Annotated in this window: 109 protein-coding genes and 1 tRNA gene (1 of these 110 cut by a window edge); 58 read left to right on the top strand and 52 right to left on the bottom strand. The window is 38.9% G+C overall.

The annotated features are described in order from the left end of the window. Positions 1-12 precede the first annotated feature (12 nt). From OOZ15_RS03485 to OOZ15_RS03435, 11 genes are all read right to left on the bottom strand, one after another. Positions 13-1,398, bottom strand: a complete 1,386-nt coding sequence (locus tag OOZ15_RS03485) for a 3-keto-disaccharide hydrolase (protein ID WP_265954336.1) — start codon at positions 1,396-1,398, stop codon at positions 13-15. 38 nt (positions 1,399-1,436) lie between these two features. Continuing rightward, positions 1,437-2,657, bottom strand: coding sequence for a Gfo/Idh/MocA family protein (locus tag OOZ15_RS03480; RefSeq protein ID WP_265954335.1), 1,221 nt, complete (start codon positions 2,655-2,657; stop codon positions 1,437-1,439). 91 nt (positions 2,658-2,748) lie between these two features. Continuing rightward, a complete protein-coding gene (locus OOZ15_RS03475; protein ID WP_265954333.1) occupies positions 2,749-4,482 on the bottom strand; it encodes a hypothetical protein in 1,734 nt (577 codons plus the stop codon). After that, positions 4,475-6,691: a tryptophan-rich sensory protein gene (locus OOZ15_RS03470; protein WP_265954331.1), complete on the bottom strand. Its 2,217-nt coding sequence runs from the start codon at positions 6,689-6,691 to the stop codon at positions 4,475-4,477. Before OOZ15_RS03470 ends, OOZ15_RS03475 begins: the two co-directional genes overlap by 8 nt. Beyond that, positions 6,688-7,977: a BatA domain-containing protein gene (locus OOZ15_RS03465; protein WP_265954330.1), complete on the bottom strand. Its 1,290-nt coding sequence runs from the start codon at positions 7,975-7,977 to the stop codon at positions 6,688-6,690. Before OOZ15_RS03465 ends, OOZ15_RS03470 begins: the two co-directional genes overlap by 4 nt. 1 nt (position 7,978) lies before the next feature. Then, positions 7,979-8,872, bottom strand: coding sequence for a DUF58 domain-containing protein (locus OOZ15_RS03460; RefSeq protein ID WP_265954328.1), 894 nt, complete (start codon positions 8,870-8,872; stop codon positions 7,979-7,981). A 14-nt stretch (positions 8,873-8,886) separates the two neighbouring features. Next, positions 8,887-9,882 carry an AAA family ATPase gene (locus tag OOZ15_RS03455; protein WP_265954326.1) on the bottom strand — a complete coding sequence of 332 codons (996 nt, stop codon included), beginning with the start codon at positions 9,880-9,882 and terminating at the stop codon, positions 8,887-8,889. 14 nt (positions 9,883-9,896) lie between these two features. Next, positions 9,897-10,517, bottom strand: a complete 621-nt coding sequence (locus OOZ15_RS03450) for a DUF4159 domain-containing protein (protein WP_265954325.1) — start codon at positions 10,515-10,517, stop codon at positions 9,897-9,899. A gap of 184 nt (positions 10,518-10,701) precedes the next feature. Continuing rightward, on the bottom strand, positions 10,702-12,015 hold the full coding sequence (locus OOZ15_RS03445; RefSeq protein WP_265954323.1) for a TldD/PmbA family protein: 1,314 nt from the start codon (positions 12,013-12,015) through the stop codon (positions 10,702-10,704). A gap of 28 nt (positions 12,016-12,043) precedes the next feature. Continuing rightward, the gene (locus tag OOZ15_RS03440; RefSeq protein ID WP_265954321.1) at positions 12,044-13,684 is read right to left on the bottom strand and encodes a TldD/PmbA family protein; all 1,641 of its coding nucleotides are present in this window, start codon (positions 13,682-13,684) and stop codon (positions 12,044-12,046) included. 292 nt (positions 13,685-13,976) lie between these two features. Then, positions 13,977-14,564, bottom strand: a complete 588-nt coding sequence (locus OOZ15_RS03435) for a riboflavin synthase (RefSeq protein WP_265954319.1) — start codon at positions 14,562-14,564, stop codon at positions 13,977-13,979. 132 nt (positions 14,565-14,696) lie between these two features. Between OOZ15_RS03435 and pdxA the strand changes: the two genes are divergently transcribed. The 8 genes from pdxA (at position 14,697) to mtgA (ending at position 21,623) form a co-directional block, all read left to right on the top strand. Next, positions 14,697-15,743: a 4-hydroxythreonine-4-phosphate dehydrogenase PdxA gene (gene pdxA, locus OOZ15_RS03430; protein ID WP_265954317.1), complete on the top strand. Its 1,047-nt coding sequence runs from the start codon at positions 14,697-14,699 to the stop codon at positions 15,741-15,743. 98 nt (positions 15,744-15,841) lie between these two features. Next, positions 15,842-16,378: a YceD family protein gene (locus tag OOZ15_RS03425; protein WP_265954315.1), complete on the top strand. Its 537-nt coding sequence runs from the start codon at positions 15,842-15,844 to the stop codon at positions 16,376-16,378. Between the two features lie 9 nt (positions 16,379-16,387). Further along, the gene (gene rpmF, locus OOZ15_RS03420; RefSeq protein ID WP_008611284.1) at positions 16,388-16,585 is read left to right on the top strand and encodes a 50S ribosomal protein L32; all 198 of its coding nucleotides are present in this window, start codon (positions 16,388-16,390) and stop codon (positions 16,583-16,585) included. Between the two features lie 174 nt (positions 16,586-16,759). Continuing rightward, complete coding sequence (locus OOZ15_RS03415; RefSeq protein ID WP_265954311.1) at positions 16,760-17,755, top strand: beta-ketoacyl-ACP synthase III; 996 nt, start codon at positions 16,760-16,762, stop codon at positions 17,753-17,755. Positions 17,756-17,784: 29 nt separating this feature from the next. Continuing rightward, positions 17,785-18,288 (top strand): acetyl-CoA carboxylase biotin carboxyl carrier protein, encoded by a 504-nt coding sequence (gene accB / locus OOZ15_RS03410; protein ID WP_265954310.1) that lies wholly within the window; start codon positions 17,785-17,787, stop codon positions 18,286-18,288. 75 nt (positions 18,289-18,363) lie between these two features. After that, the gene (gene accC, locus OOZ15_RS03405; RefSeq protein ID WP_265954309.1) at positions 18,364-19,716 is read left to right on the top strand and encodes an acetyl-CoA carboxylase biotin carboxylase subunit; all 1,353 of its coding nucleotides are present in this window, start codon (positions 18,364-18,366) and stop codon (positions 19,714-19,716) included. 97 nt (positions 19,717-19,813) lie between these two features. After that, positions 19,814-20,935: an NAD(P)/FAD-dependent oxidoreductase gene (locus OOZ15_RS03400; protein ID WP_265954308.1), complete on the top strand. Its 1,122-nt coding sequence runs from the start codon at positions 19,814-19,816 to the stop codon at positions 20,933-20,935. A gap of 1 nt (position 20,936) precedes the next feature. Beyond that, positions 20,937-21,623, top strand: coding sequence for a monofunctional biosynthetic peptidoglycan transglycosylase (gene mtgA / locus OOZ15_RS03395; RefSeq protein ID WP_265954307.1), 687 nt, complete (start codon positions 20,937-20,939; stop codon positions 21,621-21,623). Here the strand turns inward: mtgA and OOZ15_RS03390 are convergent, their stop codons facing one another. Next, positions 21,624-22,616, bottom strand: coding sequence for a sterol desaturase family protein (locus tag OOZ15_RS03390; protein WP_265954306.1), 993 nt, complete (start codon positions 22,614-22,616; stop codon positions 21,624-21,626). It abuts the gene before it with no gap. Between the two features lie 227 nt (positions 22,617-22,843). Here OOZ15_RS03390 and OOZ15_RS03385 point away from each other — a divergent pair, with 227 nt between their 5' ends. The 5 genes from OOZ15_RS03385 to OOZ15_RS03365 all read left to right on the top strand — a co-directional run bounded on the left by OOZ15_RS03385 (position 22,844) and on the right by OOZ15_RS03365 (position 27,038). Beyond that, entirely contained in the window at positions 22,844-23,935 is a 1,092-nt protein-coding gene (locus OOZ15_RS03385) for a DUF2891 domain-containing protein (protein WP_265954305.1), read from the top strand. 46 nt (positions 23,936-23,981) lie between these two features. Next, entirely contained in the window at positions 23,982-24,242 is a 261-nt protein-coding gene (locus OOZ15_RS03380) for a hypothetical protein (RefSeq protein ID WP_265954304.1), read from the top strand. A gap of 36 nt (positions 24,243-24,278) precedes the next feature. Beyond that, complete coding sequence (locus OOZ15_RS03375) at positions 24,279-25,472, top strand: Nramp family divalent metal transporter (RefSeq protein ID WP_265954303.1); 1,194 nt, start codon at positions 24,279-24,281, stop codon at positions 25,470-25,472. A 342-nt stretch (positions 25,473-25,814) separates the two neighbouring features. After that, positions 25,815-26,267 (top strand): 3-oxoacyl-ACP synthase, encoded by a 453-nt coding sequence (locus tag OOZ15_RS03370; protein ID WP_265954302.1) that lies wholly within the window; start codon positions 25,815-25,817, stop codon positions 26,265-26,267. Positions 26,268-26,630: 363 nt separating this feature from the next. After that, positions 26,631-27,038, top strand: coding sequence for a VOC family protein (locus OOZ15_RS03365; protein ID WP_265954301.1), 408 nt, complete (start codon positions 26,631-26,633; stop codon positions 27,036-27,038). Positions 27,039-27,161: 123 nt separating this feature from the next. Here the strand turns inward: OOZ15_RS03365 and OOZ15_RS03360 are convergent, their stop codons facing one another. Beyond that, positions 27,162-27,623: a hypothetical protein gene (locus tag OOZ15_RS03360; protein ID WP_265954300.1), complete on the bottom strand. Its 462-nt coding sequence runs from the start codon at positions 27,621-27,623 to the stop codon at positions 27,162-27,164. A gap of 549 nt (positions 27,624-28,172) precedes the next feature. On the opposite strand from OOZ15_RS03360, the gene OOZ15_RS03355 reads away from it, so the two are divergent. Further along, positions 28,173-28,712: a DUF5004 domain-containing protein gene (locus OOZ15_RS03355; protein ID WP_265954299.1), complete on the top strand. Its 540-nt coding sequence runs from the start codon at positions 28,173-28,175 to the stop codon at positions 28,710-28,712. Between the two features lie 182 nt (positions 28,713-28,894). Here OOZ15_RS03355 and OOZ15_RS03350 read toward each other — a convergent pair whose 3' ends face one another. From OOZ15_RS03350 to OOZ15_RS03340, 3 genes are all read right to left on the bottom strand, one after another. Then, entirely contained in the window at positions 28,895-29,845 is a 951-nt protein-coding gene (locus OOZ15_RS03350) for an ABC transporter ATP-binding protein (RefSeq protein WP_265954298.1), read from the bottom strand. 270 nt (positions 29,846-30,115) lie between these two features. Then, positions 30,116-31,663 carry a M20/M25/M40 family metallo-hydrolase gene (locus OOZ15_RS03345; RefSeq protein ID WP_265954297.1) on the bottom strand — a complete coding sequence of 516 codons (1,548 nt, stop codon included), beginning with the start codon at positions 31,661-31,663 and terminating at the stop codon, positions 30,116-30,118. 23 nt (positions 31,664-31,686) lie between these two features. Next, positions 31,687-33,846 carry a prolyl oligopeptidase family serine peptidase gene (locus OOZ15_RS03340; RefSeq protein ID WP_265954296.1) on the bottom strand — a complete coding sequence of 720 codons (2,160 nt, stop codon included), beginning with the start codon at positions 33,844-33,846 and terminating at the stop codon, positions 31,687-31,689. Positions 33,847-34,021: 175 nt separating this feature from the next. Between OOZ15_RS03340 and OOZ15_RS03335 the strand changes: the two genes are divergently transcribed. Beyond that, positions 34,022-35,248 (top strand): S8 family peptidase, encoded by a 1,227-nt coding sequence (locus OOZ15_RS03335; protein WP_265954295.1) that lies wholly within the window; start codon positions 34,022-34,024, stop codon positions 35,246-35,248. Between the two features lie 193 nt (positions 35,249-35,441). Here the strand turns inward: OOZ15_RS03335 and OOZ15_RS03330 are convergent, their stop codons facing one another. From OOZ15_RS03330 to OOZ15_RS03315, 4 genes are all read right to left on the bottom strand, one after another. After that, a complete protein-coding gene (locus tag OOZ15_RS03330) occupies positions 35,442-36,431 on the bottom strand; it encodes an aspartate-semialdehyde dehydrogenase (protein ID WP_265954294.1) in 990 nt (329 codons plus the stop codon). A 193-nt stretch (positions 36,432-36,624) separates the two neighbouring features. Then, positions 36,625-37,044 (bottom strand): large-conductance mechanosensitive channel protein MscL, encoded by a 420-nt coding sequence (gene mscL, locus OOZ15_RS03325; protein WP_265954293.1) that lies wholly within the window; start codon positions 37,042-37,044, stop codon positions 36,625-36,627. Between the two features lie 54 nt (positions 37,045-37,098). Beyond that, positions 37,099-38,205, bottom strand: a complete 1,107-nt coding sequence (gene alr / locus OOZ15_RS03320; protein WP_265954292.1) for an alanine racemase — start codon at positions 38,203-38,205, stop codon at positions 37,099-37,101. Continuing rightward, positions 38,174-38,848: a thymidine kinase gene (locus OOZ15_RS03315; RefSeq protein ID WP_265954291.1), complete on the bottom strand. Its 675-nt coding sequence runs from the start codon at positions 38,846-38,848 to the stop codon at positions 38,174-38,176. Before OOZ15_RS03315 ends, alr begins: the two co-directional genes overlap by 32 nt. A 292-nt stretch (positions 38,849-39,140) precedes the next feature. Between OOZ15_RS03315 and OOZ15_RS03310 the strand changes: the two genes are divergently transcribed. The 3 genes from OOZ15_RS03310 to rsmI all read left to right on the top strand — a co-directional run bounded on the left by OOZ15_RS03310 (position 39,141) and on the right by rsmI (position 41,097). Further along, complete coding sequence (locus OOZ15_RS03310) at positions 39,141-39,839, top strand: DUF8457 domain-containing protein (protein ID WP_265954290.1); 699 nt, start codon at positions 39,141-39,143, stop codon at positions 39,837-39,839. Positions 39,840-39,913: 74 nt separating this feature from the next. Then, complete coding sequence (locus OOZ15_RS03305) at positions 39,914-40,291, top strand: DoxX family protein (protein WP_265954289.1); 378 nt, start codon at positions 39,914-39,916, stop codon at positions 40,289-40,291. Positions 40,292-40,425: 134 nt separating this feature from the next. Continuing rightward, positions 40,426-41,097 carry a 16S rRNA (cytidine(1402)-2'-O)-methyltransferase gene (gene rsmI / locus OOZ15_RS03300; protein ID WP_265954288.1) on the top strand — a complete coding sequence of 224 codons (672 nt, stop codon included), beginning with the start codon at positions 40,426-40,428 and terminating at the stop codon, positions 41,095-41,097. Here rsmI and OOZ15_RS03295 read toward each other — a convergent pair whose 3' ends face one another. Further along, positions 41,098-41,688, bottom strand: a complete 591-nt coding sequence (locus tag OOZ15_RS03295; protein ID WP_265954287.1) for a carboxymuconolactone decarboxylase family protein — start codon at positions 41,686-41,688, stop codon at positions 41,098-41,100. A gap of 82 nt (positions 41,689-41,770) precedes the next feature. On the opposite strand from OOZ15_RS03295, the gene OOZ15_RS03290 reads away from it, so the two are divergent. From OOZ15_RS03290 to recJ, 3 genes are read left to right on the top strand one after another with little or no spacing between them, the layout of a single operon-like run. After that, a complete protein-coding gene (locus OOZ15_RS03290) occupies positions 41,771-42,196 on the top strand; it encodes an OsmC family protein (RefSeq protein WP_323053773.1) in 426 nt (141 codons plus the stop codon). A 50-nt stretch (positions 42,197-42,246) separates the two neighbouring features. Then, positions 42,247-42,603, top strand: coding sequence for a GIY-YIG nuclease family protein (locus tag OOZ15_RS20245; protein WP_416337306.1), 357 nt, complete (start codon positions 42,247-42,249; stop codon positions 42,601-42,603). A gap of 26 nt (positions 42,604-42,629) precedes the next feature. Then, positions 42,630-44,315 carry a single-stranded-DNA-specific exonuclease RecJ gene (gene recJ / locus OOZ15_RS03280; protein ID WP_265954285.1) on the top strand — a complete coding sequence of 562 codons (1,686 nt, stop codon included), beginning with the start codon at positions 42,630-42,632 and terminating at the stop codon, positions 44,313-44,315. Between the two features lie 164 nt (positions 44,316-44,479). On the opposite strand, the gene OOZ15_RS03275 is transcribed toward recJ, so the two are convergent. Continuing rightward, on the bottom strand, positions 44,480-45,514 hold the full coding sequence (locus OOZ15_RS03275) for a serine hydrolase domain-containing protein (protein WP_265954284.1): 1,035 nt from the start codon (positions 45,512-45,514) through the stop codon (positions 44,480-44,482). A gap of 276 nt (positions 45,515-45,790) precedes the next feature. Between OOZ15_RS03275 and msrB the strand changes: the two genes are divergently transcribed. The 3 genes from msrB to OOZ15_RS03260 are packed head-to-tail and all read left to right on the top strand — an operon-like array spanning position 45,791 to position 48,355. After that, a complete protein-coding gene (msrB, locus tag OOZ15_RS03270) occupies positions 45,791-46,249 on the top strand; it encodes a peptide-methionine (R)-S-oxide reductase MsrB (RefSeq protein ID WP_265954283.1) in 459 nt (152 codons plus the stop codon). Further along, positions 46,239-46,784, top strand: coding sequence for a peptide-methionine (S)-S-oxide reductase MsrA (gene msrA / locus OOZ15_RS03265; protein ID WP_265954282.1), 546 nt, complete (start codon positions 46,239-46,241; stop codon positions 46,782-46,784). The genes msrB and msrA overlap by 11 nt, the downstream gene beginning before the upstream one ends. Before the next feature lie 8 nt (positions 46,785-46,792). After that, positions 46,793-48,355, top strand: a complete 1,563-nt coding sequence (locus OOZ15_RS03260) for a protein adenylyltransferase SelO (protein ID WP_265954539.1) — start codon at positions 46,793-46,795, stop codon at positions 48,353-48,355. Here OOZ15_RS03260 and OOZ15_RS03255 read toward each other — a convergent pair. Genes OOZ15_RS03255 through OOZ15_RS03245 form a run of 3 tightly spaced genes read right to left on the bottom strand, consistent with a single transcriptional unit; the run spans position 48,352 to position 50,501 of the window. Then, positions 48,352-49,248 (bottom strand): alpha/beta fold hydrolase, encoded by an 897-nt coding sequence (locus OOZ15_RS03255; protein WP_265954281.1) that lies wholly within the window; start codon positions 49,246-49,248, stop codon positions 48,352-48,354. The two genes, OOZ15_RS03260 and OOZ15_RS03255, sit on opposite strands and share 4 nt — an antisense overlap. After that, complete coding sequence (locus tag OOZ15_RS03250) at positions 49,241-49,996, bottom strand: UDP-2,3-diacylglucosamine diphosphatase (RefSeq protein ID WP_265954280.1); 756 nt, start codon at positions 49,994-49,996, stop codon at positions 49,241-49,243. The genes OOZ15_RS03255 and OOZ15_RS03250 overlap by 8 nt, the downstream gene beginning before the upstream one ends. A 52-nt stretch (positions 49,997-50,048) precedes the next feature. Beyond that, positions 50,049-50,501, bottom strand: coding sequence for a 6-pyruvoyl trahydropterin synthase family protein (locus tag OOZ15_RS03245; RefSeq protein ID WP_265954279.1), 453 nt, complete (start codon positions 50,499-50,501; stop codon positions 50,049-50,051). 161 nt (positions 50,502-50,662) lie between these two features. Between OOZ15_RS03245 and OOZ15_RS03240 the strand changes: the two genes are divergently transcribed. Continuing rightward, a complete protein-coding gene (locus OOZ15_RS03240) occupies positions 50,663-51,307 on the top strand; it encodes a 2OG-Fe(II) oxygenase (RefSeq protein ID WP_265954278.1) in 645 nt (214 codons plus the stop codon). Between the two features lie 7 nt (positions 51,308-51,314). Here the strand turns inward: OOZ15_RS03240 and OOZ15_RS03235 are convergent, their stop codons facing one another. Together OOZ15_RS03235 and OOZ15_RS03230 are read right to left on the bottom strand one after the other, a co-directional pair. Next, positions 51,315-52,082: an enoyl-CoA hydratase/isomerase family protein gene (locus OOZ15_RS03235; RefSeq protein WP_265954277.1), complete on the bottom strand. Its 768-nt coding sequence runs from the start codon at positions 52,080-52,082 to the stop codon at positions 51,315-51,317. A 137-nt stretch (positions 52,083-52,219) separates the two neighbouring features. Continuing rightward, positions 52,220-53,551: an MATE family efflux transporter gene (locus OOZ15_RS03230; protein ID WP_265954276.1), complete on the bottom strand. Its 1,332-nt coding sequence runs from the start codon at positions 53,549-53,551 to the stop codon at positions 52,220-52,222. A 169-nt stretch (positions 53,552-53,720) separates the two neighbouring features. Between OOZ15_RS03230 and OOZ15_RS03225 the strand changes: the two genes are divergently transcribed. Both OOZ15_RS03225 and OOZ15_RS03220 read left to right on the top strand, forming a co-directional pair. Further along, positions 53,721-53,794: transfer RNA gene (locus tag OOZ15_RS03225), tRNA-Ala, on the top strand. A 116-nt stretch (positions 53,795-53,910) separates the two neighbouring features. Beyond that, positions 53,911-54,624, top strand: a complete 714-nt coding sequence (locus OOZ15_RS03220; protein ID WP_265954275.1) for an SDR family oxidoreductase — start codon at positions 53,911-53,913, stop codon at positions 54,622-54,624. Positions 54,625-54,730: 106 nt separating this feature from the next. Here the strand turns inward: OOZ15_RS03220 and OOZ15_RS03215 are convergent, their stop codons facing one another. The 4 genes from OOZ15_RS03215 to OOZ15_RS03200 all read right to left on the bottom strand — a co-directional run bounded on the left by OOZ15_RS03215 (position 54,731) and on the right by OOZ15_RS03200 (position 63,575). Continuing rightward, positions 54,731-57,499 (bottom strand): PD-(D/E)XK nuclease family protein, encoded by a 2,769-nt coding sequence (locus OOZ15_RS03215; protein ID WP_265954274.1) that lies wholly within the window; start codon positions 57,497-57,499, stop codon positions 54,731-54,733. 257 nt (positions 57,500-57,756) lie between these two features. Next, positions 57,757-59,109, bottom strand: coding sequence for an OmpA family protein (locus OOZ15_RS03210; protein ID WP_265954273.1), 1,353 nt, complete (start codon positions 59,107-59,109; stop codon positions 57,757-57,759). A gap of 110 nt (positions 59,110-59,219) precedes the next feature. Next, positions 59,220-60,413: a glycine C-acetyltransferase gene (gene kbl / locus OOZ15_RS03205; protein WP_265954272.1), complete on the bottom strand. Its 1,194-nt coding sequence runs from the start codon at positions 60,411-60,413 to the stop codon at positions 59,220-59,222. A gap of 39 nt (positions 60,414-60,452) precedes the next feature. Beyond that, positions 60,453-63,575 (bottom strand): UvrD-helicase domain-containing protein, encoded by a 3,123-nt coding sequence (locus OOZ15_RS03200; RefSeq protein ID WP_265954271.1) that lies wholly within the window; start codon positions 63,573-63,575, stop codon positions 60,453-60,455. Between the two features lie 110 nt (positions 63,576-63,685). On the opposite strand from OOZ15_RS03200, the gene OOZ15_RS03195 reads away from it, so the two are divergent. The 17 genes from OOZ15_RS03195 to OOZ15_RS03115 all read left to right on the top strand — a co-directional run bounded on the left by OOZ15_RS03195 (position 63,686) and on the right by OOZ15_RS03115 (position 80,650). After that, a complete protein-coding gene (locus OOZ15_RS03195) occupies positions 63,686-64,294 on the top strand; it encodes a superoxide dismutase (RefSeq protein WP_265954270.1) in 609 nt (202 codons plus the stop codon). 196 nt (positions 64,295-64,490) lie between these two features. Continuing rightward, positions 64,491-65,507 carry an LLM class flavin-dependent oxidoreductase gene (locus tag OOZ15_RS03190; protein ID WP_265954269.1) on the top strand — a complete coding sequence of 339 codons (1,017 nt, stop codon included), beginning with the start codon at positions 64,491-64,493 and terminating at the stop codon, positions 65,505-65,507. A gap of 192 nt (positions 65,508-65,699) precedes the next feature. Then, a complete protein-coding gene (locus OOZ15_RS03185; protein WP_265954268.1) occupies positions 65,700-68,579 on the top strand; it encodes an ATP-binding protein in 2,880 nt (959 codons plus the stop codon). A 434-nt stretch (positions 68,580-69,013) separates the two neighbouring features. Next, entirely contained in the window at positions 69,014-69,337 is a 324-nt protein-coding gene (locus OOZ15_RS03180) for a hypothetical protein (RefSeq protein WP_265954267.1), read from the top strand. Continuing rightward, positions 69,306-69,752: a hypothetical protein gene (locus OOZ15_RS03175; RefSeq protein ID WP_265954266.1), complete on the top strand. Its 447-nt coding sequence runs from the start codon at positions 69,306-69,308 to the stop codon at positions 69,750-69,752. Before OOZ15_RS03180 ends, OOZ15_RS03175 begins: the two co-directional genes overlap by 32 nt. Positions 69,753-69,863: 111 nt before the next feature. Further along, complete coding sequence (locus OOZ15_RS03170; RefSeq protein ID WP_265954265.1) at positions 69,864-70,307, top strand: lipocalin-like domain-containing protein; 444 nt, start codon at positions 69,864-69,866, stop codon at positions 70,305-70,307. A gap of 28 nt (positions 70,308-70,335) precedes the next feature. Then, a complete protein-coding gene (locus OOZ15_RS03165; protein ID WP_265954264.1) occupies positions 70,336-70,914 on the top strand; it encodes a lipocalin-like domain-containing protein in 579 nt (192 codons plus the stop codon). 16 nt (positions 70,915-70,930) lie between these two features. Then, positions 70,931-71,557: a hypothetical protein gene (locus OOZ15_RS03160; RefSeq protein WP_265954263.1), complete on the top strand. Its 627-nt coding sequence runs from the start codon at positions 70,931-70,933 to the stop codon at positions 71,555-71,557. A 5-nt stretch (positions 71,558-71,562) separates the two neighbouring features. After that, positions 71,563-72,936 carry a hypothetical protein gene (locus OOZ15_RS03155; RefSeq protein WP_265954262.1) on the top strand — a complete coding sequence of 458 codons (1,374 nt, stop codon included), beginning with the start codon at positions 71,563-71,565 and terminating at the stop codon, positions 72,934-72,936. Positions 72,937-72,940: 4 nt separating this feature from the next. After that, positions 72,941-73,357 carry a hypothetical protein gene (locus OOZ15_RS03150; RefSeq protein ID WP_265954261.1) on the top strand — a complete coding sequence of 139 codons (417 nt, stop codon included), beginning with the start codon at positions 72,941-72,943 and terminating at the stop codon, positions 73,355-73,357. Then, positions 73,354-73,893, top strand: coding sequence for a hypothetical protein (locus OOZ15_RS03145; RefSeq protein WP_265954260.1), 540 nt, complete (start codon positions 73,354-73,356; stop codon positions 73,891-73,893). The genes OOZ15_RS03150 and OOZ15_RS03145 overlap by 4 nt, the downstream gene beginning before the upstream one ends. Before the next feature lies 1 nt (position 73,894). Then, on the top strand, positions 73,895-75,646 hold the full coding sequence (locus OOZ15_RS03140) for an OmpA family protein (RefSeq protein WP_265954259.1): 1,752 nt from the start codon (positions 73,895-73,897) through the stop codon (positions 75,644-75,646). Positions 75,647-75,710: 64 nt separating this feature from the next. Further along, positions 75,711-76,412: a hypothetical protein gene (locus tag OOZ15_RS03135; protein WP_265954258.1), complete on the top strand. Its 702-nt coding sequence runs from the start codon at positions 75,711-75,713 to the stop codon at positions 76,410-76,412. A gap of 19 nt (positions 76,413-76,431) precedes the next feature. Then, on the top strand, positions 76,432-77,196 hold the full coding sequence (locus tag OOZ15_RS03130) for a TapB family protein (protein WP_265954257.1): 765 nt from the start codon (positions 76,432-76,434) through the stop codon (positions 77,194-77,196). A gap of 398 nt (positions 77,197-77,594) precedes the next feature. Continuing rightward, on the top strand, positions 77,595-79,598 hold the full coding sequence (locus OOZ15_RS03125) for a glycoside hydrolase family 97 protein (protein WP_265954256.1): 2,004 nt from the start codon (positions 77,595-77,597) through the stop codon (positions 79,596-79,598). 144 nt (positions 79,599-79,742) lie between these two features. After that, complete coding sequence (locus OOZ15_RS03120) at positions 79,743-80,108, top strand: GTPase (RefSeq protein ID WP_265954255.1); 366 nt, start codon at positions 79,743-79,745, stop codon at positions 80,106-80,108. 89 nt (positions 80,109-80,197) lie between these two features. Further along, positions 80,198-80,650: a DUF6789 family protein gene (locus tag OOZ15_RS03115; protein WP_265954254.1), complete on the top strand. Its 453-nt coding sequence runs from the start codon at positions 80,198-80,200 to the stop codon at positions 80,648-80,650. Positions 80,651-80,709: 59 nt separating this feature from the next. Here the strand turns inward: OOZ15_RS03115 and OOZ15_RS03110 are convergent, their stop codons facing one another. The 7 genes from OOZ15_RS03110 to OOZ15_RS20240 form a co-directional block, all read right to left on the bottom strand. Further along, the gene (locus tag OOZ15_RS03110) at positions 80,710-81,519 is read right to left on the bottom strand and encodes an NHL repeat-containing protein (RefSeq protein ID WP_265954253.1); all 810 of its coding nucleotides are present in this window, start codon (positions 81,517-81,519) and stop codon (positions 80,710-80,712) included. Next, positions 81,512-81,853, bottom strand: a complete 342-nt coding sequence (locus OOZ15_RS03105) for a heavy-metal-associated domain-containing protein (protein WP_265954252.1) — start codon at positions 81,851-81,853, stop codon at positions 81,512-81,514. The genes OOZ15_RS03110 and OOZ15_RS03105 overlap by 8 nt, the downstream gene beginning before the upstream one ends. A 37-nt stretch (positions 81,854-81,890) precedes the next feature. Next, positions 81,891-82,682 (bottom strand): transporter, encoded by a 792-nt coding sequence (locus OOZ15_RS03100; protein ID WP_265954251.1) that lies wholly within the window; start codon positions 82,680-82,682, stop codon positions 81,891-81,893. Positions 82,683-82,710: 28 nt separating this feature from the next. Beyond that, positions 82,711-82,980, bottom strand: coding sequence for a thioredoxin family protein (locus OOZ15_RS03095; RefSeq protein WP_265954250.1), 270 nt, complete (start codon positions 82,978-82,980; stop codon positions 82,711-82,713). A gap of 15 nt (positions 82,981-82,995) precedes the next feature. After that, positions 82,996-83,187, bottom strand: a complete 192-nt coding sequence (locus OOZ15_RS03090) for a hypothetical protein (protein WP_265954249.1) — start codon at positions 83,185-83,187, stop codon at positions 82,996-82,998. Between the two features lie 25 nt (positions 83,188-83,212). Further along, positions 83,213-86,335 (bottom strand): non-ribosomal peptide synthetase family protein, encoded by a 3,123-nt coding sequence (locus tag OOZ15_RS03085; protein WP_265954248.1) that lies wholly within the window; start codon positions 86,333-86,335, stop codon positions 83,213-83,215. A gap of 837 nt (positions 86,336-87,172) precedes the next feature. Further along, entirely contained in the window at positions 87,173-87,298 is a 126-nt protein-coding gene (locus tag OOZ15_RS20240; protein WP_265954538.1) for an Arm DNA-binding domain-containing protein, read from the bottom strand. Positions 87,299-87,752: 454 nt separating this feature from the next. On the opposite strand from OOZ15_RS20240, the gene OOZ15_RS03075 reads away from it, so the two are divergent. The 7 genes from OOZ15_RS03075 (at position 87,753) to OOZ15_RS03045 (ending at position 93,988) form a co-directional block, all read left to right on the top strand. Then, complete coding sequence (locus tag OOZ15_RS03075) at positions 87,753-88,313, top strand: helix-turn-helix domain-containing protein (protein ID WP_265954247.1); 561 nt, start codon at positions 87,753-87,755, stop codon at positions 88,311-88,313. A gap of 636 nt (positions 88,314-88,949) precedes the next feature. Further along, entirely contained in the window at positions 88,950-89,282 is a 333-nt protein-coding gene (locus OOZ15_RS03070) for a cupin domain-containing protein (RefSeq protein ID WP_265954246.1), read from the top strand. Between the two features lie 31 nt (positions 89,283-89,313). Then, entirely contained in the window at positions 89,314-89,532 is a 219-nt protein-coding gene (locus tag OOZ15_RS03065) for a hypothetical protein (protein WP_265954245.1), read from the top strand. Positions 89,533-89,537: 5 nt separating this feature from the next. Further along, on the top strand, positions 89,538-90,617 hold the full coding sequence (locus tag OOZ15_RS03060) for an N-acetyltransferase DgcN family protein (RefSeq protein ID WP_265954244.1): 1,080 nt from the start codon (positions 89,538-89,540) through the stop codon (positions 90,615-90,617). Beyond that, complete coding sequence (locus tag OOZ15_RS03055) at positions 90,614-91,699, top strand: alanine/ornithine racemase family PLP-dependent enzyme (protein ID WP_265954243.1); 1,086 nt, start codon at positions 90,614-90,616, stop codon at positions 91,697-91,699. Before OOZ15_RS03060 ends, OOZ15_RS03055 begins: the two co-directional genes overlap by 4 nt. Beyond that, complete coding sequence (locus OOZ15_RS03050; protein ID WP_265954242.1) at positions 91,677-92,360, top strand: M15 family metallopeptidase; 684 nt, start codon at positions 91,677-91,679, stop codon at positions 92,358-92,360. Before OOZ15_RS03055 ends, OOZ15_RS03050 begins: the two co-directional genes overlap by 23 nt. A 422-nt stretch (positions 92,361-92,782) precedes the next feature. Continuing rightward, positions 92,783-93,988, top strand: a complete 1,206-nt coding sequence (locus OOZ15_RS03045; protein WP_265954241.1) for a site-specific integrase — start codon at positions 92,783-92,785, stop codon at positions 93,986-93,988. Between the two features lie 347 nt (positions 93,989-94,335). On the opposite strand, the gene OOZ15_RS03040 is transcribed toward OOZ15_RS03045, so the two are convergent. From OOZ15_RS03040 to OOZ15_RS03020, 6 genes are all read right to left on the bottom strand, one after another. After that, the gene (locus tag OOZ15_RS03040; RefSeq protein ID WP_265954240.1) at positions 94,336-96,492 is read right to left on the bottom strand and encodes a peptidase domain-containing ABC transporter; all 2,157 of its coding nucleotides are present in this window, start codon (positions 96,490-96,492) and stop codon (positions 94,336-94,338) included. 455 nt (positions 96,493-96,947) lie between these two features. Continuing rightward, positions 96,948-97,430, bottom strand: a complete 483-nt coding sequence (locus tag OOZ15_RS20415) for a CPBP family glutamic-type intramembrane protease (RefSeq protein WP_416337305.1) — start codon at positions 97,428-97,430, stop codon at positions 96,948-96,950. 61 nt (positions 97,431-97,491) lie between these two features. Beyond that, the gene (locus tag OOZ15_RS03035; RefSeq protein WP_265954239.1) at positions 97,492-97,656 is read right to left on the bottom strand and encodes a hypothetical protein; all 165 of its coding nucleotides are present in this window, start codon (positions 97,654-97,656) and stop codon (positions 97,492-97,494) included. Between the two features lie 11 nt (positions 97,657-97,667). Beyond that, positions 97,668-97,829 (bottom strand): hypothetical protein, encoded by a 162-nt coding sequence (locus tag OOZ15_RS03030; RefSeq protein ID WP_265954238.1) that lies wholly within the window; start codon positions 97,827-97,829, stop codon positions 97,668-97,670. A 133-nt stretch (positions 97,830-97,962) separates the two neighbouring features. Next, entirely contained in the window at positions 97,963-98,322 is a 360-nt protein-coding gene (locus OOZ15_RS03025; RefSeq protein ID WP_265954237.1) for an HTH domain-containing protein, read from the bottom strand. A gap of 53 nt (positions 98,323-98,375) precedes the next feature. Next, positions 98,376-99,542: an HlyD family secretion protein gene (locus OOZ15_RS03020; RefSeq protein ID WP_265954236.1), complete on the bottom strand. Its 1,167-nt coding sequence runs from the start codon at positions 99,540-99,542 to the stop codon at positions 98,376-98,378. Positions 99,543-99,781: 239 nt separating this feature from the next. Between OOZ15_RS03020 and OOZ15_RS03015 the strand changes: the two genes are divergently transcribed. From OOZ15_RS03015 to OOZ15_RS02995, 5 genes are all read left to right on the top strand, one after another. Continuing rightward, positions 99,782-102,007: a lantibiotic dehydratase family protein gene (locus OOZ15_RS03015; RefSeq protein ID WP_265954235.1), complete on the top strand. Its 2,226-nt coding sequence runs from the start codon at positions 99,782-99,784 to the stop codon at positions 102,005-102,007. Then, positions 102,004-102,873 carry a thiopeptide-type bacteriocin biosynthesis protein gene (locus OOZ15_RS03010; protein ID WP_265954234.1) on the top strand — a complete coding sequence of 290 codons (870 nt, stop codon included), beginning with the start codon at positions 102,004-102,006 and terminating at the stop codon, positions 102,871-102,873. The genes OOZ15_RS03015 and OOZ15_RS03010 overlap by 4 nt, the downstream gene beginning before the upstream one ends. Next, complete coding sequence (locus OOZ15_RS03005) at positions 102,864-104,579, top strand: helix-turn-helix domain-containing protein (protein WP_265954233.1); 1,716 nt, start codon at positions 102,864-102,866, stop codon at positions 104,577-104,579. The genes OOZ15_RS03010 and OOZ15_RS03005 overlap by 10 nt, the downstream gene beginning before the upstream one ends. A gap of 96 nt (positions 104,580-104,675) precedes the next feature. Next, positions 104,676-104,837: a hypothetical protein gene (locus OOZ15_RS03000; RefSeq protein ID WP_265954232.1), complete on the top strand. Its 162-nt coding sequence runs from the start codon at positions 104,676-104,678 to the stop codon at positions 104,835-104,837. A gap of 101 nt (positions 104,838-104,938) precedes the next feature. Continuing rightward, positions 104,939-106,573 carry a S8 family serine peptidase gene (locus OOZ15_RS02995; RefSeq protein ID WP_265954231.1) on the top strand — a complete coding sequence of 545 codons (1,635 nt, stop codon included), beginning with the start codon at positions 104,939-104,941 and terminating at the stop codon, positions 106,571-106,573. A 650-nt stretch (positions 106,574-107,223) separates the two neighbouring features. Here the strand turns inward: OOZ15_RS02995 and OOZ15_RS20410 are convergent. Continuing rightward, entirely contained in the window at positions 107,224-107,466 is a 243-nt protein-coding gene (locus OOZ15_RS20410; RefSeq protein WP_416337304.1) for a helix-turn-helix domain-containing protein, read from the bottom strand. Positions 107,467-107,874: 408 nt separating this feature from the next. Here OOZ15_RS20410 and OOZ15_RS02990 point away from each other — a divergent pair, with 408 nt between their 5' ends. After that, positions 107,875-108,663 carry an RNA polymerase sigma factor gene (locus OOZ15_RS02990; protein WP_265954230.1) on the top strand — a complete coding sequence of 263 codons (789 nt, stop codon included), beginning with the start codon at positions 107,875-107,877 and terminating at the stop codon, positions 108,661-108,663. A 2-nt stretch (positions 108,664-108,665) separates the two neighbouring features. Further along, positions 108,666-109,763, top strand: coding sequence for a hypothetical protein (locus tag OOZ15_RS02985; RefSeq protein WP_265954229.1), 1,098 nt, complete (start codon positions 108,666-108,668; stop codon positions 109,761-109,763). Positions 109,764-110,191: 428 nt separating this feature from the next. Here the strand turns inward: OOZ15_RS02985 and OOZ15_RS02980 are convergent, their stop codons facing one another. The 7 genes from OOZ15_RS02980 to OOZ15_RS02950 form a co-directional block, all read right to left on the bottom strand. Further along, complete coding sequence (locus tag OOZ15_RS02980; RefSeq protein WP_265954228.1) at positions 110,192-110,638, bottom strand: DUF6730 family protein; 447 nt, start codon at positions 110,636-110,638, stop codon at positions 110,192-110,194. Positions 110,639-110,649: 11 nt separating this feature from the next. After that, positions 110,650-111,522, bottom strand: a complete 873-nt coding sequence (locus OOZ15_RS02975; protein ID WP_265954227.1) for a relaxase/mobilization nuclease domain-containing protein — start codon at positions 111,520-111,522, stop codon at positions 110,650-110,652. Further along, positions 111,519-111,836 (bottom strand): mobilization protein MbpA, encoded by a 318-nt coding sequence (gene mbpA / locus OOZ15_RS02970; protein WP_265954226.1) that lies wholly within the window; start codon positions 111,834-111,836, stop codon positions 111,519-111,521. The genes OOZ15_RS02975 and mbpA overlap by 4 nt, the downstream gene beginning before the upstream one ends. A gap of 136 nt (positions 111,837-111,972) precedes the next feature. Next, on the bottom strand, positions 111,973-112,833 hold the full coding sequence (locus tag OOZ15_RS02965; protein WP_265954225.1) for a DUF8464 domain-containing protein: 861 nt from the start codon (positions 112,831-112,833) through the stop codon (positions 111,973-111,975). Between the two features lie 213 nt (positions 112,834-113,046). Next, positions 113,047-114,252, bottom strand: a complete 1,206-nt coding sequence (locus tag OOZ15_RS02960) for a DUF5906 domain-containing protein (protein ID WP_265954224.1) — start codon at positions 114,250-114,252, stop codon at positions 113,047-113,049. A gap of 29 nt (positions 114,253-114,281) precedes the next feature. After that, positions 114,282-114,575, bottom strand: a complete 294-nt coding sequence (locus OOZ15_RS02955) for a helix-turn-helix transcriptional regulator (RefSeq protein WP_265954223.1) — start codon at positions 114,573-114,575, stop codon at positions 114,282-114,284. A 126-nt stretch (positions 114,576-114,701) separates the two neighbouring features. Further along, a protein-coding gene (locus OOZ15_RS02950) for a hypothetical protein (RefSeq protein ID WP_265954222.1) crosses the window boundary here: on the bottom strand, positions 114,702-115,343 show its 3' portion. It continues 33 nt past the right edge of the window; 642 of the gene's 675 nt are visible here — the last part of the coding sequence; its start codon lies beyond the right edge, outside the window; it ends in the stop codon at positions 114,702-114,704.

Genomic DNA, 115,343 nt, shown 5'->3' with positions numbered 1-115,343 from the left:
TAACTCCAGACTCTATTTCAACTCTTTTATCTTAATATTTTTAAAGCTTACTTTATCCCCATGATCTTGTAACAGGATATGTCCTTCTTCGGCTACACCGAAGTTTTCCCATATTTTATACTTACTTTCGGCTACCAGTTCCCGGTATGCTTCAGATCCTCTTTCAAATTCCAATACTTTTACTCCGTTGAGGTAGTATTCAACTTTATTATTGGGGTGTACCACCACACGGCCTCTGTTCCATTCCCCGATGGGTTTTATAAAGCGGGATTGTTTTTTTGCCGGGATAAGGTCATAAAGGGAAGCCAGGGTGCGATTACCATTCTTTCCTTTTTTGGCATCAGGATGCTTTTCATCATCCAGGATTTGGTATTCCAGCCCAATGGCAGAACCTTCATTACCTTCAGAAAGGGTGACAAAATATTTTACCCCGCTGTTTGCTCCTTCCGAAAGTTTAAAGTCGAAGGAAAGATCAAACGCACTGTATTTTTCGGTAGTGACAATATCTCCTGCATGGGTAGATTCTTCACCTCCTGAAGCCTCAATGGTCAGTATGCCGTCGTTGATGGTCCACCCAAAATCAGGGAAGCTGTCTTTATAAGCTCCTACCCAGCCTTCACTGTCTTTTCCGTTGAAGAGCAGTTTCCATCCGGTTTTCTTTTCATAGTCTGAAAGCTGGTTTTTAAGGTTGTTCACCACATACACTTCATTTTTGAAAGGCGTTGGCTTCAGGCTATCAGTCTTTATACGGATGTTCTTAAAATAGGTTTTATTGCCTTCATCTTCCGGATTGTTAATGCTGTGCACTTGCAGTCCGATAATACCTTTGGCGTCTGTGCTGTCTATAAGATAGGCCGTTTCCACACCGTTTACCCAGGTTTTGATCTCGTTGCCTATGGCTTCGATCCGGTAGGAGTTGTATTCATCAAATTTAAATGCTTTGCTCGCTTTCGGGTTTAAAGAAAGCGGATAAAGCCATCCCCTTCGGGCTTCGTCATAAATACCACCAGCCCATGCCCGGTCTGTAGGATCCAGTTCTACCTGATATCCATGGACGAGTCCGTTACCATCCCTACCATTCGGGTCGTAGTTACTTCGGATTTGCACTCCGGAATTACTTGTTTTATGTTCTACTTTGATGTCGAGTTCAAGAATAAAATCTCCGTATTCCTGTTCACTGATTAAAAATGTATTAGGCGTATTGGCTTTTGCAATTCCTACAATAGCACTGTCTTGAACAGTATACTCCGCTTCCCCTGCCACTGGCTTCCAACCGTTAAGGGTTTTTCCGTCAAAGAGGGAAGTCCAACCATCCGATGGTTTCTTTTTTTCGGTTGTACATTGTGTCAAAGTAAAGGAAAGGACCAACACAATGGCTAAGATACTCAGTTTTCGCATTTTTTAGAATGGGTTTGTTGGTTACTATTTCTTCAGTTTTAATATTGTGGAGACAGGTTGTATTCCGGTTTCCATTTTCTCATTCCTCCGTTGTAAATAGAGTCATTGGCAAGCGCTACACAGATGGCAGTATTTCCTCCTGTGTATACATTAGAGTCAGGCAAGGAGTTTTCTGAAATAGCCTTGTAAAAATCTTCAAAGGCATAAAAACTACCGTCTTTTAATTTCGAGTCCACAAGGCTGATACCATTTTTATTTTCGGTCCAGGCAATTTTGGTGGCTCCACTTACACCGTCTACCTCTTCCAATTCCTTTCTGGTTTCCGTTTCCGGATAGAAAATACCATCGTCCGTCAACAAGGACACCATACCTTTGGAGCCTTTGATGCGGAAGGAATATCCGTCGTTTTTGTTGGCACAGGTAGCACCAAAATTCCCAATCATATCTTCTTGTTCATAGCGGATGTTCAATTGTACGTTGTCATAGGTTTCCCTGCTGTCTTTATAAAAATCAATTCCCCCTGTACCGTAAACGGTGGTAGGGAGGGCATCGAAAGCCCAGTGTATATAATCCATTTGATGGGAGAGGAGTTCTGCCGGTAATCCGCCGGAATACTCTTTATACATTCGCCAGTTGATTTTTCGCTCCAAACTTGGATCGGGAACCGGTCTTCTCCAATTCCAGTTACGATCCCATCGCGCATCTATCTGGACAACTTTACCGAGATAACCGTCCTGAATCATTTTTTTTACTTTGTAATAGAGGGGAGAATAACGGTACTGGTGTCCGATTTGTAAAGTCTGGTTGGGATGCTTCTCCGCGATACGCGTCAGACTCATGGCCTGATCCACGGTAAAGGTCATCGCCTTTTCAAGGTAAACGTGTTTTCCGGCTTCGAGTGAATTTTTGGCAATCTCGTAATGTGTATTCAGTGGTGTGGATATAATCACAGCGTCAACATTTTTGTTTTCGAGAAGCTTACGGTGGTCTCTGTAGAGCTTCACCTTGTTGGTGTCGGCCATTTTTTTGGCGTTATCCAAGCGAAAATCAAGCGGATCGCAAATGGCATTGACAACAAATTTTCCGGGAAAATCTTTGAGGACGTTAAAAAGTCCGCTTCCCCTATCACCGAAACCAATGATACCAATGCGATATACTTTGTCGTTTTTTGTGTTAGCAAAGTTACTCCAAAGAGCTCCTGAAAGCAAGAGTGTACTTGTACAAAGAGAGCCGTTTTTTATAAAATTTCTTCTGTTCAAAATAATTAAAGATTCTTGTGTATTTGATAATGGGTTGATACGCAAATTAGTAAAAATGCAAGTAACATACCCATTCGGTTTTGTTAATATTTCATCCCAGTTTAGGCACCAACCATAAATACCCGACGGATAGAACAAATATCAAATAAAACCAAAACAGGGATAGAGGATATTTGGTTTTTAATGCAGTTATTTCACTAGTTTGCATAGCGGAATATTGCTTGTTGGCTGTTATGGTGGTAAATTGATTTAACGCTTGCCAATGGTTGTCCTTCATCACATAATAGGAATATGGATTCAGGCTGTCCCTTTTTATAAATTGTCGCTGCCATCCGGTAGATTTTGGATGGGTGACGCCTTTCCACAGGTTGGGATTATCAATAGTACTGGCAAGGGGGATGTTGCTGTTTTCGCTATTTATCACTTCGGGATTTTCTATTGAAGTCCGCAAAGTAAATGCAAAAGGCTCATCTAGATAGGCAAACGGTTGATTTGAATCCCATTCGGATTTTTTAAGCTTTTTTTTGGCGGTTTTTTCTATGATTTGTGTCCAAAGTTTTTTGTAGAGTGCGTTTTTCCCGCTTAAAATAATTTCAAAGGTATTTTCCAAGGTTGTAGTGCCAATCCTACCGTTTCCGAGCTGTTTATAGGCCGAAATAATATGCTTGTTGGCCGTATGGATCGCTTCCTGTGCAAAAACAGCATTAAAAACATAGGGTTTTTTAGTCAAAACGGTTTTTGGGAAAGCATCCGGGTGAACCTCCGTGTTCCCATCTCTGACGACATCAATGGAAAAAGGAGCAGGAAGCTTAAAATTGTTTCCGGTTTGAACAAACACACCTAATCCATCGTTTCTTATGGCATTTTCCAATCCGTCACGGTCTTTTTTATACAGGGCTCTTAACGAAGAGGCGTCAATAATGACCAGATCAAAATCTTGAAGGGTTTTTGGGTTGAATCGGGAAACAGCCCGCCTGTTTGTGTTGAAATATTCATATTTATAACGCCCTTTGGAAACCCGGCTTCTTACCACCAGTTCATGTCCCATATCCGAAAGAAAATTTTTTAGGTATTTGCTTTCAAAAGTGGGAAAGCTGTTGAACATCAGTACTTTCAAAACCGATTTTTTACGGACAATAACCGGAACCGAGTTTTTCGAAATGACAGTGTTCAAGGAATCTTTTTCAACCAAATCATATAAAAATTCACCTTGCACGGACAAAGTGGTTTTAAGCTGAAATGTTTGATTTTCACCTTCGGTCAGGATAATGGAATCCAAAGCGGTTCCGCCGGGAGATTGAAGTACGAGTCGGTTTCCATGTAAAGGCTGACTGTAAAGTCCTTTGACAGAAAGCACATCGCCAACAGCCGCTTCCCGGTCGTAATTTAGTTTTACAATTCCCTTGGGAGTCGTACCTGATAAATGAACCAAAGGAATGTTGTTAAACCGACTTAAATGATAGGGTTTTACTCCATTTCCTAAAACAAAGACCTTGCTGAAATGGCGGATGTCTTGAAAACCCATATCCGCATCATAATGGACGAGTTCTATGCCCCGATGTGCTTTTTTAAGGCTGTCCAACTGTCTTTCATGGTAATTTTTGGTGAGTAAGACACCGTATTTCTGTTTTTGTTCCCGATAGGTCGCGGGTTGAAGTATGATGAGTACCAAAGAAGCCACCGCCAAAAAAGCAAGTCCGGTTTTAAGGAAGAAATTGCCCTTATCCTGCCATTCCTTCCAAACGAAGACCAGCAGCAATACAACCGCTCCGATAATCACCGGCCAAAACCACGAATTGTTTATAAAGGTGAATCCGCTACTCATAGATTTCCAGTTCTTTTAACAGTAATTGGTCAATTGCTCCGCTTTGTATTTCCCTTGTTGTGGGATTGGCTTCCGGTTCGGGAAGGGCCAACAACAAGCCGTTTTGTATTTTCCGTAGCACCGCTGATGGCATTTGTTCATCTTCGGAAAGCCATTTTAGTGCTTGTAATGTTTCCAGATATTTCCCGGGTTCTTCTATGGCTATGGCTGCCAATTCGTTTCCGGCTTGCTCAAAGAGTTTTCGGTCTTCTTTTGAAATGTTTTCCGTGGTATTGATGAGTTGTTCCAGTCGGGACACCGCCTTACGGATGTTGGGATAGGATTCAGGGATTTCGGTTTCCTTATTTTTGCGATAACTCACTACGGCATCCAGTTCGCCGCTTAAACGCACATCCTCTTTGATGGGCGGCGGGTCAAATCCGATGCGGTGTACATAAATCCGTGCCGAATTTTTGATCTCTTGCAATAATTTCAGGGCTTTGTACTGATAAGGTAGGGAGGCCTCGGGTTTATACAGACGCAACTGTAATTCGGCGTCCCACATTACGTTTAAAGCCTGTCGCAGTTTGTTTTTTAGGGATTGTGCAAAAAAGGTAGATTCTTCCGGATCATCGTGGTTGTGCAGATAGGCTTCCAAAGGATCTTCATTTTCTTCTTCCCCTTCCTCTTCGTGTTCATGGCTATCGGCAACGAGGTTGTGTTCGTTATCACCATCGTGATCGTGGGTGTATTCAGCCAAAGAGTCTTCCTCATCTGCGTTGTTTTCTGCTGAAATACCTTCTGAAATTTGGATGCCGGACTCTGCTTCATCGCCCATAAACTGTCCGTATTTCAACCGAAGGGATTTTTGATCGTCCCCTAAAATATTACTGGTGGAATTAAATGTTTTTTCCTCCATTCCGACCTTGTCGGCAATCAGTTTTTCCGTGTCGATGATGAGTTGTCGCTGACTCCTGAAATATGCAGGCATCAGATCAACACCCAAATTGCCTTCCACACCAAACTCAAAGGAAGTAGTGTCTTTGATAACTGCAAAATAGGTTTCGCTTCTGGATAGGTTGGCTTTAGGGGTTTTATGATCGGAGGCGGCGATGTAAAAATAAAGTTCATCCCCAGGATCCATTTCTATTTGATCCAAGTCGATAGTTTTGGTCAAGGCTACAGATTTCTGCCCTGAAACATAGGTTTCAAAATCCAGGCGTTCTTCCCTGAATTTAACCGATTCGCCGCTACCTTTACTTACTGTGGCGATGATATAAACTTCGTCTAGGCCGTAATCGTCTGAAATTCTTGTAGTGAACCTCAATTTTTTATCTTCATCAAAATTGTAGGAGGTAAATTGTTTTATTCCTGTAACCTCCAAAACAGGATCCTGATCCCTAATAATTTCTACGGAATGCAAATCAGATACAAAGCTTCGCCCGTGTTCGTCGACGTATTTAAAATTGTAGAGAAATGGACTGCTGACTTTTTGCGTGTGGAGATATTTTAGGTCTTTTAATGCCATGGGAAGGCTGTCTTTCTCTTTTTCTAAATGAACATTGGCAAGTGGGGAATCAAATTCCAAAGCCCATGTAATTGTAGTTCCCTCTAGGACACGAAGGTTTATTTCCGTAGTGGAATAAGCATCTACCTTTGCATAAGCGGGATATTTGATGTAGGCGGATTGTTGGGTCAATACCGGTTTTGGAAACTCCGTTGTTATGGAATCCACCTGTTTAAAAATGATGTCTTTTGATGGGGTTTTATCCGTGTTGGAAAAATCAAAATGACTAAACACATCAAAACGAACTCCTAAAAAGCCAAAAAGTGCAAGAGTAAGGGCACAAATCCCCGCCGCAGGAAGATGATGATGGGTTTTGAGCTTGCTTAATTTGATTTTTAATTCTTCTGAAATCCTGTGTTGTTGGAGCCTTGCCAGCGGTGAGAGCTGTTCTGGAGAGTGCAACAACAAGCCGGTACTGTGTTGGGCATCATCGAGTTTTTGGTCCACGTAGGCAGAAATAAACGGTAGATTGAGTTTCCAGGGTTTGATAACGAGAACAGCAATCAAGGCCGATATAGCGAAGCCTATCACCGAATAGACTTCATCGGACAACAAAAAATACAGGAAAAGAGTAGGACCAATGGCAAAAAGAAAGACCTCAAGATAGCGGAAGAATTGCCACCTTTTTTTATAATGGGTCAATATGTTTTTTCCCTGTGTCATTGTTTGCGGTATAGTGCCAAAACACGTTCAACAATCAGTAAAAGAAATAATACCGGCCATAGCCATTTGGAGATTTTGATATTTCCCATTTGTGCTTTTACAGTTTTTTCCGCGGAGCGGACAGGTAATAATTCTTGAGTATCAACTACCCTGTTGTCGTACTTCCGAACGGAATCACCCAGACGGGTATTTAAATAAAGGGTGCTCATTAGCTGTTCGGTAAAATGTTTGCTGATGCTGTTTTCGGTGTTTAGGGGTTGAGTGAGGTAAAACAGCTTTTCAGTATCACTTTTTGTAATGAGCCTGTTGGCGAGGCCGTCTTTTTTATATACAATGGTAGGCAAATCGAATTTTACGATTGCCGCTTCGCTTAACCAAACCAAGGTGTTGAGGTTTTCAATAGCGATGCTGTCGGCCACTTTGGAAGACGCCACTTCAATAGGGCGGTCGAGGTGCTTTGAAATGGCTTTGTAGGCCGATTCAAAATAGCGTTTTTCGTTTTTGGTAGCTTCGTCATATACAATTCCGGCTTTTAGGGACGGTAAGGAATCCAATGACAACCAGTGGTTATACCCGCTTAGTTTTACACTGTCTTTTTGTAGGTTGATGGTGAGTTTTTCACTGTTGAAGTCCATCAATTCCTTTTCAAAAGAGAGGCTTTCACAATTGCTGATGAGGTGCAACAACTCGATTTCCTCCCCTTTTTGTGTCGCTTGGATTGTTTTTTTCACCGTTGCACACGAATCGATAACCACCCAATGCGCATTTGTGTTTACTCGTGGACGCTTTCCTCGTATTCCTTTCAGTAAAGCCTTGGTGAAAATTACGATACTATCGGTTTGAAGCTGTTCCATGTCCCGGGCCAATTGCCAATAATCAGGAGTGCTGGTCTTGATTTCCTCTTCGGAAGTCTCAGAAACTATGGGAAAACCTTCAGTCAGCAGGCGGATGTTTTCTTCGGACACGGTATCCAAAACAGGGAGTTTTTCATCAAACGGAAGCAATGAAGCTTCGATGAGGTACATCACATCAGCTTTGCTTTTTGAGGCGGTTATTTGCGGATTGGCCATGATGATAGCGAGTAATCCTATAGCCAATAACCGTAAAATGAGCAACCATAATTCGTTGAGTTTGATCGATCGGGTTTGTTTGGGGTCGGTATCCTTCAGTAATTTTACACTACCCACCAAAATAGTCTTGCCCTCTTTTTTGCTCCATAAATGAATCGCGATCGGAATGGCGAGTCCGAGTAAAGCCCATAAATATGTAGGATGTGTGAAAATCATATCACATACGACTTCTTTTCTTTAAAAACAATTGTAACACCTCGCCAATATGCGTATCTAATCGGAATAAATGATATCCGATATTGTTAGCTAAAAATTCTTTTTTCATGGCGTTTACCATATCACCCAGTGATTTTAGATAGTGTTCTCTTGCGGTTTTCGCATCTACTTTTAAGCGTTCCCCCGTTTCCAGATCCTGAAAGGTTACCGAGCCCTTATAATCAAATTCCAATTCGCTTTTTCCCATGACGTGCAACACGATGACTTCGTTTCGGACAGTTTTCATGCCTTTGATGATACTCGTTAATTCCTGATTGTATTCATACAAATCGGTAATAAAAAAAACAAGCTCCTTTTGGCTTCGGGTATGCACTTCTTGTAGAGCTGTGGTTATATCAGGAAAGGTTCCGTCACTTTGTATGCTGATGAGCCTGTGTAAAAAATAATTGAAATGCTGTTTGTTCACTTTGGGATTTAGGCTGTCTACCCGGTGTTCGTTTAAGGCATAGAGTCCGATTTCGTCCTTTTGGCTATTCGCCAGATAGGCAATGGAGGCTACAAGTACTTTTACATAGTCCATCTTGCTGAGACCGTTCTCTTCATGGAGCATGGATTTGCTGGAATCGAGCACGAATTTGACCGTGACATTGGTTTCCACTTCCGATTGTTTGATGTAATACTTTTCCGATCGAGCCAACATTTTCCAGTCCAATAGTCGCAAATCGTCCCCCGGCTGGTAATGACTGTACTGACTGAATTCCATTCCCGACCCGATACGCCGACTGTTGTTATGGCCGGCAAGATAACCATCAACGGTCACACGGGCGATGAGCGCCAATCCCGAAACGGAATTGATGATCTCTGATTTAAGTAACTGATGATAATCTTGCTTCATGGGAAAGAGCTTAATTAAAATGTCATGCTTTCCATAAGTTTTTTGGTCACGTCGTCTGAGGTAACGCCTTCCGCTTCTGCTTTAAAATTGACAATGATCCTGTGCCGGAGTACCGGAAGGGCAATGCCTTTCAGGTCTTCCGGGGTAACCGATAAGCGACCCTGCAAGAGGGCACGGGCTTTTGCCGTAAGGATCAAAGCTTGCCCTGCACGTGGTCCAGAGCCCCAACCTACCCATTCTTTTACGTAAGCATTGGTCGTTGTTTCAGGTCGGGTAGCTCGCACCAATTTGCTTACTGAAGCGATAAGTTCGTCACTTATAGGCACTTCCCTGACCAATTGTTGTAGTCTGGAAATTTCTTTTCCGCTAATGACCGGCTCAACGGTTTCTTTTTTCACCCCGGTGGTATCCTTTAAAATATGGGTTTCGTCTGTTTCGTTGGGATAGCCGATCTTGATATAGAACAAAAAGCGGTCTTGCTGAGCTTCGGGAAGCGGGAAGGTTCCGGATTGTTCAATGGGGTTTTGTGTGGCCAGGATAAAAAACGGGGTTTCTAGCGGATAGGTCTTTCCCGAATAGGTCACCTCAAATTCCTGCATGGCCTCCAGGAGGGCAGATTGTGTTTTGGGAGGTGTACGGTTGATCTCATCGGCAAGTATGATATTGGCAAAAATAGGTCCTTTGTTGAATTTGAAGAATTTTTTACCACTGCTATGATCTTCCTCCAGGATTTCCGTTCCAATAATATCCGAGGGCATCAAATCTGGGGTGAACTGAATCCTTTTGAATTTTAGATCGATTGCTTTTGAAAGCGTTCTTATCATCAAGGTTTTGGCCAATCCCGGAACACCTTCCAGCAAGGCATGGCCTCCTGCCAAAAAAGTAATGAGCAATTGGTCGACGGTTTCTTCCTGACCTATAATGACTTTGCCGATCTCTTTTTTTAAGGCCTTGAGCTTGTCGGTTAGCGTTACAATTTCCTGTTCTGTCTTTGCCAGATCTTTGTTCATAATTGAATTCAGTTTTAAGAGGTGAGTGCATACATCACTATGTTTACACCAAATTTTGTGTTGTCTATTTTATACCAGCGTTTGTTCCTAAAATCGTAATCCCATTCACAGCCGTAATCTTTGTTGCTGTACAAAACCCCAATGCGACCGTTTATCTCAATGGCTTTGAGATATTCGTGAACAAGGTCGTCTCCCCAGCCGTTGAGTTCCTGGGAAGTGGTAGGCGGTCCGTCTTCAAATTCAAAAAAAATATTGTAAATCTCGTGATTGTTCGGGATTTTTTTCAAGGCTCCCTCTCCAAAAATTTGTTCCATTTGTCTTTCAAATGACTTGGCAAACAAACCATCGATGTCGTGATTACAGTCGTCTACAAAAATAAAGCCTCCGTTATTGATATATTTCTTGAAGTTTTCCCGTTCTTTTTCAGTAAACTCTACCAATTTGTGCCCGGAAAGGTAGCAGAAAGGACACTTGAAGACCTCGTCACTACTAAGCGAAATGATATTTTCTTTTTTGTCGATTTTCAGAGTGGTGTATTCCACGAGGGAATTCAGCAAATTGGAAGGCATGCGCTGATCGACGTCCCAATCGCCTGACTCGTATTGCAATCTCGTAAAGAAAAATTTATTACTCACACTTGCCTTTTTCACAGCATTAAAAAGAAATGAGGATGTCTTCTAAAAAGGCTGTTTTTACATAAATTGTCACCCTGAGCCTGTCGAAGGCGATTTGATTATTCACATTACACTTCGACAAGCTCAGTGTGACAAAGGTTTTTAAGCCTTTTTAGACACCCTCATCATATTCTTTTAAAAAAGTTTATACGGCATCCGATAAACTGGTGAACGTAAAGTCCCTGATCTTCATATAAGGAATCAAGTTTCCGTTGTAGCGGACTTGTTTCCCTAAAGTTTCGAGATTGTTCAACATGATAACCGGACTTTCGTTAAACCTGAAATTCTTGACAGGATGCTTTATTTTTCCGTTTTCAATATAAAAAGTTCCGTCCCGGGTCAGTCCCGTATATAGCAATGTTTGCGGATCGACACTTCGGATATACCAAAGCCTGGTCACGAGAATTCCCTTTTTGGTATCTTTTATCAGGTCGTCGAGTGAAGCATCACCACCGGCCATGATAAAATTGGATGGCGATGGTGTGGCATCTACTCCTTTTTGAGATGCCCAATAGCGGCTATACGAAAGGTTTTTTACGACCCCCTTTTCCAGCCACTTCATTTTTTTGACGGGTAAGCCGTCTCCGTCCCATGTAGAGGAAGGGATTTCAGGATGCAATGGATCAGACCAGACATTGACCCTTTCGTCCACTATTTTTTGTCCCAATTTCGTGCCATCGTCTTTCGACATAAAGCTTCGCCCTTCATCTGCTCTCCTAGCATCAAATGACCAGAACATACGACTCAAAAGATCATTTGCAGCCGCCGGTTCGAGAATAACGGTATATTTTCCCGGTTCGATAGCCTTGGCGTTTTGTGACATTACTGCTTTGTCGATGGCAATTTTTGAAGCCTCAGCGGCATCAAATATGGAAACATCATTATAATCTCTTGAAGCCCATCCGGAACCGGTACCGTCATTGGTTCTCATGGTTACGGTAAAATCCATACCTGTAGATTGGTTATAGGCAAAAAGTCCTTTTGAGTTCAATTTAGCAGAAAATCTGGCGGAATCATTAAAAAATCCTGCGGCCGTTACATCTTTTGCAGCCGCTGGCTTAATACTACTGTTAGCCACTTCAGCACGGTAATCAGGAGAAATGTTGGCGGTTTCTTTTATGTAGCTGAGAGACTCGTCATAAGTTTGTGGCCCTAAAGGTTCCATAAATTCCGGATTTTCCGGGGAAAGTTTCGCTAACTCCTCAGAGCGTTTTACCACTTTTTCAAGCGAGGCATCATCAAATTCGTCGATGGTGGCCACTCCCGATTTTTTCCCAAAACTGGATTCTACAACCAATGATTGATTGGAACGATGTCCAGAGGTAGAAACCGAGTTTCGCGCATAGCGGATGTTCCCGCTTTCACTTCCACTCAAATTTATAGAGCAAGTATCGGCTGTGGAAAAGCTAAGCGCTTTTTCCATGATTTTCTTTGCTTCTTCTTTTGTATATATAGCCATGATTGTATTATTGATTTTAATAGACTGGTTAAATTGTTCTTCCTGTGTTGATCACATTAATACCGTTGAACCTTGAATGAGAACATCCATGTGATACAGCACTAACCTGTGAGGGTTGTCCTTTTCCGTCGAAGAAGGAACCGAACATACGGTAGTCGTCTTTGTCGCATATTTTAACACATGAATTCCAAAATTCCTGAGTATTGGATTGGTAGGCTACATCGTTGAGCATTCCCACGATCTTTCCTTCTTTTATTTCGTAGAATACAGTACCTCCAAATTGGAAGTTGTAACGTTGCTGATCGATGGAATATGAACCTCTGCCGGCGATATAAATTCCTTTTTCGACATCTTTGATCATCTCCTCTATGGAATATTTCTCTTTTCCGGGCTCTAAGGAAATATTAGGCATACGTTGGAATTGAACATCGTTCCAACTTTGAGCATAACAGCAACCATGTGATTCGTTTTGCCCAAGTATAGCTACCTGATCCCGAATGGCCTGATAGTTGACCAGAACCCCGTTACGAATGATATCCCATTTCTTGGTTTTTACACCTTCGTCATCATAACCTACAGCACCGAGCGATCCGGGCTGTGTTTTATCGGCGAAAATATTGACGATATCACTTCCGTATTTAAAATCACCCGATTTCCATTTGTCAATGGTGGCAAAACTTGTTCCGGCATAGTTGGCTTCATAACCCAGTACACGGTCAAGCTCCGTTGGGTGACCAACAGATTCGTGAATGGTCAATCCCAAGTGATTAGGTTCCAAAACAAGGTCGTATTTACCAGGCTCAACTGATTTTGCAGTTAGCATTTCTTTGGCTTGTTTAGCTGCATTGGTTGCGTCTTCAACAATATCATAGCTGTTTCTGTACAGGATTAAACCTTCAGGACCCTTCAATTTTTCAGAATCCAGTCCGTCCATATATTCAAATCCCATACCCATAGGAGCACTCAATGCGTTTCGGGATTTAAATTTCCCTTCAGCACGGTCGATGGCAGTAACGTCAAAAGTCGGCCATATCCGATGAACATCCTGATCGATATAGGAACCGTCTGTAGAAGCAAAATACTTTTGTTCGTTGACCATAAATAAGGCAGAATTCACAAAATTAGCCCCGTTTTCCATGGCGGCTGCATTGGCAGAAAGCAAAAGATCCACCTTATCCGAAATAGGCACATCTTTAAAGTCTTTTTTGATAGGTGTTTTCCAAGAAACCTCCCCGTGGGATTGTGTAGGGGCCAGTTTTACGGGTTCTTTTTGGAATTTGGAATTGGCTTTAGCGATGGCGACCGCTCGTTCGGTTGTTTTTTTGATACCGTCTTGTGTCACGTCATTGGTAGAGGCAAAACCCCAAGTGCCGTTGGCGATCACACGGATACCGATTCCAAAACTTTCGGTGTTTACCACATTTTGAACCTTGTCTTCCCTGGTGAAAACATATTGATTCAAATACCTTCCGATGCGGGCATCGGCATAGGTGGCTCCTAATGATCTGGCAGTGTTCAAGGCAACATCGGCCAACACCTTTTTGGCTGCAGGATCCAAACCGGGTTCGAGCAAGGCTTCTGCCGAAATGTTATTTCCAAACATGGAAACAGGAAGCATCATGGCTCCGGCACCCATTCCTGCCATTTGAACAAAATCTCGTCTTTTCATATAGATGTCTTTAGGTTAGATTTTCTGATTTAATTATTCGTAGTCTTTCTTGATATAACTGAAAAAAAATCAACAAAAATCAAATAGATTGAGCTTTATTTTATGTAAAATCCTAAAGTAGTAAAAAATGAACAAATTATAATTTTATCACAATGTATTAACGTTTTGTTAAGAAATTGAATTTTAAAAATGTAATGGGAGGGTTTGGATTTTGGTAAATGTGTAATTGAAGAGATGAAAAGGAAGAAAAAGAATAAGAAATTCCGTTAGAATGAAGATGAAGAATCAACCATCAAGAAATCTTCATCAATCTGGAAACATATTTGCCGATGACATCAAATTCGAGGTTGACTTCTGTTCCTATTTGATAATCCTTAAATCGGGTGTGTTTATAGGTATAGGGGATAATAGCTACGCTAAAGTAGTTTTTTCCGGAATCAACCACGGTTAAGCTGGTGCCGTCAATAGTGATGGATCCTTTTTCAATGGTAACATTGTTTATGCTCGGGTCGTATTCAAAAGTGAACCGCCAACTGCCGTCTTCTTCTTTAATGTCTTTGCAAATCCCCGTTTGATCCACATGTCCCTGAACGATATGTCCGTCAAGACGATCACCGAGTTTCATGGCACGCTCCAGATTAATGTGGTCGCCTATCTTTAATGTTCCGATAGCAGTTTTATCAAGCGTTTCCTTAATGGCTGTTACGGTATATTGGTCGTCGTTAATGTCCACCACGGTCAGGCACACACCATTATGCGATACACTTTGATCTATTTTAAGTTCGCCGGTGATATTGCTTTTTATAGTGATATTCAAATTCTCCTTATCTTTTGTGATATGGGTCACTTGTGCCAACTCTTCTATAATTCCCGTAAACATTCTGTAATTAATTAATTAAATTTGCATATCCATTTTACTATTGATTGCTTAGTCGAATATATCCCAACAAACCTACTAAAGATTAGTGCAAACCGCAACAGAGGGTTGTAAAAAAGCATAAAAACGAACACAATGAAGAACAATAACAACATCAGGGTTGGAATTTCAATTGGTGATCTTAACGGTATAGGCTGTGAAGTGATACTCAAAACTTTTGAAGATAATAGAATGCTTGAGTTTTGTACGCCTGTTATTTTCGGTTCCACAAAAGTGATTTCATACCAGCGAAAAATGTTGAAAATGGACATTGCTTATAATGGTGTTGATAAAGCCTCTAGTGCGGTATCCGGAAAAATCAATGTCGTAAACGTTTGGCAGGAAACTCCCAATATCGAACCGGGAAAAGAAACCGAAGAAGGCGGGAAATACGCTTTTTTATCGCTTAAGGCAGCGGTCAGTGCCCTAAAGAATGATGAGATAGATGTGTTGGTCACGGCACCGATCAACAAACACAATATACAATCAGACGAATTTAATTTCCCCGGACATACCGATTATCTTGCCAAAGCCTTGGATGGAGAAGCGCTCATGTTTATGGTGACCGATGATTTGAAAATAGGTTTGCTTACCGATCATGTTCCGGTAAAGGATGTAAGCAAAAACATAACCCCTGAGTTGGTAGAAAAGAAACTAGCCAAGATTTATGCTTCCCTGAAGCAGGATTTCAGGGTTCGCAAACCTAAGATTGCGGTTTTGGGAATCAATCCGCATACAGGAGACAATGGAGTTATAGGAAATGAAGACGATGAAGTGTTGCGACCGGTGATCAAAAAGATCAGTGAAACCGGAAAGCTGGTCTACGGACCATATGCAGCCGACAGTTTTTTTGGTTCGAGGCAACATGAAAAATTTGATGCTATTTTGGCGGCCTATCACGATCAAGGGCTCATACCTTTTAAAACCCTGTCTTTTGGAAAAGGGGTGAACTATACCGCAGGGCTGTCAAAAGTAAGGACCTCTCCCGACCACGGAACGGCTTTTGAAATTGCCGGAAAAGGAGAAGCCGATCATCATTCTTTTGAAGAGGCGGTTTTTATGGCAATACACATTTTCAGAAACAGAAAAGATTACGAAGAAATAAGCAAAAACCCATTAAAAAAACGACCGGCAAAGTTATAAACAAAAAAAAGTTGATAACATTATTATCATAAATAAAAATTTATATCTTTGCACCCGCCTTATAATTAAGGTGTAAGGTTTTAAAACTGATGTTTAAAATGAAGAAATTTAAGGAGTTTGATATTCCTTTTATAGGATTGAAACAAGGAAAACACCAGTTCGATTATGAAATAGGAAAAGAGTTCTTTGACGCTTTTGAATATGATGAGTTTAACGATGCGAAAGTAGACGTTAAAACAATCTTAGATAAAAAAAGCAATATGTTGGAGTTTACCTTTGAGAGTAGTGGTACGGTGAATGTCTTTTGTGATCTTTCAAACGAGCCATACGATCAGGAAATAAAAGGGAACCTCCATTTGTTGGTAAAATTCGGTGAGGAATATAACGACGAAAATGAAGAAGTCTTGATTATTCCGCACGGCGAGCATCAAATAAATGTAGCACAATATATTTATGAGATGATCGTGCTTTCGGTTCCGAGGAAAAGGATTCATCCGGGAGTGGAAGACGGAAGCCTATCAACAGAAACATTAAAGAAACTGGAAGAGTTTCAACCTAAAGAAGAAAAAGAAAACAAAGACGGGGAAACAGATCCGCGTTGGGATCAATTGAAAAAACTATTAACGGATAAATAAGATTTAAAAATGGCACATCCTAAAAGAAGACAGTCCAGCACAAGAAGAGATAAGAGAAGAACGCATTACAAAGCTACTACTCCTCAGATCGCTACAGATCCTACAACGGGCGAAGCGCATGTGTATCACAGAGCTCACTGGCATGAAGGTAAACTTTATTACCGAGGCCAAGTGCTTATCGATAACACAACTGAAGAAGTAGCATAAGGTAAATTTTTAGCTAAAAGTCAAAACTCTCACATGATGTGAGAGTTTTTTTATTTAAAATTTTTCTATAAATCAAAAACACCCTATTTTGCACCGCTATTCGGATAAAAATTAGTAATTTCAAACTAATTTTCATCGAATTTTGCCCGTTTTTGATAAAAACTTAAGCGAATTATGAATAAACGTAAAGCAGCTATTTCAGCTGTAGGAGCATATGTGCCCGAGTATGTATTGACTAATCAGATACTGGAAACCATGGTTGATACAAACGATGAATGGATCACTTCTAGAACAGGGATCAAGCAAAGGCACATTTTAAAGGAAGAAGGTAAAGGCACTTCTTTCCTTGCCATAAAAGCGGCAGAAGATCTACTTCAAAAAAGTGGAGCCGATCCAAAAGAGATCGATATGGTAATAGTAGCCACAGCAACACCCGATTTACCGGTAGCAGCAACAGCTGCCTATGTGGCGACAGAGATTGGAGCAGTAAATGCATTCTCATACGATTTGCAGGCAGCGTGCTCCAGTTTTTTATTCGGCATGTCCACTGCATCCAGTTATATAGAATCCGGACGTTACAAAAAAATACTTCTGATAGGGGCAGATAAAATGTCTTCTATTATCGACTATACAGACAGAACAACATGTATTATTTTTGGAGATGGTGCAGGAGCGGTTCTTTTTGAACCCAATGAAGAAGGACTTGGCTTGCAGGATGAATACTTGAGGAGCGATGGTGTTGGAAGGGAATTCCTAAATATCAAAGCCGGAGGTTCTATTCTACCCGCTTCTGAAGAAACGGTAAAAAACAAGCAACATTATGTGTTTCAGGACGGAAAAGCGGTGTTTAAGTTTGCCGTGTCCAATATGGCAGATGTTGCAGAAAGGATAATGGTTCGCAATAACCTTACTAAAGAAGACGTTCAATGGTTAGTGCCACATCAAGCAAACAAAAGAATTATAGACGCGACAGCAAAACGCGTAGATTTGGACACTTCGAAGGTAATGGTGAATATTCAAAAATATGGTAATACAACCTCGGCTACATTACCTCTATTGCTAAATGATTATGAAAAACAGCTTAAAAAAGGGGATAATTTAATTTTTGCAGCCTTTGGGGGAGGATTTACCTGGGGATCCATTTATTTAAAATGGGCTTATAACGCATAAACAAACTCAAAACTAACAAAAGTTCAATCATGGAGTTAAAAGAAATTCAAAGTTTAATCAAATTCGTAGCAAAGTCCGGAGCAAGCGAAGTAAAGCTTGAAATGGAGGATGTAAAGATTACGATCAGAACAGGTTCTGATGACAAAAAAGGAGAAGCAACTACTTATGTTCAACAGATTCCTGTAAACCAACCGGTAGCACAACAACCGAGTACCATGCCACAACAAGCACCGGCATCTGCTGCAGAAGGCAGTACAGAGTCTAAAACTACCGCTCCTGAAGATGACAGTAAGTATATCACAATAAAATCACCGATCATTGGTACCTTCTACAGAAAACCATCGCCGGACAAACCTAACTTTGTCGAAGTGGGCGATAGCATAGGAAAAGGAGACGTACTTTGTGTTATCGAAGCTATGAAGTTATTCAACGAGATTGAATCCGAAGTTTCCGGTAAAATTGTAAAAGTGTTGGTTGACGAAGCCTCTCCAGTAGAATTCGATCAACCATTATTTTTGGTAGACCCTTCATAACGTTAAATCACAATTCCCAAACTCCAAATCCCAATTTTTTGGAATTTGATTTTTGAGATTTAAAATTTGAACTGTATGTTTAAAAAAATATTGATCGCGAACAGAGGGGAAATAGCACTACGTGTTATTAGAACCTGTAAAGAGATGGGCATCAAAACGGTAGCTGTATACTCTAAAGCTGATGAAGAAAGCCTGCATGTTAGGTTTGCTGATGAAGCTGTTTGTATAGGACCGGCACCGAGTAAGGATTCATACCTTAAAATATCCAATATCATAGCGGCTGCAGAAATTACCAATGCCGATGCGATCCATCCCGGATACGGATTCCTTTCAGAAAACGCCAATTTTTCAAGAATATGTAAGGAACACGGCATTAAATTTATAGGTGCAGGCCCCGAAATGATCGAACGAATGGGGGATAAAGCCAGTGCCAAAGCAACAATGAAAGCTGCAAAAGTGCCTACGGTTCCCGGTTCAGACGGATTGTTGGAATCTTTGAAAGAAGCAAAGAAACTGGCCAAAGAAATGGGCTATCCCGTGATGCTGAAAGCAACTGCCGGAGGTGGCGGAAAAGGAATGCGTGCCGTATGGAAAGAAGAAGACCTTCAAAAAGCCCTTGAAAGTGCACAACAAGAAGCCGGAGCTGCTTTTGGAAACGACGGTATGTATATGGAAAAACTCATAGAAGAGCCACGACATATCGAGATACAAATTATAGGCGACCAGTTTGGAAAAGCGTGTCACCTGTCTGAAAGGGATTGCTCTGTGCAACGAAGACACCAAAAACTTACCGAAGAAACCCCTTCACCATTTATGACCGATGAACTTCGTGATAAAATGGGGAAAGCGGCTGTAAAAGCAGCAGAATATATCAAATATGAAGGCGCCGGAACAGTAGAGTTCTTAGTGGATAAACACAGGAATTTCTACTTTATGGAGATGAATACCCGTATTCAGGTGGAGCACCCGATTACGGAACAGGTGATAGACTACGATTTGATCCGCGAACAAATCTTGGTAGCGGCAGGAGTACCAATCTCCGGAAAGAATTACTTCCCAAAACTACATTCAATTGAGTGTAGGATCAATGCGGAAGACCCGTATAACGATTTTAGACCTTCTCCGGGAAAAATAACTACCCTGCATGCTCCGGGCGGACACGGAGTGCGCTTAGACACGCATGTGTACAGCGGATATATAATTCCGCCGAACTATGACTCGATGATCGCCAAGTTGATCACAACTGCCCAAACAAGGGAAGAGGCGATCAACAAAATGAAGCGCGCTTTGGATGAGTTCGTTATCGAAGGTATAAAAACCACTATTCCTTTCCATAGACAGTTGATGGATCATCCGGATTATATCGCCGGAAATTATACAACCAAATTCATGGAGGATTTTAAAATGAAACCACAGGAAGAAGAGTAGTTAATACGCTTCAACAATAAAAATCAAAGACCGCATTATTTATTTAATGCGGTTTTTTTGTTTCCCAATACTGAATTAAAAACCTTAATTTCATACCATGGAAAACAGCTTTTCATATTGGGAAAGAGACACCTATTTTACAAACATCGATTTTACGGTTGTCGGCGCTGGAATTGTCGGGCTAAATTGTGCTTTGGAACTTAAAAGAAAACATCCGAAGGCAAAGATCTTGGTGTTGGAAAGGGGAATATTACCCAAAGGAGCGAGTACCAAAAATGCCGGTTTTGCCTGTTTCGGAAGTATTTCTGAATTACTGGATGACCTGCAAACACTTTCCGAAGAAGAAATGATTCGTCTGGTTGAAAAACGCGACAGCGGACTACAACAGTTGAAAAATACTTTAGGTGAAGATAATATTGGCTACAAAACCTACAAAGGTTATGAACTGTTCTTAAAAGACGACCCGGAGCTATTTGAAAGCTGTATGGAAAACAGGGACTACATCAACGAACTCTTATTTCCTTTATTTAAAACGGAGGTGTTTTCAGTAGAAAAAAACAGCTTTTCCTTTTCGGGAATACACGACCACTATATGGTAAATCATCTGGAAGGACAGCTCAATACCGGAAAAATGATGGATGCTTTGTACAGCAAATGTGTTGAAGAAGGGATTAAAATCCTGTACGGTGTTGAGGTAGCATCCTATGAAGAAACAGGGGAAAATGTTAGTGTAAAAACGAATGTGATTTCCTTCAACACCAAAAAACTCTTGCTTGCTACCAACGGATTTGCCTCAAAGTTTGTCAACGATGAAATAAAACCGGTACGCGCACAGGTGTTGGTGACCAAACCGATCAAAAACCTTCATATAAAAGGGACTTTCCATCTGGATAAGGGCTATTATTACTTCAGAAATATAAATGACAGAATACTCCTGGGAGGAGGGAGGAATCTGGATTTTAATGCTGAAGAAACATCAGAATTTGGATTGACATCTCTTGTTCAGGATAAATTAAAGGAACTCTTAAAAACAGTGATTTTACCACAAACCCCGCATGAAATTGACACTAGCTGGAGTGGAATCATGGGCGTTGGTTCTACAAAAGAGCCGATAATAAAAGCACTTTCCCACAACATTTTCTGTGGGGTTCGTTTAGGAGGTATGGGCATTGCCATTGGGGCTCATGTCGGAAAAGAATTGGCAAATTTAACAACATAGCATGTTTCGCAAAGCAATACGGTTTATTTTCAAGTGTTTACTGGGGCTTGTTTTCATTTCCATAGGTTTGGTTTTGGTGTTCAAATGGGTGCCGGTGCCTGTAACCCCGCTTATGGTCATTCGGGCTGTGGAGCAAAAACAAGCCGGAAAAGAAGTAGTTTGGGAACACGATTGGGTCTCGATCGGCAAGATTTCAAAAAACCTTCAATTGGCCGTTGTTTGCAGTGAAGACCAGAAATTTGTTGAACACAAGGGTTTTGATGTAGAAGCCATAGAAAAGGTGATTCGGGAATCCTCAAACGGAGGCCGGATGAGAGGAGCCAGCACCATCAGTCAACAAACAGCAAAAAATGTTTTTCTGTGGCCGGAGCGGAGTTGGTTCCGAAAAGGGCTGGAAGCCTATTTCACCTTTCTTATTGAAATGTTCTGGAGTAAAGAGCGCATCCTGGAGGTGTATCTGAACAGCATCGAAATGGGAAAAGGAATCTACGGTGCTGAAGCAGCTTCGCAGTTTTGGTTCAAAAAACAGGCTTCCGGTTTGTCTCAATATGAAGCAGCTGCCATTGCGGCTATTTTACCCAATCCACAGTTGATGAAAGCCAACCCTGCCAGTGTTTACGTCCAAAGCAGAAAAGAATGGATCGTCAGGCAAATGAATTATTATGGGCCTTTTACGCTTCCGAAATAGCTAATCGACACTTCTTTCTTTTAAAAATTCTTGTCGTACAATTTTAGCTGTTTTATGTGTTCCTGTATGACTCCATCCGGGAGGCATTATGATATAGGCTAACTTGTTTTTAATGCCGGGAGCATAATATACATCTTTGCAAAGCGCAATAATTTCTCCAAAATAAACATCTATAAAATTCCCTGAATCCATTTTTCGGGTAATGCCATATTCTATTTTTAAGTCTTTTTCCTCATTTTGGTATGTCCCAAAAACTTTGTCCCATATATTTAGCAGGTTACAAAAATTTGTATCCATATATAAAGGGTTTCTAGCGTGATGTACTCTGTGGTGGGATGGAGTTAAAATAATTTTATTTAAAAAACCAAGTCTGCCATCTTTTATTAAATTCTCACCAACATGAATAAATGCACCATAAGTTCCGTCAATAAACATAATAATAAAAAGCATTTCCGGTTTTATTCCTGCTAAAATGCAGACCGTGGTTCGGATTGCATCCGCATAAGGAGCTTCCAAGAAAAAATGCGCATGAGTAACCGAAAGGTTCATGTCTTCTGGAGAATGGTGTGTAGAGTGTAAGCACCAAAATAAACGAACTTTATGCCCCCAATAGTGATATAGAAAATGTGCAAACTCCCACACAACATATCCATATATAAACCAATACCATTTTAGCGATGTTTCAAATGGGGCATACGACCCTAAAACTCCAATAAGAAAAGTGACAACCGCAATAGCGATAAACCTTCCAACAATACGGTTAAAAACATATGTCAAGAACGTTATTTTGTAGATTTTTGTTTGTGGTTTTTTATAGACAAGCCCTAGTATAAATTCCAAAAGTATTAATAATGGGATAATAGGAAATATTAAAGCGGTAATGCCTTGATATGTTTTAAGGGCTTCATAATTGCCACTTTGTAAAATATCCCACACTTGGGAAACGCCAAAAAATTTTATAATTTCTTCATATAAACTATTAAATATTTCCATTTTTCATAAGCATTTAGGCAAACATCAATACTTGTGAAAAATATGAAATTTGATTTGTATTGTGAATTATAATTTGCATTAAGTTTCCTTCTCATATAATTTCTTCATCTAAATTTTATTTTCAAAAGCTTATATTTACTCACTAAGTGAGATTTATAATGCTCCGATGCCTGCCTATGCCGGCAGGCCTGCCCCCGAGGTAGTCGATTATAATACTTTTATAAACTATGATAAGAGCCAAGCTGCTATTTATTTTTTTTATCACATTGTTGTTGGTTGCCTGCAAAGAAGAGAACAGCCCAATAGCTATAGCTAAAACACCAGTTTTAAACCTTAATGAAGCTAATAGGTTGGCATCGCTACCTTTGGAATGTATGCAAACCGAATTTCCGAATAAACTGAATCAGACCTTACAGGACAGTTCGCACTTGGGAACACCAAAAAAATTACATCCGGCCTTTTACGGCTGTTTTGATTGGCATTCGTCAGTACACGGACATTGGTCCTTGGTGTCGCTTTTAAAGCAATTTCCTGCTCTGGAAACTGCCGATGAGATCAGAAAAAAATTAAAAACCAATTTGTCAAAAGAAAATATTGAAGCTGAAATCGCCTATTTCAAGATGAAAGGCAATGCCTCTTTTGAACGAACCTACGGATGGGCTTGGATATTAAAGTTGGCGGAAGAGCTGCACACATGGGATGACGCTTTGGGAAGCGAGCTAGAGAGAAACCTACAACCGCTAACCGATTATGTCGTTCAGGGATATATCGATTTTCTGCCTAAACTGAATTACCCCATTCGCGTAGGCGAACACACCAACACGGCTTTTGGACTATCCCTGGCGATGGATTATGCCAAGACTTTGAATAAAGGAGAGTTACAGGAAATGATTGTACAAACCGTAGATCGTTTTTATAAAAATGATGCCGGCTGTCCGATGGCTTGGGAACCCAGTGGTTTCGACTTTCTTTCCCCCTGTTTGGAGGAAGCCAATTTGGTGCGAAAAGTGTATTCAAAAGAAAAATATAAAGCGTGGCTAAAACAGTTTATGCCACAATTATCAGCTACGGATTTCACACTGGAACCCGGAAAGGTAGGCGACCGTACCGAAGGTAAATTAGTGCATTTAGACGGACTGAATTTCAGCAGGGCATGGTGCCTTTACGGGATCGCAGAAACCCTGCCGGAGTATGAGCACTTAAAGAATATCGCCAATCAGCATATCAACTATTCCCTCCCTCATATTGTTGATGATAATTATAGCGGAACCCATTGGCTGGGGACCTTTGCGCTATATGCTTTAAATCATATAGAATAAAATTATTGGCTATATTTAACCAGTAACCCAAATTAAAGCCTTAAAAATGGAACTTAATGAGCAATTGGCATTTTGTAAAAAATGTGAAAAAAGAAAATTTGATTCAAAAACGGGGATAGTTTGTTCGCTAACGGATAGAAAACCCGACTTTCAAAATGAGTGTAGTGATTTTTCTTTAGATATTAAGCAAGCAAATAAAATTGCGACCAGATCAGAAGGGTCATCAGGAAAAGTTAAAACATGGGGGTATATAGCAGCCGCAATTTTGATTATAAAGATTCTGATGAGAATATTCAGGGATAATTAGTTTGCTATTGGCAAAACCATCAGTTAAAAGCTAAGGATGTTCAAAAAAATAGGTCCGGGAGTTTTAGTAGCGGCCGCTTTTATCGGTCCGGGAACGGTGACAGCCTGTATGCTCGCCGGGGTTTCCTTTGGATATGCCCTGTTGTGGGCAATGTTGCTTTCCGTCCTTGCTACTGTGGTATTGCAGGAAATGGCGGCACGTGTAGGGATTGTCACCCAAAAAGGTCTGGCAGACGTACTTAAAACCGAGTTGAGCACCCCTTGGATCCGTTATACCGCCATAGCTGTAATCTTGGGTGCTATTGTTGTCGGTAACGCAGCCTATGAAGGCGGCAACATAGGCGGGGCGACTTTAGGGCTACAGGCGATTTTTGGAGATGATCACAATCAGTTCTACCCGCTAGTCATAGGTCTGTTGGCTTTTGTATTCCTTTTTACGGGAAGTTATAAGTTTATAGAAAAGACGCTGGTATGGCTGGTGATTGTGATGAGCCTTTCTTTTGTGGTCACGGCCATAGTGACCAAACCCGATATCACGAAGGTCTTAAAAGGACTTTTCGCACCTTCGGTCCCTGAGGGAAGTCTGTTGACCATCATCGCCTTGGTGGGAACCACCATCGTACCCTATAATTTGTTTTTACACGCCTCTTTGGTCAGTGAAAAATGGTCGTCCACCAAACACTTAAAAGACGCCAAACGGGATACTGTAGTCTCCATTCTTTTAGGCGGATTCGTCTCTATGGCGATTATGGTCACGGCGGCGCAAATCCCCGGAAGTGAAATCACCGATGTATCAGGCCTGGCAAAAGGACTCGAACCGGTGTACGGAAACAGTGCGACCTATTTTATAGGCATCGGACTCTTCGCAGCAGGATTAACATCCGCTATTACGGCACCCCTGGCAGCGGCCTATGTGGCAGCAAGCTGCTTTGGTTGGAATGCAGGTTTAAAAGACAATAGGTTTAGGGCGGTATGGATGCTGATCATCGCTTTGGGTGTATTCTTTATGTCCTTCGGAATAAAACCCATCGAAGTCATCCGGCTTGCACAGATCGCCAACGGCATCCTGCTACCCGTGATCGCCATCTTCCTGCTGTGGGTAGTCAATAAAACCACGGTGATGGGGAATTATAAAAACACCCCCCTTCAAAATATAATCGGGATACTCATCGTTTGTATGGCAGTCCTCTTAGGACTCAGGGCGATTTTAAAAGTAGTGGGGTGGTGGTGATTTATATAAAGCTCGATAGAGGGGATAGAAACCGACCTATGATAAATCTCTTGAAAATCAAGGCAGCAGTAGAGATTGGGATGAAAAATTGTTTGAGCTTGCGAGTTTTTTTTCATCCGTGGCTGAGGGTGCCGTAGCATTTTCTTAGAGATTTATCATCAGTCTTGATTTTTTTGGTTCGTTTTTGTATCAAGACAAAAATGAACAAATGATTATCAAAGTTGTGAAGATAAAAGTAATGGTAGAAATGTTTTTCCATGCCAAACATTATTCAAGCACGGATTGCAAAGCTGTCAACCAACGACTAGATCCACACTATCGGGATCCTTAAAAAAGAAAAAAATGAAAGAAATAAAACCCCAATTAATAACAGTATGCAAGCAACTCCTGAAAGAACGCTTGCACAAAGCCCAAGAAGCAATGACCGCCATAGAAGAAGCACTGACAAGCGAAACCAAAAGCAGTGCCGGTGACAAACACGAAACCGGTCGCGCCATGCTCCAACTCGAACGGGAGAAAAACGGACAACGCTTAGCAGAAGCAGAACAGACAAACCGCTATTTTTCCGCCATCGATTTTGAAAGCCAACCCGATAGGGTAAAACTGGGCAGCCTTGTAAAAACAGAAGAACATTACTACTTTATTTCAGTATCATTAGGCGCAGTTACCGTTCAAAACACCCCCGTTTTCTGCATCTCACTACAATCCCCCATCGGAAAGCTATTACTAGGCAAAACCAAAGAAGAAACCATCACCTTCAACGGAAAAGCCATCACTGTTCAGGATATTTATTAATACTCAAACCCCAAATTCCAAAATCTTCAATTTTAAACCCAAAACTCCCGTCCCCGGTCATCGGTCACCCGTCTTTCAAACCAACTCCTGACTTCGGACTCCCGACTTCTATCCTTTCACAACAGATTTCATCCCCTTCACAACAATTATTCTCCTTTTAAGCGAAAAAAATATAATTTGAAGAATAATAAACACCCCGTTTTACGGAATCTCGTATGGATGCTTAATATAAATTTGATTATTTTCGGGGAGCGTTTATATTGAAAAGTGTTGTTGTCTAAAAAATGACTCTGTTGGATGGCGCTTTTTTGGTTTATGTGGCAGAGTTGCCTGCAATTATGAAGAAATAATCTAATAATCTAAATGAAACAAAGAATAGCACATATAGCATTAGTAGTAAAAGACTATGACGAGGCAATCGACTTCTACACAAAAAAATTAGACTTTGACCTTCTTGAAGACACTAAGATTGATGAAAAGAAAAGATGGGTTATGGTTGCTCCTCCAGGGGCGAAAGAATGTTGTCTTTTACTTGCTAAAGCAGCTAACGAAAAGCAATCAAAAAGCATTGGAAATCAAACTGGAGGTAGGGTGTTTTTATTTCTTTTCACAGACGATTTTTGGAGAGATTATAACAAAATGGTTGACAGAAATATAAATTTTGTCAGACCTCCAACAGAATATGAATATGGAAGAGTTGCCGTGTTTGAAGATTTGTATGGAAACCTTTGGGACTTATTAGAACCAAGTGAGAATAATAAAAGCAGGTAACACAGAGCAAGCATAATGCTTGGCATGGAAAAAATTTTGACGATATCTGGGTTTTTGAAGCCTTAAACAATTGTAAAATACTGACGTCTTTTAAACGCTAATACTAACAGTAAAATTGATTCTTCAACTTATTCGAACAATACTTACGCCAAGAACAGCATCAACACTGTCTTTTGTTGCTGGGGAGGCATTTGAATCTGTGACTTGAATCCAATAATAAAATTTATCCAAATCAATTTTCAAATTTTCCACATTAGAGTCCGAAAATCTAATATTATTTTGAACAGGATCTATTTGCACTCCCACACATGTTAGAATTGTTTCAACAGCGCCATTTACTCGGTTAGCTCTGCGAAGTTGGATATTTGTACCCAAAAGGTCGGCAACTTTTCTTTCTAAGTGAGCTCTAAGGGCATACCTACCTTCAGGGAAAGACTTGCTAACGGATGCTACAAATACAATTTTACCTGATTCTCCTGCTTTAAATTTTACACGACCAGCGGTTGTAACATATTTATTTTCTTGAACTGTGTTGGCAGTTGGTGTCATGCACATTGCTGGAATTGACCATACATTACTTTGCATAATTTTAGTTTTTTAAGATTGATTAATAATATACAGAAACATATATCCATGTAAAAGGGTAGTAACACCCTAATTTATTAGGTAGGGATTATACCCGCTCCTCAAAGCCCCCCTTTTGACAAAGGAGTATAAAAGAAAGTGCAAGTCACAGCTCCTCCCTTTAGATAAAGGGAGGTGGCCGAGTTCAATTCTGCAAGAATTGTACGAGGTCGGAGGGTTCTGAAATCCAAAACCACAGGTGTAAAAGCAAACATTTACTGCTAAAACCAAAAGCATGGGCTTTCAAACACCCCTAAGGTCCCCTCAAGGAGGGTCAAGTGTTTAAAAAACATCCGGTGGATGTTTTTAGCGAACCTGCCTGTCGGCAGACAGGGGAGCCAGCTTGCCGCATGGGCGAGTTCTTTCACGCTTCAAGGTCTCAACCTTCAACTTCCAAATTATCCTCCCCAAAAAAAAAATCCACTTTTTCACGCAACCTTTTTGCCTTTTTTGTTTCTAATAAATAGACAAACAACATTAAAACAAAGTAATTCAAAAAAAAACAAACAGATGAAACAAATAATTATCGCCGCATTTCTTATGGTTTTTACAGGAACATTCATCAGTTGCTCAGACGATGATGGTGTTGACTGTACACCAGAATACACAGGAGAACTGACTACAGGAGAAACATCTTTGGTGGGAACATGGACACTAACTGCCCTGGTATTGGATGAAGAAGTAGACTTGACCGATGATGGGGAGGACAATCCATCAACCGACTGGTATGCACAACGCACCGACTGTGAAAATGACGAGGTTTATACTTTCAGCTCCGATAGGTCTTTTAGTATTGAACAAGGAGTATCTGTTGAAGGATGCAGCAACCCCGCGGAATTTACGGGAACATGGAAACTGTCAAGTGGCGCATTGGCATCAAATTACGCATCAGCCTGTTTGGAAGAATTTAGTGCTTTAGACTTTAATGCAGAACAAACAAGTTTTAATATTACAAAAACAGGAATCATAAGAGATGTAAATGGTGAAGATGTGCAAGTAGAAGTGGTGTTTACATATACCAAAGATACTGCGGAACAAGCACCGGAGTAAACAAAAAGATAAGTGTTTTAGGTAAAAAGGCTGGTAATCATTTGTGATTACCGGCCTTTTTTATTTTTACTAAGTCGGTTTCTGAATCGAAATTAAGCTTTTGAGTGAAAATCATGTCAGTTCGATTTCTATGAATATTGCGAAGCAATTTTATTCCATGCGGTGTATCGAGAACAAGTGATTTACTCTTCAATAGCAGTGATATAAACTTCCTTTTCTGCCGGGATATACGCTGAATGATTTACATAGACCGTTCTCCTGCCCAATTTTCCTTTGATGAGGTAATGAGTGCCTTGAAAGTATGAATTTTTCACGGTCAGTTTTAAAGGAGATTGCTGCACAATCTTCAACTGATGTGGGTATAGCAGTGATTTTTTGGAAGCTTTAATATCATCATAAAACAGCGATAACGGTAATTCGTTTACTTCTCCAAATAAAGAGGCCACATATTTATTCTTGGGTTGCCGATAAAGATCCAGCGGTGTGTTTTTATCAACCATTTTACCATGTCTTAAAACCATAGTACTATCTGCAAAAGAAAGACTGTCGGCATTGTCATGTGTCGCCGTGATACAGGCAATGTTTTGTTCTTTCAGATAAGCGAAGATATTACGCCGAAGTTTATTTTTTTTGAAATTGTCAACATTGCTGAAGGGTTCATCCAGAAGTAATAACTCAGGTGCTTTGGCCACAGCTTTGGCTAAAGCCACGCGCTGTTGTTGTCCGCCGCTTAAGGCTGTGGGTTTCACTTTGGCATAGTTGGTCATACCAACCACATCCAGCAGCTCTGCGATGCGTTTCTTTTTCTTCCTCGGATAAAAATTGGAAAGGAATTTCCCGATGTTCTCTTCCACTGTGATATAAGGCATAAGGTCGTAATCCTGAGCCACGTATTTCATAAAGGCTTCTCCGGGAACGATGTTGTAATTTGGTCCCAACAACTGCTTTTCATCCCAAAAAATCTTTCCTTTTTCAATGTGATAGAGTCCATAGATCACTTTTAGCAGCGTACTTTTCCCCGAACCGCTTTCCCCAATGATGGATAAATGTTCTCCTTTTTCCAGGGTGAAGCTTATGTTTTTTAGAACAGGTGTTTCGTTGTATTGAAAAGAGACCTTTTGTACGTCGAGCATCAGTAATTGTTTGGGCAAAGATAAAGATTATGTTTTTGAAGAAAACGCTGTATGTTCATTGAAAAAAGGTTGTCTAAAAAGTCATAAAGCTAGTTGTCATACTCAACAATGTCATGCTGAGCCTGTCGAAGCACGGTCGAAGTATAGTTCACTGCAATCCAAAATGTCTTCGACAAGCCTGCCTGACGGTAGGCAGGCTCAGACTGACATATCAATCCATTAAATATTTTTTAGACGACCTTATTTTATATGTATTTTTCTCAATTGAGATTAATCCAAACCACCTTTTCTATTAGGTTCTCTTGGCGTGGGCCATGCTCTTGGTTCTCCTGTGTCTTCATCGATAGGCAACACACTTTTTACGCTGGATGTTTTTTCGGGATTTTCACTGGCCATATAAGCTAGAACAGCGGTCAGGATCACGTTGTTTTGAACATCGTCGAACACGATTTTATCATAAGTGTCCAAGTTGGTGTGCCAGGTGTAGTTCCAATAAGCCCAACTTAGTGAACTCAGGGAAAATGCGGGTGCATCGGCTGCTACAAACGAGGCATAGTCCGATCCGCCTCTTGCGGGAGTGCCAGGAAAATGCGTTTCGATATGTTTGCGAACATCTTCCGGTACGGCAGAAAGCCAACGCCCCAGATATTCATAAGAATGTAAAAACCCTTGTCCGGATAGATTCACTACCCTTCCGGTTCCGTTATCCTGATTGAAAACCGCTTGAACATTCTTTACGATTTCCGGATGATCCTTTACAAAGGCTCTTGATCCGTTCAAGCCTTGTTCTTCGCTTCCCCATAATCCGATAATGATAGTTCGCTTCGGCTTTGGATATATTTTTTTCAGAATACGAGCCGCCTCCATCATGGTGATGATGCCCGTACCGTTGTCCGTAGCCCCTGTTCCGCCGTCCCAAGAATCAAAATGGGCAGAAAGAATGACATATTCATTCGGTTTTTCAGAACCTTTGATGGTGGCAATGGTGTTGAAGGTAGGAACGGTTCCCAGTTCTTTGGATTTTGCTACGATCTTCAACTGAGGTTTCGCTCCGTGTTCTACCATTCGGTAAAACATTCCGTAATCTTCAAGAGAAATATCAACCGTAGGGATTTCCTTGGTACGTGCGTAAAATATCTTGTTGGCACCAAACCCTCTTGACCAATACGATTGAACAATCCCGGCAGCTCCTGCTTCTTCCAAGGCTTCGGGAAGTTCTCTGGACGTATAACCGGTTTTTCTGATGTTTTCTCTCCAAGCTTTGTTTAGCTCATCTCTTTCAGCTTTCATTTTTTCAAAGGACTCTTCTGTGGCATATTCTTCCCAGTTATCATCCGGTCTTCCGGTGGGTTGTTTCATGGAAACCATAACGAGTTTTCCCTTAACAGAAGGCAACCATTTTTGAAAAGCAATAGAATCGGATACTTGGGGAAGTATAACCAATTCTGCTGTCACTCCTTTTGAAGAGGTACTTGGGTTCCATGCCAATTGTGTTCCTTCAATGGTTTTCACACGAGGGTGGACCATATCGATATGGGTAATACCGCGTTCCCAGCCTCTCCATTCACCCCATTGTTCGTTTTCTGCTGAAATTCCCCATGAGGTGTATTTGTCTACGGCCCAGTCATGGGCTTGTTTCATCTGTGGTGTGCCCACTAATCGCGGACCAATACCGTCCAAGAGTTCGTAGGCGAGTTCTTTGAGCTGTGAGTTTTCGGTAGCTTCTTTTACGATGTTTTCTACTACCTGATCTTTAGTTTGGGCACAAACAATGCTCGTTAATGCCAAAAAGACTGAAAGGAATATTGTTTTTTTCATTTTTGAATAGGTTAGATGTTGTGTTAATCTTTAAATTCTTTTAAAACTGCTTTGTTCGGAAGTTCGTCATATCCCATATTATAAAGGGTGAATCCAAAAATATCCGCATATTGCTCGATGGTCTTGCTTACGGGAGTTCCCGCACCATGACCGGCATTGGTTTCAATTCTGATCAACACGGGGTTTTCGCCGGATTGTTTTTCTTGTAGTTCTGCGGCGAACTTAAAACTGTGTGCCGGAACAACACGGTCGTCGTGATCTCCGGTAGTAACCAAAGTAGCGGGATAGTTTGTCTCTGCTTTCACATTGTGGACCGGCGAATAGCCTTTTATATATTCAAACATCGCTTTGCTGTCTTCGGCTGTGCCATAATCGTATGCCCATCCGGCTCCGGCAGTAAAGGTGTGGTATCGCAGCATGTCGAGAACTCCAACCGCAGGTAAAGCCACTTTCATCAGATCAGGCCTTTGTGTCATGGTAGCTCCAACCAAGAGTCCGCCGTTGGAACCGCCACGAATCGCCAGATAATCGGAGGACGTATAATTTTGTTCCATCAAATATTCCCCGGCAGCTATAAAATCGTCAAACACATTTTGTTTTTTCATTTTAGTACCCGCCAAGTGCCATTTTTTGCCGTATTCACCCCCACCGCGAAGGTTTGGCACGGCATAAACGCCACCTTGTTCCAGCCAAACAGCCATGGCTGTACTGAATGAAGGAGTTAAACTGATATTGAATCCGCCATAACCGTATAAAATCGTAGGGTTTTTACCGTTGCGCTCCAGTCCTTTTTTATAGGTGATGATCATGGGGACTTTAGTGCCGTCTTTAGATTCATAAAAGACTTGCTCCGACTCATACTCATCACTGTTGAAATTGATTTCGGGTTGCCAATAGACTTCGGAAGTTCCAGATTCCGGAGTGAACTTGTAGATGCTTCCGGGGGTGTTGTAATTGGTGAAAGAATAGTAAAGTGTCTTGTCTTCTTTTTTCCCATTGAAGCTTCCAATGCTTCCTATACCAGGCAATTCTATCTCGCGAACCTGTTTTCCGGAGTAATCATATTGTAATACTTTGGAAACCGCATCGACCATATATTCAGCAAAAAAATAGCCTCCGCCGGTGGAAGGGCTCAGCACATTTTCGGTTTCCGGGATAAAATCCACCCAATTTTCGGGACTTGGGTTAGTAGCATCTACGGTTACGATCTTTTTATTGGGCGCATTAAGGTTGGTGACCAAATATAATTTTGAACCATCGTTCTCGATAACATAGGTATCGCTTTCTGTTGTTTCGATAATCGGAACCATCGGAGCATCCTCTTTTGTGAGGTCTTTGATATACAATTTGTTTCCAGAAGTTGATATAGAAGCACTAATCAATAGATAGCGGTTGTCTTCAGTCACACTGCCGCCCACATAACGATGTTTTTCTTCAAGAGTTCCTCCAAATATAAGTTGATCGTCTTTTTGCGATGTTCCTAATATGTGGTAATAAAGTTTGTGTTGATCGGTTTTTGCCGAGAGTTCGCTCCCCTTGGGTTTGTCATAACTTGAGTAAAAGAAACCTTCATCCCCTTTCCACGAAATCCCACTGAATTTGATATCGACAAGAGTGTCTTCAACAATCTCCTTGGTTTCAGCATCTTTCACGATCACTTTTCTCCAGTCGCTGCCCCCTTCAGAAATAGAATAAGCGGCAATTTTTCCACTTTTGGAGAAACTCAAACCTGAAAGCGATGTGGTGCCGTCTTCAGAAAAAGTATTGGGGTCCAAGAAGATCTCCTCTTCCCCTTCTTCCCCTTTTTTGCGGTAAACGACATATTGGTTTTGGAGTCCGTCGTTTTTGTAAAAATAGGTGTAGTCACCCTCTTTGAACGGCGCTGTTATTTTTTCGTAGTTCCAAAGTTGCTCCAAGCGTTCTCTGAGTTGTTCCCTGAACGGGATTTTTTCAAGATAGCCGAAAGTCACTTCGTTTTCTGCTTTGACCCAAGCGGCTGTTTCGTCAGACATATCGTCTTCTAGCCAACGATAGGGATCTTTTACTTCAGTGCCAAAATAGATGTCTGAAGTGTCTACTTTTTTAGTGTTGGGGTAGTTCAATGAAATCTCAGTTTTAGGTTCGTTCATGCATGATACAAAAACGATGCTCAATGCAATAGTAGGAAGAATTTTCTTATACATAAAAAAGTGTGTTAGGTTACTTATATAAATAAGGAAACAAAAGATAATATTTAGTTGATTGTTATTTATTTTTCAGTTAAACGTTAACAACACTTTAATAAAAAACATAACAAAATGTTAATGTTTTGTGAAATTTTTTTAATTTGGCATCACATTAACTTAAAAACAAATTAAAATGAAGAAATGCAATTTAAAGCACTATGCTTTGTTGGGTGCAGCTGCACTAATGATTGTTTCCTGTTCGAAGGACGAAGAAAACATCAATACACCGGAGAGTGTTCAAGAAAGTGACTTGGTAACACAGCAGAGTCAGGTTGTTGAAGGTCAATACATTGTTGTTTTCAGTTCAAAAGTATCAGAAGAAATCGGTCAAAAGTCTGGAGATAATTATGCTGCGGCAAAGATGGCATCTCAATCTGAAGCAGAAAGAATGTTTTCTGACAATGAAATCGTTGGTGCTGAAGTGTATCAAACTTATGGGAAGGCGATCAAAGGGGTTGCAGTCAAACTTTCAAAGGCAGATGCTGATAAATTAGCTTTAGACGAAAGAGTAAAATATGTTGAACAAGATCGTATCGTAGCCTTGGCTCCACCTCCCGGAAAAGGTAACGGTGGCGGTGGTGGAACCATGCCACAAGAAACACCTTATGGAATTACCCGTGTTAACGGAGTAGCCGATTATACCGGCACAGGAGTAGCTTGGGTCATCGATACAGGAATTGATCTGGATCACCCCGATCTTAATGTAGATGCTTCAAGAGGGTTTAATGCGTTTACCAAAGGAAGAGATGCCGGTGAACCGGATGATGGTAACGGACATGGATCTCACGTAGCGGGTACTATTGCTGCAATTAATAATGATATTGGGGTAATTGGTGTAGCTCCCGGAGCAACTGTAATTCCTGTAAAGGTTTTGGATAGCCGTGGAAGTGGTTCGTATTCTGGTGTTATTGCCGGAGTAGATCACGTTGGAGCTAACGGAAGTGCTGGTGATGTTGCCAATATGAGTTTGGGAGGCCCTGTTTCCCAAGCATTAGATGATGCTGTTGTTGCAGCGTCTAACAACGGAATTGAATTTGCTTTGGCTGCCGGAAACGAAAGTGATGATGCTAACAATCACTCTCCTGCCAGAGCTAATGGTTCTAATATTTATACCATTTCTGCAATGGATAGCAATGATGACTGGGCATATTTCTCAAACTTCGGAAATCCACCGGTTGATTTTTGTGCACCAGGTGTTTCCATTACTTCAACTTGGAAAGATGGCGGATATAACACCATTAGCGGAACATCAATGGCATCACCACACGCTGCTGGAGTTCTATTGCTGGGAAATGCTTCATCAGATGGAACTGTAAACGGAGATCCTGATGGAAATTCTGATGCGATTATCGTATACTAAGAAATAGTATCAATAGATATTGAAGAAAAGAGGTTGTTTAAAAAGTTGTTAATTCAGATGTCATACTGAGCTTGTCGAAGTATAATATATTGAAGTTCAATGTGTCTTCGACAGGCTCAGACTGACAAATCTAATTCGTTAAGGGCTTTTCAAACAACCTCTTATATGTTTAAAGTTGATGATGAATGAATAATTACACCAAATCGTTTTCAACTAAATATTCTGCAATTTGAACAGCGTTGGTAGCTGCTCCTTTTCTCAGGTTGTCTGCAACTACCCACATGTTTAGCGTATTGGGTTGCGATTCGTCCCTTCTGATCCTTCCAACAAAAACTTCGTCCTTGTCATGCGCATAGATAGGCATTGGATAGGTGTTGGTATCTGGATTGTCTTGAACAACCACACCCGGAGTTTCACTTAATATTCTACGCACATCGGCTAATGTAAAATCATTTTCAAAAGCCACATTTACTGCTTCAGAATGTCCACCTGCGGTTGGGATTCTTACTGCTGTTGCAGAAACTGCAAAAGAATGGTCGCTCAATATCTTTTGAGGTTCGCGAGCCAGTTTCATTTCTTCTTTGGTATAGCCATTCTCTTCAAAAACATCACAATGAGGAAGGGCATTTCTGTTGATAGGGTAAGGATAAGCCATTTCACCTTCAACACCGGCCAATTCGTTTTCCAATTGTTTTACAGCCTTTACTCCTGTTCCTGAAATGGATTGATAGGTTGAAACCACCACGCGCTTCATTTTATAGGCTTTGTGCAATGGTGCCAATGTCATCACCAATTGAATGGTAGAACAATTCGGATTGGCTATTATTTTATCCTCTTTGGTCAATTCACTTGCATTGATCTCAGGAACGACCAATTTTTTGGTAGGATCCATTCTCCATGCAGAAGAGTTGTCAACCACAGTGGTGCCCACTTCTGCAAATTTAGGAGCCCATTCCAATGAAATACCTCCTCCGGCAGAAAAAATGGCAATATCAGGTTTTGCCGCAATGGCATCTTCCATGCCAATTATTTTATATGTTTCTCCTTTAAAAGTAAGTTCTTTTCCAATCGATCTTTCAGAAGCAACCAACAATAACTCTGAAACAGGGAAATTGCGTTCTTCCAATACTCTGAGCATTACTTCGCCTACCATACCGGTAGCGCCAACAACAGCTATTTTCATGTGCTTATTTAAATTAAAAGTAAATCTTGAAGCAAAAGTAATTAATATTACCGGCTCTACAAGCACAAAATGAAGGATATATAAAAATATAACAAATTGTTAAATAAATACTACAAATAAAAAGAGCCACCTGTTTTCAGGTGGCTTTGATTAATGTTTGTGTAGCGGATTGCCCTGTGTTACCCAGGGTATATTATTTGTTTTGTTTTTTCAGTTCATCCCTGATCTCAGCAAGCAACTCTTCCTGAGTTGGTCCTGGAGGTGGTGCCGGAGCTTCTTCTTTTTTCTTCTTCGATTTTTCATAGGCTCTTAGCACTAAGAAAATAAAGAAACCGATGATCACGAAATCGATGATGCTCGTAATAAAAAGACCGTAGTTAATGGAAACGGCTTCAGTTACGGTTTCAGAATTTTCGACAACAGCGTCTTTTAGTACGTACTTCAGATCTGCAAAATCTACATCTCCCAAGAGTATTCCAATAGGAGGCATGATGATGTCTTTAGTAAAAGAAGCTACAATTTTTCCAAAAGCACCTGCTATGATAACAGCGGTAGCCAAATTAACAATATCACCTTTTAGAAGAAAGGATTTAAAATCTTTAAAAAACCCCATAAGTTATTATGTATTGATTATCAGGTATCCAAGATATGAAAATATATTGGAATTTTAGAAGATAATTTCTCGCTTCACCCGCTGGGAAATAGCGCTGATAAGCTCATAGGAGATTGTTCCTGCCCAGGAAGCAAATTCGCTTGCGGTAGGATTTTGCCCAAAAACCAAGATTTCGTCTCCTTCTTCACAAGCCACATTGGTAACATCGATCATAAGCATGTCCATACAAACGTTGCCGACAATAGGGCATTTTTGTCCGTGGACAGTTAGAAAACTTTTCCCTTGTCCGTATTGCCTGCCTATACCGTCGGCATGACCTAATGGTACGGTGGCCGTTCGCATGGAGGATTTGGCAACAAAACCCCGGTTATAGCCAACACTTTCTCCTTTTTCAATTTCATGGATCTGTGAAATGACACTTTTTAAAGAGACCACAGGTTTTAGAAAAGGGTTGTATTTTTCATCATTCCCAAAACCGTAAAGTCCGATTCCGCTTCTCACCATATCAAATTGGGCTATATCAGCATAATTCAGTATTCCGGAAGTGTTCAAAATATGAAGTAAAGGCTTGTTTTTAAGCTTATCGATGAGTTTAATACTTATTTCCTTAAATATATTGATCTGCTGAAGGGTGAAATCCTTTTCATTACTATCTTCGGAAGCCATCAAATGAGAAAATACAGATGTTACCGATACACTTTCAGAATTGTTGAGTAGGGTAATAATTTTGTCAGCATCTTGCTTTTTAAACCCGAGGCGGTTGAGTCCGCTATTGAATTTTAAGTGAACCGGATATTGTTTTTCGTTTTCAGCAGCCTTTAAAAAATCGTTCAGAGTTTTAAAACTGTACAGGCTGGGTTCTAATTTATAAGTGATGATCTCTTTAAAATGAACAGGAAGCGGATGAAGAACCAGAATAGGTTTTGTGATTCCGGCCTTTCGAAGGGCAATGCCCTCTTCGGTATAGGCAACAGCAAAATAGTCAACATCCAACTTTTCAAGATACCCGGCTATTTGAGAGGCATCACTTCCGTAGGCATAGGCTTTAACCACAGCCATAAATTTGGTTGAAGGCTTGATTTTAGATCTTAAATACTCAAAATTGCTTTTTAGGGCAGGTAAATCAATTTCAAGCAGGGTTTCCTGAGCCATTTTTATCATTTTTTGAATTGTCCTTCCGGGAAGAAATTTCCTCAGGATCGTTTACTTCCATTTTGTTTACTTTCTCCCTCAGCATTGCTTTGAAAAAAGCCGCTCTGCTCAGGGGTTCGTATTCTTCCGTTTCTCCCAACAACACCAATTTATCGCTGCTGGATTTTCTAAAGCTGTAGTTGGCAAGGTTTCCGGTTCGGGTACAAATAGCGTGCACTTTGGTCACGTATTCTGCCGTAGCCATAAGTGCCGGCATAGGACCAAACGGATTTCCTTTAAAATCCATATCCAATCCGGCAACAACCACACGAATGCCTTTGTTGGCAAGGTCGTTGCAAACGGTCACGATCTCGTCATCAAAGAATTGGGCCTCATCTATACCTATTACATCACAATCGTCTGCCAGTAATCGGATATTGGCAGCGGCCGGAACCGGTGTCGACCTGATTTCGTTAGCATCGTGGGAAACAACCATGTCATCGTCATATCGAACATCAACAGCAGGTTTGAAGATCTCTACCTTTTGCTTTGCAAACTGGGCACGTTTCAGCCTGCGGATGAGTTCTTCGGTTTTTCCGGAGAACATGGATCCGCAGATGACTTCTATCCAGCCAAATTGCTCTTTATGATTTACTGTATTTTCGAGAAACATGTTGTAAATTTCTATGTGAAAAAAGAAAAGAAATTCTTTAATAGAAAAACTAGACAAACTTAAGGATAAAAATAAATCCTGAATTTAAGAATAGGAAAATAATTTCATTTGTTTATCAACAGAAAAAAGGATTTGATTTATATGTCATACATCTTTTTGTTATGGTTTTAAAAGAACTTAAACAGAAAATTAAGAAAAAAATGGCTATCTTTTACACCGGTTAGGGGTGAATGAAAAAAAGATTCGTACCACTTGTTGTGAAAAAAGGCGTTAAATTTTTTAAAAAGCAATTATGAAAAAGAAATTAGAAGCAGAACTGATGAACATTGCCCACAATATTTTAAAATTGAAGGGCAAAGAGGATTTGAAAGCTATGCAGGAGCAAGCTCAAAAATTGTATGAAAAACTGACTTTATTGAAGTTTGTAGAGGAGCATTTTGGAGATTTACAATCGACTAATATTAAAAATGAGGTAGCCGAAAGGTTTGAAGAATTGGCAAACTCTGTGCTGAAAGGGAATTCCAATGTACCGGAAAGCAATCCCAACGAAGGTGAAGATGAAATCATGACTCCGGTTATGGATACGATTAAAGATATGGTTCAGGAAATGCCGGAGGAAGAAACCCTCGACGATATTTTGTCAGGAATTGTACCCGAACCCACTTTTGTAAAAAGAGATATGGATACAGTAACCCCTAAATCTCAAAACGGAAACACAATTGTTGCTGAAAAAAGGATTTCATCGCTTAACGACAAGTTGAATCCCGGATTTTCTATTGGATTGAATGATAAACTGGCTTTTGTGAAACACCTTTTTAACGGAAGCAATGAAGATTACATCCGAGTGATATCACAAATAAACACAATGGGATCGGCGGAGGAAGCTCAAGAGTTTCTCGTTCAGATGGTAAAACCGGATTATAACAATTGGGAAGGAAAAGAAGCCTATGAAAATCGGTTTATGGAGATTTTAGAGAAGAAATTTTCTTGAAGCTAAAACTAAATAATCAAATACCTAAGGATATTATACCACATAACTAAATAACTAATCAAACCACATTTATTATGACTATCAAAAAGATTTTGTACTGGATAGCTACGGGCTTACTCTGTTTGTTTTTGGCATACGCCTTATTCAACTACATTTCCCAATTTAGTATGATAAAAGAAATGATGGCGGAATCATCCGGATATCCTTCTTACCTTATTTACATATTGATAACCGGAAAGACATTGGCGATCATTGCATTGCTGTCAAACATAAAAGGGGTTATAAAAGAATGGGCCTATGCGGGATTATTCTTTAATTTTCTCTTAGCACTTTTTGTGCATTATTCTCCGGATGGTGACGGAAAAGGCGGCGGAGCGATCATAGCTATGGTTCTGCTTATAGCTTCTTACTTTTTGGGAAGACAGGCAAGACCTTGGCTCAAATCCCACTAAGTGGGTTTTATTTTCGATGTTCAGCATCGAAATGGATTAAGGTTTATTCGCTTGAATGTCTCATGGGATTGCCCTGAAGCAGATGATTATCATAGTTCTCGATTTCCTTTTATATTTTTGTCATAAACATTGCTATGTCCAAACTATATATTGTCCCAACTCCTATTGGGAATTTAGAAGATATCACGCTCAGGGCTATAAAAGTATTGAAGGAAGCCGACCTTATCCTTGCTGAAGACACACGCACCAGTGGGAAGCTTTTAAAGCATTTGGAAGTGAATACGCCCATGCAAAGTCACCATATGCATAACGAACACAAAACCGTTGATGGAATTACAGACAAGATCCTGGGTGGAATAACGGTTGCTTTGATAAGCGATGCAGGAACTCCTGCCATCTCCGACCCCGGATTTTTACTCACACGTGCCTGTATTGAAAAGGGAATTGAAGTAGATTGCCTGCCGGGTGCGACTGCCTTTGTACCGGCTTTGGTGAATAGCGGCCTGCCTAACGATAAATTTGTTTTTGAGGGTTTTCTTCCGGATAAAAAGGGAAGGCAAACCCGTTTCAAGTTCCTTGCTGAAGAAACCCGCAGCATGATTTTTTATGTATCACCATATAAACTCATAAAAACCTTAAAAGATTTTATACAGTATTTTGGTGAAGACCGTCCGGTTTCGGTATCGCGGGAAATAACAAAGCTGCACGAAGAAACCATCCGCGGGACAGCAAAAGAAGTACTTTCCCATTATGAAGCCAAACCACCCAAGGGAGAGATTGTGGTGGTAGTTGGTGGGAGGAAATGATTAGGAATGCTTCCCTACTTCCCAACCGTGTTTCCCTAAATACTGCTCACCACTTTCAATGGCACCATCTTCCAGTGAAGTACCCATGCTGTCGTTCCAACGGTTGAGGTAACCGAACAAAGAAATCACACCGAGCATTTCAACAATTTCGCCTTCATTCCAATATTTGTACAACTCTTTTTTTATGGTTTCATCAACGGCATTGGGAACTACCGAAGCAGCCAGCGAGAAATCCAAAGCCGCACGTTCGGCATCTGAAAAAGCAGGATACGTTTTATAATCCCAGATATTGTCCAGTTTTTCCTGTTCAGCTCCGTATCGTTCTGCCGCCCTGATGGCGTGCGCCTGGCAATACCTGCAACCACTAGCGTTACTGCTTACCCAGGCAATCAAACGTTTTAAAGCTGATGTTACCCGACCTTTGTTGTTCATCACAGCTTTATTCAGGTTGATAAATGCCCGAGCGATCTCCGGACGTATCTGCATGGTGAGCACCGAATTGGGACAAAATCCTAAGGTTTCATTAAAAAATTCAGCCAATTCTTTGGTTTTAGTATCGTGTTCCGGAGGTAATGGATTTACTAGTGGCATGATTGATATCTTTATTCGTTAATTAATCTGTATTTTTGAACTTACATTTATTACAAAGCTATAAATAACAAAAAATAAAATCATGGCAAGCAATCATATTACAACAACTTGGAAAGGAGACATGAAACTTGAAAGCGATAATCCGTCCGGACACAGCCTCTTTATCGATGCCGGTGAAGAAAGTGGAGGGAGAGGAGATGGCTATCGCCCAAAAGCATTGATGCTCTCTGCATTGGCGGGTTGTTCAGGTCTGGATGTGGCCTCCCTGATAAAAAAAATGAAGCTGGATGTGGATGATTTTGAAATAAAGATCGATGCAGAACTCACCGATGAACATCCGAAATATTATAACAAAGTAACCGTAGTATATCATTTTTACGGAAGCAATTTGAACGAGAAAAAACTGCAAAAAGCAGTAGACCTTTCCGTAGAAAAATATTGCGGAGTGATGGAGATGTTCCGTCGTTTTGCTGAAATGGATATCAAGACGATATATCACGCATCTTAAGTAGGTCTCGACTGCGCTCGACCTGACACGACTTATTTGATTGAAACTGAATGTCACCTCGAGCGCAGTCGAGAGGTAATAATAGAATGAAAACATATTTTGTTTACATACTTGAATGTTCGGATGGTTACTTGTATACCGGGTTCACAAATAATCTAGAACGAAGATTCACTGAACACGAAGGAGGATTAAACACAAAATGTTATACATTCAAACGTAGGCCTGTTAAGCTTATCTTTCATCAGGTTTTTAATGATGTTAATCAGGCAATATATTTTGAGAAAAAAATTAAAAAATGGAGCCAGAAGAAGAAATTAGCATTGGCAAATGGAGATTTTGATCTGCTTCAAATTTTATCGGAGTGTAGGAATGCAACTCATTTTAAATATAATCCAAAGTCGGAGTAGATTAATAACCCAATAAGAATAGACTTATGCGTTGGACGCTTAAACCTAAACCTGAAGCATCTGAAATAAAACATTTGGCTCAACAGTTGAAAGTTGATGAAACCATTGCTACATTACTCATACAACGCGGCATAAAAACCTTTGAAAAAGCCAAAAAGTTCTTTCGTCCTTCCTTAGACGATCTCCACGATCCGTTTTTGATGAAAGACATGGAAAAAGCGGTGCTTCGTATTGAAAAAGCTGTGGCTGAGGGTGAAAATATTTTGATCTATGGCGATTATGATGTCGATGGTACTACAGCAGTCTCGCTGGTCTATTCATACCTTCAGGAGCAATATAAAAATATTGCCACCTATATCCCGGACAGATATGGTGAAGGCTATGGGGTTTCATATCAAGGGATTGATTTTGCAGACGACAACGGTTTTTCATTGATCATTGCTTTAGACTGTGGGATAAAAGCAGTCGATAAGGTGGCTTATGCCAAGGAAAAAGGGATCGACTTTATTATTTGTGACCATCACAGGCCCGGAGAAGCGGTTCCCGAAGCCGTGGCGGTTTTGGATCCAAAACAGGAAGATTGTCAGTATCCTTATGACGAACTTTGCGGTTGTGGTGTTGGCTTTAAATTGATACAAGCCTTGGGCTCCCGGTCGGGTGCTACCATAAACGATCTTGTACCCTATCTCGATCTTGTGGCAACGGCCATTGGAGCCGATATTGTTCCCATGACCGGGGAAAACAGGGTTTTGGCCTATTACGGTTTGAAGGTGATTAATGAAAGTCCGAGGGCGGGGATTAAAGCACTAAGCAAACAACTGAAAAAGCGATTGGCGATATATGATGTTGTTTTTGTGATCGCCCCCAGGATCAATGCTGCGGGACGGATGAAACACGGACAGCACGCGGTTCAGCTTTTAACGGAGAAGGATATCAACATAGCCATAAAGTATGCTGAAGAGATAGAGAACTTCAATACGGAGCGGAAAAGCTTGGATAAACAAATCACGGAAGAGGCCATCCTTCAGATCAAGGAAAACAATGAAGAAGAACACATGACCACGGTGGTCTATAACGAAAACTGGCATAAGGGCGTTATCGGTATTGTGGCTTCCCGGCTTACGGAAACCTATTACCGTCCGACATTGGTGTTTACCAAAAGTGGCGAAAAACTGGCAGCTTCGGCCAGATCGGTAAAGGGTTTTGATGTTTACAACGCTATTGAGGCCTGTGAAGATTGTTTGGAGCAGTTTGGCGGACATAAATATGCTGCCGGATTAACCTTATTGATCGATCAGTATGAGAAATTTAAGGAGAAATTTGAAAAAACGGTAGCTGAAACCATCGATAAAAGACTGCTCACCCCGGAAATAACCATCGATGCCGAAATAGATCTGAATGAAATCAGTCCGAAGTTCTATCGTATCCTAAAACAATTCGCTCCTTTTGGCCCGGGAAATATGACTCCTGTGTTTATGACCCAAAACCTCCAGGATACCGGTTATGGTAAAACGGTGGGAAAAGAAAACGACCATTTAAAACTAACGGTCACACAAAACAACAGTCCGAAAATTGGAGCAATAGGTTTTAATCTGGGCAATAAAATTGAAAAAGCAGCCAATAGAAAACCCTTTTCCGCGGTCTATTCCATCGACGAAAACGAATGGAATGGGAAAACCAATCTTCAATTAAAGTTAAGGGATATAAAATAGTTTCTAAACCGGGAGTCCGAAGTTTGATTACTCCTTTTTAGCATAATCACAATCGTCATCAATAATGATTTTCTTATCGGTTTTCCAATAACTTATTAGACATTAATGCTTGCACCTTTTATGGTTTATAGCATGTACGTGACGTTCACACTAGGAGACTTTTTTCACCTGCTCAGAATCTTGATAATTCGATTATATACAATTTCAGATATCGTCCAGGCATTACCGCCACTAGTGTTCACAAATTGAATCACCACGGTATCAGTATTCTTGTGATATCGAGCGATGCTCTGGTATCCTGGTAATAAACCAGTATGCCCATACTTATAAATAGAGGAATATATTGTCTGTTCTTCTTTATTTAAGAGGGAGCCATCATTCAATGCCCTCAGGAATATACCCACATCTTGTACCGTAGCAACCATGGATCCACCGGGAGATACAAAATCAAGCATTTTTACATCCTTGTCATAATGGGAATCGTATCCACTAACAACTTTGCTGGAGTCTACCTCACTCAGCAACCCAAAAGTATGAGTTAACCCAAGGGGAGTCAAAATTTCACTTCTGATATATTGCTGATGGTTATAACCCAATGTTTTATCTAGAATTTTACCAATCAATAGATAATTCGTATTGGAATAGTCATAACGACTGTCAGGTTCAAATTCTGAGGGGTCATCCAACACCAGTTCCAGAACCTTGTTTACATCCGTTAGGGATTTATCCCAGGGGAACTCAGGGTCTTCAATCCAATCAGGAATGCCGCTTCGGTGTTGTAGCAACATTCTCAAGGAAATCTGATCTGCATTTTCGACTCTTCCGGCAAGTTCTGGCAGGTAATCGGCGAGATTCCTATCCAAAGATAAGTTTTTACTAGTGATTAATTTGGCGGCAGCGGCAGCGATATACAACTTGCTGATACTACCAATCTTGAATAATGCTTGTGGATCGGCCGGCACTTTGTTTTCTTTATCTTTCCAGCCGGCTGTATATAATTCAGGTGGCTTACCTGATTGATCAACATACACTATAATACCATCTAAATTATAATCTATAGCATTGTCTAGCTGTTCCTGTATTGTATCTGGTAATGGCGCTAACCACGCTCTTGCCATATCCCAAGGAATGAATACCACGGCACAGATTAATACCACGGTTAGTATAATTATTTTTAGCAGTTGTTTAGGGGATTTCATTTTTTAGTCAACCTGTTTTAGGAAAATTGATTTTGATAAATTACTCATAACTTATATATCCCTCCAATCAAATATAACCTTTTTTCTTTAGGCATGTTCAAGAAGCTTTTAACCAAAAAGTAAAAATCAGGATATCAAATTGGGATTTAGAATTTGGTGCTTGGAATTTGTAATATTTAGCGCTCGTACGGTTTTGTAAGGAAATTGAACGGTAAACGGCTATAAGTATGGATAGTTCCGAAATAAATTTTGTATCATTAACGAAAGGACACAGTTATGCTGACTTGGAAAGACGTCATCAATTTTTCAGTAAACGGGAATCCCACTCCCGATAAGCGTGTGGAGAAAACCGAAGCGGAATGGGAAGCCTTATTGAGCCCGGAACAGTTTAAGATCACACGGCTTAAGGGTACAGAAATGGCTCATTCAGGAGCCTTGTGTACGACCTACGATGCGGGAAAATACAATTGTGTTTGTTGTGGTGCGCCTTTGTTTGATTCTACGATAAAATACGAGTCAGGTTCCGGTTGGCCCAGCTTTACACAACCCATAAAAGAAAACGCCATTAAATATAAAAAAGATAGTTCCTTTGGAATGGTCCGAGTGGAAATTATGTGCAATACCTGCGACGCACATCTGGGACATGTTTTTCCCGACGGTCCGGAACCAAGCGGATTGCGTTATTGTACCAACTCAGAATCGATAACATTGGAAAAAGTAGAAGATGAACAATAAGAAAATGGAAACAGCAACTGTAGGCGGAGGGTGTTTTTGGTGTGTCGAAGCCGTTTTTCAAGAGGTTAAAGGTGTAGAACGTGTGGTTTCAGGATATACCGGCGGAACAGCTCCGGGAAAACCAACCTACAGGGAGATATGTTCAGGACTTACCGGTCATGCTGAGGTGGTGCAAATTACTTTTGACCCTCAGCTGATCTCGTATCAGGATTTGCTCATCATTTTTATGACCACCCACAACCCTACAACCTTGAATCGCCAGGGAGCCGATGTAGGAACACAATACCGTTCGGTGATTTATTACCACGATGAAGATCAGAAAAAAACCGCGGAATCTGTAGTACAACAGATGGGAACTTTTTACGATGATCCCATCGTTACTGAGGTGAGTCCACTGGGAACATTTTACGAGGCGGAAGACTATCATCAGGATTATTATAAAAACAATAAAACACAAGGATACTGCTCGATGGTGATTACCCCCAAACTGATGAAACTTCGGAAAATGCATGCTGAGAAATTGAAAGAAATGTAATGAAGGATTTGAAACTTAACATACAAGATACGTTTAGTAAAGAGCTTCCGGCTGATTCGGTATTGGAAAATTCGAGAAGGCAGGTTTCCGGAGCCTGTTTTTCCTATGTAAATCCGAAGAAAACATCCGACCCGAAAATGATTCACGTTTCAGACGAAATGCTCACGGCAATAGGTTTGCATGCTGATGATAAAACTTCTGATTCATTCTTAAAAGTCTTTTCCGGAAACGGTGTTTTGTCCGATACAAAACCCTATGCCATGTGTTATGGCGGACATCAATTTGGGAATTGGGCCGGACAATTGGGTGATGGCAGGGCAATCAATCTGACTGAGGTGGTGCATAACGAAAAACGATGGGTATTACAGCTTAAAGGAGCAGGAGAAACGCCGTATTCCAGAGGTGCCGATGGTTTGGCGGTCTTGCGATCGTCTATCAGGGAATATCTGTGCAGCGAGGCGATGTTTCATTTGGGAGTGCCGACCACAAGGGCACTTTCATTGGCCCTGACCGGAGACCAAGTGCTGCGGGATATGTTGTATGATGGTCACCCGGAATATGAAAAAGGGGCTGTGGTATGTCGTGTTGCCCCTTCATTTCTGCGATTTGGAAATTATGAGATCCTGGCAGCGCGAAATGACAAAAAAACACTTCAAACCCTTGTGGATTATACTATAAAACATTTCTTTCCGGAGCTTGGAGCACCTTCCAAAGAAGCTTATATCGGCTTTTTTAAGGAAGTGGCGAAGCGCACGGTGGACATGATCGTTCATTGGCAACGGGTAGGCTTTGTTCATGGGGTGATGAATACCGATAATATGTCTGTTTTGGGACTTACCATCGATTATGGACCTTATGGCTGGTTGGAGGGCTTTGATTTTGGATGGACACCCAATACCACAGACGCCGGACAGCGCAGATACCGCTTTGGGAATCAGCCTAACATCGGACTTTGGAACTTGTTGCAGTTGGCGAATGCGCTTTATCCACTGGTGGAAAAAACAACGCCTTATGAAGATATTTTGAATGCTTATAAAACGGATTTCGAGCAGAAATCCCTTCAAATGATGCGTTCTAAATTGGGATTGACCATGAAAAATTCGAAGGATATGGCATTGATGGATGATTTGCAGGATGTACTTCAGCAAACAGAAACCGATATGACCTTGTTCTTTAGAGACCTTGGAAATTTCATAAAAGAGGTACCTGAAGAGGGACTTGCGGTTATATCTGATGCATTTTATCAACCGGAAGAGGTAACGGGAACCGTAGCGGAGAAATGGAACACTTGGTTTACCACCTACGCTGAAAGGCTGCAAAAGGAACCGATCTCCGATGCAGAAAGGAAGACAAAAATGAATGCGGTCAACCCTAAATATGTACTGCGGAATTATATGGCACAGCTCGCTATCGATGCTGCCGATGAAGGGGATTATACCTTGATCGATGAACTCTATCAATTATTAAAAAGACCATACGACGAACAACCCGAAAGCGAAAAATGGTTTGCCAAACGTCCGGAATGGGCACGCCATAAAGTTGGGTGCTCTATGTTGTCGTGTAGTTCCTAATATTGGAATTGAGCAGTTTCCACCAATTCAATAATCTCATTTACAATTAATTGCTTTTTTGTCCATGGAATAAAATGATTCTCGTCGGGAAGGGCAATGGTTTTTAAGATTGAATCGGGAAAATGTGTTTTTACAAATTGCATATTTTCAAAGGGAGCGAGAATATCTTTTTTCCCGTGGATTATCAGGGTTGGGGTTTTTATCGCTTTCCATTTATCTTTCAAAGCGATTAATTGTTCTCCATAAGTGCGTTTTTCATCGGCACCAACCACAAAGGCGGGAGGAATGATCCATCGGGTTATTTTCCATTCAGACAATTTCCCTGTCCAGGAATATTTTTCAGAATCAGGGTCTATGGCCGGCGAGAGTAGGACAAGACCGTGTAGTTCGTCGGTTAACAAAGCAGCATGAGCAGCGATAGGACCTCCGTATGAATGTCCGACTAAAATCACATTCTTTAAACCCATAAAAGCAGAAATCTCATTGACTACCATGGCTTGTTTTTCAAGGGAAGGCATGGCATTTCCGAAGTTGGAATACCCATAACCCGGTCTGTCGTAGGTAATCAAGGTAGCTTTTTGAAGGAGTGTAGTGTCTTTTAAAAATTCATAAAAAGTATCAGCAGAACCGGGAGCACCGTGAATAAACAAAATAGAAAGATCTTTTTTGTTGTCGGTACTGATGATTCTGACTTTGGCATTGGCTGTTTCAGAAAGCATATAGTTAATGGAAACAAGTACGTCTGCTCTTTTAAATATTTTTTCTGTTTTCCAATCGGAAGTTCTGAATTGCAGGAAAAAATGAAGAAAAACAAAAAAAGTAACCAGTAGTAAAAAGAAAACAATCTTTTTTCTTTTAGGGAGAAACCTTTTTATGATGAGGTTACTATTCATAAGTTTTCAGATGCATCTGCTCCCCATCGAAAACGGCATAGGTATAATGGGAAATCCAATCCCCTAGATTGAGGTATTTGCTGTTTTGTCCGAGTTTTATTTCCATAGGGAGGTGTCGGTGTCCAAAGACAAAATAATCCCGGTGTTTCTCTTTGAGCTTCTTTTTGGAATATTGAACAAGCCATTCGTTTTCTTCCCCCAGAAATTTAATATCCTCATCCCCGGAGATCAATTTGTTTTTTACAGATAGGTATTGCGCCAATTTCACACCCCAATCCGGATGTAACCACCTAAAAAACCACTTTGCCACGGGGTTGGTAAATACTTTTTTCATTCGCTTATAACCTTTGTCTCCGGGACCTAGGCCATCGCCATGGCCAATAAAAAAGGTTTTGTCGTTGAAGGTGTATTCCTGGGGTTGGTGATATACGGGAATGTTCAATTCCTCTTCAAAATAACCGTTCATCCACAAGTCGTGGTTCCCCACAAAATAGTAAACCGGAATTCCTGAATCGGTAATCTCGGCGAGTTTTCCAAAAGTTCTGGAAAAGCCTTTAGGGATAACGGTTTTATATTCAAACCAAAAATCAAAAAGATCACCCAAAAGAAAAATAGCGGCAGCATCTTGCTTTACTTCATCCAGCCATGCTACAAACTTTTTTTCCCGCACCAAACTGTCCTTTCTTGTGGGAGCCCCGAGATGATTGTCTGATGCGAAATATATATTTTTACCCTTCGGAATTTCCATTTACGAATATAAAACGGTTGTGGTTTTGTGTAAAGATAGATAAAACTTAAAATTATTCATTGTCGGCAGCGTGCCATTCCGCATAAGAAGTTTCCGTTTCCTGAAGTTTTAATGAATGTAAACGGATATACTCAGGAAGGCGTTTTTTGATTTTTTCAGCAAAATCGATGACCATATTTTCACTGGTAGGTTGATAGTTGACCAAAATAATATTATGTCCGCGCGAGGAAAGTTCGTTGGCGAGTTCGACATGAGGGGTGTTTTTATTGAATACCGTAGCATGATCAAAAACATCAACAATATCTTCTTTTACAATCTTTTTCAGGTCACCAAAATCAATCACCATTCCCAGTTTTACATGGGAAGTGTCCGTTATGGGCTCACCAATAACGGTTACCGAAAGCTTATAGCTGTGTCCGTGCACATTCCTGCACTTCCCGTCATAACCGTATAAAGCATGACCGGTTTCAAAACTGAACTGTTTGGTGATACGTATTCTGCTCATTTTTCGCAAATATGATTTTCTGCAAAGATAAGGAGTTTAGATTAGAGAAGTGGAAATCTGAATAGTGTTTAAATTTATATCAGAATGTAAAACCAATCGAATTAAGAATTAAATTTGGGTCTGTTAACAGATCCTTGAACACTTTTTTAATACAGCTTGGGATGAGTGAGTTGTTTGATCAATTGGATTTTACCGAAAATCCTTTGTATGAGTCTATTATAAACGATCTTTTAGACCGCCAATATAGTGTGACCGACAATTTCTTTTCTGAGGAAGAGGTAGAATTGCTACGGAATTCGCTTTTGGAGAAGTATGAAGAGGACAACTTCAAAAAAGCAGCGATAGGAAGCAAATTTGACGAACAGGTCGTAAAATCCATCCGAGGGGACTTTATTTTGTGGATTGATGAGCAAAAGGCGAATGAGGCTGAAGTTGTTTTTTTCTCTAAAATCAACAGCTTGGTACAATACCTTAACAAAACCTGTTTTATGGGGATATTGACCAAAGAATTTCACTATGCAATATATCCTGAAGGAACATTCTACAAACGCCACTTAGATACTTTTCAAAGCGATAGCCGACGGAAGTTGTCTTTTGTTTGTTACCTGAATGATGAACATTGGAAAAATGAAAACGGTGGGGAGCTGGTTATTTATAAAGAGGAAAGTGGTAAAGAAATAGCCGAAAGTTTATATCCCTTGCCCGGGCGTGTGGTGATTTTTGAAAGTCAGTTGCTCGAACACGAGGTGAAACCAGTATTGGTTTCAGAACGCTACAGTATTACAGGCTGGTTGAAAACAAGGTGATTTCGAACTATTTTTTAAATTTTTCCAAGGCTTCTTTGGTAAAATCAGACAGGACAAGTTTTCCGGATATCTCGGCTTTTTCGGTTAGAAGTTGATCCCAGTTTTCGGTGCCTTCCCATAAAACCTTCTTCATGTTTGTGAGGGCTTGTGGGTTGTAACGGGAAAGATTTGTTGTTAGAGTATCTATTTCTTTATCCATTTCTGAAATGGTCTCAAACACTTTGGCGTACAATCCTTTTTCTTTTGCCCAATAAGCATTCTTCCATTCGGTAGCAGCCAGCGTAAGCTCGGACAGGGCTACAATCCCCATTTTGCGTTTTAGGGCAGGAGCAATGACAAAAGGTCCGATACCGATGGTCAGTTCAGAGAGTTTTATGGAAGCTGATTCGATTGCCATGGCATAATCGCAAGTGGCAATGAGTCCGACTCCTCCTCCAACGGTTTTACCTTGAACACGCCCTACAATAATTTTTCCACATGTCCGCATGGCATTGATTACCCGGGCAAATCCGTTAAAAAAAACCTTGCCCTCTTCCTTGTTTGAAATCTGCATCAATTCATCAAAAGAAGCCCCGGCACAAAAGGCTTTTTCGCCTTCACTTTTAAGGAGGATGACATGAACATCATCGTTTTTAGAAAGTTTATTGAATTCATTCGAAAGCCTATCCAACAATTCTATCGGAAAAGAATTACTGGCAGGATGCCCAAATTCCACAGTAGCAATGTTGTTTTGAATAACAGTGTATAAACTTCCGTTTTCTCGTGTTGTGCCCATGACGTTTGAATTTATTCCTCTTTTAAGGTCGTACAAAAAATAAATGTTTTGTTGTCACACTGAGCTTGTCGAAGTGTATATGTGAACAATGCTTTGACAAGATCGGCATGATAATGCTTTCTTCAAAATTAAGCAAACTAATCTGTATTGACATACTTTCTTCTAAACTTAATAACCAAAGCTGAAGAACGGACAAGCATCCACACAAAAAAGGCAATCCAAATGGCGTAAAGTTTTAATCCGAAATAATCAAAGACAAACAAAGTAGGGGTAAAACCTACAAAAGTGGCAGCCAATAGGACATTCCGTAGATATTTAGCTTCACCCAAGCCTTTAAAGATGCCATCGAACATAAAAGCGATCGCGTTCACGGGTTGCATAATCAAAACGATCCAAAAAACAGAGGAAAACAATGCTAATACAGCGGTTTCTTTGTTGAATAACACTCCAATTTGCGTATAAAAAATGCCGCAAGCTACAATCAGGATCAGCGAAATGATAATGGCATATTTGCAGATATCGACACTTAACAACCAAAGGCGCTTGTAATCTTTTGCACCCAGAAGTCTACCTGAAATAGCATTCCCGGCATTGGCATAACCATCGATAAAAAAGGAAAAGAATAGCCAGATGTTCATCAGAATACTTTGTGCGGCGATATAATTCTTGCCATAATCTGTCGCATAAGCATTGGCGAGATAGATGGCAAAGTTGAGGGCTGCTGTACGAATAAACAGATTGACGCTCAAAAGCAACAACTTTTTCATTTGGGGGTTGATCTTAAAACTCAGTTTAAGGTGAAATGGCGTTTTTACAAAAAAGAAATACAAAGCCATGATAAGCATAACCAATTGTGCTATCACACTGGCAATTCCTGCCCCCTTTAAATGCATGGCAGGGATAAGTCCGTCGATGCCGTAAACCAGTGCATAGTCCAAAACGATGTTCACCCCGGCGCCAACTAAACTGCATTTCATGGCCCATAAGGTGTTTTGCAAGCCTCTGAACACCCCAAAAATAGCAAAAGTAACCAGCGTTAGCGGATAACCGATGGCGCGAATCTTGTAATATTCCTGAGTGTATTCCAAAATAAGCCCTTGAGCGTTGTACAGGCTAAAGATTTCCTTGGCGAGCCATGCCGTGATAAAATAAATAAAAAGGCTAAAAAGGAAATTAAAAGCAATGGCTTGTGGCACCAGTGTTTTTACAGCATGTATCCTGTTAGCCCCGAGATGTTGGGAAACGATAGCAGAAATAGCCGTTTTGGTTTGAGCCACGATCCAAATGATTGCAGACAGAAAAGAACCTACAATTCCCGCGGCGGCAAGTGCTTCTACCGGGTTTTTGTCAACATTTCCGATAATGGCGATATCGGTAAGCGAGATCAGTGGTTCAGCAATCCCGGCTATGATCGCCGGAATAGCCAGTTGATTGATTTCTTTAAAACTTATTTTGTTCTTATCACTCATTAAAGATATGCCGGTTCTGGAATGCTATGAAATTGCAAAAATAGGAAAGCTATGCCCCTTGTTTGCTGAAAAACCAGATAATTTTTGGTAAGAAAACATGTTTTTGTGTGAAACTTCGAGAAAAAGATATATTTTTGAGGTCTGAAAAGAAAAAGGATTTTTTCAGTATGGGGCATTAGCTCAGCTGGCTAGAGCGTTTGGCTGGCAGCCAAAAGGTCATCGGTTCGACTCCGATATGCTCCACGAAGGCCGTCTAAGAGATAAAACTTTTAGGCGGTTTTTCTATTTTAAGAAAAGTATAACAGCAGGGTTTTTATCATCTTTATGTGCGTTGTATCTTTATAAAAAATTAGAACACTATGAATTTAAAAGGAAAAGTAGCCTATATAACAGGTGGTACCAAAGGAATTGGATATGGAGTGGCGGAAATATTGTTGAAAGCTGGGATGAAAGTCGCTATTAGCGGCCGTAAGTTGGCTGACGCTGAAGAAGCAGCAAAACAATTAAGCGATAATGCTGACGAAGTCTTGGGATTGGCTTCAGATGTAACGGTTTTGAACGATGAAGAAGCGGCCGTCACCAAGATATTGGACAAATGGGGGCAACTCGATGTTGTTTTGGCCAATGCAGGGGTCGGACATTATAAACCGGTCGACGAATTGGAAGCTGAAAAATGGCATCAAATGATAAACACCAACCTGAATGGAGTTTACCATACCTTGAAAGCCTCAGTGGAAGCGCTAAAACAATCAAAAGGATATTATATGACCTTGGCGAGTTTGGCGGGAACTAACTTCTTTGCCACTGCTGCCGGATATAATGCTACCAAATTTGGTGTGGTTGGCTTTACGCAGGCTGCAATGTTGGACCTTAGAAAATATGATATTAAAGTGTCTACCATTATGCCGGGATCTGTTGCTTCATACTTCAACAACAATACGCCTTCAGAAAAGGATGCGTGGAAAATTCAACCGGAAGATATTGGACAAATTGTACTGGATTTACTTGAAATGCACCCAAGGACCTTACCGAGTAAAATAGAAGTGCGGCCATCGCGTCCGGATAAGAAATAAAGTTTTTAAATCATGTCAGTTTATCATTAAAGAGTCCTCCCCCAGTCCCTCCACCCCTCCAAGGGAGGGAGGGGGAGGTTAGGAGGGGATTAAAACCTGACGACAATCAATACGTATGCGTTTTAACCTCTTTTTCCTGAAATGGGCTGTGTATATCAAAAATGGATTGAATCAATACTTGTAATTGTGAATTGAATTTAGCTATAACATTGTCGTCTATGGTATGATCTTTTTTGGCGCCTCTTCCCGCCTTGTCTTTCTTGGCAAACTTTAAAATGTCACTTTGTAGGTTTTTGAATGAAATAATACCGCCTTGAAACTGATTAAAAGGGGATTCATTTTTCATCATATACGCATAGCACAGTACTTGAAAGGCCTTGCTGTACTTGTAATCCTCTGTGAGGTTTTCCCAATCGACGATCTCTACCTCGCCTTGTTGTACTTTTCCGGTTTTATAATCAATAATGTTTATCACACCGTCTTCTTCCTCCACACGATCTACTTTTCCTTGTAGATAGATGGGGAAATCAAAGCCATCGATATGGATTTTGGTCTTTAGCTTGCTTTCGACCTCCAGGATCTTGATTTGTTTTCCCTTTTTCAGGCGTCTTTCTTCAAAATCAAGGAAGTTTTCAATATAACGTTTTGCAATATGATAAGAGATGAGGTTTTTGCCTTTTAAGTTTTCTATGACTGAATATGATTTTGCAAAATGCTGACTTACCTGTTTTTCAACCTTGGTTCGCATCTCTTTTATATGTGATAACGTAAGGAATTGTCCTTCCAGCGGTTTATAAAACAGCTCTAAAGTATCGTGAACGATCGTTCCGAGGGTGTTGGCGGCAATGGTTTCTTCAACATCATCGGCTTCTTTGATTTTTAAAACCGTTTGTTTGTAGAAATCAAATGGATTACGGATAAAATTGCTCAAGGAGGTGGGTGAAAAACCTTTTCCGGTAGCTACCTCTTTTAATTTTTCTAGAAGATCATTGTTTTTGTTTAGGGTGGCCAAACTAAGCTTATCATTTTTTATAGACGGACTCGCAACAACTTCTTTTATTCGATGGTTTTCCTGCTTCAACATGGTCAACTGTTGAAGTAACCTACTTTTTTCGCCACCTTCCAAAACATCGGGTTCTGTGTTGTAAAGCAGATAAATGTTTTTTGCTCGTTGTAGCAAACGGTAAAAGTGATAGGTGTAAATAGCGTCTTTTTCCTTGTATGTGGGCAGTCCGAATGCTATTTTTAAGTTAAACGGAATGAATGAGCTATTGGTTTTCCCTGCGGGGAGGATGCCCTCATTTACCGAAGTGATGATAACGGTTTCAAAATCTAAATTCCTGCTTTCAAGCATTCCCATGATTTGCAGGCCTTCCAAGGGTTCTCCTTTAAAATCTACCGTTTCTTTGGAAAGTAACTCACTGTAGATTTTCTTTAGTGTCGCTAAAGTGCTGATGGAGTTGAACTGTTTGCTGTAGGTGTTCAATTGGTTGAAAACCTCATAAAATCGAAAAAGGTATTCTAAAAAGAGCGGATTCTTATTTTCCTCTGTTTTGTAGCTTTCTTTGAGTAAAAGAGTGATCTCAATACAATGCTGAATACTATTGGAAACCGTTCGTTTATCGGGTTCAGGAAATAAGTGTGTAGCATTGCTTCCAATACTTCCCACTTCCTCTTGTTTTATATAGATGAGGTTTTCCTTTTTGATCCTGTCTAATAATACTTGTGTTTGGTTGAATGAATTAGCAAGTAATGTTTTGCATATCGGATTGGAGAGGATATTAAGAACATCCTGATAATACCAGAGTTCGCCCTTATTTCTTTCCCAAATATCTAATAAAACCTCATAAAAGGAAGCAAAGGGCGTTAGTTGAAGGGGAAAACCACTGGTGACATTCACTTTATTGATTTCAGGCGGAACAGCATTTAAAACCGGGGCTAATAAGTTTTCATTGCCTAATACCACTGCCGTGCTTTGTATGTTGTTGCCAAGGGATTTCAAAAGACTACCTACATATTTTGCCTGACTTACATTTTTCGGTATTCCGGCAATTTCTATACTTTTCTCTTTACTGAAATGATTACAGACAATATCGAACGGATGTTTTTTGAAATAGGGCCATTGATTTTTATAATTTCTCATAAAAAGCCCTGCATCATGATCGATGTCATCTAAAAATTCAGTATCGATATCCCAAAAAATTTCAGAAGGAGTATTTGCCAAAAACTCCTGAACGATGTTTTTTTCAGAATTGTTTAAGGCATTAAACCCGATAAAAAAATGCTTTTCGTTGATATGGTTTTGAATGTAATGTTCTACATTTTCATTGGCTTCCCGATAGATCATTCCTTGATAACCCATTCCTTTTTTCATGAGGTGCTCATAAAAAGCTGTGTAGTATAGATGTATTTTTTTCCAGAATTTCAGATAGTTTAACTGAATTTCGGTTTTATGATCATCGTTGGTCCAGTGGAATTGATCCAATTCTTTTATATGAAAAAGATGGGTGAAGATTTTATCCGGATCAATCAAATAGCGGTCAATTTCATTAAAATCCTGTAATATGATCTGTGACCATGAGGTAAAAGAATAAAAGTCTTCTATTTCATTTTCGGGAGTGAGTTTTTTGTATACTTCATAAAATTCAAAGGAGAGTTGGATGTTTGAAGCCGGTTTAAGGTTGGCCAACTCTTGAACAAACTCTTCTATACTGATAATCTTCGGAGCGATTATGGTTTTTGTTACGATCTTTTTAAGGGCATTTTTAAGAAAAGTACCGGCCCGTTTACTGGGGAGTATGAAAACTAATGAAGAAAGTTCGTTTTCATGATGTTTGTGGATTTGTTCCGCTACTTGGGCCAAAAAAGATTTCATACGTTTAAAATTTTATAATTACCCGAAAATAAATTAATTAAAAATTTGAGAACGTATGCAAGCGCTCATTACTCTCGCTCTCGCATTAAAAATTTTAAAAATTCATTTTTGTGAATATATTTTTAAAATTTATTAATGTTCGTTTCATCTAAAGAAGTTTGCTACTAATGTACCAAAATACTAAAGTGTTGGGAAATAAAAAACGCTCCGAATTTTCGGAGCGTTTTCTTTATATAATTTGAATCAACTAAGGCTAATTAGTCTTTAGCTAAGTTAATTTCAACTCTTCTGTTTTGAGCTCTACCGTCTCTAGTTGAGTTAGAAGCGATAGGTCTGCTTTCACCGTATCCGGCAGAAGACAATCTGAACTGATCAACACCGTGATCAATCAAGTAGTCTTTTACAGCAGCGGCTCTACCTTCAGATAATCTTTGGTTTAGTGATTCACTACCAGTGCTATCTGTGTGCCCTTCAACTGTAAATTTAGCGTTAGGATACTTGTTAAGGATTCCGATGATGTCAGTCAATACAGCTTGAGAATCAGACTTGATAGTTGTTTTTCCTGTGTCGAACAAGATAGTTTTAGCGTACTCATTCAATTCAGCTTGTGCTTGCTCAGTTACTTCAGGACAACCATTGTTAGCTACAGTACCAGGAGTATCTGGACACTCATCTTCAGAGTCGATTACACCGTCACCGTCTTTGTCAGGACAACCGTTAGTTGCAGCAGGACCAGCTTCGTTAGGACAAGCATCATCTCCGTCAGCGATACCGTCACCGTCAGCATCAGGACATCCGTTCAATTCTTTAAGACCTGCAGTTTCAGGACAAGCATCGTCAGGATCAGCTACACCGTCACCGTCAGAGTCTGGACATCCGTTGAATTCAGCAGGACCAGCTTCGTTAGGACAAGCATCATCTTTATCAGCGATACCGTCACCGTCAGAATCAGGACAACCGTTGAATTCTGCAAGACCAGGTACTTCTGGACAAGCATCGTCTTTGTCATAAATTCCGTCACCATCAGTGTCAGTTCCACCAAATCTGATAGAAAGACCCATTAAGTGCTGGAAGTGAGGAGTGTTATAGTCCTCAAATACGTGCTTGTATCCGGTTTGTAGTGTTAGACCAAGGTTATCAGTGAACCAAACGTTAGCACCGATTGCTCCGTTAGCAGTACCAGCACCAATTTCGTCCAACCAAGTATAACCACCACCTATTTCTACGAAAGGATCGATTACAGTTCCTTGAAGGAAGTTGTATTTAATAGTACCGTCCAATCCGTAGTATGATAGGTCGTCTACGTCCATATCACCAAGACTTTCAATTTTGTTAAGTGTACCACGAGCACCAACAGAGAATCCACTACCTACGTATTTAGATACTGATACATAAGAAATAGATGGAAGGATGTTCCAGTGATCACTTGCGTTGAAATACTCGTCAAACAAAGTCTCCGAGGCAAAAGGTCTATCAGCGCTGGTAGGATATGCGTCAACCGCATTTACACCAAAACTTATTTGCCAAGGATTGTTTTGGTCTTGAGCATTCATGCTGCCAATTCCTACGAATAGGAGAGAAGCAACTAGTAATTTGCTAAGATGTTTCATGTTCAATTTATTTAATTTTAAGTGTTAATTTAAAGACAAATGTAAGTTGTTACAACTTATTAACAAAAACAAATATATAATTTTTTAGTTAAAATGAAAATATATGTCATCTAAACTACGCCTAATTTCTTCCCTACTTCAGTAAAGGCTTCAATGGCTTTGTCAAGATGTTCCTTAGTGTGTGCAGCCGATAATTGCACTCTGATCCTTGCTTTTTCTTTAGGAACTACCGGATAGAAAAATCCTATAACATAGATGCCTTTTTCCAGTAATTCGTCGGCCATAGTCTGTGAAAGCTTAGCATCATAGAGCATTACAGGCACTATAGCAGAGTCGCCATCTACAATATCAAAACCGGCTTTTTTCATTCCTTCTTTGAAATAATTGGTGTTTTCTTCCAGTTTATCCCGTAAGGCTGTACTGTTTGAAAGCATATCGAAAACCTTAATAGAAGCTCCAACAATATTAGGAGCCAGCGAATTGGAGAACAAATATGGACGAGAGCGCTGTCGTAAAATTTCGATAATTTCCTTTTTTCCGGTAGTATAACCTCCCATGGCACCTCCTAGGGCTTTACCAAGGGTTCCTGTGATGATATCTATGCGTCCCATCACGTTTTTCTCTTCTAGGGTTCCTCTACCGGAGGCTCCGATAAACCCGGCAGCGTGACATTCGTCTATCATGACCAAAGCGTCGTACTTGTCGGCCAAATCACAAATTTTGTCAAGTGGGGCTACCAAACCGTCCATAGAGAACACACCGTCTGTTACGATAATCTTAAATCGGGCGCCGTCTTCATTGGCTTGTTGCAATTGTTTTTCAAGATCTGCCATGTCATTATTCTGATAGCGGTAGCGTTTGGCTTTACACAAACGAACACCATCTATAATAGAAGCGTGGTTAAGCGAATCGGATATAATAGCGTCTTCCTTGGTCAATAAAGGTTCAAAAACACCTCCGTTGGCGTCAAAAGCAGCGGCATATAAGATAGTGTCTTCAGTTTCGTAGAAATCAGCGATCTTTTCTTCCAATTCTTTGTGGATGTCTTGCGTTCCGCAAATAAAGCGTACAGAAGACATTCCGAAGCCATGAGAGTCCATGGTATCTTTTGCGGCTTGAATCACTTCAGGATGTGACGACAGCCCCAAATAATTGTTTGCGCAAAAATTAATGACAGTTTCTCCTGTACTTATCTTGATCTCAGCTCCCTGTTGCGAAGTGATGATACGTTCTTTTTTGTAGAGCCCGGCATCTTTGATGTCTTGCAGTTCCTGTTGTAAATGATCTTTTATTTTTCCGTACATCTGTTTTGTTTTTTGCAAAGTTATAAACGAATTTCCGAACTATATCTTTTTCACTTCAATATCATCATTTATAAAAACCAAGAGCTTTTCAGTAACCTGATATCCTATTTGATGAAGTGCCCCCGCATATTGATCGAGCTGCATCCGATATTTTTCAATAAATGCCCCTGTTTTATAATCGATAAGGGCGGCGGATCCATTTTTCACCATGAACCTGTCCGGTCTTAGGGAAATACCTTCTTTGGTAATAATCTCCCGTTCATTGTATATTGTGTGGCTTTCCGTAAAATAATCGGAAAGATCGGGGTGATTGATGAGTTTCAACAAAAATTCGGCTATTTCCGGTTTTTCTTCTTCTGAAATAAGTCCGTTCTCGACCGCCTCCGTAACTGTAGGCTCCAAATCGCGTTTATGGTATATTTTGGACAACAAATGGTGGTAAATATTTCCTTTTTCTATCGCTTTTTGTTGTTTGGTGTCCCAAAGTGACCCGGCTTTTGTGATGAGTGTAAACGAATTTCCGAAGGAAGTATTGGTGATAAACGGGATATCCTCTGACGTATAGGTGTTTTCTTTTTCCTGAATCGATTGTCGTTTCGGGTTTCCTATTTTGTAGTGGAGTTCCCCATCCTGCCACAAATTTTGTGCTTTTAAATAATTGATAAAAAACCCGGCAAAGGTTTTGGTGTTTTCCACTCCTTTGGCATTGATATCTTTTTTGCAAACCAGATAAAGTTGTTCTACAGCTCTGGTCAAAGCCACATACAAAAGATTGAATTGATCCAACTCCATTTTTTGGTCGTATTCTTCAATCAGTGCTTTTCCTGTTTCATTAAAGTTCTCAACAACACTTTTTTTACTCAAAAGGGCATATTCCAGCCCAAAATCTTCTTTGTTGACCGGAAACCAGAGGTTGAAATTCTTTTCCCTGTAGATATCAGTGTTTGCATATGGGTAAATAAGCACGGGAAACTCCAAACCTTTGGATTTGTGGATGGTCATGATCTTGACTGCATCCGACATGGCAGGAGCGACAATACTTAATTTTTCTTTTTTCTGTTCCCAATACCCCAAAAAACTGTTTAAACTCCCGTCGTGGTTTTGAGTGAAATTTAAGATTTCGTCTAAAAAGAACTGCAAATAGGCTTCTGGACCTTCAGCCAAGCCGAAAGCGTTGATGGCATATTCTACAGCATTGTAAAATGGAAGTTGCAAAAAGGTATTGATATCGAAGCCTTCTTCATCAAAAACCTTTGAGAATTGCTGAAGATGAGTTTGGAAATAGTGATGTTGATCTTCTATTTGTTTCCGCTCCGACAGAAAACGCAGCATATTGAATTGACAATTGAGGTCATCGGGTTGATTGAAATAGGAAATTAATTGGATAATGAAATCTACTTTCTTATCGTTTTTCAGTAATAAGGATTCCGAAGAAATAATGGGAATGCCCTGTTCCGATAGATAATCGGCTATGGTTGAACCTTGATTTTTTGTTCTAGTGAGCACACAAATATCCTGATATTCAAATCCGTTTTGAATCACTTCTTCGACAATCGAAAAAGTGCGTTCGCAATAAGCAAGATCAGCCTCTTCTTTTGAATTTTCATCCACAAAAGTGAAATCGATATATCCGCCGGGTTTGTCGTTGGTTTCCTGATGGCTATTTTTTTCAAAGAGATCGCGGTATGTGGTATTGTTCAGATAGGTTGAAGTATAATTAAAAAACCGGTTGTTAAAATTGACGATTTCATCAAAACTTCGGAAGTTTTTGGGAAGCGAAGTCACCTTTTTTTCGACTTGAAACGGATTACCCTCGTTATACAAACCGATGAACTGCTCCACTTTTCCGCCTCGCCAGCGGTAGATAGCCTGTTTGGCATCACCTACAATCAAAAGGCTCCCTGTTTTTCCGGCTTGATTTTGTGTTTCAAGTGCATTGGAAACCAAAGGTTGTATATTTTCCCATTGCATGGTCGATGTGTCTTGAAACTCATCGATAAAATAATGTCTGTATTTTTCACCTATCCTTTCATAAATAAAAGGAGCCGGCTGATTGGCTATAGCTGATGAAATATGCCGGTTAAATTCAGAAATAAGTAAAAGATTGCGTTCTTTTTTTATTTTTTGAAGTTCGCTGTTGATGGAATTCAACAATGAAAGCGGTACTAAATTTTTATAAAAATCCTGAAGGAAATCCCGTCGCCCCACCCCTTTTTTGATCTGAAGGAAATCACTTGCCAGTTGTGGTTGAAGCTTATCAATAACCGAAGTCACATTTTCAGGTGTACTTTTGTTGTAAAGTGGATCTGTTTCTATCTTTTGTTGCCAACTGTAGGTGAATTTGACATCAAAATCTTTGGAAACGATCTTTTGTAGGAAGTTAGGCAATGATTTTCTACTGAAATCACTATAATCCAACCCGTTTTCGGTGATCAATTCGAGGGAATGTGTTGCGATGCCCACCAGTTCTTTTTCTTGTGCTGAGGTGAGTTTTTTCAGTGATTTCCCCAAAGCCTTAAAATCTTCCGGTTTTTTATCCGATAGGGATTTTATATGCTCGATATAATCTTCCTTAGACAGCAGTTTGGCAATTTCCTTGAGGTCACGGGCGATGTCCCAACTTTTGTCGTCGTCTGTTTTTTCAAGGGCAAAGTTGATCAGGGTTTCTGTGAGCAGTTTGTTGTCGCCTGCTTGGTAGATAAGATTATCCACCGCCTCATCGATCAGGATTTCTTCGTCAAGAGACACTTCAAAATTGGTTGGGAGTTTTAGATCAAATGCAAAAGTGCGCAACAACCGATGATTGAATTTGTCTATGGTAACAATATCAAAAAAAGCATAGTTGTGCAGGATTCTAGCAAGTACTTTCTTGGCTCTGTGGTGCAATTCGGTATGCGGGATGTTGAGCTGCTTAGCAATATCAGAAAAAAGTTGTGTGGGTTGATCGAGGATTTGGCTTTGAGAAAAATCGTTCAGCCTCCCGATTACCCGTTCTTTCATTTCGTTAACGGCCTTGTTGGTAAAAGTAATGGCGAGCACCTGCTTAAAAGTATCCGGATGGCTAGACGCTAGCAAGATGCTCAAATATCTTTTGACCAAGGTATAGGTCTTTCCCGATCCGGCAGAAGCATTGAATATTTGAAAAGGTGCAGGGTTCAACATAGAAACTTTATTGCAAAATAGGCAAACTCTATTAAATAATTAGCAAATAATTACTGCGTTTTCCTTAAATTTGGGAAACTGAAATTAATAACCAAAAAAATAATTAAAAAATGGCTTTTGATTTACCAAAATTACCGTACGCATATGATGCATTAGAACCTCATATTGATGCGCGTACCATGGAAATACATCATACAAAACACCATCAAGGATATACAACAAAATTGAATGCTGCCATTGAAGGTACAGCACTTGAAGGAAAATCTATTGAGGATATCCTTTCAAACTTGGATATGAGTAATGGTGCTGTGAGAAACAACGGTGGAGGTTTTTACAACCACAGACTTTTTTGGGAAGTAATGTCTCCCGACGGAGGAGGACAACCTTCAGGGGAATTGGCAGCGGCTATCGATGCAGCTTTTGGTTCTTTTGAGAAGTTCAAGGAGGCTTTTTCTGCAGCAGCAGCAACACGCTTCGGTTCCGGATGGGGATGGTTGTGTGTTCACAAAGGAGGAAAAGTAGAAATTTGCTCTACACCAAATCAGGACAATCCTGTTATGCCGGGGACCGGTTGTGAAGGAACACCGATTTTAGGATTGGACGTATGGGAGCACGCATACTATCTCAACTATCAAAACAGACGTCCTGATTATATTTCAGCATTTTTCAATGTGATCAATTGGGATAAGGTTGCTGAACTTTATGCAGCGAATAAATAAAAAATTCATTAAAATAAATAACGGTTATTATTTTATAGGTTATAACGTTATTGAAAGACAGTCGCCTTGGGCGGCTGTTTTTTTATGGGTTTGTTTGAGAAATCAAAATTAGATGCAGTGTAAGGAAGTAATTGTGATGATGACTCACTAAAGGCATATTTTTAGCAGACTATCAATTCAGTAGAAAAGAAAAAGAATGGCAGTTTCAAATAAAAAAATACTTCAAGACATTAAATTTTCGGTCTTAGACCTCGTGCCGGTTACTCAAGGAAATTCCCATCTACAATCCATGCAAAATAGTTTGGATCTTGCTCAACACACAGAAAAATTTGGGTATGAGCGTTTTTGGATATCAGAACATCATAATATGGAGAGTATTGTGAGTTCGGCTACGGTGGTTTTGCTGAGTCATGTGGCTCAAGGGACTTCAAGAATACGTGTGGGTTCGGGAGGAATTATGTTGCCCAATCATGCCCCGCTGATTGTAGCCGAACAGTTTGGTACCTTAGCCACTTTATATCCCAACAGGATAGATTTGGGTTTGGGAAGAGCCCCGGGAACTGACCAATTGACTGCACAAGCACTTCGTCGCGGCAAACAGGAAAGTGTTCAGGATTTTCCAAACGATATTGACGAATTGCAACAGTATTTATCCGCAGAAAATATCGATAGCCGTGTTCGTGCCATTCCCGGGGAAGGATTGGATATTCCGCTTTATTTGTTGGGTTCGAGTACGTTTAGTGCACAGTTGGCGGCCAAAAAAGGACTTCCCTATGCTTTTGCGAGTCATTTTGCACCGGCACATTTGTTCAGGGCGTTGGAATTGTACAAAGAAGGTTTTCAGCCATCGGCACAATTGGAAAAACCCTATGCCATGGCTTGTGTTAATGTGATTGCTGCAGAAACTGATGAAGAAGCAAAACGTTTGGCGACAAGCTTGTATCAATTCGCCATGGGAATCATCACCAATGTGAGGCGTCCGTTACCACCACCTGTCGACTCGATGGAAGGGGTGTGGAACCAAGAACAGGAAGCTATGATCAAAAACATGATGTACTTTACCTTTGTCGGTTCCAAAGAAACCATCAAACGGGAACTTAGCGCGTTTGCCAACAGGACCGACGTTCAGGAAATCATAGTGGTTTCCCATATCTACGACCATGAAGCGCGGAAGCGTTCCTATAAAATATTAAGCGAAGCTTTTTCAGAATAAAAATCGGGGTTAAGCTCTTATGGTATAAATCTCACAGTAATCATGATATCATATTAATTTATTAAATTTAAATCTCATAGAATGGGTTTAACCTGACTGCCGTTTGGCATATTTTCTGATATCTGTCTGTTTTGTTCAGGTGGGCTCTACGTCGAAATGAGCTAAGGGAATTGATTATTTAATTGTGAAACCATGCTTAAATCTATAAAGCTTATTTTGATCATACTTATTCCGATGTATGGCTTTACTCAAAACCCAGCCTTAGATGATTCGCTTGCTACCTATAGAAATCATATCGCATTTAAAGATTCTGTACACAACAACAGGGATTCGGCTAAAAAACATTTAGATAGCCTGTACACCATTACCAAAAGAAATACTTTCCCAAAGTCAACCTATTTTTATCATCAGGATGCCGGGTATTATTTCTTTACTGCCCATGAAATGGGTTTATCGGAGTCACATTATGAAATAGCCCACAATGCTGCAGTTGAGCTGAATTTACCCTATGAAATGGTTGATAGTAAACTATGGCTTGCCAACCATCAGTATTTCCAGAGGAATTTCAGCAAGGCGAAATCCTTATATGAAGAAGTGCTTTCAGAGTCGAAAGAAATTTACTATTCTGAAGGTATAGGGAACGCTTATTTTGGCCTTTCAACCATAGAAACCGATCAAAGAAAAATACTGGAATTGCTCATTAAGGTTGATTCACTGTATAATGCAGAAAAAATTTTAAGTCCCGTTCTTGCCAATTCCTATGAAAAAATAGGAAACATTTATCTCAATTCCTATAAGAATACGGAAATAGCTATTGAATATTTTAAAAGAGCACTCGAAGTATCCGAAAAAACCCATTATGCTCCCGGAGTGACTCAATTTAACCAACTTTTGGGTGAAATTGCTTTAGAAGAAAAATCATATGAGGAGGCATTCCGTTATTTTGAATCCCTTTATAATGAAAGTGTAAGGAGAAAAGATACTTTGAATCAAATGCATGCTTTATCAAAGTTGGCTGGGGTGGATATTGAAGTTGGAGAATGGAGAGCAGCCGAAGAAAAGTTGAAAACAGCAATCGATTTTCACCACAAAACCAAGGATAGCATTTCGCTGGCTAATGCTAACCTCGCTTTGGCCAGATTATATATCAAAGAAAAAAAACCGGCAGAGGCCGAGCAGTATTTGAATTATGCTACCGTTTCCCCCAATAGCCTTGACACCTTGAATTTTAAAGCCAAACTCCTTAAAACAACGGTAAGCTATCTGGAACTGATCAATGATTATAAACTAGCTTTAAATAAACAACAAGAGTTGGACAGCCTTGAAACCATTCAACTGGAAAAGAGAAATGGGGAAAATTTCTTAGAACTCGAACAGAAATACAGGACACAGCAAAAAGTGCAGCAGATTAATTTATTAAAGGCAGAAAATGAGCTGATAGATCATCAAAAGGCCAACGAAAGAAACCTTTTTATAGCAGGTTTTACCATTTTGGGCTTTATTTCGCTAGGGCTCTATTTTCTTTATCAGAATAAAAGAAAAACACATCAGAAGTTAAAAGAATTAAATGTTTTAAAAGCCAACTTTTTTGCTAATATTTCACATGAGTTTCGCACGCCCTTGACTTTGATTTCCAGTCCAATTCAAAAACGTTTGGAACGAGAAGACCTTGATGAAAAAGAACGAACCGATCTAAAAATGGTCTTAAGGAACAACAAAAGGCTTTTACAACTGGTTGATCAACTGTTGGATTTGTCTAAAATTGAAGCGGGGAACCTAAAGCTAAAGGCTGAAAAAGGAAATATTTTGACATTTATTGGCATATTGGCAGATTCTTTTACGTATGAAACCGAGAAGAAAAGCATTAACTATCATAGAAACATCAACAATTTACTGGATGATGTTTGGTTTGACGAAGATGCTATTGAAAAAATTGTAGTGAATTTGCTGTCTAATGCCATAAAATATACTCCGGAACAAGGAACGGTGATCTTCAATGCTTATGTTGAACAGCAAAACTTATTTATGAAGATAAAGAATACAGGTAAGGGGTTGTCTGATAAAAGCCTAAAGAAAATATTTACCCGTTTTTATCAGGAAGATGAAAGTCAGCACGGAGCCGGAATCGGATTATCTTTGGTAAAAGAACTCGTTCAGCTTCACAAAGGGCATATCAATGTTGAAAGCATTCCTAATAAATGGACGACTTTTTCGGTGACTATTCCTGTTTATTTAAAAATATACAATAATAAAGAAGAGATAAAAAAAGAAAAAACCTCTCCTGTAACACTGGAAAACAATGTAAACGACTTGCCTATTTTGCTTATTGTAGAAGACAATCTTGATATACAATCGCTGCTTTATAATATTTTTGAAAGGACATATCATATATTATTAGCCAAAAATGGGGAAGAAGGTATTGCACTTGCCTTAAAACAGATACCGGATATAATAATTTCTGATGTAGTGATGCCGAAAAAAAACGGTATTGAACTTGCCCAAATTTTAAAAAACGATGAAAGGACGAGTCATATCCCTATTATACTTCTTACTGCAAAAACCGGAGACGAAAACGAGCTCACAGGGATAGAAACCGGAGCTGATGCATATATAACAAAACCTTTCAATAATAAAATACTGGTTTCGAAAGTGAACAAGCTCATGGAGTTGAGAAACAAACTAAGGGAGCACTATAGCGATGAGGTGGTCTTGAAACCCAAGAACATTACCGTGACCACTTTGGACCAGAAGTTTATAGGAAAAATGCAAAAAATACTGGATGAGAAATTAACTGAGCCTTCGTTTACCGTAGAAGAGTTTGGAAAAACTCTTGGTATGAGTCGTATGCAGCTTCACCGTAAACTTAAGGCATTAACAGGCTTATCGGCATCGGAGCTTATTCGTTCCCAACGGTTAAAATTGGCAGCAGGGATATTAAAGAAATCAGAATCTGACTGTAATATTTCTCAAATTGGGTACACAGTTGGATTTAATGACCCTTCCTATTTTACAAAATGTTTCAAAGAACTGTACAATTGCACTCCAACAGAATTCGCAAAGAATAATAATTAGTCTTCTACATTCGATAAACACTGGGTTTACAGGCGTGTTACATATATCATAGGCTTTGTTACAATACTTACAGGTTTCATTTCTATAACATACTACTTTTAGACATCAATATTAAACCAAGCCAGTGCCTATTAGTTTGTTATTTGCTGTTATTCTTTGCCTTGAATTCTATACAGGGAAGAGACTTCAAATAAAAATTGTAGGTCAAACCTAATAGTGATAACAATGAACCGACCTCATAACCCTACTTCGTTCAAACAACGAGACCTGATAGTAAGAAGTGCTCTTGTTTGTGAATATGACATTCAGGAAACCTCATCCAAAACAAAGACTACCCCTCTAGCTGAAAATTTGATCAATTAAAGAAACCCCTTGAATAGAAGGAACGCACTCTTTATAGATAAAACTAATATGTAAAAACCAAAACTAATGTAATGAAACCAATTCAATGTTTACTGCTACTTGCCATTGTTTTCCTGCTGTTCAGCTGTAAGGACTACACAGCAAAAAGCAGTGAGGAAATGATTATGAACAGTGCGGTAGTCACACAAAGTAAGCTGCTGACCCATACAGTAGCAGACGGACAACGACTCACCAAAGAAGCACTGATGTCTTATTTGCCGATTTCTATCGGAGATATGAAAAAAAGCGGTGAGATCCAATTTGATCGCTCAGCAGACAAACATACCGAAGGAATATACCACAGTGTCTCACAAGACTACAGCAATGGCAATGAGAGTTTGTCTATTCAAGTATAGGGACTATGCCGATGATCCAAATCGTATCAACAAGATAAAAGAAGGGCGAATAAAAGAAGGAGCTTCTGAAGAAACAGGTTTCAGTCAAAGAACTTACAAAAATGAGAAGGGATGGTACATTGATGAAATGGAAAAATATCGTGGTGTCGGGAACGAAAAAACAATCATCGAGAGCGATATTTCTATAACCACTCCCAGGTTTTATGTTGCTTTACAAGCATTTCCGAAGATGGGTGAATCAGCACCTGGCGCTTCTAGTCTCATTACCCTTATTGATAAAAGTCAGTTGCCAAGATTGTTCAAACTACCCGTCACGCAGGGTGAAGGGGACATTGAAAACCCCGGTGACGATGATGCATATACGACCATAAGCAAAGATCCTTATTTAAGTATGGCTATAAAAATTATCTCATAGCGTTAAAGTCTTTAAAGCTATTGGCAATCAGATTTGTCATTCGGAAACGGAACAGAAACTACTAACAAAAGATATTATAAACCGGTTATAAAATTATTAAATACTAAAGCAATGAAAACTATAAAAACGATATTAACAATTACAGTAATGTGTCTTTTTTTGGCATGCAGCAGCGACGACGACGGCCCAACACCTGGGCCCGAACCCACGGTACAAGAACTGGTTGCGGAAACCGGAAAGTGGTATCTGGATTATCTTGAAAACGAAATCATGGATGATTGTTATAAAACAACCTACTATGAATTCGACGGAGATATGGTCACAGAACAGTGGTTTTATACCGATGACGCCAGTGGAGATTGCTTGGCCGGATTTTCTGAGACCAACAACATCGAATGGTTAAGCGACACAAAATTTAGAGTGCTCGACGACGACTATCCCTACGAAATCACTATCAAATCGATAAACGAAACTGAAATGACGGCAGATTACTATTCTATAATTAATGACGAAACAAAAGAGATGGTTTTGGACAAAAACCCCGGTGAAGAATAAACCTGTTTCAACAATAAAATGTAACAACATGAAACCAAAAACATTATTTTTTGTACTACTGGGCCTAGCCTTTTTAATGCCCGTACAACAAACCGAAGCCCAATTCCTGAAGAAACTGGGTAAAAAAGCAAGAAAGGCTGCTGAGCGAGGTGTGGAAAACACCGTAGAGCGCAAGGCCGAGCAAAAGGCTGAAGAAAAAACAGACCAAGCCATCGAAACTGTGTTTGGCGTTCCTAAAAAAGTAATAGATAAAGACGAAACCACAACGGAAGTCAACAATTTTGAAGGCACTTGGTATTACGAATCGCTTGAAGGCGTTCCGGGTTATGAAAACCTGAACGACTGCGGCAAAAAATCGAATATTACCTATTCCGGTGGCTCTTATCGCACCCAATTTTACGACAACGACTGCAATTTGTTAACAGATGATACCGGCTCCTACCAAATAGAAGGCAACATCATGACAGTAAAGGCGCAGGCGCAGGATGAGGTAAGTACTACCAAAGTAACCACCACCCAAACCATTTTGGAACATACCGAGACCAAGCTCGTTATCGAAGACGCTATGACAGGTGCGGTGGTAACCTTGGTACGTCGGGGCGAATAAACATTAAAAACATATTATGAAAAACACATTTGTCATATCATCCATTGCTTTAGTAATATTGTTATTTACGGCCTGCAAAAATTCAGAAAAAAAAGAAGGCAACTCTACCAATTCCACTTCTGAAAGTGAAGTAAAAGCCAAAGTCGAAGCTCCAGATGGCAACAATATTGACCTAAAACAAAAGGGTGATTACACACAACTGTATTCCATAAGCGAAAAGTGCAAGCTAACCCCCACCCAATTGGGCGAGGCTCTTGGTTATGATGAAAGTCAGGTAAAAGAACAAAGCAATTACCAAGGCAGTTGTTGGTATCAAGTAACCCACCCCAGCAATTTCACGGTCAATTATGGCATAAGCCTAGAAAAATGGAGAGATAAAGACATAGTAGAAGACGCCATAAAAGGTGGTCAGGAAAATGATTTAATAGATATACGGGTAAGTGAATCGGGGGATACCTATTTAAAAAGGCACCCTGTACAAGGTTTCCTGTTGTTGTTAAACCCCAATTATGGAAATCCTATAAAAATAAGTTACAGTTACTTAAACCCCAACACCCCCAAGCTGACCGATGCCCAAAAAGAAGGACGGAAACAAAACACCTATAAAATTGCCAATTATTTAATCCAACATTACCAAAATTAGAGGCCATGAAACCGTTAAAAACCATACTGCTTATTTTATTTATGGGTTTGGCATATACCGGATTTACACAGCCCTTTACCCTCGATGACAAGATAAAACCTGTTGAATTGGCATTAAAAGAAGACACCCGTAAAGGCCACGAGGGAGAAAAAAGCATAGTTACTTTAAGTACTGTAGATTCTACACGTTACTATTTTGTAAGTGGTCATGAAATGTGGCAATTTTTAGACATTTTGGTTACTCCATTAGACGATGTAGCATCCCCAATAGAAGTGAGCTTAGCACAAGACAATTGGGAAAGCCCAAATATGGTAAAAACATCAAGAGATGTAGAAGATGGTATTATTTCATTTAAAACAAGAACCTGGAGTAAGTTTGGTATAAAGGTAAAATCGCTTGAAAACAAAACCGTCAATTTCTCAATAATAGTGCTGGCAAGCCCGCAACAAAAAAGTTATTTGGGTAACCCATTTACAAAAATCAAAGAAAGTGAAATGAAAGCCGGAAGTGATGGCAATACTTCAAATAATGCAAGCGGTGATTCTGGTAGCGGTAAAACTATACTATATATTTTATTAGGTGTAGCTATTTTGGTTATCGGACTTTTAGCAGGAAAACTATTGGGCAAAAAATCGGCTACTGTAATTGTCTTACTCGTTACTTGCTCACTATCAGTTAATGCTCAATATGCGCCAGCAGGCGGCGAAGGGTTTTGGTATGACGATCAATTCTTTACTCAAGAGGATCTTGAAAAAGGTAAACTTACCGAGCATTTAGACGATAAGTATACAGAATTTGGAAAGAAAACCCAAGCTATTGCCAAAAAAATGAAAGGCATAAAAGCTACCCTGCTAAGCGCAGTAAACCTATATAAAAGTTACAAAGGCCTAACCGAATGTATAAACTCTACACCGCCAGCGGCAGCACCTCGTATTCCATCGTTTTGCACTATAAATATTGAAGAAACCATCGGTCAGCATACATTTCAAGAAGAATACGTAATTGAAGGGTGTGCAGATTGTTTTTTAGATGCCCGTAAAGAATTTAACAATGTACGCTATCTGTTTGAGCAATTAGCTACAATTTACAAATGCACAAAAAACTTTAGCAACGCAGCCATTGCTTTTGGTGATAATGTATCCGGCTATCACGGCGTATCCGGCATGGCCTGGCAAACGCAAAAGTTCAACATCGAAAAATCTGTACTTGATTTAGAAAAAGCTTACGACAATAAATACGCAGAACTGTTACAAAGTCTTTCAAATGCCATGTACAAGCTTAGCGAATGCGAAGCCAAATACGGCGTAGAAGACTGGTTTGACCGCTTTGGCTATATGTATTTTGAATTTATGAAGACTACGTATGTAAGAAAAGATTAACACAATGAAAACAACAACACATATAGCGATACTGCTTGCACTTTTCGCAACCCTTTTTGCGGGTTGTAAAGCCACTTCAACCGTACCGGTAATTTCTACACCTTCACCGTCTATTGATAAGGACATTATTGGTTCTTGGGAAGGCTGCGACGGACGCGTAATAACCTTCGCCAAAGAAGGCAATGAAATAATAGGACGCTACACCAAATTGGGCGGGCTTGAAAGATACAAGTTCACCTTAAACGAAGAAGGATATCGGCTTACAGAGCAAAGTGCCGGTAATTACACCGGAACGGTAAAATGGCAAAACCTTTCCGGTAACGAAACTTGGAAAAAAGTAAGCATTACCATTAATAACAACGCCTATAAAGACAGTAGTTCAGACCCTTGCAGCAAAGAAATGAAACGTGTAGAATTATGAAAACAACAACATACATAGCGATACTGTTTATTTTAATTAGCGTTTTTGCCTGTAAGCAGGATAAAAAAGATGCAGATAATAGTGCCGTTAGAGCAGAAGAACCTGTCAAAAAAGACAAAAACACTACAAGAGATGATGAATCAGCATCAGCCCATGCAATAGCCGTTGGGCTGGTAGGCTCGCCACAAGGCGAAGTTTGGATAAAAAGGCAGGACAGCACGCTTCATACCATTGTCACGCCCGACACCGCCGAAGGCATTTTTGAGACGGCCGACCTCTCGCCCAACAAAAAATTCGTGCTGCTTACTGCTCCACTTGGCGATTTTGGCGAGGCGTGGGTTTACAACGTAAAAGATGGAAAGTTGCATAAAATAGAAGGTGGTTTTGGCCTGGGCGAAATGGGCTGGCTGGAAGACAGTCGCATAATGTTGCATCAAGGCTGTGTACTGGCCACTTACTGCAAAAAACTGGAATCGGTAAACAACACAACCCCTTGGGTACTAGAGGTAACCGAGGATTTGGGGAAACAAGACTAAAATGAAAACAACAACACACATAGCGATACTGTTTATTTTAATTAGCGTTTTTGCCTGTAATCAGGATAAAGGGACAACAGAGGTAAAGGATGAAGAAACGGAAGAACCTGTCAAAAATGACAAAAACACTACAAAAGATGAAGAACCGGCATCGGTTCTTATGGACTTGTTTGATACAGATAAAGACAATACCGAAGTAAATGAAGCCTTAGAAGCATTGACCAATGGTAGCGACCTAAACACCATGGTTTACCAAATGATGGGGTCACATACCATAGACAAAAGCACGGTGGACGAGCAAGACCTCGATGCACTGAAAAAAATAATGAAGAAATATCCTGAGATTGAGGAAAGCGGTGGTCTTGCAATCAATGAAAACACCATTGATCTACACTTTGCAAAACTGGCCGAAACGCTGTCAAAAATGGATAAAGAAGACTTACAAGCCATCAATGCTGTTATGCCTAAAAAAATCCGTTCCGCTGCTTCCAAACAATCAAAAAATCCATTTGAAGGCACTTTTATTGACGAAAGCCTCAATGGATATTCCTTTTACAGCACAGCAAAAAACAGCCAGCTCTACAAACAACTGGCACACGCCACGCCCGAAGAAGCCCAAGAAGTTTTGGCCGAACACTACGGCATTAGCCCCGAAGAAGTTGAACTACTGAAAAGCATTGAAAAACAACCCGAAATTAGAAACGAAAAGCAGGCACGGAAACTTTCAAAAGCAAAATACAACGAAGCCGTTGAAACCGCTTTAAACAACCCCAATGTTTCCGATAATTTCAAAAACTTGATCAAGAAACAAAAAGCAAAGCAAAAACGAAAAGCGGAAAGCTTTATAAAGTATTCATCTCGGGCTAGAGAGGCATTTTACAAACTCAATCCCGGCTGGCACGGTGAGGGCGATAAAGAAATTGGCAACACCTATATCGATTCTCGCAACAAACAAATCTATCTGCCATTGGGCAAACTTTCCTTTGCCGATGAAGTTATCGACCACAATCCCGGTGATGGCGGGATGTATCCAAAAGGATCTCTGGGCGAACCCAATATGCCCAATATCGACTTTACAGGAGGAGATCCAAGAATTTGTAACATCGGTTTGGAAGGTGAATTAACACTACAATTTACAAATAACGCCATAACCAATATAATCGGCCCCGATTTATACGTATTTGAAATGGGCGCCATTGAACCCACCATTCTTGAATTGTCTAAAGATGGTAGCGAATGGCTGGAAGTCGGGAAAATTGATGGTGGCACGGCCATGGTTGATATTGCTGAGCATGTGGATGAAGGAGAAACTTTTACGTATATCCGATTGACTGATTTAAATACAAGAAGTGATGTTCCAGGTGCCGATGTAGATGCCGTGGCGGCCATTGGCGGTGCTTTACGGCTCAACCTGGACAGTTCGGTGCTGTTTGAATTTGGTAAGCACAAACTCAAACCCGAAGCCGAAGCCTTGCTAACCGAACTGATTCCGCAGATAGAAGAAATGGGCAAAGGCACTATCATGGTCGAAGGCCATACCGACAATGTGGGCAGCTCACAAGCCAACAAAACGCTTTCAGAAAAACGTGCACAAAGCGTAACCACGCTTTTAAAAACCTTAATGAAAGACAAGGCCAACAATTTTAAATGGAAATTAAAAGGGTATGGCGACAGCCAACCCGTAGCCCCTAACGACAGCGATGAAAACCGGCAAAAAAACCGCAGGGTAGAACTGCTTGTGTTACCCCAATAAACATGTTGACAGCCGCAGTTGACAGATGCAAAAAAGTTGAACACTAAAATAAAACAGAAAAACAATGAAAACACTTATCACAATAGCTTCTCTATTGGTATTGAGCCATACAAGTATGGCGCAGATAAAAATACCTAACGCAAACAAAAAAATAGAAGTAAACAAAAAGATTGAAACAAAGACCGATTTAAATGTTAAAACCATTGCAGTTCCTAAAAGCATTAACATTAGGAAGTTTAAAAATTTAAAACCCGAGCAAATAGCAAAGCTTCCTGCCGCCAGGGTAAACCGCCAGTCAGTATTGAATCTCAGGATCAATAAATCTTGGGAAATTACACCATCCAGATTTTCAGATAAAGACATGCACGTTGTTGAATATTTTGGAAAACATCAAAAAAACCAACGCTACATCAGTATATACCCTGAAAATAAATATTACTCGCGTTTAAATAATAATGCCCCGGGATTTTTACCCGAAATGCGGTATTTGGTTTTAAAGTTTAATCCGGAAATGGGGAAAAGATACCGGATAATCATCAAATTAAAACCCGGAGTGTACAGAGGTAAAAAAGTAATGACAAATGTAACGGGCAGTAGAAACGATATATGGTACATAAATTACCAATATAATGAAGTGATGTTCGATTTTGAGGCATCTAGCAAAGAAATTAAGATAAGTCCTGTAATCGCCGGATCTGAGAGTTATTATACGAAATATGAGCCGCTGGAGATAGAAAAAATCAACATAGATAAGGTGGAAGAATAATTATTAAAAGCCAAACATTATGAAAACACTAATCACAACATTCACCCTGTTGCTTTCCCTAACCGTTATGGCACAAAGCAACACACTAAGTAACAGTTTTTGTGGTACGGCAGACCTGGTCAATAAACGTCTTTCCATCGCCAAAAATTCACAAAATAACTGCAGCAAATACTACCCCTTTAACGAGGGTCACGTTTCAGAATATGAAATGTTCAATAAAAAAGGAAAAACGGATGGTACAATGAGATATACCGTGAGCAATGTGAGTAATTCAGACAGAAATTCAACAGCTACTATTGTTTCAGAAATTTTTGATAAAAACGGAGAATCTGTTTTATCAAGCGAGTTCGATATGAACTGTAATGGTAGTATGGTGAGTATGAACTTTAAGTCACTGATGAATGCTAATATGATGCAACAATTCCAAAATGGGGAAGCAGAAATTACCGGTACCAATATAGAGCTTCCCAATAGCCTTTCAGAGGGACAAATATTGCCCGATGCCAACATTGACATTAAAATGAATATGGCTGGATTAAACATGAACATGACAACAGAAATTTCCAACCGAAAAGTAGTGGGCACAGAAACCATAACCACCTCTGCCGGTACTTTTGATTGTATGGTGATCACTCAATCGAGTAGTGGAAAAATGATGATGGTCAAATTTGACAACATCCAAAAAACATGGCTGGCCAAAGGGGTAGGTATGGTGAAAAGTGAAGACTATAATGCAAGAGGAAAATTGCAAAGCTCTACGTTGCTCATATCATTTTCGGAATAAACAAGCGTTGGTTTGACCGGCTAGTGAAGCTAAGTATAATGCCAAAACCAAATATACAATCACTATTTTGCTTACTTTTATTTCCTCAACCTAGACTAACCTGAGGAATAGGATAATTGACAATGAGAGGCGTAAGCTAAATAAGCCATTCAAGAAATTGGATGGCTTTTTTTAATGTTTTTCACGAATTTATCATTTTTTGGAGTAATGAGATTTACATAACATATCTGTGATATAATATCGTTACATCATTAACAATTGTTTGTTTTATAGCGCATTACTTTGATAATTCTAAAATTAATATTTAACATTGTAGTAAATTCTACTTTTATTCAAGGTGAAAAGATTCTTCAGATTATTATCAGGGTTTTTAACCTTATAACTAACATAACAACAAAATGAGAGCAAAATACTTTTTACTGGCTATGGTTGCCATAACAACGGTAGCATGCCAACAAGAATCAGCATCAACTTACGAGATATCTTCCCCCGGGGGAATAAACACCGTTTCTTTTTCCCTTAAAAACGGAACACCACAATACAGCGTATCCCATGGGGAAACAGTGGTCTTGAACCCTTCAGAAATGGGGTTTGTCTTTCGAGATAACGATTCGTTGTACCGAAACCTTGAAGTGGTTGACACCGTGCAAAAGAGCTTTGACGAAACTTGGGAGCAAGTATGGGGAGAAAAAAAGGAAATCAGAAACCACTACAACGAACTGATTGTAAAACTTCAGGAGAAAAGTGAAAGTAAACGCAAGTTGAATATTGAATTCAGAAGTTTTGATGATGGGGTGGCTTTCCGCTATGTTTTTCCGGAGCAAGGCATAAAAGACAGTATTTTCATCATGGATGAATTGACCGAATTTGAACTGAAAGACGAGGGAAAAGCATGGTGGATCCCTGCTTATGGAGAGCAACGTTATGAATATCTTTTTGAAAATTCAGCTGTAAGCGAATTGGATACTGTACACACGCCTTTGACCATTGAAAGTGAGAACGGATTAAACCTCAGCATCCACGAGGCCAATTTGATCGATTTTGCCAGTACGACATTGGTCCATACAGAAGGAACAAGCCTTAAGACGGATCTTGCCCCTTGGTCAGATGGGGTAAAAGTGCGAACTACAAAGTCGTTTACTACGCCGTGGAGAACAATACAGATAGGGGAAAAACCTACCGATTTGATCACCTCTTACCTGATCCTTAATTTGAATCCGCCTAACGAGATAGAAGACACAAGCTGGATCCAACCATTTACATACATGGGAATATGGTGGGGAATGCATATCGGGAAATATACTTTTTGGGAAAGTGAAAATCAAGGAGCAACCACCAAAAACGCAAAAGAGCACATCGATTTTGCAGCAAAGGAAGGCATAGACCACCTGCTGATTGAAGGATGGAATAAAGGCTGGACACCACAATGGTATGAAAATGCTATGCATATGTTCAATTTTACTGATGAAGCAGATGATTTTGATCTGGAAGAAGTAACTGATTATGCTGCTGAAAACAATGTCCGTATCATCGGTTATCACGAAACCGGGGCTAACATCGACAATTATTTAAAACAGATTGATAGTGCTTTTGCGCTTTATAACCGTGTTGGGATTCACGATGTGAAAATTGGTCACGTAGGCTCTTTGTTAAAGATGAAAGAATGGCATTACGGACAGTTTGGGGTGAATTATTTCAGATATGTACTTAAAAAAGCAGCCGAGCATAAGTTAACAGTACTGTATCACGAACCCATAAAAGATACCGGTGAGCGAAGAACCTATCCGAATATGATGGCTCGGGAAGGAGCCCGCGGACAAGAATACAACGCTTGGAGTGAGGGGAATCCGCCGAATTATACCACTATTTTGCCTTTTACCAGACTGCTTTCCGGTCCTATGGATTTTACCGCAGGTATTTTGGATGTAGAAATAAAACAAGGACATCCGGGAAGAAGGGTACACAGTACTGCTGCAAAACAACTGGCACTTTTGGTGACCGTATTTTCTCCGATACAGATGTTAGCAGACCTTCCTGAAAATTATGAAGGACAACCGGCTCTTCAATTTTTAAAAGACGTACCTACCAATTGGGAAGACACAAAAGTACTCAATGGAGAAATAGGAGAATACATTACAACAATACGTAAGGATATAGACAGCGACGATTGGTATTTGGGGAGCATAACCAACGAAGAGGCTCGTGATTTTACAATTTCGCTATCCTTTTTAGATGAAAACGCTACTTATGAAGCCCAGATCTATGCCGATGCCGAAGGCACCGATCTAACCCATAATCCTACTGCGATAGCGATCTCCAAAAAAGAAGTAACCGCAGAAGATGAGCTAAAACTACATTTGGGTGCTGGTGGTGGAGTAGCTGTTCGGTTTAAAAAATTATGATTTAGAAGCTGAAAAACACTTTATAAGTTAAAAACCCGGTCTAAAAATTAGGCCGGGTTTTTAATTTTTGCTCAGTTCATATAATTAAATCCATGATCTACTAAATAATATCTCAAAGAAGAAAAGGAATGGTAAATTTGCCGTATGGGAGGATTGATTTTCATTTATAACTCCAAGTCAGCTTTTTTCAACAAACTGAACGATTTTGCTCACAAGGCTTTATCACCCTCTACCTATGCTTGCTCCCTCTGTATGATGACCTACGGGGATTTTACGGTAAAATCGGAATGGAAATCGTTTTTGGAAAGCCTTCCTATGGAAAAAGAATTCCTTTACAAAGATCAATTGGAAGCCTTGCCCCTAGATTTAAAAGACCTATCGTTTCCGGTTATCCTTAAAAAGGAACGAAAAGACCTTGAAATACTGATTTCTGCGGAAGAACTTAACGAAATTAATAATCTGCAGGAGCTGATTACAAAACTTTCTGACAGACTTGAAATAAAACAATAACTTCTTTTGTCAGGTTGCCTGCGTTCTGCGTCTATTTTAATAAATAAGGGGTCGAATTAACCATTATCGACCCAAAAGAACAAAAAATTATGGAACCAAAAATAAAACGCGCCATAGTAGGCGGTATTGTAGCCACTGTAGTAATGACTTTGATCATGGTGATCGGAGCGATGATGGGCATGCCTAAAATGAATCCTCCTGCCATGCTTTCCGGAATGATGGGCGTACCCCTTGCCATCGGTTGGATGATGCATTTTATGATCGGGGTGATTTTTGCGCTGTCCTATGTGCTCTTTTTTGAAGGTTGGGTAAGGAAAATCAGCAGTAATTGGATGAAAGGTATTTTGTTTGGGCTGGCAGCTTTTGTATTTGCCCAGGTTATGATGGGGATTATGGGGGCTGTAATGGGCGGCATACCCTCTCCTGATGGGAGTCCGGCACTAATTATGGTGGGTAGTATTGTTGGGCATATAGTGTTTGGAATAACAGTAACTCTGTTTCTCAAAGAGTATTCGGTAAAGCAGAAGCTTTCGAACTCTTAGGTTTTTTATTAATTAGTTAAATGAGAGGAGTGAAGTCCCACAGGACAACCCGTGGGGCTTTACTTTTTTAGTACTGTAAGCATATTACTTCCGTAATTGGCGATGTAGATTCTTTTGTTGCTTACTAATACGTCTGCCGGTTTGGATAGATTCCCCTCAACAATTTGTATTCTTATTCCCTTTGTATTATATATCAATACCCTGTTGTTATAAAAATCGGTGACAAAGACTTTTTCTTTATAAACTGTTATTCCGGTGGCTACATTTATACCGTCCTCGGCTCCTATAATCCGAAGTACATTACCGTTACTATCAAATACCTGTACCCTATGATTGTATGCATCGGCTACATAAATTTCTTCTCCATAAATCGCTATATCTGTGGGGTAATACAATTCTCCTTTGTTATGGCCTTCCTTGCTGAAAGTAACCTCCTTATTTCCGATCTTTAAAATAACCCGATGGTTATAAAAATCAGCTACAGCTATGGTGTCGCCTTGTACGGCAACTGCTGAAGGAGCATCAAGCCTGCTTCTAAATTGAACATATCCTGTTTGACCGTTTTTTATACTTCGGATGGTATCAGACACATATTCCGGAATAAAAAGCTCTTGATCTGAAAATGTGATATGCATAGGCCGTTGCAATCCCGTAATGGAATCTATGACTTCCCCTTCTTTGGTGATTTTCACCAAACGGTTATTGTCGGGATCAGAAAGCCAGAGTTCATCAGATTCTTCAGCAATACCTATTGCTTGGATGTTGTCTTGTAGTTCAATTTGCCGCTCAAACTCCCAAGACTTTTCCTTGTGAAGGCATGAAGCCATCACAACCGTTATAAACAAAAGAAGTGCTAACTTTCTAATCATCACCTTGCTCTTCTTTCTGTTCGGTGATTTCTTTTGATGTAAACCCCGCTTCTTTTACTTTTTGACGGATTTCCTTTTCGAAAACAACATTCCCTTTTTGAATCGTCAAAATGGCGAAAGCTCCTTTCACATCAATCTCTACTTCCTTTACATTATCTATATCCTTGAGTTTCTTTTCAAGACCGTAAGCACAAAAGGGGCAGGAAAGTCCGTCTACCCTTACTTCTATTTTATCGGTCAGCCCTTCGGATTTATCAACTTCCGGTGTTTGAGCATTTGTTTTTGACATGCTGATAAAGGATAGCAATAAGAAAATAATAGCTAACTTTTTCATTGTTTTAATTTTTTTAGATTAAACCACACTTAGTGGGCTAAAAGATTAATAACCGGGCACCTATCCTTAAGATATGATTATTTTTTTGTCCGCTTGGGGCGGAATCGTCCAAGGGGAATTGTATCCCGGATTCAAACAGTAGTCTTCTTCCGGCTATATATTGAATACCAGGAGAGAGAAATAAATTATTCCCTACGTCGTCAAACACGAGGTTCCCATTAAATTCCAGGTATAAATTGAGTTGTTTAGGCGGATATTGTTGTGGTAACAACGGAACACCTAATGCCAGATTGTATATTAAATTGTCCGGTAATCCTTCACCGGTGAAATTATAACCCAGCTCTCCATAAATTCCATAAGCTGTAGTGATGTAACCATGAACAAGGCTTACCGTAGTCTGATAAGCTCCTGTCCCTAGGGCTGGAACTTCAGATGAATTTCCTGTGGGAAATGTTTCGGTAAGTTTTATCAAACCCCGCCATGTTTTTCCTTTCCCGTCTTTTTGAAACAGCTGATATTTGGTAAAAACCTTTACATCGCCAATGCCCGAACGGTTTTCCATTCCATTGGGTGAAATGGATACATAAGGAGCAATGGCTCCAATCTGCCACTTCTGGTTGATATTATAAGGCACGGCCAACACCTGCATGTATGCATTGGCATTTTCTTTAGAGATGATATTGCCAAAGGTACGGATACCTCCCCCTTCCAATCCGAGCATAATGGGGGTGTCGGTAAAAACAGGAGGTCCCTGTGCCCATGTACTGTGAATGGACAGCAAACTAACTGCACCAATGACAAAGAGCTTTATATGTTTTATGAGTTCCATAATTTAACCTTTTCTTTTTCAGGAGGGTTTAGCCTTGCCCAATACCGGCTGCTATTAAATCATCTTTTGATATCCGGTTGTTTTTACAACAGGCCAACAGTTCACCATTAACCACCACAGAAGGCAAACGATGGATGTTGTATTGCTTTATCTTATCCATGCAAGCCTTGTCTTCATGCTGTTCTGTCAGGTTATAGATAGTTAATTTACAATTTTCACAAATAAGATTTTTTATTTGTTGAACCACGGGTTCACATACTGGACAACCTGCCGTAAAAATTTCTATCTGGCGTTTCATAACTTCATATATCAATTAAACCTGAAACAAAGCTATGACTGAGGGGGGAGGGGTATGCAAATCTTTTTCAGGTTTTTTTAAAACTGGACAGGGTTGTAATCTGTAGAAAACAAAAAAGCCACTCAATTTCTTGAATGGCTTGTTGTTATTAAGCTCCTGAAAACCTAAGAGAGTCCCAATTTGAATTTTTTGATCTTCTCTTTTCACTCATTGATAGCGTTGTTTATACTTATCATGGTGAGGTTGCGGAAACGAGATTGAGATATTGTAAATATTTATCCAGAAGGGAGCTGTTGAACACAGGTTCCTGGATTCCTGAGCCTTTTAGGAAATCGGTTACATTCTGACAATCCCAGACATACGTATGTTGGTATAGTTCCACTGTGGAAAGTCCCTTGTACATATTGTCCTTGAATAGGCTGGTCAGTGGGTACAGATGGTTACCACTGTCGTCCTCCCATAATTTTCTCCACTCCTGATAAGGTAAAGGTTTTAGGCCAAAACCATAATACTGGTTCAATAATTGGAAAAAGTCCACCAGAGTAAGGTTCTTTTCAGGTGTGGCGATCAAGTTGAATTTTTCCCCCAATGCTTTTGGATTCTTGGAAATATGAACAATGGTCTGGGTCATATAATCCACAGTAATGAGCCCCTCCCTGAGCTCTTCGAGCTTTGGGTAGTGTCCATTCTCGATGCAGGTCTTGACCAATCCGGCCCACCATTGGTAAGGAGCACAGGCACCCGTTGCACTATGGCACATGGCATATCCCAAACGGTAAGTGATAACGGGCAAGCCTTGGCTTGCTGCCAGATCTGCAATAGCTTCCATAACCCATTTGCTCCTTACATAGCCAATATCCCTGCTCACAGCCTCCAAGTTCTGAGCAATGTCATCGTTCTCCCTCATCACCTTTTTGCGGGTAAAGACATGTCCCCAACTGTATACGGAAATAGTGGACAATAGCACGAGGCACTTGGTCCTGTTTGCTGTTGCCAACCGAATAATGTTTTTCAGACCGTCCACATTAGGCGATTTCATATGAGAGTATGGTTCAATGAAGTTGACGGAACTCCCTGAATGGTAAATAACATCAATGATCCTAGCAAGGGTATCGAATGTTTTCCCATCAAGTCCAAGGTTCTTTTTGGAAAAATCACCGGGCACGGCAATGATACGGGTCTTTTCTTTGTTCAGTGGTTTCAGGTTGTAACGAGAAAAGGCATATGCGATCTTTTCCATGGCATGTACTTCATCGTGGGCTCGGGTCAGACAATAGATGATTGTATCGGGATGATTCCTCAACAGGTCGAGCAATAGGTGGATGCCCACAAAACCGGTGGCTCCGGTAAGCAGAATGGATGTGGGATTGGCAAGTTTCCTTTCGTCAAAGTCATTGGAAATGGCTATGTCCGTGCCTAGGCCAACATCGTTCTGTAGTTCAATGTAAGGCTCCATATCTTCTTCCAGAAGTAAGGTCTCTCCCCCCTTCTTTCTGTCAGTGAACACCTTCGCCAACTGTTGTATGGTCTTATGCTGGTAGATATCCCTTACATATGCCTTCACCCCAAGCCTCTCCTCAATGGCCGTAATCACAAAAGCCACGAGGATGGAATCTCCCCCGATATCAAAAAAATCATCGGAAACGTTCACAGCTGAAAGCTCAAGAGCCTCACACCATATCTTTACTATGGACCGTTCCATATCATTGGAGGGCGGGACGTTCAATTGGATATCCTGTGGATGCTCGGTAATTAGCTTGGTCAACAATTCCCTATCCGTCTTTCCGTTCTCGGTAAGAGGTATTTCTTGTAGCTCCACAAAATGGGCCGGAACCATATATTCTGGCAATTCCTCCCTGAGCAGGTTCCGAATCCGATCCCTGCCAAGTAAAGAACCTGTAGTACTGGCGACTATAAAAGCAATCAGATACTGGTTCCCACTTTTATTTCTTTTGGTGATGACCACGGCATTTGCTATGCCGGAAATATCGAGTAGGCACCGTTCTATTTCTCCAAGTTCTATCCTGAATCCCCTAATCTTGACCTGGCGATCTTGCCTTCCCATGAACCGTATGCGACCATCCGGCATCCAGTAGGCCAGATCCCCTGTCCGATAGAGATTTTTACCGGGTAAAAAGGGGTGGTCGGTAAATTTTTCCTTGGTCAGTGCTTTGTCGTTCAAGTACCCTGATGCCAGACCAACACCGCTGATACAGAGCTCCCCAACTGAGCCTAGGGGCAAGACCTTCTGTTGGTCATCCAGAATATAGGCCTGAGTATTGGCAATAGGCCTCCCGATGGAAGGGACGAACTTTCCATTTTCTTCTTTTACCATATTGTATGTAGCGAAAATCGTACATTCTGTAGGTCCGTAATAATCTACAAGTTCATAGGTGAGATCCAATGTGTGGACAGGTTTTAACTGTTCCCCGGCAGTAAACAAATATTTGAGAAAAGAGCTCTTTTCCCGCTTACTGTGCTCAACGAAGGTAGGTGCCAGTACAGTAGGGACAAATCCGTGGGTGATCTGGTCCTTAAGAAAAAACTCCCACAGTGCCTTTACATCGATCCTTTCCCAATCCTCGGCTACGTATAATGAGGCTCCGGACAACAAGGCTGACCACATTTCCCAAACCGAGATATCAAAGGCCTGTCCGGCTATTTGTGTCAGCTTGGATTGTCCATTCACCCTAAAGCGATCGTTGTGCCATGCTATGAGGTGCTGTATGGCCGAATGGGTCACCATGACTCCTTTGGGCTTTCCGGTAGATCCAGATGTGTATATAACATAGGCTAAGGTATCAGGGTTTATCAAGGTTTGAGGGGAATATGGTATATGGTGTGTAGCATCCCCTATATCGTCTAAGAGTAGGATCTTGTATTTTTCACCGGATAGTTGATCGCCCAATGCCTTGCTTGTAAGGACAATGTCTGCATTAATATCCCTAATTATATGTGATGCCCGTTTCAAGGGATTATGTGGGTCGATGGGCACATAGGCAGCACCAGTTTTTAAGATTCCCAGAATGGCAATGAACCAGTCCAAGGACCGTTCCATCCAAACCGGCACCAGATCACCGTTGCCCACTCCTTTAATGGTCAAGTGACTGGCAAGTCGATCACTTTTCATGTCCAGATCTTTATAGGTTAGTTTTTCTTCCTTGAAGACCACCCCGATATTGTTTGGAGTCAGACTTACCTGTTTTTTGAAAAGGGACACAAGGGTCTCCCGTGGATTGAAACCGTTCCATGAGGTGTCATTGAACAGGTGCGTGATCTTGTTTTCGCCGTCTGAGGACAATCCGTTCCCTGAGGATATGTTCCCAGGTGTTTCATGTGGATAATTTGTTGACATATGAATATGGTTTTTAGAGTTTATATATGGATTTGAATTATCATACAATACTGATATTTGTTGGGCATTACAGAGATACTCTGCGATGTTGACTTGCAAATTTTTTGGAGGATTGGAGCAATGTTGAGTATTTCCGATTCATATCTATCCCTTCATTTGGGATAGCAAGGGAACGGTCTTGTGCCTCTCCAAACTTTTCTGGATAACTTCTTCGGATATATGTACATGTTATCGTTGTGAGCAGTGTCGAAGAGTGAACAATAATGGAGCTATAGCTTTTATAGGGAGCCTGCATAGCAATGATACGTACTTTAAGAATCTTCCTGTAATTATCACGGATAACGCCATTCTCTTTGTAAGGACACAGATGAAAGCCTTTCCAAGCATTGTTCATTCTCTTTTGTCGGGTACTTGTGAGAGGAAAGCGAAATACTTTCCTTAGGTAATCCTTGAGATACATTTTACTTGCTACAATGGGGTTAAAACTGATAGAATGAAAAAACAACAGCCCATAAGGTGAGCAGTAAAGGAGCGCCAATAATAGGATGAAATACAAGGGGGGAATTATGTTAAATATAAGAAATTTCTTATTTATAAACACAGATATATCTTAATTTATTATTAAATATCAATGTAAAGGCATCATTTTAATAATCTTATTTGGTTGAAGATCAATCTATTTCCAAAATATTAAGGATTATAATTGAGACCAAGGAGTATGTGAGCTATAAAGGAAACTAACCATATTGACTATGCTTAAAGTCATATTCCATTTTTGACTGGACTTGCAAAAAAGGGGGGTATTGTTATTTTCTCATTGGGGGGTTTGACTTTCTGCTATTTACTATGCCAATGGTCTGGATTAATAAATAATCCTGTAGCAAATTGTTTTCTTTTCCCTTCGTAAGTTATTCTGTATATTAAAGGAGTTTCCCCTTTTTTATTTTTACGGGTTGCAGAAATAAGGAATAGTATTTTTTAATGTGTAAGTTTTCATTTAAAAGATTTATTAAATTGATTTCCAGTGAAATAATATGCAACCCAAAGAAGAATTGGTTGCAACCTCGTATGAAACCCTTTAAAAGGAATAATATGTAACAGATATATTTGATGACCTGGACCAAGCAAGGGAGCAAACACAAATTTGGATGTACGATTACAATCATGCCGTCCTCATAAAGCTTTATGCGTAGCTTGTGCAAAAGAAAATATCATGACCGCTAGCGGTCATGATATTAATAAAAATGATATTTTTATCCAATCACACAGTTCTAACTAGGGGAAACTTACACAATAATTCATCGCTTAGGTGTGGGGCGTTCAGTTACAAACACTTTAAAGTTTTCGATTAAAGTACCCCATTACTATTCGTGAACCAGAAAAATCACAATTCAAATATGACCAAGAAAACAAACGAATGAAATTATATATCAAATATATGGTTAGTCTGCGTTGTAAAATGCTGGTAAAGGAAGAACTAAAAAAGTTAGGATTGAACTATGTTCTATTAGACCTTGGTATGGTGGAAATCTGGGAAGACATTACCGAGGAAAAACGAATTCAACTTAGAAATAACCTACTTAAGTCCGGACTCGAATTATTGGATGACAAAAGAAGCATTCTGATTGAAAGGATAAAGAATGTAATTATAGAAATGATTCATTACACCGATGAAATTCCAAAAGTTAATTATTCTGGATATATAAGCGAAAAATTAGGTTATGACTATACCTATCTGGCCAATACTTTTTCTGAAGTGAAAGGAATCACTATACAGCATTATATTATTGAACATAAAATTGAGAAGGTAAAAGAATTGCTATTATATGACGAACTTAATATAAGTGAGATTGCCTATAAATTGCATTATAGTAGTTCGGCACACCTGTCTAATCAATTTAAAAAAATAACAGGTCTCACCCCTTCTTTTTATAAAAAACTACAGGTAAAAAGAAAGCGAAATCTAGAAAATCTGTGATATATGTAATGTTTATGAATACTTATGTATCAAATTTACCGTAATTCTGCCTCACCTTTGCATGCTACTTAATTTTAAGTAAGATCGTCATAAACAACAGAATACATATGGACATATTTGAAAAGAATAATTTGGGTTATAGAATAAGTAAAAAATTGAGCGATTTCCTTAGATCAATATTTGATAATGGAAACTCACAAAGCTCTAAGGAGATGGGATTTGAGAAAAACTTAAAACCCAATTTCCTCAAAATCAAAAAATAGTAAAGAACAAGGTTATAAAACACAACCCAATACATACTATAAAAAGAAAATTTAATTTAGTTCATTAATTGATAAATGCTTTCAAACTTTTTCGAAAGCCAAAAAAGAGCAGGAACTAAAAAAGACTGCTCTTTTTTTTATGCAATGTAAAATCTTTTTAATAACACGTTCTAATGACCACTGGAATTCTGACGGTATTAATATAAGAAAGTAGGAGAAATTTAACCAAAAAAATAAACACGATGTCCAAAGAAAAAGAAGGAAAACAGAAATCAGGAAAAACAGCACCCTCAGCAACTCCTAAAGAAAAGAAAGCAGCTAAAAGGGCAAAGCGGGATGCAAAAAACAGAGCGGAATAGAAGTTAAAAAAACCTTGAAGAATGCTGAATTTGAGGAGTCCATCACATTCAACTTGGCGGATGTAATAGAGTTTAGCTCTAATGCCATAGTGGTAAAAAACATAAAAGTTGAAAAAGCCTGTGTCATACAGGTATTTGCATTTGATTTCGGTAAGGTATTGCCACAGAAAAAATCCCCTTTTACACAGTTTATCCATATTATCGAAGGAAGAGCAGAAGTTGTGATAAATAATAATTCCACATTTATGCACAGTGGAGATTTCATTCTTATTCCAGCTTATACTACCAGTTCAATTGAGGCGAATCATAAGTTCAAGATGATTTGCACAACCATAAAAAGCAAATAGTTTGTTTGCTTTAACGATAAAAAAACATTCTATGGAAAAAAATACAATGGAAAATAGGTTTAAAATAGGAGATACTGTCTGCGCCAAAGTAAGGCCTTCGGTAATGCTTGTTGTAAGATTATATGCCCGAAGAATTTATTACTGCACCATTGAAAATGACGACCCTACCGCAAAAGAACTAGCTTATTTTGACAGGGAACTGAAGCCTTACGAAGGTAATTTAACTGATTCAGAAAACTTAAAAAAATAAAATTTATGAAAACTAATGCATTGGTTTATTGCGAAAATGAATTTGGGAATATAGACGGTAAAGTAGCTAACGGACTTATTCGCCAATCGGAAACTTATACTATTGTTGGAATCATAGATAGTTCCAAAGCAGGGAAAGATGCAGGCGAGTATCTTGATGGTGTCAAAAACACAATCCCCATTTTCGAAAGTATAAAGCATGCTATAAAGGAATTAAGCAGTATTCCGAAATATTTTATTTATGGTATTGCCCCGCTTGCTTCATTTTTAAACGATGAACAAAAAGAAATTATTTTTACCGCTATGAAAAGCGGGATGAACATCGTTAACGGTCTTCCTGAATTTTTCAACGATAACCCGCAGTACACCAGTATAGCCCTCAAATACGGGGTAACTATTAACGATATAAGGAAGCCACCGGCACGCGAAAATCTCCACAACTTTACGGGACGTATACAGGATGTAAAAATTCCGATAATTACCGTAATGGGAACCGATTGCGCGGTTGGCAAACGAACTTCTGCACTACTTTTGGTGGAAGCTTTACGAAATGAAGGCTTGAACGCCGTCTTCGTAACGACTGGTCAGACCGGTATACTCCAGGGCTCTAAATACGGAGCAGCAATTGATGTTTTAACATCAGGTTTCGCCACTGGGGAAGTTGAAAACGCCATTCTAAATGCTTGTGAGAAGGAGGAACCGGATATCATTGTAGTAGAAGGCCAAGGAGCTCTTAGCCATCCTGCATTTACTTCTTCAAGTGCTATTATCCGAGGGGCGATGCCTGATGCAATTATTATACAGCATCCTCCAAAACGAAAAAGTTATTGTGATTATCCCAAAATTTCAATGTTGCCGTTAGAAGATGAAATCCAAATGCTTGAAGTATTTTCCAAGTCAAAGGTAATTGCCATTACCATCAATCATGAGAATATGACGGATGTTGAAGTGAATCATACTATTGAGCAGTATGAAACAGAATATGATCTACCCGTTACTGATGTCTTAAAACATGGATGCGATAAACTGGTAAAGGCATTATTCAAAGCATTTCCCGAGTTAATGAGAAGGTCGGTGCTGGTTTGATTCTTCCCAGGGTAGATATAGATTTTAACAAGATAGCCCATAATGTCCGACAACTGAAAGTGCTATATGGCTCCAAAGGAATTAAAATCATTGGGGTTACCAAGGTAATCGGAGGAGATCCAATTATTGCTAACATCTTAGTGCAAAACGGTATCGAAATTCTTGCGGACTCTAGAATAAAAAATATTCTTAAAATGCGTAAAGCGGGTATACGGGCACAATTTATGTTGCTTAGAACACCTGCGCTGAGTCAGGTAGAAGATGTTGTCAATCATACACACATTAGCCTAAATTCAGAACTGATAGTTCTTCAAGAATTATCAAAATGCGCTTTGAATAACCATGTCGTGCATAAAGTCATACTTATGGTAGAACTAGGAGACTTGCGGGAAGGCATCATGCCCTCAGAAATGAATACCATCGTAAAAGAAGTACTCAATTTAAAAGGCATATCCTTGATAGGTATAGGAACAAATCTCGCATGCTTCGGAGGAATAAATCCTGATGCAGACAAAATGAATAAATTATCTTCAATGACTACCCGTTTAGAAGAAAAATTTAAAATTACCTTGATTATGGTCTCTGGCGGAAATTCCGCAAATTACAATTGGTTCCAGGCTTCAAAAGATGTGGGAAGAATAAATAACCTACGATTAGGCGAATCTATTTTTTTGGGCAGGGAAGCACTTTGCAGAATACCTATACCGGGACTCTTTACTGATATTTTTACCTTGGTGGCCGAAGTTATTGAATCAAAACGAAAACCTTCTAAACCCTATGGTGAAGTATCTCAAAATGCCAATGGTCAAATCCCGGAGTTTGCAGATAATGGTTTGATGGATAGAGCCGTTTTAGCCATTGGAATGCAAGACATTATTGTTTCAGGAATTACTCCAAAACAGAATATAAGAGTATTGGGTGCAAGTAGTGACCACGTGGTAGTGGATAACACCAAAGCAAATTTAAATGTGGGAGATACCGTAGAATTCGACCTGAATTATGGAGCTTTATTAAGAGCGTTACACTCCCCGTATATCTCAAAAAACACAATCAATTTTCATGAATGTACAAGTATACTGTGAAGCAGTTGAGACAAAAGATAGTAGGAATAAACTTTTAGTGCCCTCCATTTGGATTCGGGAAAACCATGAACCTTTAGTGAGTTTGATGGATTCAAATTTTAATTTGATTTTTGAACCTTCGATTTCGAAAGACTATAATTACCTTATTAGGGAGGATATCTTGGCAAAAATAGGCCGAATCAGTAAGGAGTTGTACAATCAAAATAAAATTTTGATCATTCGTTCCGCTTGGAGATCTTTTGAACATCAAAAACTTTTATGGGACTCTAAATTTGCATACTATCTGAAAAAACATCCTGAAAAGTCAGACGTTGAAATCAAAGAGAGAATAAGTTACTTCATTGCTCCCCCGACAAAATCCATGCACGCTACGGGGGGTGCAATAGATGCCTTGATCTATGACATTAAAGGAAATTGTGTGATGGATTTTGGAACAAACGATGGGCTGGAGATAGATCTTTCAAAAAAGTGTTATCCCTACTATCCAGAAATTAGTGCTGAAGCAAAGAAGAACCGGGCATTACTTATCGGTTTATTTGAGGGTGAAGATTTTGTATGTGATTTGAAAGAATATTGGCATTTTGATTATGGAAATGCTATTTGGGCAATTGAAAAAGAAAAGGAATATGCTATTTATGGACCAATACCTGCGGTGGGTTAGTGAACTAATTGAAAAGCGAAAATTTTATTAATTAGCGGTAACATCCCCAAGCTTATCATGACTTACTCGCGTATTGGGATACAAAACTTTCAACAATTTGGCAATCTTATAGAATTCAGTTGTCAAAGAAATTTTGACAACTGCCGCAGATAGTAAAAATAAAACATGGATTGTTTAACCTGAAGAAAACAGAAAGCCACTCAATTTCTTGAATGGCTTTCTGTTGTTATGCTCCCCCTCTTGGGCTCGAACCAAGGACCCTCTGATTAACAGTCAGCAAATTACAGTTTTCATTTAAAGGTATTTATTTTCTTTTGTATTGATTATCAATATATTACATGAAAATATTTTGCTTCAATTTGCAAAAAGACTACCTTTAATCGATGATTTGTTGTACCTATGTTGTACCCAAACCTAAGATTATGGCAAGTATTAAAACTGTTTTACGCAAAAAGAAACTCACTGATGGCACATATCCTGTTTGCCTAAGGGTTACCAAAGATAGAAAAACAAAATACTTCAAAACTATTTATAATGCGTTGCCTAAACATTGGGATAATGCTACTGGGACATTCAATAAGGGTTATAATAATTACATCCAGAGTAATAGGCTGTTATTAAAAATAAAAGCAAGGGCATTAAAAACATATTCCGACCTTGAAATTGAAAAAGACCATTTCACCTTAGAAGACTTTGAAAGGCAGTTCAGGGTAGAATCAAATCCTGTTAAGCTGAGTGTTTTTAGCTTTTGGAATGAGATTATTAATGAAATGATTACAGCCGGAAGAACAGGTAATGCAAGAGCTAATAGGGACACTTATAATTCAGTAAAATTATTCCTCAATTCTACTTCACTTTTTTTTCAAGAAATTACTCCGACCTTTCTAAACAAATACGAAGTATTCTTAAGATCAAGGGGCGGTACTGACGGGGGTATAGGCGTGCGTATGCGGGCAATTAGGGCCTTGTATAATATGGCTATTGAAAGAAAGGTTGTAAAGCGAAGTTATTATCCGTTCAATAGCTATAAGATTTCCAAATTAAAGGGAAAAGGAATCAAGAAGGCTCTTAACATTGATGAAATTCAACGTATCATCAATATGGATATTTCAAAACACCCTGATTTAATCGATACTCGGAATTATTTTCTGTTTAGTTTCTATACCCGGGGGATGAATTTTGCAGATATGATGAAACTTAGATGGTCTAATATTTCAGGTGATAAGATCTTCTATATACGTTCAAAGACAAAAGGTAAATTCACTATTAAGATTTTACCACCTGTCCGTGAAATATTGGATTATTATTGTCAAGTAAACAAGACTCAATATGTGTTCCCTATTTTATTAAAGGACAATATGACGCCTAGCCAAATAGAAAACCGAAAATCCAAGACCCTAAAAAAATACAATAAAGACCTAAAAGAAATTGCTAAAATATGTAAAATTGAAAAACCTATTACTAGTTATGTTGCTCGTCATACCTTTGCCAATTGTTTAAAGCAAAAGGGTGTAGCAACAGATGTGATCAGCGAATCCATGGGACATCAAAATGTATCTATTACACAGGTATATTTAAAAGAGCTTGATAGCTCTGTTTTGGATGAAGCCTGTGAGTTACTGCTTTGAAAAATGGCAATCTCATTTTAAAAATATTTATAGTTCAATTGTTCCTTTTTCTATCAAGATTAGTTTAAGACGGGTATTTTGCCTAAATACCATGTAAGCATGAGGTGTTAATCTTGATATTTCCCGCCTCGAGTGCACAAAACTCCTGTAAAACGTTGATTTTGCAGGGGTTTTCGATTTTTTGGCACCTATTTTGGTGACAAAATTTCATAAAATACCCTTGCCAGTTCTTCATCATCTAGAATTTTAGCCCAGTCTGTTGCCATCATGGGTTGCCTAAACATTATTCACGTTAACATTAACTTTTTGACCTAGTTTTATTTTCCTTGAATTTTGTGAAGGTGTGGTTAATTTAAAATAGGCATTTGTTGTTGCCATAACTGGTAATAGCTGTTTTTAGATTCGTATAATTCTTGATGAGTTCCCTCTTCAATCACTTCCCCTTTATCGAGCACTACAATTTTATCCGCATTTATGACTGTACTGAGTCGGTGGGCTATTATGACAATTGTCTTCTCTTGATCCCTTAGTGTATTGATTGTTTTTTGGGTATAACTTTCAGAGCGTGTATCTAATGACGAAGTGGCTTCGTCTAAAACCAATACTTCTGGTTGTTTGTATAAAGCTCGGGCAATGGCAATACGCTGTTTCTGTCCTCCTGATAATGTGGCCCCGTTTTCACCCAAATATGTATTGAATCCGTTAGGTAATGATTCGATAAATTCCAATATCCCTATGTCCTTACAGATATTCATGATCCGTTCCATATCCGGGTTGAAAACACCAATAGCTATATTTTCTATTACATTACCCGCAAAGAGGTCTATTTTTTGAGGCACTACAGCAACAAAATTCCGGAGGCTATCATTATCAATGTGTTTTAAGTCCACGTCGTTCATAAAAATATTCCCTCCATGTAGCGGATAAATATTTTGCAATAATGAAATAAGTGTCGATTTGCCCGAACCACTCTCCCCCACTATGGCTGTAATCTTACTTTTTGGGATTACCAAATTGAAATCTTTAAATACCTCAACACGGGTTCCATATCTAAAAGCCACATTTTTAAAAGTGATATCGCCAATATGTTCTTTCCTTAATTGAATTTTGTTTTCTGTTTCTTCACGTTCCAGATCCATAATTTCAAACAGCCTATCGGCTGCAATCAATGCATTCTGTATTTGCTTATTCGCATTGATAAGGCTTGCTACCGGTCCGGTGAAATAACCAATGATAGCATAAAAAGACAATAATTCCCCGGGAGTAATCTGCCTGTCGATTACATAACCCGAACCCGTCCACAACAAAATAACCGTAAACAATTGTGCGATAAAATTGGTGCTACCACCGGAAAAAACACTGTTTAAAGCTGATTTATACCCGGTTTTTAAAAGGTTGATAAAACGGATTTCTGTTTTTATGTTAGCAAAATCTTCGAGTCCAAAACGTTTTATAGTACCCACAGCATTTAAAGATTCAACCAACTGGCTTTCCAAGTCGGCAGAACGTTCCATGATTTTACGCTCCGTTTTTTTATTGAGTTTGTTAATAACGAAATAGACCAGTGCATAAAGAGGAATGATGGCCAACATGATCAATGCCAATTTCCAATAATAGGTAAACATAATTCCGAAGGAAAATACCAGAATAAGAATGTTTACTGTTAAATTTAAGGAGACCCCGTTGATAAAGGTCCTGATTTTAACCGCATCGTTTATCCGGGAAATGATTTCCCCTACCCGCATGGTGTCAAAAAATTGTTGAGGCAGTTTTAAAAGGTGTTTATAATATCCAAGGATAAGCCGGGCGTCTATTTGCTGCCCTGATTTGATCAAAAACACATCTTTGTACACCCCAATTATAATTTGGAGCACCAACAGAACAATCATAGCAACACTTAACAAGTTGAGTAAGTTCCTGTTGCCGTCTACTAACACATAATCTGTTATTTTTTGGATATAGATCGAAGTGGAAAAACCTAAAAGGGTATATACAACAGCCCCTATCAATGCCTGAAGCAATACAAATTTATGTGGCTTGAGCAAGAACCAAAAACGCTTTAAAACAGAAACTTTTTCATTCCCGGTGGTAAAATTCTCTTGAGGCAATAACAGCACCAAAACCCCAGTCCACATTTTTTTAAACTCATCATGGGTTTTCTTGTGCATTTTCCCATCTCCAGGATCCATGATTTTAACATGGGTTTTGGTGACTTCGTAGATAACTACATAATGCTGAAGCACTTCTTTAACAACCACATGGGCAATCGCAGGTTTTGGGATTTTAAAGAGGCTCTCAAAATCGCCACGAACCCCTTTGGCTTCAAAACCCAATTTTTGGGCAGCTTCCAACAACCCCAAAACATTGGTGCCTTTTTTATCGGTGCCTGCATATTGCCTTATACGTGCAATAGGAAGTTGTAATTGATGGTGAGCAGCAATAGAAGCCAAACAAGCTGCACCACAATCGGTAATATCATGTTGTTTTATGGTGATTTTTGCCATTGATTACTTTTTGTTTGGCAATGTAGTAGCGTTCACTGCAAAAAAAGTGCAGGGAAGTAATTTTAATCCTAACTTTATTATTGTTGATTTCTCCAAAGTAGAGAGGATAAAAAAACGGAGGTTGATAACCATTGTTATTCTTTGGTTAAATTCTCCAAAGTTAGGAGACTTGGAAGAGCAAGGATTAGTTAAGAGGATAAAAAATATAGAATGGTTGCAAATTATAAATTTCAATCATATTTATTTTGCCTACGCTCCCTAAAACCTAAGAAAATCAAACTTGAAGCTATTGCAAATTTATATAATAGATAAATAATCTTAGAATTTACAACTATGAACCCTAAAATTTTATAAGATTCTTGTTGAAGAAACAATCCATCAACAAAATCTAACAAAAATAAAAAACCAATTAAAATACTTATGTAGTATGATTTTATCATTATTTTATATATATTTTAAATATCTATACTGAAAATATTATTCACTAAATATACAGTAAAATTCACAAAAGAGTGAACAATAAAAACAAAAAAGAATGGGGAAATATCTTTTCTAAGCTTACAAAGAACATATAATAAAGACAATATAATCCCTGCTGATACACCTAGAATTATATAACTAAGATTATAGCAATGTGATAGTCCAAACATAATTGATGAAATCAAAATAATTATCATTAAAGTTTTCTTTTTTTTATTAAAAAGAAAAATCCCTGCCTCGATGATTATAAATTGATATAATAACGTTTCTAAAAGAGGTGCTAATATTATAATTACAATAAATCTAAAAATTATACTTCCTTCTTCAGATTGTTGTACATCAAATGAATTTTCGTTATATAATAAAATAACCTTTGATAATAGCACATTCGCTAATAAACATAAGGTTATAGAATATAAAATAAATTTGAATTTGCTTATCCTTAAAAGAAATCTCATCTCTACGCATAGCGAAACTACCCTAATTTATTAAGGTAGTTTCTTGTAAAATTAGCCTATGTTAATTAGCATAATCATTAAAACCCTGATGATATCCAGCCTCAATATCATCCCAATTATCAACAATCCATATGACCGCTCCAATGGCTTCTTTCCAAAAACCTCCCTGTAATTCTTCGATTTCAGAAGATTTTAATTCCTTTACATTATAATTTAAAATATCCATAGTCTCTTGATTTAAGTAAATGCTCTATTTGTTTGTTCCGCATATGTAGGACCATTTCCGACCATGGCTCCAATTACATATCCTAGCCATTCTGCAAGTTTACCTCCCCCATCAACTTGAGAGGCCTCAATAGCATCCAATTCCAGAACACCATAATTTTCTAAATTTTTCATTTTATTAAAATTTAAAGTTAAACAATTATTTATAAGATGCTGCATCCCCTATGTTTCGGGGCAGCATTCAACAAAACAACTTTTATCAGGCTGTGCACCGCCTTTTAAAAGATACTGAAACAAGTTCAGTATGTTATGCGCATATCTTTGTTTTGTTGTGGCTAATATAATCGCGTTCACTGCACAAACCTTGCAGGGAAGGTTTTTTCTTTAAAAAATAACTTCCACCGTATAGTTCTGTTATTTCATTGTTGCTTAACACCGTAACAGAAATGTTTATCATCAGCTTAAAATCATCACAATAATAATATGTTTTCCTGCTTCGGCTGTAGCAAATCTCTGCATCTAGGTCTTTTAACTCCCCTATAAGTTGGTGTATCTTACGTTCACTGATATTCATGTGTTCAGCAAGCTCTTTTGGCGTTCCGGTATTTTCGTTTTCAATAAGCATGTGGAGTTGTTGTAGACGTTCCAAATTTTTCACATTTTTCATAACATAATATAGTTTGGTATTAATCTTAATTTAGTTTTGGTTGGTCAATATCATTATATGTTCTCTTTATTTTCTTTTAAGGAAGGGTTCAGCCAATCGTCCAATTTGTCGTATAACAATTGATATAAAGTTCGTTCGGTCAGTTGGAAACGGGCGTTAAAGGTCATCCCTTTACTCAATGTCCCTTTGACCCCGTTCTTTAATTCCAAATAGGGTTCAGCCAATTTACACCGTATCTTAAAAACAGCTTGATTGTCTATAACCTCAATATCTTTACCCATTTCGATTATTTTACCGGTAGCCAATCCCCATTGGTTATAGTTGAAGGCATCTATCTGAAAGTTTATTTCGTTTTCGGGTTTTATCATCCCTATATCTACCGGGGACACATAACATTCTGCCAGCAAATCAGACATTGGTGAAATTTCGGCTATTCCCATGCCGGCTTGCAGATAACTTCCCGGTTCAATGCCCTGTGTATTCATTAACACCCCATTTATTGGGGCCGTGATTACATACAATTTCTTGTTTTCTGAGAGTTGCTTTTTACTATTTTCAATTTCTTCAAGCCGATTTTCAATCTCGGTCAAGTTGGCCTGCCAAGTATTCAGTTGCTGTTTCTTATGTTGATATAGGCTATTTACCGATAAATCATATTGAAGTTGAACCTCTTCAAATTCAGCTTGAGCTATTACTCCTTTGTCATACAATGTTTTATTACGCTGATAGTCTATTTTTGTTTTTTTCAACCGGGTCTGTAGCTCATTTCTCTTTTCTCTATATTGAATGACTTCTCTTTGGTATTTAGGTGAGGTTATCTCATTTAGTCTGATATTATTAGATCTGATCAGATAATTTAAATCGGATTGTTGTTCTTTTAAGGTTTCAATCTGATATGTTGCAAGATCGATCTTCTCGTCTATAACGGCATTATCTATGACTAAAAGTGTATCGCCTTTAACCACCTGTTTGTTGGGCTGTATATTGGCATATACTACTTTTCCTGAATTGATGGTATTTACAGCTACCCTTTCCTTATCAGGTTTTATGATTCCTCTTGCTGAAGTATAGACTGTGACATGTATAAATGGGAGTAAAATCAAAGCAGTCAGTATACTTATCAATATTATTCCATATACTATTTTACTTCTTGTTCTATGTTTAAATGCATGTGCTATTGATGTACTTTCAATAACTTCTTTGGGGAATAGTTGTTTCATAATTCAATCATTGCTATGTGGAGGATAAAATAGTTTTACCGCTTTTCAGCATACATATTTTATGACAACGTGAATTTCCTCAGATTATAGGTGTTATCCAAATGTTTGTAGTCGGGATTTATAAAAGAAGAGTCTTGTTTTATAAATTAACAGTTTTTTAATTCCAATTATAATGTTTATTTTAGCATTATATTCTATATAATATTTAACTTTTTCATTTATACTTAAACCTATTCCTTTTGCCCCCATCTACAACTAAATACCAATGTTATAATTCTTTTTTACTAAGAATCCCCTTATTACCGATAGTCTTTTTTCGTGATTTAACATCAATAGAAAGTATTCATAAAAAGAAATTAATCAGCCTTTTTAATGATAAGATCATAAATGAATCCATTTATCTTGCATCTCCTGATTTATATCAACAAATAATTTTTTGGAAAGAAGGAAAAATTACAGATTCCAAAAAGCAAAAAAGAATTAAAATTTCCTTTTTGAAATACTTATCTCGCATGTCTTCCAGATGCACCCCTTTTGGGTTATTTGCAGGTTGTACGGTTGGCGGGTACTCCCATGAAACGTGTTTGAACATCGACAAATATGAAAGTTTCAACAGGAAAACACGATTGGATATGGACTATGTAACAAACATCTATAGATATGTGTTGAAACTACCCAATATTAAAAATAATATCCGATGGTATCCCAATAATACTTTGTATAAAGTTGGAGATCACTATCGGTATATTCAGTATATAAGCAATGATAATGGAAGGAAATATAGTCTTGAAGGAGTTAAAGCATTTAAATGTTTAGATCTATTGCTTCAAGAAGCTGAAAAAGGGGTGCGGATATCAGAGTTTGTAGAAATCTTGACAAGACAAGGGTTTAATAATTTAGAATCCTGCAATTTTATAGATGAGCTAATTGATAACCAAATTATCACCTCCGAATATGAGCCAACACTTTCTGGAATTCCATATCATTTAAAGTTATTTAAATTAATAAACACAGGAAAAGCCGGAAAAAAATTAGACAAAAACTTAGGAAAGCTTCAAAAGCAGATCGGTTTGTTAGATAAATCTCTTGGGAATTCCATTGAAAAATATGACAAAATAATCAGTCTTGCAGATGGTATAGGTATCCCCTATACAAAAAAGCACCTTCTTCAAACGGATATGTTTCCTAAAATGACCACAACTCACCTAAATCATAATTGGAAAAGGAAATTAAGAGATGTGCTGTGCTTCTTGAATAAAATCACTCTGCATACATCGTCTACCGACTTGAGCAAGTTTAAAACCAGGTTTCTGAATAGATATGAAGGGGAAGAAGTTCCGTTAACAGAAGCGTTAGACACTGAGATGGGTATTGGATACCAACATGTCAATTTGAATTCAAATCAAACATATTTAATTGATCAAGTCATCATCCCAAATAAAAAACTTTCCAATAAAAAATTACATTGGGATACCATAACACAGGTTTTAAATAAAAAAATACAGCACCATAAGAAAACTCCATTTATTGTGGAACTGGAAGATAATGACTTCCCGGATTTAAATCCAAACTGGAATAATCTTCCTGACACCATGAGCTGTTTAGCAGAATTATTGTTAATTGACAACAAGGAAATGATGTATGTTAACTCTATTTTTGGGAGTAGCGCAGCCAAATTAATGAGTAGATTTTATCACGGTAATTCTGAGGTTCATAGCCTAATTAATGAAATATCTAAGAAGGAAGAATCCCTTAATACCGATAAAATTGTAGCTGAAATTATACATCTTCCCGAGGAACGCACTGGAAATGTAATACTACGCCCTAAATTAAGAAAATATGAGATTCCATATTTAGCCAATTCCAATTTAAATCTAGAGCAGCAAATACCAGTCACAGATTTATTGATCTCTGTAAAAGACAATAGAATTATACTTCGTTCCAAAAAACTAAACAAGGAAGTGTTGCCTTATTTAACCAATGCACATAATTATAAAAATAGCTCTCTTCCAATATATCAATTTTTATGTGAGGTTGGTTTACAAAGTAAACGACAAAGTATAGGCTTTGATTGGGGGGCACTCTCTGAAATATACTATTTCCTTCCCAGAGTTGTCTATAGAGACTTTATCCTAGCAAAAGCTATATGGAAAATCGATGTTTCGGACTTTAAAAAAATTATTGATGATGATAAAGGTCACATGAGCTTGAAAGATAAACTCAAAACATGGCGAGAAGATTATCAAATCCCTGATTGGGTACAATTGATAGATGGTGATAATACATTAACACTCAACCTTAATAATAATGACTGTATTGAGATGCTCTTACAAACTATAAAAAGGAAGCGGAGTTTTGTCTTGGAAGAGTTTCTTTTTCATAACAAAGGAGTGGTAAAAAATCACAATAATGAATATTATTCCAACCAAATGGTTTTATGTTTTTATAAAAGCTTTTACAAATGAATTCTTCTTTAAAAATAAATAAGCGTTACTATTTGCCAGGAGAAGAATGGCTTTACTACAAGTTATATACAGGAAACCGAATGGCTGATATTGTTTTGGAGGAATATATTTCACAAATGACCGAACAGTTAATTAAGGAAAATTTAATTAAAAAATGGTTTTTCATCAGGTATAATGACCCTGAACATCACCTTCGTATCCGGCTAAAAGCAAGAAACTTCCATGCTATTTCAAAAACCATGCAGATCACACAAAACTATTTTAAAGCCTGCATGGAAAAAAAGTTGATTTATAACATAGCAATGGATACCTATGTAAGAGAGCTTGAACGTTATGGGGGAAAAGTAATTACTCAAACAGAATCTTTATTTTTTCACGATAGCTTAATGATGATAAGAGCTCTTCATATATTTAAAAATCAAGAACTTTTCACCCTGTTTATTATAAAAAGTATTAACTCTATACTCGAGTCTTTTAAATTTGATATTAATGATAAAATAAAATTTGTAGATCAAGGATTACATAATTTTAAGCAAGAGTTTAATGCCAATAAAGATGCTATTAAGCAATTAAGTCGATCTTATAGAGAACATCGTGCTATATTGAATCAAATCATGGGTGAAATACCTCAAAATCAAGAGTTTTATCGAATGGAGGAACTTATTCAGAACCGTTCAATAAGCATAAAACCATGTATTGATGATATATATAAACATAAAAAAGAAAAAGACCACATATATACTGCTAGTATAGTTCATATGAGTGTTAACAGGGCGTTTCGGAAAAATCAAAGATTACATGAATTTATATGCTACTTTTTTTTATCCAAGTATTTAAATAGTCAAAAGGCCTTATTATGCGAATAATCATTTACATATCAACGTTATTATTTTTTACAATCATAAAGAGTCATGCTCAAAAAAAGATTGATTCTTTAGATCAAATCAGTGAAGATGCGCTAGTTGATCTATTCTATTCGACTGAAAGCAATCCTACTATTGCAATCAAATATGCCAATGCCTATTTAAAAAGAGCTGAATCAAATGAAGATCCTGCTAAAGTACTCAATGGCTATTATTTTATAGCAGAAGTAAGTGAATCAAAACTCAAGTTAAAATATGCTGATAGCATAATAACTTTCTCTAAAGAAAAGCATATACACAACTCGTTTTACCCTTTTCTTGGATATCTTATAAAGGCTGATGAGTCCTTTGCTATAAGAGATTTCAAAAAGTCAATTGACAACTATCTTAACGCTAAAAATAGTATAATCAAGGATGAACAAAACTATAGATCTAAGGAAGTTTCTATTAATTACAGAATAGGATTGCTTAAAAGTAGATTAGGACATTATGATGAGGCTTTGGCCATATTTAAAAATGTATACAAGTTTTACTCTGATAAAAAGTCCGACTCATATAATTCAGAATACTATTTAATGGGGCTGTTTGCATTGTCTGATGGATACTTAAGAACCGGAAAGTTAGATTCCTCTCGAATCTTTAATAAGAAAGGTTTAATTGAAACTAAAATGCTCGGGAACAATAATTACAGGCAATATTTTATTTTCAATGAGGGACTTGCAGCTTACAAGCAAAAAAACTATGAAGCCTCTATTGATAGTTTGCATAAAACATTAGAGTTTTTAAAAAATAAAAATGATATTCCTAATCTTTCCGAAGCGTATTATTATTTAGGGATGTCACATATAAGATTAACCGATGAGAGTATAGGGATTAATTACTTTTTAAAAATAGATTCTATTTTTTCTGAAATTGGTGATTTACACCCTGATTTAAGGAATACTTATGAGGCTTTAATCTTGTATTATCAAAAAAAGGATGATAAGACATCGCAATTAAGATACCTTAATCAATTACTAAAGGCTGATAGTATAATTTCAAGTAATTATCAATATTTGAGCAGAAGGATTGATAAAGATTATGATACGCCAAAGATTATTCAGGAAAAAAATCAGTTGATTAATGATTTACAAAGTTTGTATGACGGATATTCAAAAACTACATACTTTCTTGTTTTTTTAATAGCTCTAATTGTTATAATATTATTCAGAGAAATAAGAAAAATGAAAACATATAAGTCAAGATACCAATTACTTTTGGAAAAAAACGGAATAGCTGAACAGAGTAAAAAAACATTTGGATCGAGCAAAAAAAATAAAATAGATGACGGACATGGGTTGCCAAAAAATATTGTAGACTCTATAATAAATAAATTAAATGATTTTGAAGCTGAAAATAAATTTACAGACCCTCGAATAACATTGAACAGTTTAGCCCGGGAATTGAATTCAAATTCAACTTATCTATCAAAAGTAATCAATCATATTAAAGGGCATAGTTTCACGGATTATATCAACGACCTGAGAATTTCATATTCTGTTTCTAAATTAAACCATGAAAGTAATTTTAGGAAATATACTATTAAAGCCATTGCAAAGGAATGTGGCTTTAGGAGTGCAGAAACGTACTCTAAGAGGTTTTATGATACTCACGGGATATATCCTTCCTATTTTATTAAGCAACTAGAAAAAGATAAAATTAAGTCGTGATTTATAAATGACGACCATTAAATAAAAGTTCCTCTCTGATATTATTTTAAAATCTTTTACATTTAACCGAGTATTTAATTAAAAAAACTAAACTTTATGAAGAAGCAATCAAAACTTAAACTGGAGAAATTTCAAATTTCTAAATTAGATAATCCACAACATATAAATGGTGGTAATCTTTCATTTGATGGAGACGATCAAGGAGAAACCGTAATAGGTAAAACAAAAACAATCACTTCAAGGCCCACAGAGGTATAATAAACATAATACACGATATACTTGAGTAATTTTAATTGAGGGGATTACAAAGGTGCTAATCCTTTGTCCTTCCCTTTTTCACTTTATACAAAAAAGTTTTAATGAACCGTCTATATATTTCTTTACTATTATTAAATACAATTTGGTTTTTTTCATGTAGCGATAAAAAACAACTTCAATCAGTTGAGTTTACTTATTTTTCTAATACTAAACCTGATGATAATAATCTAAATAATTGGATTCTTGAAGATATTAAACTTGATTCTGTTCCTGGTATAAGTCTAGATAGAGCCATTAATGATGAATTGATAACGCCCCCAAAGAACCCAATTATTATAGCTGTTATAGATACGGAGATAGACATCAATCATGAGAGCCTAAAAAGAAACATATGGCAAAATAAGAAGGAAATCCCCGGCAATGGTAAAGATGATGATGCGAATGGTTATATAGACGATATAAATGGATGGAATTTCATCGGAAATGCCAAGGGAGAAAATATCATATATCCCAATAATGAATCTTTACGGATTATCAGGGCTTACAAAAAGGATTCCCTTAATGGACTTGTAAATAAGGAACTATACAAAAAGGCTTTAAAGAAATATGAAGAAGCGAAGGAGTCAGCTCAGTCAGATATGGATTATGTTAATTTCCTTACCGATACATATCCAAAAAGTAAAAAAGCTTTGCTTAAATTTTTTCCGAAGGAAGATTATACAACCGACCAATTAGACAGCTTATATGATATTTATAAAGAAAAAGATGAGGAACTTGCTAAACTAATATATTACATGAGTGATTATATAAAGTATGATCTCTCAAAAGAATGGATAGATGATTTGAGGAAAACGGTTGAAGGTGATTTGAATAAATCGTTAAACCCAGATTATTTTGATCGTGATATTTTAGGAGACAATCCAGATGATATAAATGACATTTCTTATGGTACACCTATTGTGAATGGTCATATTGGCGAATTGTATCACGGGACAGAGGTAGCTTCGATAATTGCTGCTCAGACTGATAGCTTAAAAGGTGTGTGTGAAAATTGCCTTATTATGCCGGTAAGTATTTCTTCCAACGGAAATGAACATGATAAGGATATCGCTTTAGGAATCAAATATGCTGTTGACAATGGAGCGAAAGTCATTAACATGAGTTTTGGCAAGGAATTATCATTACATAAGCAATGGGTGTTGGATGCAATAAAATATGCTGAAGACAACAATGTATTGATAGTTTCTTCCGCTGGCAACAGCAGGTTGAATTTGAGTGAGATAACGGATTATTACCCTAATGATAATTTAAATGATGAAACCGAGGTGTCTAACAACTATATATTGGTTGGCGCAACAACAAATACAATAGATCCTGATTTATTAGCTTATTTTTCTAATTATGGACAACATGATGTCGATGTTTTTGCTCCTGGCCATCTTATAAAAGCTGCTATTCCAAACAACAAGTACAAAGAGGATAGCGGCACTTCCTTATCTTCTGCAGTTGTTTCCGGTATTGCTGGTATAATTTTTTCGCAATACCCAGATTTGTCAGCCGCACAAGTCAAAAGAATTATTATGAATTCAGGGGTAGAATACAATATTGATGTGAGTGTCCCTAGTAAGGACAATCCCAAAAGATTGCTTCCTTTTAAGCAGCTTTCCAAATCCGGTAAAATAGTGAATGTTTATAATGCTCTGCTGATGGCTAAAAGTTTATCAGATGATAATTAATTTTTTTCGGTTTTTTCCACACAGGAATGATTTATATTCAAAAGAAACTATGCTTTATTTTCTCAAAACGATCTTAATAACAAAAACACAACACGCGGGGCACTTTAAAACCAATGCGTTGTGTCGGTTTTGAGGGAATCTTAAAAACGTATCAGGCTATATCTGACCCGTACTGTTAACTAACTATAAATACATTAACTTAACTACCAATCTTGTTGATTTTTAAAATGCATTAACTCATGAAACAAACGTATCGCTTTCCATGAGTTTTATGGGTAGTACCTTGATACCTTTATTAATATTTGTCAGGGTTTTTTTTCCTTCCTTCTTAGCCTTTTTATAGTGGTGCTATAAACCTTTACCTCAAAACAACCATTGATAATGATCAACATCCTCAGGGATAGTACCAAGTACAACAAACGCTCTTTATTTTGTGATTAAGGCTATTTAAGAAGCAACTGTAGTCCTCGCAAAGAATAGGGTTAAGGTTATGGAAAGATTAGGGGGCTATTTTTTCTTTTTAAGCAGTGCTATAATTTCATCTTTCTCTTTGAGCCATGCTTAGTATTGCTCAATAAGCTTATGGGCAAGGAACAGGGAGTACTATATAAGCCAATCGTTATGGATTGGCTAACTTTCACTTGTCAAATTTATTTTCGAGCTTTAATTTTTGAAAATTTTTCAACCTCTATGAAAAATTCAGAGGGAGTAATATTTCTGGACTCGCAAATTTTATAAATAGTAGGTAACGATATTTGATAATTCTTTTTCTTAAGTATATCTCTTAAAGTACTTTCTTCTATATTATGGTTTATGGAAAACCTTCTTTTTGATAGTTCAGATGCTTTCCAGAGATGCTCTATATGATTATATATTGCTTTGTTATATTCCATCAATAAACAAATAAATATGATGCAGGTGAAATAAACGCGGTCTGTGGCTCGCATTTTAAATATTTTCCTATATTTGTTTTAGATTACATATTTTTGCGATTCTTCTTATAGAAAAACATTAGAAGCAATTGCTTTGAATCTCGAACTGAAAACTGGTAATTTTTATGGAAACGAGATGATAAGTAACTTTGCTCACGACCCGGGCGTGGGCTCTGTTATCGTTTCCAAGGTATACCAGTACCTCAGTTCGGTAATTTGAGTTCTGCGCCTTTTTATTTTTGGATAAGTGGGCATTCTTCTCAACCATTTTCAAAGCTATCTTCTCTTTATAAAGTATAAGAACTCGCTTCAACTATTTAATCAAATTTAATTCCGGTGGAAGCTACCACCGCTTTAAATGAGTTCGTTATGTCACACCGTAATTTTAAATTATTAAAAAACAGTGACCCCGCTGCTTTAGTTCAAATCCATGCGCAATACAGTAAAAGTATCTTTTGGGTGGGGAAACGATGGCTTGATGATGAATTTGTGATAGAAACCTTGGTCCAGGATACTTTTTTAAAATTATGGATACATAGAAAAAGTATCGAATCCCCAAAGCATATCTTCTTTTTCTTAAGATTTGTGATGAAAAGGGAATGTATTTTCTACTTCAGTAAACCCAAAAACAAGTTCTTTAGGAAAGTCAATTCTTTAGAGAATTACGAAAACTACCAGGATTATATGGTAGGTTATGATCCTGTAAATGATGAAGAGAATTTAAAGGATCAGCAGTCGAAACAAAAACTATTTGACCAAATAAAAAGAGTATTACCCTTATTGAGTTCAGAAAGAAGACATTTGATTGAGCTTTGTTTAAAATATGGTTTTCAGTATAAGGCTATAGCAGAGGTGATGGGAATAAGTATTTCCCAAACAAGCCAAGATGTAAAAAAGGCCATTCAGGATATTAAAACTATTATACATCATGGAAACAAACTTAAACATGATCACATGTGTTCAAGTAGAGATGTAAAGTCCCCTGAAATGATGACTGACGAACAGGAAAGGGTGATAGAGTTACGGTTTAACAAAAAGTATTCTTTTGCTTTAATTGGCGAGGTACTGAACCTGTCCCAAAAAGAGGTTCATAAAGAATTTGTAGCTGCCTATAAGTTGTGGAAGGAACAACAAGAGGAAAAATTAGGATATGCTTAGTTATGAAGAGTTCAACACTTAAACTTACACGGAAGATTCAGATAACAGTTGACCTACCTACTAAAGAAGAAAGAAAAGAGGCGGTGAATAAACTCTACCAATGGCAGAACCGTTGCTATAGAGCAGCCAACCTTATTGTATCCCATTTGTATGTACAGGAAATGATCAAGGATTTCTTTTATCTCACAGAAGGGATTAAGCACAAACTGGCTGATGAAAAAAAAGATGAACTGGGAATCTTGAAAGGTTCCCAAATCAATACTACTTATCTTGTGGTTTCTAAGCGTTTTAAGGGTCAGATACCTACTGATATTTTGTCAAGCTTAAATAATACTCTACGCTCTTCTTTTAATAAAAATAAATCAGATTATTGGAAAGGCCTTCGTTCCCTTAAAAACTTTAGGAGGGATATAGCATTTCCAATTAGATCGAGGAACATAATTAAATTATCATATAAAAAAGAAAAAAAGGCATTTTGTTTTCGTTTATTCTCCATACCATTTAAGACTTATTTAGGTAAAGATTTTACTGACAAACGAAGACTCTTGGAGTGTTTAGTTGATGGGGATATTAAACTTTGCTCTTCGCATATTAAACTCAAAGAAGGAAAAATCTTTTGGATGGCTACATTTGAAATTGAAAAAGAAAAGCATGATTTAAAAACCGAGATTATAGCAGAGGCCTCACTCTCTCTTGAATATCCTATAGTTGTAAAAACCGGGAAAACCAAGCTTACCATCGGCACCAAGGAAGAATTCCTATATCGTAGGCTGGCGATACAGGCCGCCCGGAAGAGGGCTCAGGTAGGCGCTACTTATTGCAAATCGGGCAAAGGGCGAAAACGAAAACTCAAAGCGGTGGACAAGTTTCGCAACACAGAAAGTAATTATGTATCCCATCGTATTCATGTATATAGCAGAAAACTAATTGATTTCTGCATTAAACACCGGGCGGGTACGCTCATTTTATTAAAACAAGAGGACAAAATCGGTCTTGCCAAGGAGGAAGAATTTGTATTAAGGAACTGGAGCTATTATCAGCTGATGAACAAAATAAAATACAAAGCTGATAAATCAGGTATAGAACTTATCATAGCATGATTATTTTATTTAGAGGGTGCTTGTACACCCGTAAGGTGGGGTTCATAATAACACTCATTAATTGCGAGTAGCATATACAACGTACACGATACTCTTTAAGAAACATAAATCTGAGAATTCAGTTATTGAATATTTTATAAATAAAGGTGTTTATCGAGGGTGCTTGTACACCCGTAAGGTGAGGTTCATAATACACTCACTAATTGCGAGTAGCATATACAACGTACTTAGACATATAAAACAGAGAATTCAGGTTATTGAATAATTTATAAATAAATGTGATTATTGAGGGTGCTTGTACACCCGTAAGGCGGGGTCAATGACTCTCACTAAATGTAATAAGCATATACAACGGCATGGGCTCTTTTTATTATTATGGTAACTTTTGCAATCAGGGTAAAAGCCCCAAAACTTACCAGGGACTAATACTACTGCGCTGGGTCTTTATCTTTGTCCGTCCATTTCAGGTATTGCGCTTCTATTTCGGGCTGTCCCTTTATAAAATTTCGATAGTGCTTTTTTATAAGCATGTTTTCATTTTTTAACTGCTGGTTCCTATGCCGGAAATGTAATGCGGTAAAACCCAATGTCAATAAAAGAGCCACAAATATCACACTGCATACAACAAGCCATTTCGGGAACAGTTTGGAACGGTCAATATGCCCAAGTAATTCTTGTGTGTTTTTAGCTTGGTCTTGTTCAAACTGCCCCTGTTTTTTTAGATACGCTTCCAGAAGACGCTGAATCTCGGAAGCGTCCGCCTTTACCTTTACTTTATGAAGCTTATTTGAAAGGAGCTCCAATTTATGCACTGATGCATTAAAACTCGCTATCTCTTCCGTAAGCAATGCCGCTATTTCTTCCAGTTTTGCCATGGTACCATATTTTAATAGCCGATCCCAATTCCCGTATCAATCGCTTTTTTTATGACCTGCTTCGCCACTTTTTTGGCGATGGATGTTGCTAGGTTGGTACTGAGTGTTACCGTTTGGTTTAATATCTTAAGGGTATTGTCCTTTGATGCCTTTAGGCCTTTTTCGGTGTTTTGGGAAATGGCCAGCAGTATCTTACCGCCCGACATATCCCTGTGCACCCCACTGCCTTTTAGGTTGTGACCCCCATATTCAAACCGAAACCCCTGCAACTGATTGGATTTGTTGATGGAAGGGATGACCTTGACACCTTGTTCCTGCATCAGTTTTATATAATGGTCGACGGACTTAGGCCGGTGTTGCAAAGCCCTTTCATGGTTCCGTTTGATGATCCCCCGGATATACAGCAAGGATTGTTGTTTTTCCTGTTGGACCTGCCTCGCGGTTGTCAATTGCATTTGCTGCGCCACCTTTTCCGCTGCCAATTGGCTTTTCTTTCCAATGTAACTATCGTTATAGGCCTTACCGTCAAATCCAATCCGGTTGACATATAAATGGACGTGGAGGTGTTTTTTGTCCCTATGCACAAAAGCAATGGCCTGGTGTTCTTTTAAATTCATTTGTTCGGTAAATTTCCGGGTGAGTTCGGAAAGCTGTTTTTGCTTTAATCTTTGCCCGTCCTCAATGGTCGGGCTCAGTACAAAGCTTAAAGTGTTCTTTCGGCACCGGGCATTGGTCTGTTGCACCGTTTGGAACTCTTTGGTGATCTCTTTTGGGTTTTCCCCGCAGAGATGTTGCCTGTAGACCACTTCGGCGTCCTTTTCCTGGTTCCATCCATATTGCATGGATGCCCTTGTATGTGCTATGGAACTTCCTTTACCGATCATTTTTTAAAACTTTTTAAATGTGCTTTGATGTCTTCCGCTAACCGGTACACCACCTGTTGGAGTTTGGGGTTCCGTTTCTTGAACATGTTCCCGATCCGTTTGAAATTGTGGTGGTACTGTACCAGTGTCTTATAGATTTCTATTTGTTCATCCGTAAACCGTTCCACGATCTTATCATCCATGGCCGCCATCCGGCAATAGGAGCTCAGGCTCATATTCGCCCTTTTGGCCTTGACCTGCAACAGCCGTTTTTCAAACCGGGAGCACCGGAACTTGATATAGGTGGATTTTATTTTGACTTTCGGTTTAGGCATTTTTTAAGATCAATTATTCTTTATTTTTTCAGAAAGCTGGATGGAAATTACTGTTGGCTCTAAGAGCCCTTTGCGACCTCCGGGAGCAAAGCAAGATTGTTTTTGTGGTAACAAAAACACATCTTGAAATTCTTACTCAGCCGGATAGCTGCTTTTGAAAGACCCACCAGTCGTTCAGATCGGTAAACCCATTGTACAACGGGGACATATCCACGCACTTTGGACTTTGCTTAAGTAAATATTCGGTAGCCTTGCTGCCTGCACTGTCCCTGTCCAAATAGAGGTAGATACAATTGTAATTCACTAAATACTCTTTGATTTTCTTTACAAAGGCAACGGAGTTGAGCACCAACACATCATTTTTTTCCGCAACAGAAGGGGCATAGCTTAACAGGGAAAGCATGTCGAACAAGCCTTCACAAATGACGAGGCTTGTTCGGGCATGCTTGACCAAGCTTATGTCCTTAGGGGATGAACAATTTTTATAAAACTTGTTCCTCAGCTCATATCCCCCGGACTTGTTTTCTAGGCCAACGGCAAAATATTTTTTTCCTTTATGTGAGTAGTGTACTTCCCGGCAATAACGGTTTGCTGTTCGGGGCTTGATCCTTCTGGATTTCAAATAGTCGAACAGGGCAGGGTGTTGTATGTTCCCGGTGGAAAGGATTTCAATACGGTTTTTATCTGGATTAGTTATTTGCCCTTGAAAAGAAAAAGGAATGTTTTCATTGTCCAGGATATACAAGGCCTCTTTAACCGAGCATTGTTTGATAAGGCAGACCAGATCGATTACATTACCACCGATACCGGCACCATGGTCGTACCAACGGTTCAAGGTCAAAGAGACTTTGAAAGAGGCTTGGGTTTCTGACCGCAGGGGACTCAGAAACCAAGCTTCTTTCTCCGATTTTTTAATGGGAAAGTGCCCGAGGTTTTGGAGCGCCTTTAGGCAGGAAAAATTTCGGGCTCTTTCGCATGTGAGTTTCTTGTTTTTCATGTGTAGGGTTTTGTTTTGTAAAAATTTTGATGAAATGATGAAGAATCTCTTATAACCCCTGTTTTTACTGGTGTTCCAGTCTTCATCATTTTTTCATCATTCATCAAACTCTGTTTTAAACCTTCATCATTTTTGATAGGGGTTATATTTTGATGAACGTTTGATGAAACTTTGATGAACGCTTATATTTTTAATTATCAATCAGTTAATCCTTTAATTCATCATTTCATCAAAAATTCCGTAAATCTTTCTTCTTTCAACAGTAAAATATCTTCCAACACGGTTTATCTGGACAAACTCACCATAACTGGTAAACTCATATCCCTGATAGGAATTTGAATTGTCGGAAGGGGTGAGTTCCCATTTGTTTTTCAGTATTCTCCTGATATCGTTTGGTTCGAAGTTTTTACGCCTCACCTTGCTCAGGTTTGATACGATTTCCCTTGGGGTAATCTTGAGCTCGTCGGCACCGGTAGACTCAAACATCTCATAGAGCAGATGTACCATTTCCCTTTCGACCACATTATTGTTCAGCCAAACCAATTTTTTAAGAGCCTTGGTCTTGATCTGTTCCGGGGTAAACCACATCCGTGTTTTCCTTTCTGAAGCGTATGGACGGTCTATGAGAAATTGCATAAAAGCCGGTATTTCAGAAACAAGCTTGTGCAAATACTCAGTGTCTTCAGTATCAAAAGGGAATACCTTCCTGACCCAAAAGCGTATTTCGTTGGAATCGATAAGTATAAAAGTGTCCTCGTTATTGCTACAGAGAATGAATTTTCCGAAAAATTCGACTTCTTCCCGGTCTTTTCCCTTGGCCTCAATTTTGTCCTTGTCGGTGGTACTTAAATATTTAAGCCGTTCGGTGATTTCTTTTTTATCGAAGAAAACCTCGTCCACTGCCACAATGACTTTCGACACCCAATCGGCATTGAACTGGGAAGAGAAACCGTCCCCTTTGATATAAGTCATGTTTTGCCCAAAGATGACCTTGAGCCATTTGATGAATGTACTTTTTCCAGTGCCACGCTCTTTACTGACCAAACACAAAATGGGCAGTATCTGTGAGGGTTGTTCATAGATGATTTTCAAGTAATCCAAGCCCAGTTCTGCCTGTTCCCCGAAAATATGCCTTACAAAACCCATAGAAACGGGGCACTTGCCCTTTTTGGGTTTTATAGGCAGCTCATGATAGGTGTTATAGGAATTACCTACCACTTGCTCATACTTGATATGCTCAGGTATGCAGCAGAACCCGTCTAGCTTTGGAATTTTTGACAGGTAAGCCTTCCCGTGGTCTGCAATGATCGTTTCTTTGTTCCACCGTACCATGATGGAGATGGAGTCACCCGATATAAGCGGTTTTTCTATATCTTTCCAATAGGTGGTGCCAATACGACGGTAGGGAATCTTCTTCATAAAATTGATTTAAGAATTGATATTGACAATTAGAATTTTCTTTTTTTCAAAAGTTGTTCATTGAACTTTTGTTCCAGAAACTCATCAGAAAGGTTCGGATTTCCCATAAGCCAGGCATCAATGACATCTTTGTCAAAAAACTTTTGACGGATATGCTTATTGTTACCCGTAGGGATCAACTTCAATTGGGTAAGCTTATATATCTTACTTTTGGAGAGCCCGGTATACCGGGACAGGTCTTCTACGTTTAAAATCTTTTTGTTATGGGAGAGTAAAGATTTGATATCTTGTAATAACCCTACAACATGCTCTTGCTCATTCATCTTTTTAAGTTTTAAATTAATGATGAGTAAAAGGCCTTTTACTTATGTTGCGCAGGGACAAATATATGACGCCAAATATGACTTAATCAATACGATAACTGAGATTATCCTTTAATAATTCAATAATTACGATAAATTAAAAATATCCATCCAATATTTGATATAACTTTTGCCTTTATCCGAATTTAAATCACCTTTCCAGTTGGAAAAACTGGTTTTTAACGTGTCATATTTTATCGGGTTATTGTTCATCAAAAAAGAATCCATTAACATCTCAAAAAAGTCCTTTTTCTGTATGCTAGTGAAATTATCGATCCCATCTTGGATAAGCACATGAAACATAGAGAACAGCAAGCGGTGATTTGCTCCCTCCTTACTTCTGTTGTTTTCCTGAAAATTGATTTTATTTTGTACCCGTCTTCTGTTAAGGAGTAAGTTGAAATCAATTTGTTCCTCCTTGTTAAATTTTAACGCCTTGTAATTTATGGTATCCCATTTAATGGACACATACTGAAATGGATACAGCCTACTATTCTTTATTCGTTTTTTTTCATGGGAAACCCCTGCAATGACAATTGCAATAAAACCGATTACTGTGTAGATAAAGAAAAACAGTATTCTTTGAGATAAGGAATCAAAAGGATAAACGATTACAAGAATCAATCCCAAAAGGATAATAAAGGACATTGTAAAGGCAAAGATGCCATTGGTGTTATTCAATACCCTACGTTCAAAAAGAGAATCAATTTTATCATCTATTTTACACCA

This window comes from Galbibacter kalidii, from assembly GCF_026241135.1.
Classification (GTDB): Bacteria; Bacteroidota; Bacteroidia; order Flavobacteriales; family Flavobacteriaceae; genus Galbibacter.
This window is presented reverse-complemented; position numbering and strand designations above follow the sequence as displayed.

Coding starts and splice junctions, on each gene's coding strand:
- OOZ15_RS03485 (WP_265954336.1), bottom strand. CDS start 1,398: ATGCGAAAACTGAGTATCTTAGCCATTGTGTTGGTCCTTTCCTTTACT.
- OOZ15_RS03475 (WP_265954333.1), bottom strand. CDS start 4,482: ATGAGTAGCGGATTCACCTTTATAAACAATTCGTGGTTTTGGCCGGTG.
- OOZ15_RS03470 (WP_265954331.1), bottom strand. CDS start 6,691: ATGACACAGGGAAAAAACATATTGACCCATTATAAAAAAAGGTGGCAA.
- OOZ15_RS03465 (WP_265954330.1), bottom strand. CDS start 7,977: ATGATTTTCACACATCCTACATATTTATGGGCTTTACTCGGACTCGCC.
- OOZ15_RS03460 (WP_265954328.1), bottom strand. CDS start 8,872: ATGAAGCAAGATTATCATCAGTTACTTAAATCAGAGATCATCAATTCC.
- OOZ15_RS03455 (WP_265954326.1), bottom strand. CDS start 9,882: ATGAACAAAGATCTGGCAAAGACAGAACAGGAAATTGTAACGCTAACC.
- OOZ15_RS03445 (WP_265954323.1), bottom strand. CDS start 12,015: ATGGCTATATATACAAAAGAAGAAGCAAAGAAAATCATGGAAAAAGCG.
- OOZ15_RS03440 (WP_265954321.1), bottom strand. CDS start 13,684: ATGAAAAGACGAGATTTTGTTCAAATGGCAGGAATGGGTGCCGGAGCC.
- OOZ15_RS03435 (WP_265954319.1), bottom strand. CDS start 14,564: ATGTTTACGGGAATTATAGAAGAGTTGGCACAAGTGACCCATATCACA.
- pdxA (WP_265954317.1), top strand. CDS start 14,697: ATGAAGAACAATAACAACATCAGGGTTGGAATTTCAATTGGTGATCTT.
- OOZ15_RS03425 (WP_265954315.1), top strand. CDS start 15,842: ATGAAGAAATTTAAGGAGTTTGATATTCCTTTTATAGGATTGAAACAA.
- rpmF (WP_008611284.1), top strand. CDS start 16,388: ATGGCACATCCTAAAAGAAGACAGTCCAGCACAAGAAGAGATAAGAGA.
- OOZ15_RS03415 (WP_265954311.1), top strand. CDS start 16,760: ATGAATAAACGTAAAGCAGCTATTTCAGCTGTAGGAGCATATGTGCCC.
- accB (WP_265954310.1), top strand. CDS start 17,785: ATGGAGTTAAAAGAAATTCAAAGTTTAATCAAATTCGTAGCAAAGTCC.
- accC (WP_265954309.1), top strand. CDS start 18,364: ATGTTTAAAAAAATATTGATCGCGAACAGAGGGGAAATAGCACTACGT.
- OOZ15_RS03400 (WP_265954308.1), top strand. CDS start 19,814: ATGGAAAACAGCTTTTCATATTGGGAAAGAGACACCTATTTTACAAAC.
- mtgA (WP_265954307.1), top strand. CDS start 20,937: ATGTTTCGCAAAGCAATACGGTTTATTTTCAAGTGTTTACTGGGGCTT.
- OOZ15_RS03390 (WP_265954306.1), bottom strand. CDS start 22,616: ATGGAAATATTTAATAGTTTATATGAAGAAATTATAAAATTTTTTGGC.
- OOZ15_RS03385 (WP_265954305.1), top strand. CDS start 22,844: ATGATAAGAGCCAAGCTGCTATTTATTTTTTTTATCACATTGTTGTTG.
- OOZ15_RS03380 (WP_265954304.1), top strand. CDS start 23,982: ATGGAACTTAATGAGCAATTGGCATTTTGTAAAAAATGTGAAAAAAGA.
- OOZ15_RS03375 (WP_265954303.1), top strand. CDS start 24,279: ATGTTCAAAAAAATAGGTCCGGGAGTTTTAGTAGCGGCCGCTTTTATC.
- OOZ15_RS03370 (WP_265954302.1), top strand. CDS start 25,815: ATGAAAGAAATAAAACCCCAATTAATAACAGTATGCAAGCAACTCCTG.
- OOZ15_RS03365 (WP_265954301.1), top strand. CDS start 26,631: ATGAAACAAAGAATAGCACATATAGCATTAGTAGTAAAAGACTATGAC.
- OOZ15_RS03360 (WP_265954300.1), bottom strand. CDS start 27,623: ATGCAAAGTAATGTATGGTCAATTCCAGCAATGTGCATGACACCAACT.
- OOZ15_RS03355 (WP_265954299.1), top strand. CDS start 28,173: ATGAAACAAATAATTATCGCCGCATTTCTTATGGTTTTTACAGGAACA.
- OOZ15_RS03350 (WP_265954298.1), bottom strand. CDS start 29,845: ATGCTCGACGTACAAAAGGTCTCTTTTCAATACAACGAAACACCTGTT.
- OOZ15_RS03345 (WP_265954297.1), bottom strand. CDS start 31,663: ATGAAAAAAACAATATTCCTTTCAGTCTTTTTGGCATTAACGAGCATT.
- OOZ15_RS03340 (WP_265954296.1), bottom strand. CDS start 33,846: ATGTATAAGAAAATTCTTCCTACTATTGCATTGAGCATCGTTTTTGTA.
- OOZ15_RS03335 (WP_265954295.1), top strand. CDS start 34,022: ATGAAGAAATGCAATTTAAAGCACTATGCTTTGTTGGGTGCAGCTGCA.
- OOZ15_RS03330 (WP_265954294.1), bottom strand. CDS start 36,431: ATGAAAATAGCTGTTGTTGGCGCTACCGGTATGGTAGGCGAAGTAATG.
- mscL (WP_265954293.1), bottom strand. CDS start 37,044: ATGGGGTTTTTTAAAGATTTTAAATCCTTTCTTCTAAAAGGTGATATT.
- alr (WP_265954292.1), bottom strand. CDS start 38,205: ATGATAAAAATGGCTCAGGAAACCCTGCTTGAAATTGATTTACCTGCC.
- OOZ15_RS03315 (WP_265954291.1), bottom strand. CDS start 38,848: ATGTTTCTCGAAAATACAGTAAATCATAAAGAGCAATTTGGCTGGATA.
- OOZ15_RS03310 (WP_265954290.1), top strand. CDS start 39,141: ATGAAAAAGAAATTAGAAGCAGAACTGATGAACATTGCCCACAATATT.
- OOZ15_RS03305 (WP_265954289.1), top strand. CDS start 39,914: ATGACTATCAAAAAGATTTTGTACTGGATAGCTACGGGCTTACTCTGT.
- rsmI (WP_265954288.1), top strand. CDS start 40,426: ATGTCCAAACTATATATTGTCCCAACTCCTATTGGGAATTTAGAAGAT.
- OOZ15_RS03295 (WP_265954287.1), bottom strand. CDS start 41,688: ATGCCACTAGTAAATCCATTACCTCCGGAACACGATACTAAAACCAAA.
- OOZ15_RS03290 (WP_323053773.1), top strand. CDS start 41,771: ATGGCAAGCAATCATATTACAACAACTTGGAAAGGAGACATGAAACTT.
- OOZ15_RS20245 (WP_416337306.1), top strand. CDS start 42,247: ATGTCACCTCGAGCGCAGTCGAGAGGTAATAATAGAATGAAAACATAT.
- recJ (WP_265954285.1), top strand. CDS start 42,630: ATGCGTTGGACGCTTAAACCTAAACCTGAAGCATCTGAAATAAAACAT.
- OOZ15_RS03275 (WP_265954284.1), bottom strand. CDS start 45,514: ATGAAATCCCCTAAACAACTGCTAAAAATAATTATACTAACCGTGGTA.
- msrB (WP_265954283.1), top strand. CDS start 45,791: ATGCTGACTTGGAAAGACGTCATCAATTTTTCAGTAAACGGGAATCCC.
- msrA (WP_265954282.1), top strand. CDS start 46,239: ATGAACAATAAGAAAATGGAAACAGCAACTGTAGGCGGAGGGTGTTTT.
- OOZ15_RS03255 (WP_265954281.1), bottom strand. CDS start 49,248: ATGAATAGTAACCTCATCATAAAAAGGTTTCTCCCTAAAAGAAAAAAG.
- OOZ15_RS03250 (WP_265954280.1), bottom strand. CDS start 49,996: ATGGAAATTCCGAAGGGTAAAAATATATATTTCGCATCAGACAATCAT.
- OOZ15_RS03245 (WP_265954279.1), bottom strand. CDS start 50,501: ATGAGCAGAATACGTATCACCAAACAGTTCAGTTTTGAAACCGGTCAT.
- OOZ15_RS03240 (WP_265954278.1), top strand. CDS start 50,663: ATGAGTGAGTTGTTTGATCAATTGGATTTTACCGAAAATCCTTTGTAT.
- OOZ15_RS03235 (WP_265954277.1), bottom strand. CDS start 52,082: ATGGGCACAACACGAGAAAACGGAAGTTTATACACTGTTATTCAAAAC.
- OOZ15_RS03230 (WP_265954276.1), bottom strand. CDS start 53,551: ATGAGTGATAAGAACAAAATAAGTTTTAAAGAAATCAATCAACTGGCT.
- OOZ15_RS03220 (WP_265954275.1), top strand. CDS start 53,911: ATGAATTTAAAAGGAAAAGTAGCCTATATAACAGGTGGTACCAAAGGA.
- OOZ15_RS03215 (WP_265954274.1), bottom strand. CDS start 57,499: ATGAAATCTTTTTTGGCCCAAGTAGCGGAACAAATCCACAAACATCAT.
- OOZ15_RS03210 (WP_265954273.1), bottom strand. CDS start 59,109: ATGAAACATCTTAGCAAATTACTAGTTGCTTCTCTCCTATTCGTAGGA.
- kbl (WP_265954272.1), bottom strand. CDS start 60,413: ATGTACGGAAAAATAAAAGATCATTTACAACAGGAACTGCAAGACATC.
- OOZ15_RS03200 (WP_265954271.1), bottom strand. CDS start 63,575: ATGTTGAACCCTGCACCTTTTCAAATATTCAATGCTTCTGCCGGATCG.
- OOZ15_RS03195 (WP_265954270.1), top strand. CDS start 63,686: ATGGCTTTTGATTTACCAAAATTACCGTACGCATATGATGCATTAGAA.
- OOZ15_RS03190 (WP_265954269.1), top strand. CDS start 64,491: ATGGCAGTTTCAAATAAAAAAATACTTCAAGACATTAAATTTTCGGTC.
- OOZ15_RS03185 (WP_265954268.1), top strand. CDS start 65,700: ATGCTTAAATCTATAAAGCTTATTTTGATCATACTTATTCCGATGTAT.
- OOZ15_RS03180 (WP_265954267.1), top strand. CDS start 69,014: ATGAAACCAATTCAATGTTTACTGCTACTTGCCATTGTTTTCCTGCTG.
- OOZ15_RS03175 (WP_265954266.1), top strand. CDS start 69,306: ATGGCAATGAGAGTTTGTCTATTCAAGTATAGGGACTATGCCGATGAT.
- OOZ15_RS03170 (WP_265954265.1), top strand. CDS start 69,864: ATGAAAACTATAAAAACGATATTAACAATTACAGTAATGTGTCTTTTT.
- OOZ15_RS03165 (WP_265954264.1), top strand. CDS start 70,336: ATGAAACCAAAAACATTATTTTTTGTACTACTGGGCCTAGCCTTTTTA.
- OOZ15_RS03160 (WP_265954263.1), top strand. CDS start 70,931: ATGAAAAACACATTTGTCATATCATCCATTGCTTTAGTAATATTGTTA.
- OOZ15_RS03155 (WP_265954262.1), top strand. CDS start 71,563: ATGAAACCGTTAAAAACCATACTGCTTATTTTATTTATGGGTTTGGCA.
- OOZ15_RS03150 (WP_265954261.1), top strand. CDS start 72,941: ATGAAAACAACAACACATATAGCGATACTGCTTGCACTTTTCGCAACC.
- OOZ15_RS03145 (WP_265954260.1), top strand. CDS start 73,354: ATGAAAACAACAACATACATAGCGATACTGTTTATTTTAATTAGCGTT.
- OOZ15_RS03140 (WP_265954259.1), top strand. CDS start 73,895: ATGAAAACAACAACACACATAGCGATACTGTTTATTTTAATTAGCGTT.
- OOZ15_RS03135 (WP_265954258.1), top strand. CDS start 75,711: ATGAAAACACTTATCACAATAGCTTCTCTATTGGTATTGAGCCATACA.
- OOZ15_RS03130 (WP_265954257.1), top strand. CDS start 76,432: ATGAAAACACTAATCACAACATTCACCCTGTTGCTTTCCCTAACCGTT.
- OOZ15_RS03125 (WP_265954256.1), top strand. CDS start 77,595: ATGAGAGCAAAATACTTTTTACTGGCTATGGTTGCCATAACAACGGTA.
- OOZ15_RS03120 (WP_265954255.1), top strand. CDS start 79,743: ATGGGAGGATTGATTTTCATTTATAACTCCAAGTCAGCTTTTTTCAAC.
- OOZ15_RS03115 (WP_265954254.1), top strand. CDS start 80,198: ATGGAACCAAAAATAAAACGCGCCATAGTAGGCGGTATTGTAGCCACT.
- OOZ15_RS03110 (WP_265954253.1), bottom strand. CDS start 81,519: ATGATTAGAAAGTTAGCACTTCTTTTGTTTATAACGGTTGTGATGGCT.
- OOZ15_RS03105 (WP_265954252.1), bottom strand. CDS start 81,853: ATGAAAAAGTTAGCTATTATTTTCTTATTGCTATCCTTTATCAGCATG.
- OOZ15_RS03100 (WP_265954251.1), bottom strand. CDS start 82,682: ATGGAACTCATAAAACATATAAAGCTCTTTGTCATTGGTGCAGTTAGT.
- OOZ15_RS03095 (WP_265954250.1), bottom strand. CDS start 82,980: ATGAAACGCCAGATAGAAATTTTTACGGCAGGTTGTCCAGTATGTGAA.
- OOZ15_RS03085 (WP_265954248.1), bottom strand. CDS start 86,335: ATGTCAACAAATTATCCACATGAAACACCTGGGAACATATCCTCAGGG.
- OOZ15_RS03075 (WP_265954247.1), top strand. CDS start 87,753: ATGAAATTATATATCAAATATATGGTTAGTCTGCGTTGTAAAATGCTG.
- OOZ15_RS03065 (WP_265954245.1), top strand. CDS start 89,314: ATGGAAAAAAATACAATGGAAAATAGGTTTAAAATAGGAGATACTGTC.
- OOZ15_RS03060 (WP_265954244.1), top strand. CDS start 89,538: ATGAAAACTAATGCATTGGTTTATTGCGAAAATGAATTTGGGAATATA.
- OOZ15_RS03050 (WP_265954242.1), top strand. CDS start 91,677: ATGAATGTACAAGTATACTGTGAAGCAGTTGAGACAAAAGATAGTAGG.
- OOZ15_RS03045 (WP_265954241.1), top strand. CDS start 92,783: ATGGCAAGTATTAAAACTGTTTTACGCAAAAAGAAACTCACTGATGGC.
- OOZ15_RS03040 (WP_265954240.1), bottom strand. CDS start 96,492: ATGGCAAAAATCACCATAAAACAACATGATATTACCGATTGTGGTGCA.
- OOZ15_RS20415 (WP_416337305.1), bottom strand. CDS start 97,430: ATGAGATTTCTTTTAAGGATAAGCAAATTCAAATTTATTTTATATTCT.
- OOZ15_RS03035 (WP_265954239.1), bottom strand. CDS start 97,656: ATGGATATTTTAAATTATAATGTAAAGGAATTAAAATCTTCTGAAATC.
- OOZ15_RS03030 (WP_265954238.1), bottom strand. CDS start 97,829: ATGAAAAATTTAGAAAATTATGGTGTTCTGGAATTGGATGCTATTGAG.
- OOZ15_RS03025 (WP_265954237.1), bottom strand. CDS start 98,322: ATGAAAAATGTGAAAAATTTGGAACGTCTACAACAACTCCACATGCTT.
- OOZ15_RS03020 (WP_265954236.1), bottom strand. CDS start 99,542: ATGAAACAACTATTCCCCAAAGAAGTTATTGAAAGTACATCAATAGCA.
- OOZ15_RS03010 (WP_265954234.1), top strand. CDS start 102,004: ATGAATTCTTCTTTAAAAATAAATAAGCGTTACTATTTGCCAGGAGAA.
- OOZ15_RS03005 (WP_265954233.1), top strand. CDS start 102,864: ATGCGAATAATCATTTACATATCAACGTTATTATTTTTTACAATCATA.
- OOZ15_RS03000 (WP_265954232.1), top strand. CDS start 104,676: ATGAAGAAGCAATCAAAACTTAAACTGGAGAAATTTCAAATTTCTAAA.
- OOZ15_RS02995 (WP_265954231.1), top strand. CDS start 104,939: ATGAACCGTCTATATATTTCTTTACTATTATTAAATACAATTTGGTTT.
- OOZ15_RS20410 (WP_416337304.1), bottom strand. CDS start 107,466: ATGGAATATAACAAAGCAATATATAATCATATAGAGCATCTCTGGAAA.
- OOZ15_RS02990 (WP_265954230.1), top strand. CDS start 107,875: ATGTCACACCGTAATTTTAAATTATTAAAAAACAGTGACCCCGCTGCT.
- OOZ15_RS02985 (WP_265954229.1), top strand. CDS start 108,666: ATGAAGAGTTCAACACTTAAACTTACACGGAAGATTCAGATAACAGTT.
- OOZ15_RS02980 (WP_265954228.1), bottom strand. CDS start 110,638: ATGGCAAAACTGGAAGAAATAGCGGCATTGCTTACGGAAGAGATAGCG.
- OOZ15_RS02975 (WP_265954227.1), bottom strand. CDS start 111,522: ATGATCGGTAAAGGAAGTTCCATAGCACATACAAGGGCATCCATGCAA.
- mbpA (WP_265954226.1), bottom strand. CDS start 111,836: ATGCCTAAACCGAAAGTCAAAATAAAATCCACCTATATCAAGTTCCGG.
- OOZ15_RS02965 (WP_265954225.1), bottom strand. CDS start 112,833: ATGAAAAACAAGAAACTCACATGCGAAAGAGCCCGAAATTTTTCCTGC.
- OOZ15_RS02960 (WP_265954224.1), bottom strand. CDS start 114,252: ATGAAGAAGATTCCCTACCGTCGTATTGGCACCACCTATTGGAAAGAT.
- OOZ15_RS02955 (WP_265954223.1), bottom strand. CDS start 114,575: ATGAATGAGCAAGAGCATGTTGTAGGGTTATTACAAGATATCAAATCT.